The organism is Aeromonas sp. FDAARGOS 1403, assembly GCF_019047325.1.
GTDB classification, from domain to species: Bacteria; Pseudomonadota; Gammaproteobacteria; order Enterobacterales; family Aeromonadaceae; genus Aeromonas; species Aeromonas dhakensis.
Map to the genome: position 1 here is coordinate 156,786 of NZ_CP077249.1, position 109,666 is coordinate 266,451.

The 109,666-nt window shown below is 61.1% G+C and carries 115 protein-coding genes, 7 tRNA genes and 1 pseudogene (2 of these 123 only partly in view); 50 read left to right on the plus strand and 73 right to left on the minus strand.

All coding sequences use genetic code 11. The annotated features are described in order from the left end of the window. From tolA to ruvA, 10 genes are all read right to left on the minus strand, one after another. Positions 1-1,007: the 5' portion of a cell envelope integrity protein TolA gene (gene tolA / locus I6L33_RS00735; RefSeq protein WP_017765796.1), read on the minus strand. 151 nt of this gene lie to the left of the window's left edge; only the first 1,007 of its 1,158 coding nucleotides appear in the window; the start codon lies at positions 1,005-1,007; its stop codon lies beyond the left edge, outside the window. A gap of 5 nt (positions 1,008-1,012) precedes the next feature. After that, on the minus strand, positions 1,013-1,459 hold the full coding sequence (gene tolR / locus I6L33_RS00740) for a protein TolR (RefSeq protein WP_005304918.1): 447 nt from the start codon (positions 1,457-1,459) through the stop codon (positions 1,013-1,015). Continuing rightward, positions 1,459-2,148: a protein TolQ gene (gene tolQ, locus I6L33_RS00745; protein ID WP_005304921.1), complete on the minus strand. Its 690-nt coding sequence runs from the start codon at positions 2,146-2,148 to the stop codon at positions 1,459-1,461. Before tolQ ends, tolR begins: the two co-directional genes overlap by 1 nt. After that, on the minus strand, positions 2,138-2,545 hold the full coding sequence (gene ybgC / locus I6L33_RS00750; RefSeq protein WP_005304924.1) for a tol-pal system-associated acyl-CoA thioesterase: 408 nt from the start codon (positions 2,543-2,545) through the stop codon (positions 2,138-2,140). The genes tolQ and ybgC overlap by 11 nt, the downstream gene beginning before the upstream one ends. A gap of 105 nt (positions 2,546-2,650) precedes the next feature. After that, on the minus strand, positions 2,651-2,962 hold the full coding sequence (locus I6L33_RS00755) for a cyd operon YbgE family protein (protein WP_041203624.1): 312 nt from the start codon (positions 2,960-2,962) through the stop codon (positions 2,651-2,653). After that, positions 2,949-3,065: a cytochrome bd-I oxidase subunit CydX gene (gene cydX, locus I6L33_RS00760; RefSeq protein WP_005304933.1), complete on the minus strand. Its 117-nt coding sequence runs from the start codon at positions 3,063-3,065 to the stop codon at positions 2,949-2,951. The genes I6L33_RS00755 and cydX overlap by 14 nt, the downstream gene beginning before the upstream one ends. Before the next feature lie 14 nt (positions 3,066-3,079). Further along, positions 3,080-4,216: a cytochrome d ubiquinol oxidase subunit II gene (gene cydB, locus I6L33_RS00765; protein WP_005304945.1), complete on the minus strand. Its 1,137-nt coding sequence runs from the start codon at positions 4,214-4,216 to the stop codon at positions 3,080-3,082. A gap of 12 nt (positions 4,217-4,228) precedes the next feature. Next, on the minus strand, positions 4,229-5,785 hold the full coding sequence (gene cydA / locus I6L33_RS00770) for a cytochrome ubiquinol oxidase subunit I (protein WP_005304948.1): 1,557 nt from the start codon (positions 5,783-5,785) through the stop codon (positions 4,229-4,231). A 935-nt stretch (positions 5,786-6,720) separates the two neighbouring features. Beyond that, entirely contained in the window at positions 6,721-7,731 is a 1,011-nt protein-coding gene (gene ruvB, locus I6L33_RS00775) for a Holliday junction branch migration DNA helicase RuvB (RefSeq protein WP_005304949.1), read from the minus strand. An 8-nt stretch (positions 7,732-7,739) separates the two neighbouring features. Continuing rightward, positions 7,740-8,354 carry a Holliday junction branch migration protein RuvA gene (gene ruvA, locus I6L33_RS00780; RefSeq protein ID WP_005304953.1) on the minus strand — a complete coding sequence of 205 codons (615 nt, stop codon included), beginning with the start codon at positions 8,352-8,354 and terminating at the stop codon, positions 7,740-7,742. A 237-nt stretch (positions 8,355-8,591) separates the two neighbouring features. Here ruvA and I6L33_RS00785 point away from each other — a divergent pair, with 237 nt between their 5' ends. Beyond that, on the plus strand, positions 8,592-10,601 hold the full coding sequence (locus I6L33_RS00785) for a methyl-accepting chemotaxis protein (protein ID WP_216973402.1): 2,010 nt from the start codon (positions 8,592-8,594) through the stop codon (positions 10,599-10,601). Positions 10,602-10,736: 135 nt separating this feature from the next. Continuing rightward, positions 10,737-12,461 (plus strand): proline--tRNA ligase, encoded by a 1,725-nt coding sequence (locus tag I6L33_RS00790; RefSeq protein ID WP_017765792.1) that lies wholly within the window; start codon positions 10,737-10,739, stop codon positions 12,459-12,461. Positions 12,462-12,554: 93 nt separating this feature from the next. Here I6L33_RS00790 and I6L33_RS00795 read toward each other — a convergent pair whose 3' ends face one another. The 3 genes from I6L33_RS00795 to I6L33_RS00805 all read right to left on the minus strand — a co-directional run bounded on the left by I6L33_RS00795 (position 12,555) and on the right by I6L33_RS00805 (position 14,464). Further along, entirely contained in the window at positions 12,555-13,235 is a 681-nt protein-coding gene (locus I6L33_RS00795; protein WP_005304962.1) for an SDR family oxidoreductase, read from the minus strand. Positions 13,236-13,300: 65 nt separating this feature from the next. Then, on the minus strand, positions 13,301-13,930 hold the full coding sequence (locus I6L33_RS00800; RefSeq protein WP_010636188.1) for a TIGR04219 family outer membrane beta-barrel protein: 630 nt from the start codon (positions 13,928-13,930) through the stop codon (positions 13,301-13,303). Between the two features lie 93 nt (positions 13,931-14,023). Then, complete coding sequence (locus tag I6L33_RS00805) at positions 14,024-14,464, minus strand: copper chaperone PCu(A)C (RefSeq protein ID WP_017783060.1); 441 nt, start codon at positions 14,462-14,464, stop codon at positions 14,024-14,026. An 89-nt stretch (positions 14,465-14,553) separates the two neighbouring features. Here I6L33_RS00805 and I6L33_RS00810 point away from each other — a divergent pair, with 89 nt between their 5' ends. Next, the gene (locus I6L33_RS00810) at positions 14,554-15,303 is read left to right on the plus strand and encodes an enoyl-CoA hydratase-related protein (RefSeq protein ID WP_025201167.1); all 750 of its coding nucleotides are present in this window, start codon (positions 14,554-14,556) and stop codon (positions 15,301-15,303) included. Positions 15,304-15,306: 3 nt separating this feature from the next. Here the strand turns inward: I6L33_RS00810 and I6L33_RS00815 are convergent, their stop codons facing one another. After that, the gene (locus I6L33_RS00815; protein ID WP_005304979.1) at positions 15,307-15,735 is read right to left on the minus strand and encodes a DUF2753 family protein; all 429 of its coding nucleotides are present in this window, start codon (positions 15,733-15,735) and stop codon (positions 15,307-15,309) included. 291 nt (positions 15,736-16,026) lie between these two features. On the opposite strand from I6L33_RS00815, the gene I6L33_RS00820 reads away from it, so the two are divergent. Beyond that, positions 16,027-16,686, plus strand: a complete 660-nt coding sequence (locus I6L33_RS00820; RefSeq protein ID WP_216973403.1) for a CatB-related O-acetyltransferase — start codon at positions 16,027-16,029, stop codon at positions 16,684-16,686. A 40-nt stretch (positions 16,687-16,726) separates the two neighbouring features. Here I6L33_RS00820 and I6L33_RS00825 read toward each other — a convergent pair whose 3' ends face one another. Continuing rightward, positions 16,727-17,434 carry a ParB-like protein gene (locus I6L33_RS00825; protein WP_139430693.1) on the minus strand — a complete coding sequence of 236 codons (708 nt, stop codon included), beginning with the start codon at positions 17,432-17,434 and terminating at the stop codon, positions 16,727-16,729. Positions 17,435-17,606: 172 nt separating this feature from the next. Between I6L33_RS00825 and I6L33_RS00830 the strand changes: the two genes are divergently transcribed. Together I6L33_RS00830 and I6L33_RS00835 are read left to right on the plus strand one after the other, a co-directional pair. Beyond that, entirely contained in the window at positions 17,607-19,211 is a 1,605-nt protein-coding gene (locus I6L33_RS00830; RefSeq protein ID WP_216973404.1) for an ABC transporter substrate-binding protein, read from the plus strand. A 120-nt stretch (positions 19,212-19,331) separates the two neighbouring features. Continuing rightward, on the plus strand, positions 19,332-19,643 hold the full coding sequence (locus I6L33_RS00835; protein WP_216973405.1) for a hypothetical protein: 312 nt from the start codon (positions 19,332-19,334) through the stop codon (positions 19,641-19,643). A gap of 63 nt (positions 19,644-19,706) precedes the next feature. On the opposite strand, the gene I6L33_RS00840 is transcribed toward I6L33_RS00835, so the two are convergent. From I6L33_RS00840 to I6L33_RS00860, 5 genes are read right to left on the minus strand one after another with little or no spacing between them, the layout of a single operon-like run. Then, on the minus strand, positions 19,707-20,126 hold the full coding sequence (locus I6L33_RS00840; protein ID WP_005304995.1) for a DUF4426 domain-containing protein: 420 nt from the start codon (positions 20,124-20,126) through the stop codon (positions 19,707-19,709). A gap of 18 nt (positions 20,127-20,144) precedes the next feature. Beyond that, the gene (yggU, locus tag I6L33_RS00845; protein WP_005304998.1) at positions 20,145-20,444 is read right to left on the minus strand and encodes a DUF167 family protein YggU; all 300 of its coding nucleotides are present in this window, start codon (positions 20,442-20,444) and stop codon (positions 20,145-20,147) included. After that, positions 20,444-20,995, minus strand: a complete 552-nt coding sequence (locus I6L33_RS00850) for a YggT family protein (protein WP_017780458.1) — start codon at positions 20,993-20,995, stop codon at positions 20,444-20,446. The genes yggU and I6L33_RS00850 overlap by 1 nt, the downstream gene beginning before the upstream one ends. Positions 20,996-21,035: 40 nt before the next feature. Beyond that, complete coding sequence (gene proC, locus I6L33_RS00855) at positions 21,036-21,860, minus strand: pyrroline-5-carboxylate reductase (protein ID WP_216973406.1); 825 nt, start codon at positions 21,858-21,860, stop codon at positions 21,036-21,038. Positions 21,861-21,920: 60 nt separating this feature from the next. Beyond that, on the minus strand, positions 21,921-22,622 hold the full coding sequence (locus I6L33_RS00860; RefSeq protein WP_054543490.1) for a YggS family pyridoxal phosphate-dependent enzyme: 702 nt from the start codon (positions 22,620-22,622) through the stop codon (positions 21,921-21,923). 39 nt (positions 22,623-22,661) lie between these two features. Here I6L33_RS00860 and tapT point away from each other — a divergent pair, with 39 nt between their 5' ends. Genes tapT through yaaA form a run of 3 tightly spaced genes read left to right on the plus strand, consistent with a single transcriptional unit; the run spans position 22,662 to position 25,639 of the window. Beyond that, a complete protein-coding gene (tapT, locus tag I6L33_RS00865; RefSeq protein ID WP_005305010.1) occupies positions 22,662-23,696 on the plus strand; it encodes a type IVa pilus ATPase TapT in 1,035 nt (344 codons plus the stop codon). Between the two features lie 28 nt (positions 23,697-23,724). Beyond that, entirely contained in the window at positions 23,725-24,834 is a 1,110-nt protein-coding gene (tapU, locus tag I6L33_RS00870; protein ID WP_019838905.1) for a type IVa pilus ATPase TapU, read from the plus strand. 31 nt (positions 24,835-24,865) lie between these two features. Beyond that, positions 24,866-25,639, plus strand: coding sequence for a peroxide stress protein YaaA (gene yaaA, locus I6L33_RS00875; protein WP_017783834.1), 774 nt, complete (start codon positions 24,866-24,868; stop codon positions 25,637-25,639). A gap of 176 nt (positions 25,640-25,815) precedes the next feature. On the opposite strand, the gene srmB is transcribed toward yaaA, so the two are convergent. Further along, positions 25,816-27,039 carry an ATP-dependent RNA helicase SrmB gene (gene srmB / locus I6L33_RS00880; RefSeq protein WP_010636177.1) on the minus strand — a complete coding sequence of 408 codons (1,224 nt, stop codon included), beginning with the start codon at positions 27,037-27,039 and terminating at the stop codon, positions 25,816-25,818. Between the two features lie 128 nt (positions 27,040-27,167). On the opposite strand from srmB, the gene I6L33_RS00885 reads away from it, so the two are divergent. From I6L33_RS00885 to brnQ (I6L33_RS00895), 3 genes are all read left to right on the plus strand, one after another. Beyond that, entirely contained in the window at positions 27,168-27,878 is a 711-nt protein-coding gene (locus tag I6L33_RS00885; RefSeq protein ID WP_117405566.1) for a tRNA1(Val) (adenine(37)-N6)-methyltransferase, read from the plus strand. Positions 27,879-28,069: 191 nt separating this feature from the next. Next, the gene (brnQ, locus tag I6L33_RS00890; protein ID WP_005305030.1) at positions 28,070-29,377 is read left to right on the plus strand and encodes a branched-chain amino acid transport system II carrier protein; all 1,308 of its coding nucleotides are present in this window, start codon (positions 28,070-28,072) and stop codon (positions 29,375-29,377) included. A 393-nt stretch (positions 29,378-29,770) separates the two neighbouring features. Further along, positions 29,771-31,048: a branched-chain amino acid transport system II carrier protein gene (brnQ, locus tag I6L33_RS00895; protein WP_254204954.1), complete on the plus strand. Its 1,278-nt coding sequence runs from the start codon at positions 29,771-29,773 to the stop codon at positions 31,046-31,048. A gap of 64 nt (positions 31,049-31,112) precedes the next feature. On the opposite strand, the gene I6L33_RS00900 is transcribed toward brnQ (I6L33_RS00895), so the two are convergent. From I6L33_RS00900 to zur, 3 genes are read right to left on the minus strand one after another with little or no spacing between them, the layout of a single operon-like run. Continuing rightward, positions 31,113-31,340: a hypothetical protein gene (locus tag I6L33_RS00900; protein ID WP_005305036.1), complete on the minus strand. Its 228-nt coding sequence runs from the start codon at positions 31,338-31,340 to the stop codon at positions 31,113-31,115. A 4-nt stretch (positions 31,341-31,344) separates the two neighbouring features. Further along, a complete protein-coding gene (locus I6L33_RS00905; RefSeq protein WP_005305039.1) occupies positions 31,345-31,806 on the minus strand; it encodes a chemotaxis protein CheX in 462 nt (153 codons plus the stop codon). Beyond that, positions 31,796-32,254: a zinc uptake transcriptional repressor Zur gene (gene zur, locus I6L33_RS00910; RefSeq protein ID WP_005305041.1), complete on the minus strand. Its 459-nt coding sequence runs from the start codon at positions 32,252-32,254 to the stop codon at positions 31,796-31,798. The genes I6L33_RS00905 and zur overlap by 11 nt, the downstream gene beginning before the upstream one ends. A gap of 138 nt (positions 32,255-32,392) precedes the next feature. On the opposite strand from zur, the gene dusA reads away from it, so the two are divergent. Together dusA and I6L33_RS00920 are read left to right on the plus strand one after the other, a co-directional pair. After that, positions 32,393-33,379: a tRNA dihydrouridine(20/20a) synthase DusA gene (gene dusA / locus I6L33_RS00915; RefSeq protein WP_216973408.1), complete on the plus strand. Its 987-nt coding sequence runs from the start codon at positions 32,393-32,395 to the stop codon at positions 33,377-33,379. Positions 33,380-33,381: 2 nt separating this feature from the next. Continuing rightward, positions 33,382-33,531: a hypothetical protein gene (locus I6L33_RS00920; protein ID WP_005305049.1), complete on the plus strand. Its 150-nt coding sequence runs from the start codon at positions 33,382-33,384 to the stop codon at positions 33,529-33,531. A 76-nt stretch (positions 33,532-33,607) separates the two neighbouring features. Here I6L33_RS00920 and I6L33_RS00925 read toward each other — a convergent pair whose 3' ends face one another. The 3 genes from I6L33_RS00925 to I6L33_RS00935 all read right to left on the minus strand — a co-directional run bounded on the left by I6L33_RS00925 (position 33,608) and on the right by I6L33_RS00935 (position 34,651). Further along, positions 33,608-34,033 carry a hypothetical protein gene (locus I6L33_RS00925; RefSeq protein WP_010636148.1) on the minus strand — a complete coding sequence of 142 codons (426 nt, stop codon included), beginning with the start codon at positions 34,031-34,033 and terminating at the stop codon, positions 33,608-33,610. A gap of 101 nt (positions 34,034-34,134) precedes the next feature. Continuing rightward, positions 34,135-34,407 carry a nucleoid-associated protein HU-alpha gene (hupA, locus tag I6L33_RS00930; RefSeq protein ID WP_005305063.1) on the minus strand — a complete coding sequence of 91 codons (273 nt, stop codon included), beginning with the start codon at positions 34,405-34,407 and terminating at the stop codon, positions 34,135-34,137. A gap of 58 nt (positions 34,408-34,465) precedes the next feature. Next, complete coding sequence (locus I6L33_RS00935; protein ID WP_128830359.1) at positions 34,466-34,651, minus strand: hypothetical protein; 186 nt, start codon at positions 34,649-34,651, stop codon at positions 34,466-34,468. Between the two features lie 97 nt (positions 34,652-34,748). Between I6L33_RS00935 and I6L33_RS00940 the strand changes: the two genes are divergently transcribed. Continuing rightward, the gene (locus tag I6L33_RS00940; RefSeq protein ID WP_005305066.1) at positions 34,749-35,234 is read left to right on the plus strand and encodes an Rsd/AlgQ family anti-sigma factor; all 486 of its coding nucleotides are present in this window, start codon (positions 34,749-34,751) and stop codon (positions 35,232-35,234) included. Between the two features lie 101 nt (positions 35,235-35,335). Beyond that, positions 35,336-35,716: a PilZ domain-containing protein gene (locus I6L33_RS00945; protein ID WP_216973409.1), complete on the plus strand. Its 381-nt coding sequence runs from the start codon at positions 35,336-35,338 to the stop codon at positions 35,714-35,716. A 79-nt stretch (positions 35,717-35,795) separates the two neighbouring features. Here the strand turns inward: I6L33_RS00945 and radA are convergent, their stop codons facing one another. Next, positions 35,796-37,160: a DNA repair protein RadA gene (gene radA / locus I6L33_RS00950; protein ID WP_216973410.1), complete on the minus strand. Its 1,365-nt coding sequence runs from the start codon at positions 37,158-37,160 to the stop codon at positions 35,796-35,798. Positions 37,161-37,260: 100 nt separating this feature from the next. Here radA and I6L33_RS00955 point away from each other — a divergent pair, with 100 nt between their 5' ends. Further along, the gene (locus I6L33_RS00955) at positions 37,261-39,639 is read left to right on the plus strand and encodes a PilZ domain-containing protein (RefSeq protein ID WP_010636145.1); all 2,379 of its coding nucleotides are present in this window, start codon (positions 37,261-37,263) and stop codon (positions 39,637-39,639) included. Between the two features lie 113 nt (positions 39,640-39,752). Here I6L33_RS00955 and I6L33_RS00960 read toward each other — a convergent pair whose 3' ends face one another. After that, positions 39,753-40,658: an alpha/beta fold hydrolase gene (locus tag I6L33_RS00960; protein WP_124249316.1), complete on the minus strand. Its 906-nt coding sequence runs from the start codon at positions 40,656-40,658 to the stop codon at positions 39,753-39,755. Between the two features lie 49 nt (positions 40,659-40,707). Then, the gene (serB, locus tag I6L33_RS00965; protein WP_216973411.1) at positions 40,708-41,718 is read right to left on the minus strand and encodes a phosphoserine phosphatase SerB; all 1,011 of its coding nucleotides are present in this window, start codon (positions 41,716-41,718) and stop codon (positions 40,708-40,710) included. 120 nt (positions 41,719-41,838) lie between these two features. On the opposite strand from serB, the gene I6L33_RS00970 reads away from it, so the two are divergent. Beyond that, positions 41,839-42,447: an AhpA/YtjB family protein gene (locus I6L33_RS00970; RefSeq protein WP_005305087.1), complete on the plus strand. Its 609-nt coding sequence runs from the start codon at positions 41,839-41,841 to the stop codon at positions 42,445-42,447. A 60-nt stretch (positions 42,448-42,507) separates the two neighbouring features. Then, positions 42,508-44,754, plus strand: a complete 2,247-nt coding sequence (locus I6L33_RS00975; protein ID WP_216973412.1) for a PAS domain S-box protein — start codon at positions 42,508-42,510, stop codon at positions 44,752-44,754. A 69-nt stretch (positions 44,755-44,823) separates the two neighbouring features. Here I6L33_RS00975 and deoD read toward each other — a convergent pair whose 3' ends face one another. The 7 genes from deoD to I6L33_RS01010 form a co-directional block, all read right to left on the minus strand. Next, positions 44,824-45,540, minus strand: coding sequence for a purine-nucleoside phosphorylase (gene deoD / locus I6L33_RS00980; protein WP_040096807.1), 717 nt, complete (start codon positions 45,538-45,540; stop codon positions 44,824-44,826). A gap of 76 nt (positions 45,541-45,616) precedes the next feature. Further along, positions 45,617-46,825 (minus strand): phosphopentomutase, encoded by a 1,209-nt coding sequence (locus I6L33_RS00985; RefSeq protein ID WP_216973413.1) that lies wholly within the window; start codon positions 46,823-46,825, stop codon positions 45,617-45,619. A gap of 14 nt (positions 46,826-46,839) precedes the next feature. Beyond that, positions 46,840-48,171, minus strand: a complete 1,332-nt coding sequence (deoA, locus tag I6L33_RS00990) for a thymidine phosphorylase (protein ID WP_216973414.1) — start codon at positions 48,169-48,171, stop codon at positions 46,840-46,842. Positions 48,172-48,281: 110 nt separating this feature from the next. Next, positions 48,282-49,055: a deoxyribose-phosphate aldolase gene (deoC, locus tag I6L33_RS00995; protein ID WP_019838916.1), complete on the minus strand. Its 774-nt coding sequence runs from the start codon at positions 49,053-49,055 to the stop codon at positions 48,282-48,284. Positions 49,056-49,445: 390 nt separating this feature from the next. Then, positions 49,446-49,616: a XapX domain-containing protein gene (locus I6L33_RS01000; protein WP_005305103.1), complete on the minus strand. Its 171-nt coding sequence runs from the start codon at positions 49,614-49,616 to the stop codon at positions 49,446-49,448. Positions 49,617-49,740: 124 nt separating this feature from the next. Continuing rightward, positions 49,741-51,015, minus strand: a complete 1,275-nt coding sequence (locus I6L33_RS01005; protein ID WP_010636138.1) for a NupC/NupG family nucleoside CNT transporter — start codon at positions 51,013-51,015, stop codon at positions 49,741-49,743. Positions 51,016-51,228: 213 nt separating this feature from the next. Continuing rightward, positions 51,229-52,017, minus strand: coding sequence for a TatD family hydrolase (locus I6L33_RS01010; protein ID WP_216973415.1), 789 nt, complete (start codon positions 52,015-52,017; stop codon positions 51,229-51,231). A 38-nt stretch (positions 52,018-52,055) separates the two neighbouring features. Between I6L33_RS01010 and tppF the strand changes: the two genes are divergently transcribed. Next, positions 52,056-52,673 (plus strand): type IVa pilus pseudopilin TppF, encoded by a 618-nt coding sequence (gene tppF, locus I6L33_RS01015; protein ID WP_005305113.1) that lies wholly within the window; start codon positions 52,056-52,058, stop codon positions 52,671-52,673. On the opposite strand, the gene I6L33_RS01020 is transcribed toward tppF, so the two are convergent. The 5 genes from I6L33_RS01020 to I6L33_RS01040 form a co-directional block, all read right to left on the minus strand. Continuing rightward, a complete protein-coding gene (locus I6L33_RS01020; protein WP_080631966.1) occupies positions 52,642-52,824 on the minus strand; it encodes a DUF5363 family protein in 183 nt (60 codons plus the stop codon). The two genes, tppF and I6L33_RS01020, sit on opposite strands and share 32 nt — an antisense overlap. An 82-nt stretch (positions 52,825-52,906) precedes the next feature. Continuing rightward, on the minus strand, positions 52,907-53,461 hold the full coding sequence (locus tag I6L33_RS01025) for a GNAT family N-acetyltransferase (protein WP_265093365.1): 555 nt from the start codon (positions 53,459-53,461) through the stop codon (positions 52,907-52,909). 127 nt (positions 53,462-53,588) lie between these two features. Beyond that, positions 53,589-54,941 carry a 23S rRNA (uracil(1939)-C(5))-methyltransferase RlmD gene (gene rlmD, locus I6L33_RS01030; protein WP_017778325.1) on the minus strand — a complete coding sequence of 451 codons (1,353 nt, stop codon included), beginning with the start codon at positions 54,939-54,941 and terminating at the stop codon, positions 53,589-53,591. A 325-nt stretch (positions 54,942-55,266) separates the two neighbouring features. Then, on the minus strand, positions 55,267-56,676 hold the full coding sequence (gene amt, locus I6L33_RS01035; RefSeq protein ID WP_010636134.1) for an ammonium transporter: 1,410 nt from the start codon (positions 56,674-56,676) through the stop codon (positions 55,267-55,269). A 454-nt stretch (positions 56,677-57,130) separates the two neighbouring features. Then, positions 57,131-57,216 (minus strand) — tRNA-Leu (locus I6L33_RS01040). 143 nt (positions 57,217-57,359) lie between these two features. On the opposite strand from I6L33_RS01040, the gene I6L33_RS01045 reads away from it, so the two are divergent. Continuing rightward, positions 57,360-57,881: an RDD family protein gene (locus I6L33_RS01045; RefSeq protein WP_005305129.1), complete on the plus strand. Its 522-nt coding sequence runs from the start codon at positions 57,360-57,362 to the stop codon at positions 57,879-57,881. Between the two features lie 263 nt (positions 57,882-58,144). Here the strand turns inward: I6L33_RS01045 and lptG are convergent, their stop codons facing one another. Continuing rightward, positions 58,145-59,215, minus strand: a complete 1,071-nt coding sequence (gene lptG / locus I6L33_RS01050; RefSeq protein WP_024943392.1) for an LPS export ABC transporter permease LptG — start codon at positions 59,213-59,215, stop codon at positions 58,145-58,147. A 141-nt stretch (positions 59,216-59,356) separates the two neighbouring features. Further along, the gene (gene lptF / locus I6L33_RS01055; RefSeq protein WP_017765325.1) at positions 59,357-60,469 is read right to left on the minus strand and encodes an LPS export ABC transporter permease LptF; all 1,113 of its coding nucleotides are present in this window, start codon (positions 60,467-60,469) and stop codon (positions 59,357-59,359) included. A 172-nt stretch (positions 60,470-60,641) separates the two neighbouring features. Between lptF and pepA the strand changes: the two genes are divergently transcribed. The 6 genes from pepA to pbpG all read left to right on the plus strand — a co-directional run bounded on the left by pepA (position 60,642) and on the right by pbpG (position 68,814). Beyond that, the gene (gene pepA, locus I6L33_RS01060) at positions 60,642-62,150 is read left to right on the plus strand and encodes a leucyl aminopeptidase (protein ID WP_005305141.1); all 1,509 of its coding nucleotides are present in this window, start codon (positions 60,642-60,644) and stop codon (positions 62,148-62,150) included. Positions 62,151-62,312: 162 nt separating this feature from the next. Next, positions 62,313-62,768: a DNA polymerase III subunit chi gene (locus I6L33_RS01065; protein WP_017788136.1), complete on the plus strand. Its 456-nt coding sequence runs from the start codon at positions 62,313-62,315 to the stop codon at positions 62,766-62,768. Between the two features lie 65 nt (positions 62,769-62,833). Then, positions 62,834-65,686, plus strand: a complete 2,853-nt coding sequence (locus I6L33_RS01070) for a valine--tRNA ligase (RefSeq protein ID WP_216973416.1) — start codon at positions 62,834-62,836, stop codon at positions 65,684-65,686. 185 nt (positions 65,687-65,871) lie between these two features. Continuing rightward, positions 65,872-67,164, plus strand: a complete 1,293-nt coding sequence (locus I6L33_RS01075) for a hemolysin family protein (RefSeq protein WP_025201157.1) — start codon at positions 65,872-65,874, stop codon at positions 67,162-67,164. An 18-nt stretch (positions 67,165-67,182) separates the two neighbouring features. Then, positions 67,183-67,848, plus strand: a complete 666-nt coding sequence (locus I6L33_RS01080; RefSeq protein WP_005305157.1) for a DedA family protein — start codon at positions 67,183-67,185, stop codon at positions 67,846-67,848. Positions 67,849-67,986: 138 nt separating this feature from the next. Beyond that, entirely contained in the window at positions 67,987-68,814 is an 828-nt protein-coding gene (gene pbpG / locus I6L33_RS01085) for a D-alanyl-D-alanine endopeptidase (protein WP_005305161.1), read from the plus strand. A 419-nt stretch (positions 68,815-69,233) separates the two neighbouring features. Here the strand turns inward: pbpG and I6L33_RS01090 are convergent. The 12 genes from I6L33_RS01090 to pncC form a co-directional block, all read right to left on the minus strand. Beyond that, positions 69,234-69,310 (minus strand) — tRNA-Arg (locus I6L33_RS01090). Positions 69,311-69,338: 28 nt separating this feature from the next. Then, positions 69,339-69,415, minus strand: a tRNA-Arg gene (locus tag I6L33_RS01095). A gap of 28 nt (positions 69,416-69,443) precedes the next feature. Continuing rightward, positions 69,444-69,520, minus strand: a tRNA-Arg gene (locus I6L33_RS01100). Between the two features lie 26 nt (positions 69,521-69,546). Then, positions 69,547-69,623, minus strand: a tRNA-Arg gene (locus I6L33_RS01105). Positions 69,624-69,722: 99 nt separating this feature from the next. Continuing rightward, positions 69,723-69,799: transfer RNA gene (locus I6L33_RS01110), tRNA-Arg, on the minus strand. Positions 69,800-69,802: 3 nt separating this feature from the next. Continuing rightward, positions 69,803-69,895 (minus strand) — tRNA-Ser (locus tag I6L33_RS01115). Positions 69,896-70,109: 214 nt separating this feature from the next. Further along, positions 70,110-70,298 (minus strand): carbon storage regulator CsrA, encoded by a 189-nt coding sequence (gene csrA, locus I6L33_RS01120; protein ID WP_005305164.1) that lies wholly within the window; start codon positions 70,296-70,298, stop codon positions 70,110-70,112. A gap of 93 nt (positions 70,299-70,391) precedes the next feature. After that, positions 70,392-71,639 carry an aspartate kinase gene (locus tag I6L33_RS01125; protein WP_005305167.1) on the minus strand — a complete coding sequence of 416 codons (1,248 nt, stop codon included), beginning with the start codon at positions 71,637-71,639 and terminating at the stop codon, positions 70,392-70,394. A 16-nt stretch (positions 71,640-71,655) separates the two neighbouring features. After that, positions 71,656-74,280 (minus strand): alanine--tRNA ligase, encoded by a 2,625-nt coding sequence (gene alaS / locus I6L33_RS01130; RefSeq protein WP_216973417.1) that lies wholly within the window; start codon positions 74,278-74,280, stop codon positions 71,656-71,658. Positions 74,281-74,677: 397 nt separating this feature from the next. Beyond that, the gene (locus I6L33_RS01135) at positions 74,678-75,187 is read right to left on the minus strand and encodes a regulatory protein RecX (RefSeq protein WP_216974092.1); all 510 of its coding nucleotides are present in this window, start codon (positions 75,185-75,187) and stop codon (positions 74,678-74,680) included. A 41-nt stretch (positions 75,188-75,228) separates the two neighbouring features. Beyond that, positions 75,229-76,293: a recombinase RecA gene (recA, locus tag I6L33_RS01140; RefSeq protein WP_216973418.1), complete on the minus strand. Its 1,065-nt coding sequence runs from the start codon at positions 76,291-76,293 to the stop codon at positions 75,229-75,231. A gap of 79 nt (positions 76,294-76,372) precedes the next feature. Continuing rightward, positions 76,373-76,864, minus strand: a complete 492-nt coding sequence (gene pncC / locus I6L33_RS01145; protein ID WP_017778334.1) for a nicotinamide-nucleotide amidase — start codon at positions 76,862-76,864, stop codon at positions 76,373-76,375. A gap of 216 nt (positions 76,865-77,080) precedes the next feature. Between pncC and mutS the strand changes: the two genes are divergently transcribed. After that, positions 77,081-79,651, plus strand: coding sequence for a DNA mismatch repair protein MutS (mutS, locus tag I6L33_RS01150; RefSeq protein ID WP_216973419.1), 2,571 nt, complete (start codon positions 77,081-77,083; stop codon positions 79,649-79,651). 72 nt (positions 79,652-79,723) lie between these two features. Here the strand turns inward: mutS and I6L33_RS01155 are convergent, their stop codons facing one another. Both I6L33_RS01155 and I6L33_RS01160 read right to left on the minus strand, forming a co-directional pair. Then, positions 79,724-81,322 (minus strand): BCCT family transporter, encoded by a 1,599-nt coding sequence (locus I6L33_RS01155; RefSeq protein WP_216973420.1) that lies wholly within the window; start codon positions 81,320-81,322, stop codon positions 79,724-79,726. Between the two features lie 9 nt (positions 81,323-81,331). Beyond that, positions 81,332-81,859, minus strand: coding sequence for a hypothetical protein (locus I6L33_RS01160; RefSeq protein ID WP_017765335.1), 528 nt, complete (start codon positions 81,857-81,859; stop codon positions 81,332-81,334). Between the two features lie 164 nt (positions 81,860-82,023). Between I6L33_RS01160 and I6L33_RS01165 the strand changes: the two genes are divergently transcribed. Further along, positions 82,024-82,503: a MarR family winged helix-turn-helix transcriptional regulator gene (locus I6L33_RS01165; RefSeq protein ID WP_005305194.1), complete on the plus strand. Its 480-nt coding sequence runs from the start codon at positions 82,024-82,026 to the stop codon at positions 82,501-82,503. A 48-nt stretch (positions 82,504-82,551) separates the two neighbouring features. On the opposite strand, the gene I6L33_RS01170 is transcribed toward I6L33_RS01165, so the two are convergent. Beyond that, positions 82,552-83,133 carry a YjaG family protein gene (locus tag I6L33_RS01170; protein ID WP_005305197.1) on the minus strand — a complete coding sequence of 194 codons (582 nt, stop codon included), beginning with the start codon at positions 83,131-83,133 and terminating at the stop codon, positions 82,552-82,554. Between the two features lie 162 nt (positions 83,134-83,295). Between I6L33_RS01170 and I6L33_RS01175 the strand changes: the two genes are divergently transcribed. Next, complete coding sequence (locus I6L33_RS01175) at positions 83,296-84,240, plus strand: D-2-hydroxyacid dehydrogenase (RefSeq protein ID WP_095591479.1); 945 nt, start codon at positions 83,296-83,298, stop codon at positions 84,238-84,240. A 66-nt stretch (positions 84,241-84,306) separates the two neighbouring features. On the opposite strand, the gene mepM is transcribed toward I6L33_RS01175, so the two are convergent. Continuing rightward, positions 84,307-85,644, minus strand: a complete 1,338-nt coding sequence (gene mepM, locus I6L33_RS01180; protein ID WP_005305203.1) for a murein DD-endopeptidase MepM — start codon at positions 85,642-85,644, stop codon at positions 84,307-84,309. 259 nt (positions 85,645-85,903) lie between these two features. Between mepM and I6L33_RS01185 the strand changes: the two genes are divergently transcribed. Together I6L33_RS01185 and I6L33_RS01190 are read left to right on the plus strand one after the other, a co-directional pair. Next, complete coding sequence (locus tag I6L33_RS01185; protein WP_216973421.1) at positions 85,904-87,196, plus strand: LapD/MoxY N-terminal periplasmic domain-containing protein; 1,293 nt, start codon at positions 85,904-85,906, stop codon at positions 87,194-87,196. Continuing rightward, complete coding sequence (locus I6L33_RS01190; protein ID WP_216973422.1) at positions 87,196-88,137, plus strand: TAXI family TRAP transporter solute-binding subunit; 942 nt, start codon at positions 87,196-87,198, stop codon at positions 88,135-88,137. The genes I6L33_RS01185 and I6L33_RS01190 overlap by 1 nt, the downstream gene beginning before the upstream one ends. Here the strand turns inward: I6L33_RS01190 and I6L33_RS01195 are convergent. Both I6L33_RS01195 and znuA read right to left on the minus strand, forming a co-directional pair. After that, positions 88,132-88,806, minus strand: coding sequence for a transglutaminase-like cysteine peptidase (locus tag I6L33_RS01195; protein WP_017788145.1), 675 nt, complete (start codon positions 88,804-88,806; stop codon positions 88,132-88,134). The genes I6L33_RS01190 and I6L33_RS01195 overlap by 6 nt on opposite strands. Positions 88,807-88,891: 85 nt before the next feature. Then, the gene (gene znuA / locus I6L33_RS01200; RefSeq protein ID WP_216973423.1) at positions 88,892-89,806 is read right to left on the minus strand and encodes a zinc ABC transporter substrate-binding protein ZnuA; all 915 of its coding nucleotides are present in this window, start codon (positions 89,804-89,806) and stop codon (positions 88,892-88,894) included. Positions 89,807-89,900: 94 nt separating this feature from the next. Here znuA and znuC point away from each other — a divergent pair, with 94 nt between their 5' ends. Continuing rightward, a complete protein-coding gene (gene znuC / locus I6L33_RS01205) occupies positions 89,901-90,665 on the plus strand; it encodes a zinc ABC transporter ATP-binding protein ZnuC (RefSeq protein ID WP_017788147.1) in 765 nt (254 codons plus the stop codon). Between the two features lie 21 nt (positions 90,666-90,686). Further along, the gene (znuB, locus tag I6L33_RS01210; protein WP_017765340.1) at positions 90,687-91,466 is read left to right on the plus strand and encodes a zinc ABC transporter permease subunit ZnuB; all 780 of its coding nucleotides are present in this window, start codon (positions 90,687-90,689) and stop codon (positions 91,464-91,466) included. A 109-nt stretch (positions 91,467-91,575) separates the two neighbouring features. Here the strand turns inward: znuB and I6L33_RS01215 are convergent, their stop codons facing one another. Further along, complete coding sequence (locus tag I6L33_RS01215; protein ID WP_017778342.1) at positions 91,576-92,466, minus strand: LysR substrate-binding domain-containing protein; 891 nt, start codon at positions 92,464-92,466, stop codon at positions 91,576-91,578. Positions 92,467-92,557: 91 nt separating this feature from the next. Here I6L33_RS01215 and I6L33_RS01220 point away from each other — a divergent pair, with 91 nt between their 5' ends. Beyond that, complete coding sequence (locus I6L33_RS01220; RefSeq protein ID WP_005305226.1) at positions 92,558-93,415, plus strand: DMT family transporter; 858 nt, start codon at positions 92,558-92,560, stop codon at positions 93,413-93,415. Between the two features lie 10 nt (positions 93,416-93,425). Here the strand turns inward: I6L33_RS01220 and I6L33_RS01225 are convergent, their stop codons facing one another. After that, positions 93,426-94,007, minus strand: a complete 582-nt coding sequence (locus tag I6L33_RS01225; RefSeq protein ID WP_017778343.1) for a uracil-DNA glycosylase family protein — start codon at positions 94,005-94,007, stop codon at positions 93,426-93,428. Between the two features lie 102 nt (positions 94,008-94,109). Here I6L33_RS01225 and rarD point away from each other — a divergent pair, with 102 nt between their 5' ends. Then, positions 94,110-95,018 carry an EamA family transporter RarD gene (gene rarD, locus I6L33_RS01230; RefSeq protein ID WP_216973424.1) on the plus strand — a complete coding sequence of 303 codons (909 nt, stop codon included), beginning with the start codon at positions 94,110-94,112 and terminating at the stop codon, positions 95,016-95,018. Here rarD and I6L33_RS01235 read toward each other — a convergent pair. Further along, a complete protein-coding gene (locus I6L33_RS01235) occupies positions 95,000-95,734 on the minus strand; it encodes an ABC transporter substrate-binding protein (RefSeq protein ID WP_005305238.1) in 735 nt (244 codons plus the stop codon). The genes rarD and I6L33_RS01235 overlap by 19 nt on opposite strands. A gap of 44 nt (positions 95,735-95,778) precedes the next feature. Here I6L33_RS01235 and I6L33_RS01240 point away from each other — a divergent pair, with 44 nt between their 5' ends. After that, positions 95,779-96,180: a GIY-YIG nuclease family protein gene (locus tag I6L33_RS01240; protein ID WP_216973425.1), complete on the plus strand. Its 402-nt coding sequence runs from the start codon at positions 95,779-95,781 to the stop codon at positions 96,178-96,180. A gap of 95 nt (positions 96,181-96,275) precedes the next feature. On the opposite strand, the gene pspG is transcribed toward I6L33_RS01240, so the two are convergent. The 4 genes from pspG to I6L33_RS01260 all read right to left on the minus strand — a co-directional run bounded on the left by pspG (position 96,276) and on the right by I6L33_RS01260 (position 98,343). Beyond that, positions 96,276-96,494 carry an envelope stress response protein PspG gene (gene pspG, locus I6L33_RS01245; protein WP_010636066.1) on the minus strand — a complete coding sequence of 73 codons (219 nt, stop codon included), beginning with the start codon at positions 96,492-96,494 and terminating at the stop codon, positions 96,276-96,278. A 42-nt stretch (positions 96,495-96,536) separates the two neighbouring features. Further along, complete coding sequence (locus tag I6L33_RS01250; protein WP_005305247.1) at positions 96,537-96,743, minus strand: PspC domain-containing protein; 207 nt, start codon at positions 96,741-96,743, stop codon at positions 96,537-96,539. Between the two features lie 2 nt (positions 96,744-96,745). Further along, positions 96,746-97,408, minus strand: coding sequence for a phage shock protein PspA (gene pspA / locus I6L33_RS01255; RefSeq protein ID WP_017782532.1), 663 nt, complete (start codon positions 97,406-97,408; stop codon positions 96,746-96,748). A gap of 206 nt (positions 97,409-97,614) precedes the next feature. Further along, on the minus strand, positions 97,615-98,343 hold the full coding sequence (locus I6L33_RS01260; RefSeq protein WP_216973426.1) for a 1-acylglycerol-3-phosphate O-acyltransferase: 729 nt from the start codon (positions 98,341-98,343) through the stop codon (positions 97,615-97,617). A gap of 177 nt (positions 98,344-98,520) precedes the next feature. On the opposite strand from I6L33_RS01260, the gene I6L33_RS01265 reads away from it, so the two are divergent. Genes I6L33_RS01265 through I6L33_RS01280 form a run of 4 tightly spaced genes read left to right on the plus strand, consistent with a single transcriptional unit; the run spans position 98,521 to position 102,292 of the window. Beyond that, positions 98,521-98,901 carry a hypothetical protein gene (locus I6L33_RS01265; RefSeq protein ID WP_024943302.1) on the plus strand — a complete coding sequence of 127 codons (381 nt, stop codon included), beginning with the start codon at positions 98,521-98,523 and terminating at the stop codon, positions 98,899-98,901. 54 nt (positions 98,902-98,955) lie between these two features. Beyond that, positions 98,956-100,998 (plus strand): protein-disulfide reductase DsbD, encoded by a 2,043-nt coding sequence (locus tag I6L33_RS01270; RefSeq protein WP_216973427.1) that lies wholly within the window; start codon positions 98,956-98,958, stop codon positions 100,996-100,998. Between the two features lie 10 nt (positions 100,999-101,008). Next, complete coding sequence (locus tag I6L33_RS01275; RefSeq protein ID WP_054543517.1) at positions 101,009-101,764, plus strand: DsbA family protein; 756 nt, start codon at positions 101,009-101,011, stop codon at positions 101,762-101,764. Between the two features lie 3 nt (positions 101,765-101,767). Further along, on the plus strand, positions 101,768-102,292 hold the full coding sequence (locus I6L33_RS01280; protein ID WP_054543518.1) for a thioredoxin domain-containing protein: 525 nt from the start codon (positions 101,768-101,770) through the stop codon (positions 102,290-102,292). Between the two features lie 75 nt (positions 102,293-102,367). On the opposite strand, the gene I6L33_RS01285 is transcribed toward I6L33_RS01280, so the two are convergent. Continuing rightward, positions 102,368-102,796 (minus strand): hypothetical protein, encoded by a 429-nt coding sequence (locus tag I6L33_RS01285; RefSeq protein WP_025201126.1) that lies wholly within the window; start codon positions 102,794-102,796, stop codon positions 102,368-102,370. A 288-nt stretch (positions 102,797-103,084) separates the two neighbouring features. On the opposite strand from I6L33_RS01285, the gene I6L33_RS01290 reads away from it, so the two are divergent. The 6 genes and pseudogenes from I6L33_RS01290 (at position 103,085) to I6L33_RS01315 (ending at position 106,553) form a co-directional block, all read left to right on the plus strand. Beyond that, entirely contained in the window at positions 103,085-103,369 is a 285-nt protein-coding gene (locus tag I6L33_RS01290) for a DnaJ domain-containing protein (protein ID WP_005305278.1), read from the plus strand. A 23-nt stretch (positions 103,370-103,392) separates the two neighbouring features. Next, positions 103,393-103,935 (plus strand): hypothetical protein, encoded by a 543-nt coding sequence (locus I6L33_RS01295; RefSeq protein WP_216973428.1) that lies wholly within the window; start codon positions 103,393-103,395, stop codon positions 103,933-103,935. Positions 103,936-103,947: 12 nt separating this feature from the next. Next, a complete protein-coding gene (locus tag I6L33_RS01300) occupies positions 103,948-104,715 on the plus strand; it encodes a hypothetical protein (protein WP_005335887.1) in 768 nt (255 codons plus the stop codon). 11 nt (positions 104,716-104,726) lie between these two features. After that, the gene (locus I6L33_RS01305) at positions 104,727-105,629 is read left to right on the plus strand and encodes a hypothetical protein (RefSeq protein ID WP_216973429.1); all 903 of its coding nucleotides are present in this window, start codon (positions 104,727-104,729) and stop codon (positions 105,627-105,629) included. A gap of 239 nt (positions 105,630-105,868) precedes the next feature. Then, positions 105,869-106,120: pseudogene (locus tag I6L33_RS01310) on the plus strand (hypothetical protein). 58 nt (positions 106,121-106,178) lie between these two features. Further along, positions 106,179-106,553 (plus strand): hypothetical protein, encoded by a 375-nt coding sequence (locus I6L33_RS01315; protein ID WP_054543521.1) that lies wholly within the window; start codon positions 106,179-106,181, stop codon positions 106,551-106,553. A 128-nt stretch (positions 106,554-106,681) separates the two neighbouring features. On the opposite strand, the gene I6L33_RS01320 is transcribed toward I6L33_RS01315, so the two are convergent. Then, a complete protein-coding gene (locus I6L33_RS01320; RefSeq protein WP_017765356.1) occupies positions 106,682-106,894 on the minus strand; it encodes a hypothetical protein in 213 nt (70 codons plus the stop codon). Positions 106,895-107,090: 196 nt separating this feature from the next. Next, on the minus strand, positions 107,091-107,513 hold the full coding sequence (locus tag I6L33_RS01325) for an ester cyclase (protein ID WP_017778357.1): 423 nt from the start codon (positions 107,511-107,513) through the stop codon (positions 107,091-107,093). Between the two features lie 152 nt (positions 107,514-107,665). On the opposite strand from I6L33_RS01325, the gene I6L33_RS01330 reads away from it, so the two are divergent. From I6L33_RS01330 to I6L33_RS01340, 3 genes are all read left to right on the plus strand, one after another. Next, the gene (locus tag I6L33_RS01330) at positions 107,666-108,589 is read left to right on the plus strand and encodes a LysR family transcriptional regulator (RefSeq protein WP_216973430.1); all 924 of its coding nucleotides are present in this window, start codon (positions 107,666-107,668) and stop codon (positions 108,587-108,589) included. Between the two features lie 128 nt (positions 108,590-108,717). Beyond that, on the plus strand, positions 108,718-108,876 hold the full coding sequence (locus tag I6L33_RS01335; RefSeq protein WP_010636050.1) for a DUF5993 family protein: 159 nt from the start codon (positions 108,718-108,720) through the stop codon (positions 108,874-108,876). 9 nt (positions 108,877-108,885) lie between these two features. Beyond that, positions 108,886-109,461, plus strand: a complete 576-nt coding sequence (locus I6L33_RS01340) for a disulfide bond formation protein B (RefSeq protein WP_216973431.1) — start codon at positions 108,886-108,888, stop codon at positions 109,459-109,461. Between the two features lie 155 nt (positions 109,462-109,616). Here I6L33_RS01340 and I6L33_RS01345 read toward each other — a convergent pair whose 3' ends face one another. After that, positions 109,617-109,666 carry the final stretch of an MFS transporter gene (locus I6L33_RS01345; RefSeq protein WP_216973432.1) on the minus strand. It continues 1,195 nt past the right edge of the window, so the window shows 50 of its 1,245 coding nt (coding positions 1,196-1,245); the start codon falls outside the window, past its right edge — the gene reads right to left on this strand; its stop codon occupies positions 109,617-109,619.

Sequence of the window (109,666 nt, forward strand, 5' to 3'; positions counted from 1 at the left end):
ACAAAGCCAGTGCTCGCAAGACGTACGCCGATAGTACATGTTTTGCCCCGCATGGTGGGATCCAAAATCATATATCGCTCAACAGTCGCCTTGATAAGCGCCGCATATTTGTCGACTTCACCCTTGGCCGCCGCCGATGCCGCCTGACTGCGGGCATTGGCCTCAGCCGCCAGCTGCTGCTGCATCATGTCTTCCATCTCTTTTTGCAGCTTGGCCTCCTCGGCCGCTTTGCGCTTGCGTTCAGCCGCGATCTTGGCCTGCTTGTCGGCCTCTGCCTTGGCTTTCTTCTCTGCGTCAGCTTTTGCCTTCTTGGCCGCCTCTTCCTTGGCTTTCTTCTCGGCTTCAGCCTTGGCCTTCTGCTCGGCCTCCGCCTTGGCTTTCTTGTCCGCTTCTGCCTTCGCTTTTTTCTCGGCTTCGGCTTTGGCTTTCTTCTCGGCTTCCGCTTTCTTGGCCTTGGCCTCCTCAGCCTTGGCCTTCTCTTCAGCCTCTTTCTTCTCTTGTTCCTTTTTCTTCTTCAGCGCCAGCGCCTTGCTCTCTTCTTCCGCGGCCTTGCGCTCGGCCTCCGCCTTCTTGGCCTTCTGCTCTTCGAGCTTGCGGGCTTCCTCGGCCTTCTGGGCCTTCTCTTCCGCCTGCTTCTGCTCGGCCTGCTTCTTCTGCTTCTCTACTTCGGCCTTGCGGGTGGCCTCCTCGGCCTCCTTGCGCTTGGCCTCTGCAATCCGCAACCGTTCCTGCTGCTGGGCCAGCTCGCGCTTGGCGATGTCCGTGTCTTCCTTATCCTTCTCTTTCTCTACCTTCTGCGGCTTGGGCTGAGCCTTCTGCTGCTGGATCTGCTTGGCCTGCTCGTTGAGGAAGTTCTCGTCGAGCATGACGGCATTGACGATCTGCCCCTTCGACTCGGGTCGCTTCGGTTTGCTGAAGTCGAGCCCGACAAACAGGATGATGCCGATGATCAGGTGCAGCAGAAGCGACGCGATGAGATAACCGGAAATACCACGCTTCACATCCATCTCCGTCAGTTCACCGGATCTGTCATCAGGCCGACCTGAGGCACACCGGCTTTCTTGAGGGCCACCATCAGCAGGATCACCTCTTCGTAGCGCACCGACTTGTCACCGGCCACCACCACGGGGGCGTTCTGGTTGATGGCCAGGTAACCCATGGCCTTCTCGGTGATGTACTGCTGCATCGCCTCGGGCGTCCCGCTCGGGACGGGTTCGTCTTCGGCCTCACCGGCCTTGATGACGTACTCGCCTTCGGTATTGACGCTGACGATGAAGGGCGGCTTGGCATCCTCCGGCAGTTGCTCGGACTCCGCCTGCGGCAGGTCAACCTTGACCCCTTGCGTGATCACGGGCGTCACCGCCATGAAGATGATAAGCAGCACCAGCATGACGTCGATATAGGGAACCACGTTGATCTCGGCCACCTTCTTGCGCCGGATCCGCTGATAGGTTTGCATTACTGATCACCCTGCTGCTGAGCAATTTGACGGTTCAGAATGGTGGTGAACTCGTCCATGAAATTGGCGTAGGCGTTCTCCAGCCGCTCGACCTTGTTGGAGAAGCGGTTGTAGAAGATAACGGCCGGGATGGCGGCAAACAGACCCATGGCGGTGGCGATCAGCGCCTCCGCGATACCGGGGGCCACCATCTGCAGGGTTGCCTGCTGCACCTGACCCAGGGCGATAAAGGCGTTCATGATCCCCCAGACGGTACCAAACAGACCGATATAGGGACTGATGGAGCCGATGGTAGCCAGGATCGGCAGGTTGGACTCGAGATCGTCCACCGCGCGGGAGAGGGAGACGCGCATGGCACGGTAGGTACCGTCCATCACCGCATCCTGACCACGGGCGCCGGCCTTGAGCAGACGGGCATACTCCTTGAAGCCGGAGTAGAAGATGTCTTCCATGCCTTCGATGTCGTCGCGGCGGGAAGAGGACTCCTGGTAGAGACGGTTGAGGTCGACTCCAGACCAGAATCTGTCTTCAAACTGCTCCGATGCGATATTGGCTGCCTTGATGGCCTTGGAGCGCTGGATGATCAGCGCCCAGGAGACGACCGACATGCCCATCAGGGTCATCATGACCAGTTTTACCAACAGGCTGGCTTGCCAAAACAGGCCAATAAACGAAATTTCAGCGTGCACTTAACAGCACTCCCTTCACATTTTCAGGTATTGCAACAGGTTTCATATGCGGATGACTGACACAGGCTATCTGTACCATGGCCTGGGTGATCAGTCGTCCATCAGCCGCCAGTATCCGTTGTGAGAAGCGCATGGAGGCGCGTTTCACTTCGGTCACTTGCGTCAATACAGTCAAAAGCTCATTAAAACGGGCCGCCGAGCGGAAATCGATCTCTGTTCGACTCACCACAAACGCATACCCGGCGCCCAGCAGGACATCCTGTTCGATGCCGCCAGCACGCAGGAACTCGGTGCGAGCACGTTCCATAAACTTGAGATAATTGGCGTTGTAGACGATGCCCCCGGCATCGGTGTCTTCGTAGTAGACACGCACCGGAAACTCAGAGACTTCCCCCATAACAATCTGTGATCCATACGACAGTCAGATGGGGGGCTATCATAGCGCAGGGCTGAATAGGAAAGAAGCAGGGGGAAGCAGGGAAATCCTGCCTCCCCCCGTTTTTTATGAAAGGAAATAGCCTTGGGTCAGCCAGAGCCCGTACAACAAACTGGGCAAGGCGAGCCAGGGGAAAAACAGCACGCGACCGACGAGGCTGCGGGGATGGAATCCCAGCCCGTGCATGACCCCGCAACAGACCGCCCACATCAGCCAGGGCGCCAGCCAGAGGCCGTGTTCGCTGGTGTTGGCGGCCACCAGATTGGGGGCCTGTAAAATAGCGACGGCCAACAGAGCCGCCGCTACCAGCATCAACCCCTGCCAGGGTTGGCGCTCCAGGGGAGCGGCCAACCGGGCGAGTCGATCACTTGTTCTCATCGATCTGGCGATCCATGTTCTCGGTGTGTTCCAGCCACAGCGCATTGATGATGCCGAATGCACAAGCCAGCAGCAGACCCAGGATCCAGGTGAAATACCACATATCAGGGCACCTTCTTAGTAGAGCGATTGTTGGTTGTCTTCGATGTGCTTGCTGGTCACCCGGCCGAACATCTTGATGTAGGTCCACAGGGTATAACCCAGCACAATCGGTACGAAGATGGCGGCCGCTACCGTCATCACCCGCAGGGTGTTGAGAGAAGCGGTGGCATCCCACATGGTCAGGCTCAATGACGGCTCAAGGCTTGAGGGCATCACGAACGGGAACATGGAGAAGCCGGCAGTCAGGATCACGCCGGCAATGGCCAGGGAGGAGCAGGTGAACGCCAGCCAGCCCTTGTTCAGCTTGGCAAACAGCGACGTCAGCAGGCTCATCGCCAGACCCAGCACGGGTGCCGCAACCATCCAGGGATAGAGGCTGTAGTTGTTCATCCAGGCACCGGCCTGACGCACCACTTCCTTGTTCATCGGATTGGAGACGGCATCGGTCGCGGCGGCCTTGACCACCACATAGCCTTCCATGCCGCTGACCCAGAAACCGGCCAGTGCGAACAGCACCAGGGTCACCAGCGAGCAGATCATGGCGGCGGTGCGGGAGCGGGCCAGCACTTCACCGTCGGTCTTCATCATCAGCCAGGTAGCACCCTGGGTGACCAGCATGAACAAGCTCACCAGACCGGCCAGCAGGCCGAACGGATTGAGCAGACCGAAGAAGTTGCCGTGATAGGTCAGCATCATGAACTGGTTGAAGTCGAACGGCACGCCCTGCAGCAGGTTGCCGAACGCCACGCCAAACACGATGGGCGGTACCGCGCTACCGACGAACAGTGCCCAGTCCCAGTTGCTGCGCCACTTGGCATCTTCACGCAGGGAACGGTACTTGAAACCGACCGGGCGGAAGAACAGTGCCATCAGGGTCAGAATCATGGCGATGTAGAAGCCGGAGAAGGCTGCCGCATACACCATGGGCCAGGCTGCAAACAGGGCACCACCGGCGGTCACCAGCCAGACCTGGTTCCCTTCCCAGTGCGGGCCCATGGTGTTGAGCATCACCCGACGCTCAACATCTTTCTTGCCGACGAAGGGGAGCAGTGCGCCCACCCCCATATCGAAGCCGTCGGTGATGGCGAAGCCAATCAGCAGGACGCCGACCAGCACCCACCAGACCAGGCGCAACATTTCGTAATCAAACATGGGTTGCTCTCCTTATGCCTTGCTCTGTTCGAAGTGGTACTTGCCAGTCTTCAGGCTGCTTGGGCCCAGACGCGCGTACTTGAACATCAGGTACATCTCGATGATCAGCAGTACGGTGTAGAACAGGCAGATCCCGATAAGGGAGAACCAGATCTCGGAGGCCGGCACGTTGGAGGCCGAGACCGAGGTCGGCAACACTTCGGCGATGGTCCAGGGCTGACGACCGTATTCCGCGACGAACCAGCCACACTCGATGGCGATCCAGGGCAGCGGGATACCGTACAGCAGCGCCTTGAGCAGCCACTTGCGCTCGCCGATCTTGTGACGGGTACTGTCATAGAAGGCCAGGCCGATCAGCACCAGCATCAGCATGCCGCAGGCAACCATGATGCGGAAGGCGAAGAACAGCGGCAGCACTTGCGGGATGGAGTCATCCACGGCGGCCTTGATCTGCTCGTCGGTGGCATCGGTCACGTTGGAGGTATAGCGCTTGAGCAGCAGACCGTAACCCAGGTCCTGCTTCACCTCGTCGAAGCGGGCGCGGGTATCGTCAGACTTGTCGCCGGACTGCAGCTTGGTCAACAGGTCGTAGGCGGTCATGCCGTTGCGCACACGCAGCTCGTGCTCGCTCTTCAGATCCTTGAGACCGGTCACCTGGCCGTCCAGCGAACGGGTGGCGATGATGCCGAGAGCATAAGGGATCTTTATGGCGTAGTCGGTGCGCATCTCTTCCTGGTTCGGGATGCCGAACAGGGTAAAGGAGGCTGGCGCAGGTTCGGTGTTCCACTCGGCCTCGATGGCCGCCAGTTTCACCTTCTGCACTTCACCCGTCTCGTAGCCGGACTCGTCACCGAGGATCAGCACGGAGAGGATGGACGCCATGCCGAATGCGGCCGCGATGGCGAAGGAGCGACGGGCGAAGGCCACGTCACGATGCTTGAGCAGGTAGTAGGAAGAGATGCCCAGCACGAACATGGCACCTGTGGTATAGCCTGCCGCCACTGTGTGGACGAACTTCACCTGGGCAACCGGGTTGAACACCAGGTCGGCGAAGCTCACCATCTCCATGCGCATGGTTTCGAAGTTGAACTCGGCACCGACCGGGTTCTGCATCCAGCCGTTGGCAACCAGGATCCAGAGCGCGGAGAGGTTGGTCCCGAGCGCCATCAACCAGGTCGCAGCCAGGTGCTGACGCTTGGAGAGCCGATCCCAGCCGAAGAAGAACATACCGACGAAGGTGGATTCCAGGAAGAAGGCCATCAGACCTTCGATGGCCAGCGGGGCCCCGAAGATATCGCCGACATAGTGGGAGTAGTAGGCCCAGTTGGTACCAAACTGGAACTCCATGGTCAGCCCTGTGGTGACCCCGAGGGCAAAGTTGATACCAAACAACTTGCCCCAGAACTTGGTCATGTCCCGGTAGACAGGGTTGTTGGTCATCACATAGACAGACTCCATGATCGCCAGAATGAAGGCCATTCCGAGCGTCAAGGGCACAAACAGGAAGTGATAAAGGGCCGTCGCAGCGAATTGGAACCGCGATAGGTCTACCACATGCTCAGCAATCATGATGTTTCCTCACCGATTATTGGCACGGCTATTTTAAGTTTTAAGACAAAGCTTCCGTTGGAAGTCCCCGAATTATCGGTCATGTTCCAGTTTTGCACTGACGACCGGATTCGACTGCCACCACATTAACAACAAGGCAATAATAGGGAACAAAAAAAGCTAATGTTTAACAATTGCAAAACAATCAAGCTTGCTTTATTCCCGCCCATAATGACCTGAGTTTTATATCACCTTTATTTGATTGAAATCAATGTAAAACCACCATCAATACATGCCTTTCAAAGGCATTTTCACGACCCTTTCCATTTATTTTAGAGAGCTGAGTCACAAAAAAATAAAAATCGCAAATCATTGATTTAAATCAACTTTAATCTTGAAGCAAATAAGTAATGCTTCTGTTAAAAAACAACTCTCAAGAGTGTTTTCATCATGTTTCCCTCGCTTGTCCCCAGCCAGAATAAAACTAATTAAAAACCAATAAAAACGCATATCCATGCTAATTCGACAAGGCCACAAAATGATTAGTTAATCTAATCTGAGATGGGTAATTTTTCTTGTTTGTCCGAGTCAGACAGAGCTCCTACAATGCGCCTCGCAGTGAGGGCATACCCTTGGATACAGGCCGGTCAATCTGGGTTCCCGGTACGTATTCGATGAACATTTCGAACCTGTCTATTGGAATTAAAGATGAAAAAGTTTGTTGCTAAAACCATCCGTTACTACAAGCTTTCGTTCGTTCAGCTCTATCAAATGAACCGACTCTGAGGCCTCGCGACGGCTCACTCTGTTTTTTACCGGTCTGTCTCCAGACGCACTCACTGTCTGTGAACATCCATCCTGAATTGTCTTTGCCCACCGCATCCGCAGTGGGCTTTTTTTTGCCCGGATAACAAAAAACCGCCCTTGAAGGCGGTTTTTTGTTCAATCAACTGTTTTTACCCTTCATCTGGCCGTTGCAGGCCAAAATGCGCATAAGCTCTTGGTGTCGCGATCCGCCCTCTGGGTGTACGTTGCAGGAAGCCCTGCTGGATCAGATAGGGTTCGAGCACATCTTCGATGGTGTCCTTCTCCTCGCCGATGGCCGCAGCCAGGTTGTCGAGCCCCACCGGCCCCCCCAGAAACTTGTCTATGACAGCCAACAATAGCTTGCGGTCCATGAAGTCGAACCCTTCGTTATCCACGTCCAGCATGTCCATGGCTCGGGCCGCTATGGGTCCGTCAATCCGGCCGTCGGATTTCACCTGGGCAAAATCCCGCACCCGGCGCAACAAACGGTTAGCAATTCGCGGCGTACCGCGCGAGCGACGCGCCACCTCCAGCGCACCGTCTTCCGTCATGTCGAGCCCGAGGCAACGGGCGCTGCGGGCAACGATGTCGGTCAGATCCCTGACGTTGTAGAACTCGAGGCGCTGCACGATACCGAAGCGATCCCGCAGCGGGCTGGTGAGAGAGCCGGCCCGGGTCGTCGCGCCGATCAGGGTGAAGGGGGGCAGGTCGAGCTTGATGGAACGAGCCGCCGGCCCCTCCCCGATCATGATGTCGAGCTGGTAATCCTCCATCGCCGGGTAGAGCACCTCCTCCACCACCGGGCTGAGGCGGTGGATCTCGTCGATGAACAGCACGTCGTTCGGCTCGAGGTTGGTGAGCAGCGCCGCCAGATCGCCGGCCTTCTCCAGCACGGGACCGGAGGTGGTCTTGATGTTGACCCCCATCTCGTTGGCCACTATGTTGGCGAGCGTCGTCTTGCCAAGCCCGGGCGGGCCGAAGATCAGCAGGTGATCGAGCGCCTCGCCGCGCTGGCGCGCCGCCGCGATGAAGATCTCCATCTGTTCGCAGACCGGATCCTGGCCGGTGTAATCGGCCAGCAGCTTGGGCCGGATGGCCCGATCGATGACTTCTTCCTCACGCCCGCCAGCGGCGGAAATGAGGCGATCCGCTTCAATCATTCTCTACCTCACACCAGGCTGCGCAGCGCTTCACGGATGATATCCTCCACCGACATGCCATCCACCGCGACCTTGCTGACGATCTGGCTGGCCTGCTGCGGCTTGTAACCGAGTGCCACCAGCGCACTGGCGGCCTCTTCGCTCGAATCCGGCGCCCGCAGGGCACTCTCCTTGGCGGGCAGGGTGATCTCGGCCGGCGAGAAGAGATCGTGGCTGACCCACCCCTTGAGCCTGTCCTTCATCTCCACCACCAGTCGCTCGGCGGTCTTCTTGCCAACCCCTGGCAACTTGACCAGGGAGCTTATCTCCTCGCGCTCGACACTCAGCACGAACTGGGTGGCGGTCATGCCGGAGAGGATGGCCAGCGCCAGCTTGGGGCCGACCCCGTTGGTCTTGATCAGCTCGCGAAACAGCGCCCGCTCCTGCTTGTGATTGAAGCCGTACAGCAGTTGGGCGTCTTCCCGCACCACGAAGTGGGTGTGAATGACCGCTTCCTTGCCGATCTCGGGCAGATCATAGAAGCAGCTCATGGGCATGTGCACCTCATAGCCCACGCCCCCGACCTCCAGCAATACCTCGGGGGGTTGTTTCTCAATGACTACGCCTCTCAAGCGACCAATCACGGCTCTCTCCTCGCCAAACCAGCTATCTGTAAATTGGCTCATAGCATAAAGAATAACTGGATAAGTATCCAGCATAGGGCGGCTGGATCGCAGCGGATTTTCGGCACACTCGCGCGTTCCAAGCCATGCTTGGATCCGAGCCGGGCAACAACTTTATTTTCCATCTGGCATGGCATTTTGTTGCCACTGATAAAACACTAAATTGGGTTTGTTTGGAGCCAAGGAAGGTCCTTAATCATGAAAATCGTCACCACATCGAACCTGGGGCTGGCCATTCTGCTCAGCTGCACGCTGGGGATGGGCGTCGTCGGCTGGTATGGCAGCCAGCGGCTGGCGGATCTGCTCTCCTATGTGCTGGGTGCCGCCTGGCAGACTGCAGACGGCGCCATGGAGGGCTCCATCGAGCTCGGCAACCAGTCGCTCTACATCCAGAAGATGCTCAGAGGCATGTCCCTCGACGAGCAGGAGCTGCAGCAGGCCAGAACCGCCACCACCGACGCCATGCGCCGGGTGGGCGAAGGCCGGCTCATCGATGACGCCGCCATCAACACCATGAACCAGCAGCATCAGGTCTACCAGCAGCAGCAGGAACAGCTGCTGGCGCTCTACCAGACGTTTACCCGCCTCGATCAGGCGCTGCGCGCCAGCTCTGAACGCATGTCCCGCCTCTCGACCCAGCTCGAGGTGGTGGGTGATGGCGCGGTCGAGAGCCTCACCCAGTCACCGGATCAGGCCATCAGCTGGAATGGCGGCCTGGCGACCCGCTGGCACGCGGCCGATGGCGGCATGGAGGCCAACATAGGCTTCCTGCGTCAGCTCTATGCGTTGGAGAAGATGCAGAGCGAAGGGCTCACCCCCGCCATCCAGAGCGAAATGGAGGAGGCGACCCGCTTCTACCGGGAGGCTGTCGACGCCATGCTGGCCAGCGGACTGTTTGACGTGCCCGCTGAGGGGGAGTTTGCCGGCCAGTCACTGGCAACCCAGTATCGGGCGCTGGAAACCGAGGTTCAGCAATTGATGGTGCAGTGGATGGCGGCCCTTGGTGAATATCAACGCCAGCTGACCAGCTATGAGCAGAGCGCCGATCAGCTCAAGAAATTGCTGGTCGAGGTGGAGGCAAAGGGCGATGCCACGGTCGAGGATCAGGTGGGTCAGCTCAACGCCATCATCAACCATACCAAGAGTCTGATCCTGGGCGGCCTGCTGTTCAGCCTGCTGATCGTGACCCTGTGCGGCTTCTGGCTGGTGCGCGCCATCGTGCGGCCCCTGCTGCAGGTCAATCGGCGCATGCAGGACATCGCAGCCGGCGAAGGGGATCTCAATGCCCGCATCAACCTCAGGCGTGACGACGAAATCGGCTCGCTGGCCGGCAGCGTGGATCGATTCATCGAGAAGCTGCAGAAGATGATCAGCTCCACCATGGACAACAACCAGCACATCAGCGAGCACGTGCACACCTCGGTCAACCGGGTTCAGGCCATCAGCCAGAGCAGTCGCCAGACGGCCGAACATGCCCAGGCGCTGCACCATGACAGCGAGCAGATGGTGCAGGTGGCCACCACCATCTCGGACAACTGCAGCCTGGCGGCGCAAAATGCCAACGAGGTGCGCCAGCTCACCACCGAGAGCAGTCAGTATGTCTCCTCCGCCAGTGCGGGCATGCAGCGGGTGGTGATGGAGGTGGGCGAATGCGCCACCGCCATCAACGCCCTCAAGGAGCAGGCCAGTCAGATAGGCCAAATCATCTCCACCATCAGCGGCATTTCCGAGCAGACCAACCTGCTGGCGCTCAACGCCGCCATCGAGGCCGCCCGGGCCGGCGAGATGGGCCGCGGCTTTGCGGTGGTGGCCGACGAAGTGCGCACCCTGGCCAATCGCACCGCCTCCTCCAGCGCCGAGATCAACGAGGTGATCAACAGCATCCAGCAGCAGACCGAAACCGCCTACCTGATGATGCAGCGCAACCTGAAGACGGTGGAGTCGGGCATGGCGGATTCCGACAACACCAAGCAGATCCTGTTCAAGGTGGAAGGTGCCATCGACCACCTGGCGGACATGGTGCAGCAGGTGGCGGATGCTACCGGCCAGCTCTCCCATACCCTGAGCCACACCTCGGACAAGGTCTCCGGCATCAGCCAGCAGGCCCAGACTGGTGAGCAGGAGGCGCAGGAGTGCCTGCAACTTGCCTCTTCTCTCCATCAGGCCAGCCTGCTGCAACAGCGGTTGCTGTCGCAATTTCGGGTCTGACCGCAGCGGGGGCGATGCCCCCGCTTTCCCCCGTCGTACGAATTTAGCCCTTGGGCCGCAGGGCCCGTCCTGTTAAAATTCCGCTCTTGAAATTATCCAGGGCCCCGCCGCCCGTCTTAGCTAAGGTCTACCGCGATGCGTACCAGCCAATATCTGCTTTCCACTCTCAAGGAAACCCCGTCCGACGCCGAGATCATCAGCCATCAGCTGATGCTGCGCGCCGGCATGATCCGCAAACTGGCCTCCGGCATGTATGCCTGGCTGCCCTCCGGTCTGCGGGTTCTGAAAAAAATCGAGAACATTGTTCGCGAAGAGATGAACAATGCTGGTGCCATCGAAGTCTCCATGCCGGTGGTACAACCCGCCGAGCTGTGGCAGGAGTCCGGCCGCTGGGATGACTACGGTCCCGAGCTGTGCCGTCTGACCGACCGTCACAACCGTCCCTTCGTGCTGGGCCCGACCCACGAAGAGGTGATCACCGCGCTGATCCGTTACGAAGTGAACAGCTACAAGCAGCTGCCGCTGAATCTGTACCAGATCCAGACCAAGTTCCGCGATGAAGTTCGCCCCCGTTTCGGCGTGATGCGTGGCCGCGAGTTCCTGATGAAGGACGCCTACTCCTTCCACATCGACAAGGCCTCCCTGGTCGACACCTACGAGAAGATGCACGCCGCCTACTGCAAGGCGTTCACCCGCATGGGTCTGAACTTCCGTCCGGTGCAGGCCGATACCGGCTCCATCGGTGGTACCGGCTCCCACGAATTCCAGGTGCTGGCCGAGAGCGGTGAAGACCTGATCGCCTTCTCCGACAGCTCCGACTACGCCGCCAACATCGAAATGGCCGAAGCGCTGGCGCCGGCTGGCGAGCGCGCCGCAGCCACCGCAGCCCTGACCAAGGTTGCGACCCCGAACGTCCACACCATCGACGAAGTGGCCGCCTTCCTGAGCGTGGCCCCGAGCGCCGTCGCCAAGACCCTGCTGGTGCTGGGTGAAGCGGACGAGCACGGCAACCAGGCCGTCATCGCGCTGGTGCTGCGTGGCGACCACGAGCTGAACGAAATCAAGGCCGAGAAGCTGCCGGGTGTCGCCAACCCGCTGACCTTCGCCAACGACGAGCAGATCAAGGCAGCCGCCGGCTGTGACGCTGGCTCCATCGGCCCGGTCGGCTTTGCCGGTCGCATCATCGCCGATCGCAGCGCCGCCCACTTGGCAGACTTCGTCTGCGGCGCCAACGAGACCGGCTTCCACCTGACCGGTGCCAACTGGGATCGCGACATCGCCACTTTTGAGGTTGCCGACCTGCGCAACGTGGTGGAAGGCGACCCGAGCCCGTGCGGCCAGGGCAAGCTGCTGCTCAAACGCGGCATCGAAGTGGGCCACATCTTCCAGCTGGGCACCAAGTACTCCGAAGCCATGAAGGCGAGCGTGCTGAACGAAGGCGGCAAGTCTGTCACCATGGAGATGGGTTGCTACGGCATCGGGGTCTCCCGCCTGGTGGCTGCCGCCATCGAGCAGAACAACGACCAGTACGGCATCATCTGGCCGGACGCCATCGCCCCGTTCGAAGTGGCCATCGTGCCGATGAACATGCACAAGTCCGTGCGCGTCGCCGAGCTGGCCGAGCAGTTCTACGCCGAGCTGAAGGCCGCCGGTGTGGACGTGCTGTTCGACGACCGTAAAGAGCGTCCGGGCGTGATGTTCGCCGACATGGAGCTGCTGGGCGTACCGCACGCCATCGTCATCGGCGAGCGCGGTATGGACAACGGCGTGGTGGAATACAAGTGCCGCCGCACCGGCGAGAAGCAGGAAGTGGCCATCAGCGACATCGTCGCCATGCTCAAGGCCAAGCTGGGCCGTTAATCCCGCCCCTCGCTGGTATAAAAAAAGCGCGCCGATGGCGCGCTTTTTGTTTCTGTCTTCTGACGATGGCAACCGGATGACGGCGGCCTTTTGTCAGGGATTGCGACCGATAAAGAGATCGGTCACGTGGCAGCTGCTTCTGGCTTCCAGTGCATCCAGCATGTAGGCGGCGGCATCTTCCGGGGTCATGAAGCCGCTGCTGTCCACGTGATCCGAGTTGTCCCAGAATTCACTGCGGATCCCGCTCGGATAGAGGTTCACCAGCCGCAGCGGCGAGCCCTTCAGCTCGGCCCGCAAGGATTCTAGAAAGCCGCGCATCCCCCATTTGGAGGCGCAGTAGAGGCTCTCGTTGGCCTTGCCCACCTGGGCGGCGGAAGAGAGCACGTTGGCCAGCACCCCGCCCTTGTCGCCGATGAGGCGCACCGTCTGCTGGGCCACCAGAATGGTGGAGATGAGGTTGCTCTCCACCACCCGGCGGATCTGCTCGGCGGTATAGACGCCGACCGGGCCGAACTCCCCCACGCCGGCGCAATGCAGCACCAGCTCGGGCAGACCGCCCCACTCCACCGCGGCAGCAAAGGCGACATCCACTTCCTCGTGGTGCGCCAGATCGGCGGCAATGCCGATCACCGCCTTGCCGAGCAAGGCTTCCTGCTCCTGCAGCTTCTGATAACGACGCCCCATCATGGAAACCTGATGGCCCCGTTCAACCAGACCTATGGTCAAGGCGCGGCCCAAGCCGGACCCCGCCCCCGTCACTATGATATGACCCATGTTCGTTCCTCGCCGGATGCCGTCATCGGGATGATGAGAGCATCGTCACCAGAGATTGCCGGAAATTAGAAGGTGAATTCGCCGCCGATGAACCAGCCGTCTACCCGCTGGTCAACGCGATCGAAGTCCATGCTCGCATCACGCCAGCCGGCACGCACCTTGAGCGGTACGGTCGCGAACTTGTAGGAGCCACCCAGACGGTAGTCGTAGTTGTCGGCATCCTGCACGCGGGCATCGCCGAAGGCGGCAAAGCCGGTACCCGGGATGCGCAGTTCGGCGCCGGTGTAGGCCATCAGCACGTCCTTGTCATAGGAGTAGTGCTGGGTGTTGAAATCGCCATCGTAGCGACGACCGGTCAGACCCAGGTCGATCTGGAACAGATCGTTGTTGAACAGGCGATAGTAGAGGCTCAGGTCATAGGCCATCAGATCGTTGTTGAGGGCGCCGCCGCTGGTGCCGAAATCGGAGATCTCGAACTTGGCGTTGGGCAGCAGGATGATGCCGTGCTCCAGTTGCAGGTAGCCGCTCCAGTTGTAGTTCTCGTCGTAGCTGCCGTTGGCCCCGACACCGTTGATCTGGCCGCTGCCCTGAGCATTCCATACATCGGCACCGGCGGCAAAACGCCAGTCATCGGCAGCCATGGCAGCCTGGCTGAACAGGGCCAGCACACAACCGGCAATCAAGGTCTTCTTCATCACGTTACTCTCTTGTTGGACTGGAAAGGCCATCATTTTACCCAGAGCGACGGGAATACACAGTGTAAAAAGCTGAACAAGCGTCCATTAATGTCAGTGCTGCATGCCCGCCATGGGTTCAACCGGCTTCACCGGCAGGCTCAGCTCCAGCTGCTGGCCATCATCCATGGTCAGCGTCAGCGGGAAAGGGGTGCCCAGGGAGAGCTCGCGCACCTCGAACAGCATGATGTGGAAGCTGCCGGGCTTGAGCGCCACTTCCCCCTTGGCCGGCACCTCTATGCTCTCGACCTGGCGCATCCTCATCACGCCGTTCTCGTGCAGATGGGTGTGCAACTCGGCGCGGCCCACCTCGGGCGAGGCGGCGGCCACCAGCTTGACCGGCTGATCGGCATCATTCTTCAGCACCAGGAAGGCGGCGGTGTTGGGCGAGCCCGGCGGCAGCAGACGCACATAACCGTCGACGGCCTCGACCTTGGCCAGGGCGGGAGCGGCCAGTCCCAGGGCCAGCAGGGAATAGAACGCACGTTTAAACATGGTTGAAATCCTTTTATGATGTTGTTAAACGCAACAAAGCTTACCGCAGCGGTAAGCCTTTGACAGCCAGCAATAACAAGGATTTAGACATGGACCCCATTATCATTGCCGAGCAGCAGGATGGCTTGCTCACCTTGACCCTCAATCGCCCCGACAAGCGCAACGCCCTCAATACCGCCATGTATCGTGCGCTCACCGAGGCATTGCGGCAAGCGACGGCGGATGACGCCATCCATGCCCTGCTCATTCAGGGGCAGCCCGACTGCTTCACCGCCGGCAATGATCTGGCAGACTTCATGGGCAAGACGGGGCTGGATCCCGACGACCCCATCCTGCAATTTCTGCATACCCTGGCCGACTTCCCCAAACCGGTGATCGCCGCGGTCGGCGGCGCCGCGGTCGGCATCGGCACTACCCTGCTGCTGCACTGCGATCTGGTCTATCTGGCCGACAATGCCCGTCTGCAACTGCCCTTCGTCGAGCTGGGGCTGGTGCCGGAGTTTGCCTCCAGCCTGCTTCTGCCACGCAGCGTGGGTCACCTGAAGGCAGCGGAGCTGTTGCTGCTGGCCGAAGCCATCGATGCCGACGAGGCGCTGCGGCTCGGCCTTGCCAACCGGGTGCTGACGGCCGAAGCCCTGCTCCCCTTTGCCAGGGAGCAGGGTCTGAAGCTGGCAGCCAAGGCGCCCGGGGCGCTGCAAAAGAGCAAGGCGCTGCTCAAGCAGGAGCTCAGGCAGGCGGTGCACTTCGTCATCGATCTGGAGGCGCGCGCCTTCTCCCTCGCCCTGCAGGGGGAAGAGGCGCAGACGCGGATCGCCCAGCGCCTCAAGGGCCGTAAATGATCCTCAGTTGAGGCGAAAACGGCCGATCAGCTCGCAGCCCTGCACCTGATCCTGCAACTGGATCAGACGGGCGATATCTGGATTGGGGTGGCGCTTGAGGAAAGAGAGCAGCGCCGCCCGGCAGCAGCCCAGTTCACTGATGAGGGATTCACACTCCCGGTTCGGACACTGGGGCACCAGCGCAGTGACCAGCTCCGAGGCCAGCTTGAGGTAGCGCAGCTCGTAGGCCGGCTCCTCCATGGCGCGCCAGAAATCGGCCAGCCGGTGGCAGGTCGCCACCCGCATGCTGGCCAGTTCATCCAGATCGCCGTCACTCAGTTCATACACCTCGGCGAGGGCCTGTTGATAGAGGCAGATGGCGGTCCCGAGCGCGCCGGCGCCCAGCGCATTTTCAGCCTCCAGCATGTAACGCTGCCAGATTTGATGGGTCATGCCCGATCTCCCAGGTTGATGGGTGGGACTTTTATCATGCCCAGTTGAGAATGAATATCAACCCGATATTTTGTGCAGGTTTTGACCAGCTGGCGGTGCACGGCTTGGCTCCCGCCCCGGCATGGCTTACCATGGGCGCTCATCTTTCAGGATCCCTCTTCCCATGCTGCGACCCCGTTTACCCCAGGCGCTGGGCTGCTCGACCCTGTGCGTGCCCCGCCTGCTGGTCTGGATCTATTAGCTGCGTTCCTCGCGTCATCCACCCCTATCCATTTGAACGAGGAAACAGCCATGAAACCCTGCCAACACTGGTCGCAGGTCGAATACCTGCATCTGACGGTGAGCAACCCCAACATCCATCTCAAGGGACGGCACAGCTACTACTCCGGCGCCTGGGACGGCTCCTTTGAAGAGCATGCCGTGCGCTATCTGCACGGCGACCGTTTCAGCCGCAGCCCGGAAACTGGCTGGGAGCCGCTCTGGCACATCGATCAGCTTCACATCGGCGACTATGTGCAAATAGCCGCCGGGGTGAAGATCATCATGGGGGGCAACCAGACCCACAACACCGCCTTCATCAGCACCTATCCATTTTCAGATGTGGAGGCGCTCCGGCGCAGCTACCGCCCGGCCGGCGACACCCGCATCGGCAACGATGTCTGGCTCGGCATGGACGCCATGATCATGCCGGGGGTCACCATCGGCGACGGCGCCATCATAGCGGCGCGTGCCCTGGTCAGTCAGGATGTGCCGCCCTATGCCATGGTGGCCGGAACCCCGGCCCGAGTGATCAGGATGCGCTTTAAGGAGGACGAGATTGCCCGTCTGCAGGCGCTGGCCTGGTGGGAGTGGCCAGATGAACAGGTGCAGGCCCTGCTGCCACTGATCCAGCAAGGCGAGGTAGCCCTGCTGGAACAGGCTGCCGCCCGCTGGGGCGAGACCCGATCATGATGCAGCGGGGGGCCATGGCCCCCCGCTTTCATCCTGTCGCTCAGTTGCCGCTGTCGGGCGGATTGACCCGGCACTGCTTGCCGGGGTAGCCGGGCAGATCGGCCGCCTTGTTGCTGCACGCCAGCCGCTTGGCCTGATAGAGGCGATCCGCCAGGTTGGCACTGTCGATCGGCAGCCAGTCCATCTGCCGGCCAAGCCAGCTGGCCCAGGCGAACTCGACAAAGTAGACCTGCTCCTGCTTGTCGAAATAGCCTGCATCCTGCAGCAACCCGGCCAGGGTGCGATAGGGGTAGTCGGGTAGCAGGTCGATGCGGCTCGGCAACTGTTCCGGCGTGAGAGGCCGCCCCTGCTCGTCCTTGAGCCAGGCCCAATGGTTGCCCTGCATCTGGCTCCAGAAGCTGGCCTTGTCCTGCAGCCTGGCGATCACCTTGACCCGAACCTGCTTCACCCCGAGTTGCCACAGCGCCTTGGTCAGATGGTGTCTGTCCACCAGCCAGTAGCCGCCATCGGGTGCGATGACGATGGGGATCTCTTTCTTTTTCATCACCTTGTCGAGCTGTTTTGCGCTCTTGCCCGTCAGCTCGGCCTGGGTGTTGTCGACCTGGATCTGGCCCACGCCCCCCTGGGTGGGGTGCAGCGCGGCGATGTTTGCCTCGCACCAGCTGCCGACCTGGCTCTGCCGCTCGCACGGCGCCAGCGCCCAGGCCCCCTGACTGATGGCCAGGGCCAACAGGATCCATGTTCTCATTGCTCACTCCTCTGCCCGAATGGCGGGTCAAATAAGGTGCCGGGGAGTCTCCTCATCCAAGGGACTCATACTGGCGGTCTGACCAGCAAACGGGATATCATGATTTCCCGTCTGTCGGCGACCACTTATCGTCGAGTTTTCTCCCCGCTTCACACTATTTGAAGGATTAACCATGAAAGGATGGAGTCTCCTGCTGGCCCTGCTGGGCAGTGCCTGTGTCCAGGCTGCCGATGTTCCGCCCGGCACCCAGCTCGCCGCCGAGCAGGCCGTCGTGCGTCATCTGAAAGACGAACCGGCGAGCCTGAGTCCGCTCAAGCTGGTCGGCCTGCCCGAGCTGCAGGTACTGCGGGATCTCTACGAGGGGCTGCTGACCCAGGGGCCGGACGGCAAGGTGCTGCCCGGGGTGGCCGCCAGCTGGGACAACCAGGGCAATCAGCGTTTCACCTTCCATCTGCGCCCGGACGCACGCTGGTCGAACGGCGATCCCGTGCAGGCCGCCGACTTCGTCTACGGCTGGCGCAAACTGGTCGATCCCAAAGAGGCCGCCACCTTTGCCTGGTTCGCCCAGCTGGCCCGCTTCGACAAGGTGGACGACATAGTGGCCGGCAAGCTGGCCCCCGAGGAACTCGGCGTGAAGGCCCTCGACCAGCATACCCTGCAGGTGACCCTCTCCCAGCCGGTGCCCTACTTCCTGAGCCTGCTGACCCACCCCAGTCTGTCGCCGCTGCATCGTGCCAGCATGGAGCAATACGGCAACCAGTGGACCCAGCCCGGCAAGCTGGTCGGCAACGGTGCCTTCGTGCTCAGTCACCGGGTGGTGAACGAGAAGCTGGAGCTGACCCCCAACCCCTACTACTGGGATCGCGCCCATACCGTGCTGACCAGGGTCACCTTCGTGCCCATCAACCAGGAGAGTGCGGCCACCAACCGCTACCTGGCCGGCGACCTGCACATCACCGAGTCCTTCCCCAAGGAGCAGTATCACAAGCTGATGCAGCAGATCCCGGGCGAGGTCTATACCCCGGATCAGCTCGGCACCTACTACTACGCCTTCAACACCCAGCGCGCCCCCCTCAACGATGTGCGGGTGCGCAAGGCGCTCTCCTACACCATCGATCGAGGCCTCATCGCCAACAAGATCCTGGGTACGGGTGAGAAACCGGCCTATCACTTCACCCCGGACGTGGTCGCCGGCTTCGAGCCCAAGGCCAACCTGCTCTCCAGCAGCAGTCAACAAGTCCTCGACGACAAGGCCAGAGCCCTGCTCAAGGAGGCGGGCTACGGCCCGGCCAACCCGCTCAAGCTGACCCTGCTCTACAACACGGCCGAGGTGCACAAGAAGATGGCGCTGGCCATCGCCAACCTGTGGAAACAGAAGCTGGGAGCCCGGGTCGAACTCACCAATCAGGAGTGGAAGAGCTATCTCGACAGCCGTCAGAGCGGCCAGTTCGAGGTGATCCGCTCCTCCTGGGTGGCCGATTACAACGATCCATCAGCCTTCCTCGGCCTGTGGGGCTCCCACCACAGCGGCAACATGGCCCGCTTCGCCAACGCCGGCTACGATGCCCTGCTGGCCAAGGCGGCCAACAGTCAGGATCCCCGTGAACGGGCCCGCTTGTTCGATGAGGCCGAGGCCGTACTGCAGGAGGAGGCGCCGATCGCCCCTATCTATCAGTACACCAACGCCCGGCTGATAAAGCCCTGGCTCAAGGGCTACCCCATCAACAATCCGGAAGACGTGGCCTACAGCCGCCAGCTCTACCTGGTCAAGCACTGATCCTGCCCGGGGCCGGCCATGCCGGCCCCAATCTTCTGCCATCGCCCCCTGTTCATGCTCAAGTTTTCGGCATAAAATGCCGCCCTTTCAGGCAACCACCCCCTCAATCACCGGTTTTTTATGCGTTTTATATTGATGATCTCTCTGCTGCTGACCCTGCCCGCCCAGGCGGCCAGCGAAACACAGTGCCGCCAGGCCTTCACCGAATGGATGCTGACCCAGCAGCAACAGTTCAGCGACCGCAAGGCCAGCAAGATGGAACGGCGCAGCGCGGAGCGGGCCATCGACCAGGTGCGCAGCGAGTTCTCGAAGCGGGAGAGCTTCTGCCAGGCCATGGAGTGGGTGGAACACAACCGGGATCAGGATCCTCGCTTCACCCCGCGACTGGGGGAGATCCACGACTTTACCCCGCCGACCGACTCGCCGTCATAACGTCATAAAAAAGCCCCGAACCTGCGTTCGGGGCTTTTTTTCAGGGCATGGCGGCTGCCGGCATCAGTCGACGTAGAAGGTCTGCTGGAAGGTCAGCGTCTGCTGCTGCCCCTCCCCCATGATCTTCAGGGTGAACTGGTAGGTATCCTCGTTGCGATAGGGCAGCACCGCCAGATAGTAGATGGCGTTGCCCTCCTTGACCTCCTGGAAGGTCAGGTTGCGGATGGTGCCGGTGAGGTTCTTGGCCTCGCCGGTGATCCCCACCGCCTGGGCCACTCCCTGCTTGTTCTGCACCGCGATGTTGACGATGCCGTTGTAGCGACTGCGCTCCAGGCCATAGGCCTTGGCCACCTCGGGGGTGAGGAAGCTGGAGTTGAAGGCGCTGTAGTGCACCTGCCAGGGGCCCAGCTCCTTCATCTGCTCGGCCCGCAGAGGCAAGGTCAGCAACAGTGCCAGCAGGCAGCTTATCCAGGCTGTTTTCATGGTGTCATCCTTCTCGTGTTAACCCTGATTGTCCAGCAGGGCACTGACCTCGGCGGGGATCTGCCTGGGCGCCTCGATGGCGACCGTCTTGTGCCGTCCCAGCTCCCCCCGCACGATGCGAACCTGCCCCTTGGCCACCTTGAACTGCTTGGCCAGATACTTGATCAAGTGGCTGTTGGCCTGACCATCCACCGGCGGCGCCGTGATGGCTACTTTCAACTCTTCTCCGTGCAATCCGACGATCTGATCCCGACTCGCCTTGGGCTGGATCATCAGATGCAATACCAGCTCATCCCCTTCCCGCAGGACGGCTGCCATCAAATCATCCACCACAGCTGGCCGAACAGATCCCCCAACAGATAGTTTATGGCCTGCAGCCCGATAAAGGCGACCAGCACGGAGAGATCCAGCCCGCCCAACGCCGGCAGAATGCGACGGATGGGGGCCAGGAAGGGCTCGGTCAGCTGGTGCATCACGTACTCGATGGGGTTGCGACCCTGGCTGACCCAGCTCAAGATGGCGCGGATCAGCAGGATCCAGAAAATCATGGAGCCGGCCTTCTTCAGCACGGTGAGGGCGGCAAACAGGCTGAGGGTGAGCCAGTCAGCCAGCAGCACGTTCATGCTCTTGAGCAGCGCCAGCTTGGCGAAGGCGATCAGCAGCGCCAGCAGCACCGAGGCCAGATCCAGCCCGCCCAGCCCGGGAATGACCCGGCGCAGCGGCACCACCAGCGGATTGGTCAGCTTGACCACCATCTGGCTCATGGGGTTGTAGAAGTCGGCACGGGCCCACTGCAGCCAGACGCGCAACAGCACCACCATGAGATAGAGGTCAAAAATCGTATTAATCAGAAAGTAAGCAGTGTTCATCTGGGCTCCAGGTTGCAACTGAGAGTAACGAAAATCGGGTTCAGAACAGGGTTTCCATTTCGCCGGCCCGGGCAACGGCCGCCTGCATGGCTTGCGCAGTCAGCGGCATCAGCCCCTGCTGCTGGAAAGTCTTGATCGCCTCGGCGGTGGTGCCGCCCTTGCTGGTCACCTGCTCGCGCAGGGTCTGCAGCGACAGCTCGGGATTCTGCTCGACCATGGCAGCCGCGCCAAGGGCGGTCTGCTGAACCAGCAGACGAGCCTGCTCGGGGGAGAAGCCCATGGCCTCGGCCTCCTCGGCGATGGCCTGCATGAACAGGAAGAAGTAGGCAGGCGCACTGCCGGCCGCGGCGATGACGCCGTTGATGCCGGACTCCTGCTCCACCCAGAGGGTTTTGCCCACCGCCTGCATCATCTGCTCGGCCAGCTCACGATCGGCCTGCTCGATGCCGGGTGGGGCGTACAACCCGGTCATGCCCAGCCCCAGCAGAGAGGGGGTGTTCGGCATGGTGCGGATGATCCGGCCGTGGCCGCCCGCCATCTCCGCCAGCCGTGCCACCTTGATGCCGGCGGCGATGGAGACGAGCAGCTTGCCCTCCAGCGTGCCCAGCGCCGTCACCAGCGCGCTCAGCATGGCCGCCATCAGCTGCGGCTTGACCGCCAGCACGATGACTTCGGCCGCCCGGGCCGCCTCGGCGTTGTCCTGGGTGACGCGAATGCCGTAGTCGCCAGCCAGCGCATCCAGCTTGGGCCGACTGGGGTTGGCGGCAATGATCCGGTCGGCCGGGTAGCCCGCCTGAACCAGGCCGGCAATGATGCTGCGGCTCATGTTGCCAGCCCCGATAAAGGCGAGGGTTCTGTACTGCATCAAACACTCCTGTGATCTGAAGAAAGCAGAGCTCGAATGCACCGCATCACGGGCTCCTGCTCATGAATAGTCGCGGGCACCGAAGATGGCGGTACCGACCCGCACCATGGTGCTGCCGTGGCCGATAGCCAGTTCGAGATCCTCGGTCATCCCCATCGAGAGGGTGTCCACGCCCGGGTATTGTCGCGCAAGCTCGGTGAACAGAGTCTGCATGCGCACCATCTGGGCGGCCAGTACCGCCTCGTCGCTGGTATGCTCCGGAATGGCCATCAGACCGCGCAGCCGCAGCCGCTCGCAGCGGGAGATCAGTTCGGCCAGACGGAAAATCTCTTGTTCCGACGTTCCGGATTTGCTGCTCTCTCCGCTAATATTGATTTGCAGACAGACATTTAGCGGCGCGAGCCCAGTCGGGCGCTGGTTGTTGAGGCGTTCGATCAGCTTCTCTCTGTCCACGCTCTGTACCCAGTCGAACCGCTCGGCCACCAGCTTGGACTTGTTCGATTGCAGCGGACCGATAAAGTGCCACTCTATGTCTGTACAGCTCCCTTGCTCACGCAGGGTATCTATCTTGGTGGCCGCTTCCTGGGCGTAGGATTCGCCGAAGCGGCGTTGACCGGCGGCATAGGCCTCGCAAACGGCCTCCAGCGGTTTGGTCTTGCTGACCGCCAGCAGCTGGATGTGATCGCCGCGTCGGCCAGCCCGGCTGGCGGCTTGTACAATACGTTCCTTTACCTGAAGCAGGTGCTCGGCAATCTGGCTCATGTTTCGTTCGTGATCTTGTGATGGGAGAATGACAAATCTATGGATATCACAGAGTTATTGGCTTTCAGTGTAAAACATAAAGCCTCGGATCTACACCTCTCGGCCGGGGTTCCCCCGATGATCAGGGTTGATGGCGAGGTTCGCAAGATCAATTTGCCCGCCCTGGAGCACCGGGAAGTACACGCCCTCATCTATGACATCATGAACGACCACCAGCGCAAGGAACTGGAAGAGAACTTCGAGGTGGACTTCTCATTCGAGGTGCCGAACCTGGCCCGCTTCCGGGTCAACGCCTTCCAGCAGGCGCGCGGCTCCGGCGCGGTATTTCGGACCATCCCCAGCACAGTACTGAGCCTGGAAGATCTTGATGCCCCGGAGATCTTTCGCAAGATTGCCGAATACCCCCGCGGCCTGGTGCTGGTGACCGGTCCGACCGGTTCGGGCAAGTCCACTACCTTGGCGGCCATGGTCAACTACATCAACGAGAACTTCCATCACCACATCCTCACCATCGAGGATCCCATCGAATTCGTGCACGAAAACAAACGCTGCCTGGTAAACCAGCGGGAAGTGCACCGCGACACCAAGAGCTTCAGCAACGCCCTGCGCTCGGCGCTGCGGGAAGACCCGGACATCATACTGGTGGGCGAGATGCGCGATCTGGAAACCATTCGTCTGGCCATGACCGCGGCCGAGACCGGTCACCTGGTGTTCGGCACCCTGCACACCTCGTCGGCGGCTAAGACCATCGACCGGATCATCGACGTCTTCCCCGGTGCGGAAAAAGACATGGTGCGCTCCATGCTCTCCGAATCGTTGCGGGCGGTCATCTCCCAGACCCTGCTCAAGCGCATCGGCGGCGGCCGGGTAGCGGCTCACGAGATCATGATGGGTATTCCTGCCGTGCGAAACCTCATCCGGGAGGACAAGATCGCCCAGCTCTACTCGGTGATCCAGACCGGGATGACCCACGGCATGCAGACCATGGATCAGAGCCTCAAGCAGCTGGTGAGCCGCGGCATGGTGGCGGCGCTGGATGCCAAGGCCAAGGCGGTCGATCCCAACACCATCTAACCACGACGAATCTAGGGAAGGAGTCGTTATGAATCTGGATGCCCTGCTGACCGAGCTGGTCGCCCGCAAAGGCTCGGATCTGTTCATCACGGTCGGCACGCCGCCGACCCTCAAGGTCAACGGCCACCTGCAGTCACTGGCAGAAGCGCCACTCGACAAGGCAAGGGCACTGGCACTGGTGAAGGAGACCCTGAGCCCGGAGCACTTCGAACGCTACCTGCGCACCAAGGAGGCCAACTACGCCATCCACCGCGAGGAGCTTGGCCGTTTTCGGGTCAGCGCCTTCTGGCAGCAGGAGCTGCCCGGCATGGTACTGCGCCGTATCGAGACCCGCATCCCCACCTTCGACGAGCTGGCACTGCCCCCCATATTGCAGGAGATCGCCCTCGCCAAGCGCGGGCTGGTACTGTTCGTCGGTGCCACCGGCGCCGGCAAATCCACCACCCAGGCGGCCATGATCGGCTATCGCAACCAGCATGTGGACGGCCACATCCTGACGGTGGAAGATCCGGTGGAGTTCGTGCATCAGCACGGCCGCAGCCTGATCACCCAGCGCGAGGTGGGCATAGACACGGAGTCGTTCGACGTGGCGCTGAAGAGCTCACTGCGTCAGGCGCCGGACGTGATCCTGATCGGCGAAATCCGCAGCCAGGAGACCATGGAGTTTGCCCTGCAATTTGCCGAGACCGGTCACCTCTGTCTCGCCACCCTGCACGCCAACAATGCCAACCAGGCGCTGGACCGCATCCTGCACCTGGTGCCGCAGGAGAAACACCGTCAGTTCCTGTTTGATCTCTCCTTCAATCTGCGCGCCATCGTGGCCCAGCAACTGCTGCCCAGCCCGGATGGACGGCGTCGTTTTGCCGCCTTCGAGGTGTTGCTCAACACCCCGCTCATCACCGACATCATCCGCAAGGGGGAGATGCATCGGCTCAAGGAGGTGATGACCAAGTCCACCGAACTCGGCATGCAGACCTTCGATCAGGCGCTGTTCGCCCTGTTCTGTGCCGGCCAAATTGGCTACAGTGAGGCCCTTGCCCATGCCGACTCGGCCAACGACCTGCGACTGCTGATCAAGCTGTCGGGCCGAGAACAGCTGGGTTCAGGCACACTCGACAACGTTACCCTGGATGAATGAGGGGCGTGCGTCACCGCTATAAAGGATCGTTATGCTGATTGTGGTTTCCCCGGCCAAGACGCTGGACTACGAGTCGCCGCTGGTGACTTCCCGTTTCACCCAACCCGAGCTGCTGGACCACTCCGCCGAGCTGATCGGCCGCGCCCGCCAGTTGAGCCCAGACCAGATCGCCAGCCTGATGAAGATCAGCGACAAGCTGGCCGGCCTCAACGCCGCCCGTTTTGCCGACTGGCAGCCTGATTTCACCCCGGCCAACGCCCGTCAGGCACTGCTGGCCTTCAAGGGGGATGTCTACACGGGTCTGGCGGTGGAGGATTTCAGCGAGGCAGATCTCGACTTCGCCCAGGCCCACCTGCGCATGCTCTCCGGTCTCTACGGGGTGCTGCGTCCGCTCGATCTGATGATGCCCTACCGGCTGGAGATGGGCATTCGCCTCGACAACGCGCGCGGCAAGGATCTCTACCAGTTCTGGGGCGACATCATCACCGAACACCTGAACAAGGCGCTGGCCGCCCAGGGGGACGAAGTGCTGATCAATCTCGCCTCCGACGAGTACTTCAAGTCGGTACGCCCCAAGGCCCTGCAGGGGCGCATCATCACGCCGGTGTTCAAGGACGAGAAGAACGGACAGTTCAAGATCATCAGCTTCTACGCCAAGAAGGCGCGCGGCATGATGGCCCGCCACATCATCAAGCACAGACTCACCAAGGTAGAGCAGCTGACCGGGTTCAACGCCGACGGCTACTACTTCGTACCGGAAGAGTCCGACGCCAACACCCTGATGTTCAAACGCGCTGAAAATTAATTACGACCCGAGGGAACCAATTTCAGGATCCTCCAGTCTGAATAGGTGAATCCTCTGTTGTAAGCACTTTTTATTGGCCGACGTTTATGCGTCGGCTTTTTTCTGCCCGACATCCGGCCTATCAAACGCCAAAAAGCACAACGGCCATCCGGGGATGGCCGTTGTGGCGGGCAGGCTTACTTCTTTTTCTTCTTGGCAGACTTCTTCTTGTCGTCCTTCGGCTTTTTCTTCTTCACCGGCACTCGCGCCTCCTTGTGCTTGGGACGCAGCTCGTCGATCACCCGGCGCTTGAGGCGCTCTTCGGTGTAGCGTTCGATCTTGGCCACCATGGCCATGTCGTGGGCCTCCACCAGGCTGATGGCGCAACCGCGGTTGCCGGCGCGGCCGGTACGGCCGATACGGTGAACGTAAACATCGGCGCCGTAAGGCATGTCGTAGTTGATGACATGGCTGACATTGGGCAGGTCGATGCCGCGGGCGGCCACGTCGGTGGCGATAAGGAAGGGCACCTCCCCTTCATGGAACTTGCGGATCGACTCGATGCGCTTGGCCTGCTCCATCTCGCCACGGATCCAGGCGCAGGGCACGCCCGCCGCCTGCAGCTGGCCGGAGAGCTCCGCCAGCCGCTCGCGGGTCTTGACGAAGATGATGGCTTTCTGGGTTTCCGGGTTCTTCAGGATGTGCACCAGCAGGGCCAGCTTGTGGGCAGCGTCGTCGGCCAGGTGAACCCACTGGGTGATGGGGCGACGCTCGCTGCGCGGCGGCTCGGCGTGCAGCTCCACCGGCTCCTTGAGGATCTCGCTGGCGAACTTCTCGAGGCCTGCCCCTTCCAGGGTGGCAGAGAAGAGCATGGTGTGCTTGCGATAGCGCGCCTCTTCCACGATGCGGTTCACGTCCTTGATGAAGCCCATGTCCAGCATGCGATCCGCTTCATCCAGCACCAGCACCTCGATGTCGTGGCTCTCGAACTCCTCTTTCTCGATGTACTCGAGCAGACGACCCGGGGTGGCCACCACGATGTCGGTGGTCTTGGTCAGGGCCGGCAGCTGCTCTTCGTGGCTGACGCCGCCAATGATGGTCTCGATGCTGAGATTGGTGTGGGCAGCCAGCGCCTTGGCGTGAGCGGTCACCTGCAGCGCCAGCTCGCGGGTCGGGGTCAGCACCAGCATGCGGCAGGGGCCCGGCTTGCGGCGCGGGAAGTCCAGCAGATGCTGGAGCGCCGGCAACAGGAAGGCGGCGGTCTTGCCGGTGCCGGTCGGGGCGGATGCCAGAATATCGCGGCCGTCCAGGGCTGGCTCCAGCACCATCTGCTGGATGGTGGTGGGGCGGGTGAAACCCATCTCGGCCAAGGCCCGGTTGAGGGCTGGATTCAGGTCGAAATCATCAAAGGACTGGCTCATGGCAATACTCGGTCATTAAGGAAACGGCAGATTATAGGCGATTATGTCGTCGGCTCCTATGGTGACTGTGCCTTAGCCGCTATAATCGCCGACCATTTTCTGCGAGGCGGGTACAGGACGGGAGTCGGATGGCACGAAACAGCGGTTTTACCTTCAAACAGTTTCACGTCGAGCACGATCGCTGCGCCATGAAGGTGGGCACCGACGGCATTCTGCTGGGCGCCTGGGCACCGCTCGGCAAGGCTCGCCGGATCCTCGACATTGGCACCGGCAGCGGCCTCATCGCCCTGATGCTGGCCCAACGCAGCCACGCCGACTGCCGCATCGATGCGGTGGAGCTGGATAAGCATGCGGCGCAGCAGGCCCGCGAGAACGCGGCCGCCTCTCCCTGGCCGCGGCGGGTCACCATCATAGAGAGTGCCATTCAGGGGTATCAGGCCGACCCTTACGATCTCATCGTCGCCAACCCCCCCTACTTCGTGGCGGGCCAGTCATTTCGCGATCCGGCCAGGGCGATGGCCCGCCATACCGGCGCCCTCGACAGCCATGCTCTGCTGGCCGCCTGCGACCGCTTGCTGGCTCCCGATGGCCAGGTCGCACTGGTCGTGCCGACGGTCATGGCCGATGAAATTTTATTCATTTCGGCGGATTATGATCTGCATGCCGTTTGTTATACAGCTGTTATCACCAGGGCGGGAAAAGAGGCAAATCGTGTTTTATTGCTACTTGGCAGAGGATTAAACAGGTGTGATAGGGGTGAAATTGTGATCCATTCTGCTGAGGGAACCTATTCCGACAGATATATCCAACTGACCAGGCCCTTCTATTTGAAGATGTAAATTTCGTCTTGAACTATTTTTTCACGCCATTATGCTGACTCCTAAACGAGCGCCCGCTCCAGACCAGCTCAAACCACTGGTTGCGATGAAAAAACAAGCGGGGCTCATTTTTTTTACCCCTGAACAACGCCGGTCACCGACCAATAAAAAACTATAACAAGCAATAGTTTACAAGACAGACGAGGTTGAACTTGACGAAATCACTCACATTGTCCGACGTGCTCGGACTGGGCTTCATGACCTTCGCGTTCTATCTGGGCGCCGGTAACATCATCTTCCCGCCGCTGGCCGGCTACATGGCGGGTGAGCACCTCTCTCTGGCCATGCTGGGCTTCCTGGTGACCGCCGTGGGTCTGCCCCTCATCACCATCATTGCCGTCGCCAAGGCCGGCAACGGCTGGGCCGGCATGACCAAGCTGCTGCCGGCCGGCGTGGCCACCGCACTGGCCGTCGCCATCTACATCATCATTGGCCCGGCCTTCGCCGCCCCCCGCACCGGTCTGGTGGCCTACGAGATGGGCCTCAAGCCCTTCATCGGCGACATGGGCCAAGCCGGCCTGTTTGCCTACACAGTGCTGTTCTTCGGGGTGGCCATCCTGGTCTCTCTGAATCAGGGCAAGCTGATGGACGCCATCGGCAAATACCTGACTCCGCTGCTGATGCTGTTGCTGCTGACTCTGGCCATCGGTGTATTCGTGGCGCCGCAAGGCTCCATGCCCGTCTCTTCCGGTGACTATCAGAACGGCCCCTTCGTGAAAGGGATCCTAGAAGGCTACAACACCATGGACACCCTGGCGTCCCTGATGTTCGGCGCCCTGATCGTCGACCTGCTGCGCCAGAAAGGCATCCAGGACTACCGTAGCCAGTTCAAGTACCTAGCCATCGCCGGCATCATCTCCGCCATCGGCCTCTCCGTGGTCTATGTCTCCCTGTTCCAGCTGGGCAATACGGCTGCCGGCGTCGCCACCGACGTCAGCAACGGCGGCGCCATCGTCAACGCCTACGTACTTAGCCTGTTTGGCCAGCCGGGTCAGTTCATCCTGGCCGCCATCATCACCCTGGCCTGCTTCACCACCGCCGTGGGTCTGATCTCCGCCTGCTCGGACTTCTTCCACAACCTCACCGGCATGAGCTACAAGAAGCTGGTGGTCTTGCTGGGCGTCATCTGCGCCGTAGTGGCCAACGTGGGTCTGAGCCAGCTCATCAGCCTCTCCATCCCGGTGCTGGTCGCCATCTACCCGGTTGCGGTTGCGCTGGTACTGGTCACCTTCCTGAAGGGTTACTTCGGTCGCCCGCGCCTGGTGTTCCGTGGCGTGTTGATGGTTGCCTTCCTGTTTGGCTGCCTGGACGGCCTGGGTGCCGCCGGCATGAAGATGGATGCCTTCGCCTTCCTGCCGCTGTTCGACAAGGGCCTGGCCTGGTTGCTGCCGACCCTGCTGGCCTGTGGCCTCGGGATGCTGGTACGCTCCGGCGAGAAACTGGCTGCCGAAGCCGCCTGATTTCGCTCCCACCCATGTCAAAGAGCCTGCCTTGTGCAGGCTCTTTTGTTTGTGTGCCATCTCGCCCGGCATGGTTTCCTGCCGGCTATGCCATGCTGACCTCCCCTTTCCCGCTCCGCCCTCTCGCTTCCGCCAACTGCAGTTCTATCGGTGATTTATTCTGGCCAACTAAATTGTTTCAAGATATTAATGTGTGATTGAGATCAAATATCTCTTCTTTATGCTCAAGATGGTACTCCTGTGACGATCTTCCGATGGCACAGGAGAGGGAAGCATTGTTATCCGGTTATCTGCCAGGCAGTGGGTGCAATCAACAAGAACAAGCTGATAAGGCAGATGAGGTCAGGTTTGACGAAATCACTGAAGTTGTCCGACATATTCGGACTGGGTTTTATGACGTTTGCGTTCTATCTGGGGGCAGGCAACATCATTTTTCCACCGCTGGCCGGCTTCATGGCCGGTGAGCATCTGCTGGCCGCCATGGTCGGTTTTCTGCTGACGGCGGTGGGCCTGCCCCTGCTGACCCTGGTCGCCGTTGCCAGAGGCAGCGCCGGACAGGGCAGCAGTGGCTGGACGGCGATGACCCGACATCTGCCGACCTGGGCAGCCACGGCGCTGGCCATTGCCATCTACATCATCATGGGGCCGGCCTTCGCCACCCCCCGTACCGGCCTGGTGGCTTATGAAATGGGGCTCAAGCCCTGGCTGGGTGACGCCGGCCAGCACGGTCTGCTGCTCTACAGCCTGCTCTTCTTCACACTGGTGATCCTGGTATCGCTGAACCGAGGCAGGCTGCTGGATGCGGTGGGCAAATACATGACCCCTGTCTTGATGGTGATGCTGCTGATCCTGGCGATCGGGGTTCTGGTTGACCCGCAAGGCACCCAGCCAGAGGCCAGTGGTGACTATACGGATACGCCGCTCATCAAGGGCATGCTGGAGGGGTACAACACCATGGATACCCTCGGCTCCCTGATGTTTGGCGCCCTCATCATCGGCCTGCTGCAACGCAGGGGGATCGAAGACTACCCGAGCCAGTTCAAGTACCTGACCATCGCAGGGCTCATCTCGGCGGTTGGTCTCTCGGCGGTCTACATCTCCCTGTTCTACCTCGGCAACAGCGCAGCAGGCGTGGTGACCAGCGTCGACAATGGCGGCGCCATCGTCAACGCCTACGTGCTGAGCCTGTTTGGCCACTCCGGTCAGTTAATCCTGGCCGCCATCATTACCCTGGCCTGCTTCACCAGCGCGGTCGGCCTGCTCTGCGCCAGCGCCGACTACTTCCACGGTCTGGCCGGCTGGACATACCGCAAGTGGGTACTGCTGATGGGATGCGTCTCCATCCTGGTGGCCAACGTCGGGCTGAGCCAGCTCATCAGCCTCTCCATTCCGATCCTGGTCGCCATCTATCCGGTCGCCATCGCACTGGTGCTGGTCACTTTTGCACAGGGCCGTTTCGGTCGACCACGGCTGGCGTTTCGCGCCATGCTGCTGGTGGCTTTTCTGTTCGGCTGCCTGGACGGGCTGGGCGCTGCCGGCATGCAGATGGATGCGTTCGCCTTCCTGCCGCTGTTCGACAAGGGGCTGGCCTGGTTGCTGCCGACCTTGCTGACCTGCGGCCTCGGCATGCTGCAGCGCCCCCGCGAGACGCTGGCGACAGAAGCCGCTTAAGCCACAGTCAATAACGAAAGAGGCCAGCATCAGCTGGCCTCTTTCGTTGGGCGGGGTCTTGCCGTTACAGCAGCGGATCCGGTTTGGGTTTGCCGGCCAGTCCGTACCAGTGGGTCTCCACTCGCCCGGCATGCCACTCAAAGGTTCCCCAGGGCTGTGCTGCCTGCCAACGCGGAAAATTCACGAGCACCCGGTTGTCTTCATACTTGTAGAGCGAGGTGGTGATCTCGATGTCAGAGAGGATAAGCAGCAGGGCCCAGCCGATGAAGAACCATTTCAGGGCTTTCCACATAGGGTTACTCGAAGCAGATTTCGATGGTTGCCCGACCGTAATCTGATTCAAACGGCATCATGATCTTGGTGCCGTCGGCACGATGGGTGATGGTGTGGTTGAGACCGGAGACGATGATGGGAGTCGCCATGTCGAATTCATACCCCTTCTCCCCCAGCATGCGCTTGGCACCGCCGGTCACCATATTGGTGATCTCGCCCACCATGTCGGTCACCTCTTCATTGATGGTGGCCGGCGCCTCGCCCAGCATGCGGCGCATGATCTCCAGTGCCAGCCCTTTCTCGAAACTGATGGAGAGGGATCCCCGGGTCTGCGGGCCGACCATGCCGATGAGGCCGGAGACATCACCGCGCGCCAGCTCGTCCATCTTGCGCTTGGGTTTGCCCGGCTTGAGCTCAAGCTGTGCCATGGTGGAGAGCACATTGAGCAGGGAGAGCAGGAACGGGTTTACAAAATCAGCCTTCATGTTGACTTCCTACAGTGGGCGTACAGCGAGCACATTGGCCATGTGCCTCAATCGTCTTATTGGTAATAGTAAAGCCATGCAACTTGGCTTGCTCGGAAAACGCGCCATCGATCGCCGGATCATGCAGCTCAACCACCTCGCCGCACTGGTCACAGATGAGCAACTGCATCGGGTGGGCATGGTCGAAATGACAGCAGAATATGAAGGCGTTGAGCGACTCCACCTTGTGGGCAAAACCCTGTTCGAGCAGAAAATCGAGCGCCCGATAAACGGTCGGCGGCTTGGCGTGGGCCTCTGTCTGTTGCAACTGGGCCAACAAATCATAGGCGCTGATGGCATTACCATGGGCAGCCAGCAGCCTGAACACCTGACGTCGGGTAGGGGTGAAGCGGATCCCGCGTTGTTCGCAGAGTCGTTCGGCTCGTTGTAAAAGTTGGTCTTGGTTCATGATCACGCAATTACCCTTTTTATTAGCCGGATACTATCACAGGGCCCCCTTTGGCGCGGTGACAAAATTCATTTTCTGGGGCTGCCTCACGTTGTGGTAAAATCCGCCCCCTTTGTTTAGCCAACCCGGATGATTTTTATGCAGGCGCAGCGTTTTTCCATCGCCCCCATGCTGGACTGGACCGATCGGCATTGCCGTTATTTCCATCGTCTGATGACTCGCCAGACCTTGCTCTATACCGAGATGGTGACCACCGGCGCCATCATTCACGGCAAGGGTGATTACCTGGGGTACAGCGAGCAGGAACATCCCATCTCCCTGCAACTGGGTGGCAGCAATCCGGCCGATCTCGCACGCTGCGCCAAGCTGGCCGAGGAGCGTGGCTATGACGAGGTGAACATCAACGTTGGCTGCCCCTCCGATCGGGTACAGAACGGCCGCTTCGGCGCCTGCCTGATGGGTGAACCCGCACTGGTGGCCGACTGCGTCAAGGCGATGCGCGATCTGGTCGACATTCCGGTAACGGTGAAGACCCGCATCGGCATCGACGATCAGGACTCCTACGAATTTCTGCAGGCCTTCATCGAACAGGTGCGCGACGCCGGTTGCGATACCTTCATCGTCCATGCCCGCAAGGCCTGGCTGAGCGGTCTGAGCCCCAAGGAGAACCGCGAGATCCCGCCGCTAGACTATCCCCGCGTCTACCGGGTCAAACAGGATTACCCGGATCTCACCATCGCCATCAACGGCGGCGTCACTTCCCTTGAACAGACCCTCGAGCACCTGCAGCGCCTGGATGGCGTCATGATGGGGCGCGAGGCCTATCAGAACCCCTACATTCTGGCGCAGGTGGACAATCTAGTATTCGGCCAGAACAACGCCGTGCCGAGTCGCCACGAGGTGGTGCGGATGATGCTGCCCTATATCGAACAGGAGCTGGCCAAGGGCAACTATCTCTCCCACATGACCCGCCACATGCTGGGGCTGTTCCAGAACATGCAGGGTGCCCGTGCCTGGCGCCGTCACCTGAGCGAAAATGCCTGCAAGCCGGGAGCAGATATCCAGGTAGTGCTGGATGCCATGGCCAAGGTGCCGGAATTCGCCGTCACCGAAGCGGCGGAGTAACCATGTACCGCTTCACTGGTTCCTGGCTGCACAAGGCCATCGTCCGGCTCTGCGCCGGTCTGCTCGCCATCCTGGGCGTCAAGCTCAGCGCCTTCTACTTCATCGGCTTGCTCATCGTGCTGGGATTGCATCGGGATCAACTGCTCGGCTGAACTCACCCCGTATCGACCAATAAAAAAACCGGCAACACCCAGTGTTGCCGGTTTTTTTATTGTCTCTTCAGCCTCGCTAATCGCCTTTGTCCACGAACTGCAGCTCAGGCGCCCTGGAAGTCAGCACATCGGCGCAGTAATCCCAGGTCGAGATGCGATAGTGCTGCAGATCCTCATCCAGATGCAGGCCATCCGACTCCTGATGGAACCAGCTGGCAAACCGGGACGGGGTGATGAGCTGGATCTGCTCCTCGATGGCATGACTATCCTTGCCCTCGGCCAGATCGCAATCCTCCATGACCCGCACCGCGAAGATATGCCGGAAATAGACCCGGCACAGGATCTGCGGCGGCAGATCGATGCTGCGAGCCCTCCCCAGCATGATGGTGAGGGAATCGCTCCAGATATCCTGATGAAGTTCGGCCACGACCAGGCCCGGGGGGAGTTGGCGGGACGGAGCCCAAGGTACGGCAACCTGCCGAATGGCATTTTTCTGTTCCATCATCCACCTCACTACAGCGCACGCCATATCTTGAGTGTATCTGAAACAATTTCCGCTGACGATGGCAATAAAAAACCCGGCTGGCGCCGGGTTTTGGGGGATTACTTGACGGCGTCTTTGAGCGCCTTGCCTGCCACAAAGGACGGCACATTCGCGGCTGCAATCTGGATCTCTTTACCAGTTTGCGGATTGCGACCGGTACGGCCAGCGCGATGGTTCACCTTGAAGGTACCAAAACCCACCAACTGCACAGCATCACCTTCTTTCAGGCTCTGGGTAATACCATTGATGATCTCTTCCAGAGCAACTTTGGCCTGAGCTTTGCTCAGATCTGCTTTGGCTGCAATTGCATCGACAAGTTGAGCTTTGTTCATAACATTTCCTTTATGATCGGGCATTTAGCACCGGGCCACTCTATTCAAAAAAAAACACTCAGGCAAAGGCTTTATCAGCCGGATTGGCTTGAATGCTGGGGTTTTCATCAAGATCTGCGGAAATAGTCACATATCTCGCCCCTTCGTGATCGTAATTGACGGGAAGAGGAGAGCAAATGATGGCGCCTTGTAACCAAAACACCACCCGGTGTAACAATATCCCCATGCCCCTATTGACGGTCAACCGGATTTTCCCTAGTTATAGGAAGGTGTCGTCAGTCCATAAAAAGGCCGGAGGCCTGTCACGATAGCACTCCATGCCTATGCCCCACGGAGGGAGTATGTTAACTGAACTGGAACAAACCAAACGCGCATTGGCAGGAAAGCACAGAGCTATCGATGACTGGCTGGACGCCAGACAGGCACTGCTGGTCGAGTACATGCGCCTCGCCGGCTTGAAACCCACCCGCAACAGCAAGCAGCGCTCGCTCCCGGGCCATGTGGAACTGCAAAGTTTCTGCGAACAGCTGGTCGACTACGTCAGTGCCGGCCACTTCGAGATCTACCACCATGTGGTGACCGCTTTCGAACAGGCCAGCGGCGACAAGCTGGAGCTGGCCAAGCGCATCTACCCCCATATCCGCGCCTGCACCGAGTTCGCGCTGGAGTTCAACGACAAGTACAGCAACGCGGACGAGGCCCAGATGCTGCTGCTGGATGAAGACTTGAACCAGCTTGGCCCCGTGCTGGAAGATCGTTTCAAGCAGGAAGATCGGCTGATCAAGGCACTGCAGGTAGTAGAGTCACTCAGCGCCCAGCAGGTTTGATATCCAATTTCGGAGCCAGTTCAAGATCCTGATGTGCAAGGTGCATTACACTCTATGTCATGACCTATAGCACCCGTACCTATTGCTGACAGGAGATGAGAATGTCCGAGCGTCGCCGTTTTTCACGGATCCTTTACTTGGCCATGGCCGATCTCGTCCAGGGCGATAAAAAATGGCGGACCCAGCTGGTCGATATTTCCCTGCAAGGCGCCCTGCTGATCCGGCCCGATGACTGGGAAAGCAATGACGACAAAGAGTACTCACTCAGCTTCGTGCTGAGCGGCAGTGACATCGAGATCAAGATGCAGGTCATGCTGACCCATGAAGCCAGCAAGAAGCTGGGGTTCTACTGCCACCATATCGATATCGACAGCGCCACCCATCTCAAACGGATGATCGAGCTCAACGTCGGCGATGAAGAGTTGCTGCACCGGGAGCTGGAACAGCTGCTGAGCGAGCATCTCGAACACCCCCACCCCTGAGCCACTGCCCCCATCACCCAATAAAAAGGTGCGCCCGTTGCGCTCCTTTTTTATTGCCCGCTCGCGAACCCTGTTCTGCTTACAGCGCCTCCAGGGCATCTGCCAGCTTCTTGACCGGCACCACTTCCATGCCCTCGATGGGATGCTTGGGGGCATTGGCGTACGGCACTATGGCCCGGCGGAAGCCATGCTTGGCCGCCTCCTGTAGCCGCTCCTGGCCGGAGGGTACGGGCCGGATCTCGCCGGACAACCCCACCTCGCCGAACACCACCAGATCCTTGGGCAGGGAGTGATCGCGAAAACTGGAGACCATGGCCAGCAACAAGGCCAGATCCGCACTGGTCTCTTCTACCTTGACCCCGCCGACCACGTTGATGAAGACATCCTGATCCGCCATCTGCAACCCGCCGTGGCGATGCAGCACTGCCAGCAGCATGGCGAGCCGGTTGTGATCCATCCCCACCGCTACCCGGCGTGGATTGGAGAGCTGGGAGTAGTCCACCAGCGCCTGCAACTCCACCAGCAGCGGACGCGTGCCCTCCCAGATCACCATCACGATGGAGCCGGGCGCCTGTTCCTCACCGCGACTGAGGAAGATGGCGGAAGGGTTGCTCACTTCCCGCATCCCCTGCCCGGTCATGGCGAAGACCCCCAGCTCGTTGACCGCCCCGAAGCGGTTCTTGTGGGAGCGCAGGGTGCGAAAGCGGGAGTCGTGGCTGCCGTCGAGCAGCACGGAACAGTCGATGCAGTGCTCCAGCACCTTGGGACCGGCCAGGGTGCCATCCTTGGTCACGTGGCCCACCATGAAAATGGCGACGTGATTCTGCTTGGCATAGCGGGTCAGCAGGGCGGCCGCTTCCCGCACTTGGGAGACGGACCCCGGCGCAGACTGCACATCCGCCACATGCATCACCTGGATGGAGTCGATGACCATGATCTGTGGCTGCTCCTGCTGGGCAATCAGGCAGATCTGCTCGACCGAGGTCTCCGACAGCATGCGCAGCTTGTCGGTGGGCAGGCCGAGGCGCGAGGCCCGCATCGCCACCTGCTGCAACGACTCCTCACCGGTGACGTACAGAGTCTTCATCCGTTCGGCCAGGCCACACATGGTCTGCAGCAACAAGGTCGACTTGCCCGCCCCCGGGTTGCCACCGATCAGGATGGCCGACCCCGGCACCACGCCGCCGCCAAGCACCCGATCCAGCTCCTTGAAGCCGGAAGAGAAACGGGGGATTTCGGTGGTGGCGATCTCCGCCAGCGTCTGGACCTGGCTGCCGACGGCGCCGGCATAGCCGCTATAGCGGGCACTCTTGCCCGGGGTCACCGAGCCGAGGCGCACCTCGCTGATGGTGTTCCACTCCTTGCACTCACTGCACTGGCCCTGCCAGCGTGTGAAGTCGGCGCCACATTCGGTACAAACATAGGCAGTTTTGTTTTTGGCCATGGATAACTCGGGGACAGGATGAATTCCTGCTTGATATACTTGTTTGCGACCGACAGATCAAACCCAGAATCGGAAAAGTGACTTTCCGTGGCAGGAACACATGGAATCAGAACAACAACAGCACCTGATTGAACAACTTATTCCTCTGCTCAGAGAAAAGGATTTCGATGACATCTTCAATCGCCTGACCCAGGACGAGAACAGCAACAGCCGTTTTCTGATCAAGATGGAGCTCAAACGCAAATGCACCCCCTGCCGCCGGGTCATCGACATGCGCGACGAGCTGGGCGATGAGTGCCTGGTGCACGAGTTCGAAGGGATCACCCATTTCATGCCGGCCGAGGCCATCGGCCTGTTCCAGTCCCAGTGCTACCTCTACAAGGATGACTACACCCTGGGGGTCTACGAAGCGCTGCAATACTGGCAAAAATACCAGCATGGCAAGAACGACGGCCAACTCCAGCCCCCCGTCAGCCCGTTTCGCCAGTACGATGTCAATCCCATCTCCTTTGCCAGCTACTATGGCCGGCGCCAGGAGCGGATGCACTTCAGCTCCCCCGTGGTGATCAAGTTCGCCGATGGCGACAAGCTGTTCGCCAAGAGTTCCGATCTCTCTCTAGGCGGGATCCGGGTTTCGGTGCCCTATCTGCCCAACTACCAGACCGGCGCTCAGGTCGAGGTGTTCTTCACTGGGCTGGAGCGGGATCACCCAAACCCGGTCCTGCACCATTCGGTCAGCTACCAGATCCTCGGGGAAGAGAGCAAGGAGGGGAAATACTGGCTCAGGCTGATCAAGACCGGCGAACACCCAGCCTTCGACCAGTTTCTGAACGATTTCATCGAGAGCAACAAGAGCCGCTACCGGGTCAGCGTCGACTACCTGCTCTCCGCCGCCATCATCAAGGGGTATGAGCAGTTCTACCTGCCGCGCATGACCGGCATGCCGCTGTTCTTCGGCTCGGGCGACAGTCCCAGCCTCGAGATCGCCCTGCGTACCGAGAACAACCAACACATCCTGGAGTATTGGCGCGACGCCAAGAACCGCGACATGCTCGCCAGCCTGTTCTCGGCCACCCGCATGCAAGCCCTGTTGCCAGCGAAGGGAGAATTGAAAGAGACCCTGATCTACTGCTTTACCCACTCGGTGCGCAGCCACCTCTACTTCTTCTCCGCCACCCGGGAAGAGCTGCTGCAAAGCGGCCTGATGTCGCTCTTCTTCCAGGTCGGGGCCCGTCGCCCCAGCTGGCGAGTCTACAAGTTCAGTCTGGAACGCTGCGATCTGCACGAGGCCGATCTGGCCAGTCAGCAGGGCAAGGAGAGTCCCCAGCTGCAGGACATGCTGCTGCAGGAGCGGCTCAAGCAGATAAGCTACGTCGGCCTGCTGCAGCAAGTCGGCCTCGACAGCCAGCGGGAAGAGTTCCAGTTCGACGCCTCCAGCCAGCACAACGCCAACGAGCTGCAGCGCTTCGGTCACGACAGCAGTGCCGCCCCCTTCGAGATCGAGACGCTGCACTATGTCCAGCTGCGCAAGGAGGCTCGCTACATCCACAAGACCGCCGTCGCCATCAAGCACAATGGCCGGGCCTGGCTCGGCTGGACCCGCGACATCTCGGCCCACGGCATGCAAATCGAGCTGGAAGAGCCGTTCGAGGGAGCGAAGGACGACATAGTCACCATCGCCCTGCCGCGCCTGCAGGAACTCTCCAAGAGCATGGATCTGCAACGCCTCCCCTACCGGCTGGTCAGCATCAACCTGACCCGCACCGTGCTGCATCTGTGCATCGAGGGGGATCCCGAGCGCCACACCGGCCGCCAGTTCTTCAAGCTGCTGATCGAGAGCAACCAGAACAAGCTCAAAGCGGCCCAGGAGCAGCGCCGTTATCGCGGCATGGCACGGGCACTGCGCAACATCTATACCCACCACGTCTTCTGCACCCCGGTCTACATCAACAAGCTCAAGGGTGCGCCCAAGCCGGCCTCGGTCGGTCATGCGCCGCAGCCGCGCAGCCTGTCGCGCCTGCTCAAGGCCTGTGCCGAGCAGGGCGATCAGGACAACCTCTACCCGCTGTTCCAGGGGGAGTTGCTCAAGCAGCTCATCATGAACCCGCTGCGGGCCATCGAGCGCGAGGATCAACCCCAGGAGGAGGAGGTCTATATCGCCAGTCTGCAGACGGCGACCGGCCTGCCCATCTTCACCAGCCGGCTCGCCAGCAGCTTCCAGAACGTGGCGGAGAAACGCAGCTTCATCGAGCAGGCGCTGCGCCAGGGGGAGTTCTACTCGGTGCTGGTCGGCATCTCCCGTACCGGTCGCCCCGATACCAACTTCATCGCCAACGAGCTGGACTACATCGCCAAGTTCGCCATTCACAAGGCCAAGAAGCTGGAAGAGGAGCTGTGGAGCGTGGTGGGGGTTGGCGAGCTGACCGATACCAGCCAGGCAACTCTGTTCCGGCTCGGCATCACGGCGCCCATCAAGTAAAGAAGAGGGCGCCGACTCGAGGCAGCGCTACACCAAGCAACAAACAATGGCGGACCTTGGGTCCGCCATTGTTTTTCGCATTCTTGCGGCTACCAACCCCCGGGGTTCCCCCATCAAGCCGCCTGCGGGTTGAGCAGCCATTCGAGGATCTGCGGGAAGTGATCCTCCTGCGCCTGGGGTGCAGTCAGCATGTTGATGTGGTCGTAATCGAGCCGGTTGCCGTTGTCCCGGCCAAGCCGGGTATGGCGCGCAGCCGAGCCCATCTCGGCGCTGAAGCGGCGCACGTCGGTCGGGTGACCCAGCACCTTGTCCGCCTTGGCCGAGATCATCCAGAGCGGCGGCCAGTTGACCCGGGCGGCCGCCTCGTCATAGGCGAACCCGTCGCTGGGATCCTGCCAGGGGCCACACTTGACCCAGGGGATGGTCTCCTGCAGGTAGCGCAACGGCTCGTCATCCGCCCCTATCTTCAATCTGCGGGCAGCCAGAAAGCCACTGCGGCTGGCCAGCCAGGGGGCCAGCCGGTTCCAGATCAGATCCACCTTCAGCCAGCGCTCCGGATTTTGTACCGACACGCCGCGCTTGGTGCCAAAGAACACCAGGCTGGCCACCTGCTCCGCCAGCTCGGGAAAGCGCACCAGGGTCGACGCCATGATGACGCCGCCCCAGGAGTGGGCCATCCAGTGCAACTTGAAGCCGGCATGACGGGCGGCAATCCAGCGGTGCAGGGCCGGCAGGTCCTCGGTAATGAGCTCGTGCTGGCCATGTTCCGCCTGCTCGGCAATGGCCGGCGTGCTAAGCCCCCGCCCGCGCAGATCGGCCACATAGACCTGATAGCCGTGGCGGGCCAGAAAACAGGCCAGCCCCTTGCCCGACTCGGTATAGAAGATGCGCCCGTTCTCGATGGCGCCGTGCACCATCAGGATCGGCTCGCCATGTACCGCGACCCGCGGCTGAATGTGGCGAACGTGCAGCCTATGTTCGCCGCAGGGAATAAACAGGGATTGCTGTTGCAGTTCCATTTTGAGACTACGTCCTCCGTGACGTGGGGTTGAGTCCAGCCCGATGGGCTCAGCGCCGATCCCAGCGCTGCTGGCGGCAGGTCAGGGCGCCAAGCAGGCAGATCACCCCTTCCAGATCGTGGTGGTTGAGGGTGGCCGCCGCCTGGGCCCGCACCAGCGGTTTGGCGTGGATGGCGATGCCGAGCCCGGCCACCCCCATCATCTTGAGATCGTTGGCACCATCGCCGACAGCCACGGTCTGGCCAGTGGCGATGCCGTACTCCGCGGCCAGCTGCTGCAGCACCTCGGCCTTGACGGTGGCATCGACGATGCGCCCGCTCACCTTGCCGGTCAGCTGCGGCCCCACCACCGCCAGCTCGTTGGCGAAGATGGCGTCCAGCCCCAGCTCCCGCTGCAACTGGCCGGCAAAACGGGTGAAACCACCGGAGGCGATCGCCACCTTCCAGCCAGCCTGCTTGAGAGTGTCGACCATCAGTTGCAGGCCCGGCATCCACGGCATGTTGGCCGCCACCTCGTCGAGAATGGTGACCGGTGCCCCCTCCAGCAGGGCGACCCTGGCCCGCAGGCTGTCGGAAAACTCCAGCTTGCCCTGCATGGCGGCCGCAGTGACCGCCGCCACCTGCTCGCCGACCCCGGCCAAACGGGCAATCTCGTCGATGCACTCGATGCGGATGGCGGTAGAGTCCATGTCCATCACCAGCAGGCCGGGTTCAGCCAGACTGGGCAGGGCCGGCAGATGACACAGATCGATATCCCACTCCTCCCCCTTGAGCGTCTGTACCAGAGCGGGTGAGAAGCGATCCGTGCCCAGCAGCAGCAGGGGCACCCCGGCCGGCATGGCGGGCGGATAGAGTCGTGCCTGCAGTCCGTGCCGCGCCAGCAACCCGGCCAGCCTGCCGAGATGGTGGCCGCCAAGGGCCCGACCGAACAGCACCAGCCAGCCGTCATCCAGCACACTGGCGGCGGGCAGCAGCGCCTGCGGCGTCGGCTCCCACCAGGGGGCGCCGGACAGGCACTCGGGCCACTCTGAAATCTCTGCAGGCAATTGGGACAACAACATAGGGATAACGCCTTCCTTGGTGATCATGGGGTTAACAAAACTGGCCCAGAGTAGCGTATTGCTTTTTGTACAGGCAAGCGCCAAGATCCCGCCACTCCTTGTCAGCAAAAGGCTCAACGCTTGCGTCATCTCCCCATCAAACGTGTGCTCAGTCTGGGTGCCGGTGTCCTGCTCGGACTCTGGGTACTCGCCGTGCTCATTCATATGCAGGGCGAGAGCCAGGCCTCGTTGCACAGCGAGGCGCGCAACCGGGCCCAGGCACTGGTGGCCTATGCCGCCCGGGACATGAAACGCTGGATCAAGGAGGAGAAAAACAGCGAGCTGGAGCGGCTGGCCCGGGATCTGGCCGCCGAACCCGAGATCCTCGATGTCACCCTCTACGATGCCCGCGGCATTCCCCTCGCCCAGTCGGACAATGCAGTGCCGCTGGACAGCCTGCTGCCCATCGGCGACAACAACAAGTCGGTCCCCGAGCAGGGCAAGGGGCGCATCCAGTTCGTGCAGGAGATCCTGGATGGGGAGCAGACGCTGGGCTATCTGCGCATTACCCTGGAGGAGCAGCAGATGCTGGCGGACAAGGACACCCGGCTCAAGGTGGTGCAGGAGAAACAGCGGCTGATGCTGCTGGTCGCCCTGCTGGCCGGGCTGCTCATCTCCTACGGGGTACGCCGCAACTACATGCGGGTGCGCAAGCACAAGAAGAAAAGCAAACCGGTCGAACCGCAATAAGACGGTGCGACCTCATCGCCTTGTATACAACCCAGGCAATGCCACCAGCAGGAGCGCTGTATGATTGCCCCCCCTCTTCCTCTGGATGAGGAGAGCCGACTGGAACGGCTCCGCATCCTGGGCTTGCTTGACCGCGAGCCTATCGACCAGCTGGATCGCCTGACCCGGCTCATCACCCGCCATTTCTCGCTGCCCATCGCCATGGTCTCGCTGACCGACGTGAACCGGCAGTGGTTTCTCGCCCGTACCGGGGTCACCCTGTGCGAGATCAGCCGGGAGCACTCCTTCTGTGGTCACGCCATCCTGCGTCCCGACATCATGCAGGTGCAGGATGCCAGGCTCGACCCGCGCTTTGCCGACAACCCGCTGGTGACGGGCGAGCCCCACGTGGTCTTCTATGCCGGCCGGCCACTGCGGGCGCTGGACGGCGTGGTGCTCGGCACCCTCTGTCTGGTGGATCATGCAGCGCGCCACCTCGACGAGGAGGCCTGTCGCGACCTCGACGACTTCGGCCGCCTGGTGGAGAACACCCTGCACGATCTGGAAAGACGCCATCAGGTACGCAGCCTCAACCAGGTGCTGGAGGACAAGGAGCACCTGTTCACCCTCACCTTCAACCAGTCGTCGGTGGGCATGGCCCTCTCGTCGGTCGAGGGACGCTGGCTGCGGGCCAACCCGGGGCTGGAGCGACTGCTCGGTTACAGCGAACAGGAGATGCTGACACGCACCTGGCACGCCATGACCCACCCCGAGGATCTGCCGCGCGAGCTGGCCCTGTTCACCGCCCTGCTCGCGGGGCAACGGCAGGACTACCGGCTGGAGAAGCGGATGATCCGCGCCGATGGCAGCCTGTGCTGGGTCCAGCTCAGCGTGACCCTGTGCCAGAGCCGCACCATGGCCCCCCACATGATCGCCGTCTTTGCCGACCTCACCGAGCGCAAGCAGGTCGAGGCCGAGCTGCTGCAACTGCAGCAGGGGCTCGAGCAGCAGGTGCGTGAGCGCACCCGCGAGCTGTCGAGCACGGTGGAGCAACTGCATCGCGAGATGCAGGAGCGTGGTGCCGTGCAACAACGCCTGTGGCAGGAGCAACGCCGGCTGCAACACATGCTGGAGCACACCAGCAACGCCTTCCTCGAGCTCGACGAGGCGCTGGTCATTACCGGCTGGAACCCGGCCTCCACCACCCTGCTCGGCTGGCACCCCGAGGAGATGCTGGGACGCACCCTGCCCACCCTGCTCGGCAGCGCTCATCCTCTGCTGGCGCAACTGATCCATCCCGAGCGCGCGCAGCGCCGTCTGGAGTGCGACATCGGCCCCCGCAGCGGCCGCCAGGTCCCGGTCGAGGTGAGCGCCGAGCGCTACCAGTTCGACGGCAAGGTGCGCCTCGCCCTGTTCCTGCACGACATCAGCGCCCGCCGCCAGGTGCTGGCGGAAATCGAGCGCGGGCGGGCCCGGTTGCGGGCCATCACCGACGGCCTGCCGGTCACCATCAGCATGGTCTCGCCCGAGGGGCGCTATCTGTTTGCCAACCAGGCCTACTGCCGCTACTTCGGGCTGGATCCCGAGCGAATGCGGGAGATGAGCGTGCGGGAGGTGATCGGCGAGGCGGCCTACGGCCGGGCCATCGCTCATCTGGAGCGGGCCCTCGCCGGCGAGCAGGTGAGCTTCGAGAACCGTTTCGAGCTGCCCATAGGCCCACGGGATCTCAGGATCACCATGATCCCGAGCCGGGGCGACGAGCCAGGGGTCTACATCCTCGGCAGCGACATCACCGAGTTCAAGGCGCTGCAGAACCAGCTGGAGCACGAGGCGGCCCACGACCCCCTCACCGGCCTGCCCAACCGGCGCGCCTTCACCCTGCGCCTCTCCCGGGAGCTGGAGCGGGTGCGTCAGAATGCCGAGACCCTGGGGCTGCTGTTTCTCGATCTCGACGGCTTCAAGCGGATCAACGATCAGCTCGGCCACCATGTCGGCGACGCCCTGTTGCAGCGCTTCGCCAGCGTGCTCAGTGCCGAGGTGCGCCCCGGTGACATGGTGGCACGCCTGGCCGGCGACGAGTTCACCATCATACTGCCGGCCCTGCGCCAGCCGGAGCTGGAGCTGCCCGCCCTGTGCGAACGGCTGCTGGCCGCCATGGCGGTGCCGACCGACGTGGCCGGCCACCAGCTGCCCCTCGCCGGCAGCATCGGCGGAGCCATCTGCCATTCGGGCCAGTATTGTCACATCGACGACCTGCTGCACCGGGCCGACAGCGCCATGTACCGGGCCAAACAGGCCGGCAAGGGGCGCTTCGCCCTCGACCTCTGATCTTCCCTCCTTGAAATGCAAAACGGCGGCCCGAGGGCCGCCGTTTTCATTATTCATGCGCGAGGGGGATTAGTTGTCGCCCAGCAGGACGGAATCCAGTGCGATTTCGATCATGTCGTTGAAGGTCAGCTGACGCTCTTCAGAGGTGGTCTGCTCACCGGTACGGATATGGTCGGAGACGGTGCAGATGGTCAGCGCCTTGGCACCGTACTCTGCGGCCACGCCGTAGATACCGGCGGCTTCCATCTCGACACCCAGGATGCCGTATTTTTCCATGACGTCGAACATGGAGGGGTCCGGGGTGTAGAACAGGTCGGCGGAGAAGATGTTACCGACGCGCACGGCAACGCCCTTGTTCTTGGCGGCCTGTACAGCGTTGGCAACCAGGTCGAAGTCGGCGATGGCAGCGAAGTCGTGATCCTTGAAGCGCAGACGGTTTACTTTGGAGTCGGTACAAGCACCCATACCGATCACCACGTCACGCAGTTTAACGTCTTCACGCACGGCGCCACAGGAGCCCACGCGGATCAGGGTCTTCACACCGTAATCGGTGATCAGCTCTTTGGCGTAGATGGAGCAGGACGGAATACCCATGCCGTGACCCATGACGGAGATACGACGGCCCTTGTAGGTACCGGTAAAGCCGAACATGTTGCGCACGTCGCAGATCTGCTCGACGTTCTCCAGGAAAGTTTCAGCGATGTACTTGGCGCGCAGGGGGTCGCCCGGCATCAGCACGGTATCAGCAAAGGCGCCATCTTTCGCATTGATATGAGGAGTTGCCATTCTCTTGATTCCTTCACACTAGGTTGAGTTTTATTGTTTTATAAATTGCCCGCCGCCGAAGTGGCGGGCGGGTAAATTACAGGAAGCTGGTACCGTACGCCAGTTTCGGCAGGCTGTGGTAAGCCGCGATGCTCTGGCCGATATCGGCAAAGGTCTCGCGACGACCGACGGAGCCGGCCTTGACCGGCTTGCCGAAGAACAGCACCGGAATGTATTCGCGGGTGTGGTCGGTCCCACCCCAGGTCGGGTCACAGCCGTGGTCCGCAGTCAGCACCACCACGTCGCCATCTTGCAGCAGATCAAACAGCTCCGGCAGGCGGGAATCGAAATACTCCAGTGCACCGGCATAACCGGCAACGTCACGGCGGTGGCCGTAGGAGGAGTCGAAGTCGACGAAGTTGGTGAAGACGATGGTGTTGTCACCGGCCGCTTTCACCTCTTCCAGCGTGCGATCCCACAGCTCGGTCAGACCGGTCCCTTTCACCTGCTTGGTGATGCCCTGCTGGGCATAGATGTCGGCAATCTTGCCGATGGAGACCACCTGACCGCCCGCATCTTTCATGTAATCCAGCACGGTCGGCGCCGGCGGCAGCACTGAGTAGTCGTGACGGTTGCCGGTGCGCTTGAAGTTGCCCTTGCCAGTACCTACGAACGGACGCGCAATCACGCGGCCGATGTTGTAGGGCTCCAGCAGCTCGCGCACGATGTGGCACAGCTCATAGAGCTTCTCGAGGCCATAGGTCTCTTCGTGGCAGGCAATCTGGAATACGGAGTCGGCAGAGGTGTAGAGGATCGGCTTGCCGGTGCGCATATGCTCTTCGCCCAGATCGTCCAGCACTTGGGTACCGGAGGCGTGGCAGTTGCCCAGATAGCCAGGCAGACCAGCCTTCTCGACGATGGCGTCCAGCAGCTCCTGCGGGAAGCTGTTGTGGTGATCCTTGAAGTAGCCCCACTCGAACAGCACGGGCACGCCGGCAATTTCCCAGTGACCGGACGGGGTGTCCTTGCCGGAGGAGAGCTCCTGCGCAAAGCCGTAGGCACCGACCACCTCGATATCTTTCTTCAGCCCTTCCGGGAAGTAGCCGGAGGCCTGCTCGCAGGCGTGGCCCAGACCCAGCTTGTTGAGGTTGGGTAGATTAAGGGCACCACGGCCTTCAATTTCACCTGCCGCACACGCCTTGGCGATATGGCCAAGGGTGTTGGCGCCCACATCTCCGAACTTGTCGGCGTCGGCAGCTGCGCCAATACCGAAAGAGTCCATCATCAGAATAAAGGTACGTTTCATGGGTCTTCCCCTTGTTACAAATCGGCCAGACCGATGCGACGGTAAACCTCGGGCAACGCCTCCGGTTGGGTATCACCGATCTTGACGGCAGCCTGCACCATGCTGGCGGCCTGAGCAAATTGCTCTTCAGTTTGAGCGTGGATCAGGGCGAGCGGCTTGTCTGCCTCAACACTTTGACCCAGGCGGATAAAGTCGGTCAGACCGACCGCATAATCAAGTTTGTCACCGGCAGCGCGGCGACCACCGCCCATCGCCACCACGGCCAGCCCCAGCTCGCGGGTATCCATGGCGGTCACGAAACCGCTGTTGGCCGCGAAAACCGGGCGTACGATGGCTGCCTTGGGCAGGTAAGCGTCATAACGCTCCATAAAATCGGCCGGGCCACCGAGACCTGTCACCATGCGACCGAAGATCTCGGCCGCCTTGCCGTTATCCAGCACCGCCTGCAGCTTGGTGCGGGCATCGCGTTCGTCGCTGGCCAAGCCTGCAGAGATAAGCATCTCGGCGCACAGCGCCATGGTCACTTCGTGGATCCGCGGGTTGCGATATTCACCGGTCAGGTAGCGCACCGCTTCACGCACTTCCACCGCGTTACCGGCGCTGGAGGCCAGCACCTGGTTCATATCGGTCAAGAGCGCTGAAGTACGACAACCGGCACCGTTGGCCACGGCCACAATGCTCTTGGCCAGCTCTTCGGAGGCTTCGAAGGTCGGCATAAAGGCGCCGGAGCCCACTTTCACATCCATCACCAGCGCTTCGAGCCCGGAGGCGAGCTTCTTGGAGAGGATGGAGCCGGTGATCATGGCGATAGATTCGACAGTGGCAGTGATGTCCCGTACCGCATAGATACGCTTGTCGGCCGGGGCGAGATCGCCGGTCTGACCGATGATGGCGACACCGGCCTCTTTCACCACTTTCAGGAAACGGTCGTTGTCGACCGAGGTCTGGTAGCCGGGGATGGCATCCAGCTTGTCCAGGGTGCCGCCGGTGTGGCCCAGGCCACGGCCGGAGATCATCGGCACGAAACCGCCACAGGCGGCGACCATAGGGCCAAGCATCAGGGAGACGACGTCACCCACGCCGCCGGTGGAGTGTTTGTCGACGATGGGGCCGCCCAGATTGAGGTGATCCCAGGTCAGCACCATGCCGGAATCGCGCATGGCACAGGTCAGGGCAACCCGCTCATCCATGGTCATGTCTTTGAAGTAGACCGCCATCGCCAGTGCCGCAATCTGGCCCTCGCCGATGGTGTTGTTGGTAATGCCCTGAACGAAAAATTGAATCTCTTGGGTACTGAGCGCTTCACCGTTGCGCTTCTTGCGAATGATTTCTTGAGGCAAAAACATCTTTCATTCCCTCCGCCATTGCTGGCGTTACACAAGTCTGAATCCTTGCCCGCACCCCACACGGGTGGGGCGCCACAGGGCGGACAGCGGTCCGCCCTCTCATCAACCTATTAGTAACCGCTGGTGTTGGCCGGCTTGTCGCCATGCCCCAGCGTGGCCAGCAGGCTGGCCAGCAGGCTGGATGCACCAAAGCGGAAGGTGCGGGCGGATACCCAATCCTTGCCCAGGATCTCTTCGGCCATGGCCAGGTACTGGCCCGCCACGGCGGCGTCTTTCACGCCACCGGCCGGCTTGAAGCCGACTTTCGGGTTCTTGGCCTTGATCACTTCCATCATGATGCGTGCCGCTTCCGGGGTCGCATTGACCGGCACCTTGCCGGTAGAGGTCTTGATGAAGTCGGCACCGGCGTCGATGGAGATTTCGGAGGCGCGACGGATCAGCGCTTCCTCTTTCAGCTCGCCGGTCTCGATGATCACTTTCAGCAGTACGTTGGCGCCACAGGCTTCCTTACAAGCTTTGACCAGATCGAAGCCGACCTGTTCATTGCCGGCCATGAAGGCACGGTACGGGAACACCACGTCCACTTCGTCGGCACCGTAGGCCACGGCGGCGCGGGTTTCGGCCACGGCGATCTCGATGTCGTCGTTGCCGTGCGGGAAGTTGGTCACGGTCGCAATGCGCACGTCGGCAGCGCCGATCTCACGCAGAGTCTTGCGAGCGATGGGGATGAAACGGGGGTAGATGCAGACGGCGGCGGTCAGGCCGGCCGGTGACTTGGCCTTGCGGCACAGGTCGATCACCTTCTGATCGGTGTCGTCGTCGTTCAGGGTGGTCAGGTCCATCAGATTCAGGGCGCGCTGGGCGGCCAGTTTCAGATCAGTCATTCTGTTCTCCAAAGTCTCGATGTAGTCCGAATTCCAGGGCATGGTGCTGCCTGTCGCAACGCAACCGGCAAGACGCGACTCCCGGAAAAACGGGAATGGAATTGCAGCGCAACTGCACGGGCAATAGGCTGCAAATAAGGCAAGAGCCCTGTCACTTTCTTACAAAAGTGCGGACTTGGTTCCATGAAGACTTGAGAAAGGCAGACAAGGTCTGACCCGACTTCCCAATCAATTCCATTTGACCGCCAACACCCGATTTCATCGGGCATTAGTCAATGCCAGCACCCTGCTGGCAATGCCTATTTCAGCCGAGATACCCCTTGTTTGCAAGCCGGATTTGCCATTTTCAGAGGTACCTCACATCTGGCAAATCCGGTACTGGAAAGTGCGTTAAGAGAAGAAACGGGTGAGTATCCAGGAGTATGCCAGGCCCCCCAGGTAGACTCCAACGATCCCCATCACCCCGGACAGTACGGGCGGGGCCGGGATCGGCAATTTGAGGAAAGAAAACAACAAGCCAACGATAAAGCCGGCTGCCATCGCCAGTAGCACTTCATTCATATAACCTCCGATTTGACTCATTTTATTATTAGTTTAGAAAGGAAAACGGTTGTCACCGCTCCATACACGAACGCCACGGCAGATGCCGTGGCGTTCGTGGTTATAGCTGTCAGTCAGACTGACATTACATGCTGGACAGCGCCAGGAAGAAGCCTGCGATGGTCGCAGACATCAGGTTGGACAGAGAGCCGGCCAGTACGGCTTTCAGACCAAATTTCGCAATGGTGCCGCGACGGTTCGGTGCCATGGAGCCCAGACCACCCAGCAGGATGGCAACGGAGGACAGGTTGGCGAAACCGCACAGGGCGAAGGAGATAATGGCCTTGGTGTGGTCGGACATGGCCACGCCATTGATCAGCACTTCATCCTTCAGGTACGGGGCGAAGTTCAGGTAGGCCACGAACTCGTTGACCACCAGCTTCTGGCCGATGAAGGAACCGGCAACGACGGCTTCACTCCAGGGCACACCGATCAGGAAGGCCAGCGGGGAGAAGATCCAGCCCAGCAGCAGTTCCAGGGAGAGTTGCGGATAACCGAACCAGCCACCCACACCGGAGAAGATGCCGTTGATCATGGCGATCAGACCGATGAAGGCCAGCAGCATGGCGCCGACGTTCAGGGCCAGTTGCAGACCGGCAGAGGCACCGGCGGCGGCGGCATCGATCACGTTGGCAGGCTTGTCTTCCAGATCGCCATCGGCATTGCTCTCGTCGTAGCTCGGGGTCTCGGTTTCCGGCACCAGCAGCTTGGCGAACAGCAGACCACCCGGGGCAGCCATGAAGGAGGCGGCGATCAGGTATTCCATCTTGACGCCCATGGAGGCGTAACCGGCCAGTACGGAGCCGGCAACAGATGCCAGGCCACCACACATGACGGCGAACAGCTCGGAGTCGGTCATCTTGGAGATGAAGGGACGCACAACCAGCGGCGCTTCAGTCTGACCCACGAAGATGTTGGCAGTAGCGGAGAGGGATTCGGTACGGGAAGTGCCCAGTACTTTCTGCAGGCCACCACCCAGCAGTTTGATGACCCACTGCATGATGCCCAGGTAATAGAGAACGGCGATCAGGGAGGAGAAGAAGATGATGACCGGCAGTACGCGGAAGGCGAAGATGAAGCCGCCACCACCGAACACTTCGAACATCTTGTTGCTGACCAGACCACCGAACAGGAATTCGATGCCGTTCTGACCATAACCGATGACGCTGGAAACAGCATCGGATACACCCACCAGGATGTCACGACCAACCGGGACGTACAGCACGAAGGCACCCAGGCCAGCTTGGATTGCAAAGGCACCGGCAACGGTGCGCACTCTTATTGCTTTGCGATTGCTGGAGAACAGCACCGCGATAAGGACGAGCGTTGCCATCCCTACCAGACCCATTATTAGATTCATTATTTACACTTCCTCTTTAGTAGCACCTTCCAGCTTGTTAACAACTTGTATCTCAAAGCCATCAATCAAGGGTGCGCATTATACTAATTACGGTGCGACAAAGTAGAACGCTGGTCACATTTTATAAGCATGAAATGCGCTAGAGGTCGTCAAATTAGACCGCAAACGATTTTTACTCCCCCCATTTTTTATCATGTCGCTAGCAACAGTTAATCAGGTGTTAATTTTCGACTTACCCAACTGGAAGGTACGCAGAGTGGATTCATGTAACACCGAGGCAACATGTGCCAGCGGTTGCTGCCGCAAATCGGCCAACAGTTGCGCAATGATTGGCAAATTGGCAGGGGTGTTGGGCGCCCCTTGCTGACCCTGCAGCGGCATGTCGGGGGCGTCCGTTTCCAGCAGCAGAGCCTCCAGCGGCATGTCGCGCACCGCCTCCCGGGTCTTGTTGGCCCGCTCAAAGCTGATGACCCCGCCGATGCCAAGCCGAAATCCCAATTGCCAGAACGCTTCTGCCTGCTGCAGGGAGCCGCTGAAGGCGTGGATGACTCCCCCGCAGGCCGGGCGCAGACGTCTGAGGATCTTGGCCACCGTGTCGTTGGCACGCACCGAATGGACAATAAGGGGCAGCTCATGCTCCTTGGCCAGTTCGATCTGGGCCTCGAACATCTCGAGCTGTCCCTCCTGCGGCACGTGGGAGCGCAGGTCCAGCCCGCATTCGCCCACCGCCACCAACCCGCGGGGGCGCTCCGCCAGCCGTTGCTGCAACCGGGTCAGCACCGCCGGCGTCTGACCGCCCACATACCAGGGGTGCACGCCAAGGGCATAGGAGATGCCGTCATGTTCTGCCGCCAGCGCCATCACCCGGGCCCAGTTTTCCTCTCCCACCGCGGGAATGATATACTCGCCCACCCCCAGCTGACGGCACTCGGCCAGCAGCGCCGCCCGATCGGAATCGAAGACCGGAAAATCGAGATGGCAATGGGTGTCGATCAATTGCATGTCACTCACCTGTTTGTCGTAATTAATGGGTCCATATCATGATGAAACGCACAAGCCACGGCTTTACCCTGATAGAACTGGTGCTGGTCATCATAGTGCTGGGGATCCTGGCCGTGACCGCCCTGCCCCGCTTCATCAATCTCAAGGATGACGCACTCAAGAGCACGGTCGCGGCAACGGCGGCCAGCTTTGCCAGCGCGGTCCAGCTGGCTCATGCCGGCTGGGCGGTCAAGGCGCAGGATCAGGCGCTCTACAATCTTGGCAGCATGGGGCAACGCAATCTCGACATCAACCGCTATGGCTGGCCCGCCGGCACGGACGAAGATCAGGGGCGCAAGGGGATCGACGAACCCTATGTCGCAGGTCAGGGCGACTACATCTCGGTAAGCAACCAGTCAGACTGCCGTCTGCTGTTTCAGGGGCTGCTGGACAGCAGCTACACCGTCGCCTCGGTCGATCAGGATCCCGATCAGCAACTCAACGCCGACTACCTGTCCAGCGAACTGACCGCCAACCAGATAGATGAAGAGGGAGAGCCGCACAGCAACTGCCGCTACACCCTGCGCGACTCCATCGGCCGCTTCCCCGCCTATCCCGACGGTCTCTCCTTCGACTACAACAGCGTCACTGGTGCCGTGACCCGCAATTTCCAGTGAGCGGATCCGACTCGGCTTGCGGCTCTGCCTGCGGCGCCTCATCCTGTTCCCGGCGCACCGGCACGCAGCAGCGCCGGTTCTCCGGCGTGAGCCCCCACTCCTCGCACCAGCCATCGTAGCGAGCCAGCCAGCGTAGCAAGATACCTTTCATCCGCGCGTTCTCCTCTTCATCAAGTCGACGGTTGCTCCGTCATATCCCCGCTCGCCGCCAGGAGCAAGCCGGGCCCGCCGCATCATGGCGCCCCGGGTGACAGCAGCAACCCCATGCGGATCTCGTCCACGTAGCCATCGTCCAGCCGATAGGCCTGTCGCCGCAACCCCTCGTCCCGGAAGCCGCACTTGCGATAGAGGGCGTGCGCCACCTCGTTGTGGGCCATCACCCCCAGCTCCAGCCGCTGGATCCCTAGCTCGCCGGCGGCCGCGATCAGGGTGCGCAGTAACCGCTCACCCCATCCCAACCCGCGTGCACTCGACCGCAACCCCATCACCACCAGGGCGCAGTGGCGGTTGCGCGCCAGGCCACCGCCGATGAGCACAGCAAAGCCCTGCACCTCCCCGGCCAGCACCAGCAGCCACATGGCCTGATTGGGAGCCGCCGCCATAGCCTCGAGCCGCTGGCGCTGCCCCTCGATGTCCGAGGGGCGCTCCCCCGCCTCATACAGCATGAAGCGGGTTTCCCTGTCCAGTTGCCCAAAGAAGTGATCCAGCGCCGCCGCATCCTCCACACTCGCCAAACGAATCATCACCCTCGCACTCCCTGCCTGGTAGCGACGCCGATCCACGGCCATAAAAAAACGACTCCATTTGGAGTCGTTTTTATCAGAGCCATCTGGCTAATTCAATTCACGCCTGGGTGGGCAGGCTTAGACGAGCAACCGCTTCGACGTCCATGGCGCGAGTGGGAACCAGCGACGATCAGGCCTTGGCAGGCAGGCTCAGGCGGGCGACAGCCTCTACGTGCATCGAGTGTGGGAACATGTCCACCGGCTGCACCTCGTCCAGCACGAAGCCCTGCTTGACCAGCCAGGCGAGATCGCGGGCCAGGGTCTGCGGGTTGCAGGAGACATAGACCAGCCGGCGCGGCGCCATGGCCACCAGGGTCTGCAATACCGCCTTGTCGCAGCCCTTGCGCGGCGGATCCATCACCACCACGTCGGCGCTCACCCCTTCGGCGTGCAGGGCGGGCATCAGCTGCTCCGCCTTGCCGACGTGGAACTCGGTCTGCTCGATTCCGTTGAGGGCCGCATTGCGGCGGGCGTCGCTGATGGCGCTCTCCACCGACTCAATCCCCACCACCTTGGCGGCCTTGCCGGCCAAGAACAGGGAGATGGTGCCGATACCGCAATAGATGTCGAACACCGTCTCGTTGCCGGTCAGCTCGCAATACTCCAGTGCCTTGGAGTAGAGCACATCGGTCTGGCTCGGATTGTTCTGGAAGAAGGAGAGCGGCGAGATCTCGAATTCGAGCTCGTGGATCTTGTCGCGGATCACCCCGCTGCCCAGCAGCACCCGGTTGTGGTCCCCCAGAATGCGGTTGGTGCGCGCCTCGTTGATGTTCTGTACCAGAGTCGTGACCGGCAGATCCTGCAGGGCCGCCAGCAACTCGGCTTCGAACGGCAGCTCTTCGCCCAGGGTCACCAGCACCACCATCAGCTCGCCACTCTTGAAGCCCTTGCGGGTCATCAGGTTGCGCACGCAGCCGGTATGGGCCACTTCGTCATAGGCTTTGATGTCGTGCGCGCGCATCCAGTTGCGCACCCGGGCGTTGAGCTCGACGTGCAGAGAATCTTGCACCGCGCAGTCATCGGCGGTGATGAGATCGTGGGAGTGCTTGCGGTAGAAACCGATCTCGGCGCCGGCCTCGCAGCCACGCACCGCGTACTGCGCCTTGTTGCGATAGGCGAACGGCGTCTCCATGCCGAGGATGGGATTGACCACGGCCTCACCCAGCCCGACCTGCTCAAGGGCACTCTGCACCAGGCTCTGCTTGAGCTTGAGCTGGGCCGGATAGGCCAGCGGGCGCACCTGGCAACCGCCGCATTCTGTGTTGGGGCAAAAATCGGCGACCCGGTCAGCGGAGGGCTGGAGCAGCTCGGCCACCTTGCCGTGCAGGTAGTTGGGCTTGACCTCGGTCAGTTCGACCAACGCCTGCTCACCCGGCAGCAGACCTTCGACAAACAGGGGGCGGTCGAACAGGCGTCCTTTGCCATCTCCTTTGTCGGTCAGTTCCAGGATCTCGATCTGGTGTTGATGTCCCACTAGCGGCATGAGCGGCTCCAAAAGTACATATATAAGAGGGTGATGAGCCGGCCCGGCCGACCCATCAAGAAAAGGTGGCAGAGTTTAGCGGAGATCCGTCCAAATTGCAGGCATAAAACAGCAACAAGACAGAGGACATTGCCGCTGCCCGCTTTGTCTGCCGAAAAATGCTATCGCCGGCGGCGATCTCGGGGATGCGCTCTATCGGAGGTGATGGCGTCAGAGGCGAGCCGCCCCACCACAGGCTCGGGCATCAGAGTTGGCCCCCGGCAAACGGACATAAAAAAACCGCCGGCATGGCCGGCGGCAATCTTGTTGAACAACAGATGGCGGATTACAGGCTGTAGGCCTTCTCGCCGTGAGTGGTGACGTCCAGCCCTTCCCGCTCAGCATCCTCTTTCACCCGCAAGCCGATCAGCATATCCACCAGCTTGTAGGCCACCACCGAGATGATGCCGGACCAGAGGATGGTCACCCCCACCCCAATGGCCTGGATCTTGACCTGATCCAGGATGGAGTAGCCCTCCGCCACCTGGTTGGTGACATAGTCCCACACCCCGGTGCCGCCCAGATCCGGGCTGGCGAACACCCCGGTCAGCAGGGCGCCGAGAATGCCGCACACCCCGTGCACACCGAACACGTCCAGACTGTCATCGGCACCCAGCAGCCGCTTGAGACCGTGAACTCCCCACAGCCCGGCGACACCGCTGATGAGGCCCATTACCAGGCCACCACCGACACCGACGAAACCGGCCGCCGGGGTAATCACCACCAACCCGGAGACGGCGCCGGAAGCCGCCCCCAGCAGCGAAGGACGGCCTTTCATCACCCACTCGGCCAAGGTCCAGGAGAGGGCCGCCGCCGCCGGGGCCACCCAGGTGTTGATGAAGGCCAGTGCCGCTGTGCCGTTGGCTTCCAGCGCGGAGCCGGCGTTGAAACCGAACCAGCCGAACCAGAGCAGGGAGGCCCCGATCATGGTCATGGTGAGGCTGTGCGGGGTCATGGGGTCACGACCATAGCCCAAGCGCTTGCCCACCAGATAGGCGCCGACCAGACCGGCCACCGCCGCATTGATGTGCACCACTGTGCCGCCGGCAAAATCCAGCGCGCCGTGCTGGAACAGATAACCGGCAGTCGCCGTGGCCGCTGCCGCGGCATCGGCCGTGGTATAGGCATCCGGACCCGCCCAGTACCACACCATGTGGGCCAGCGGGATATAGGCGAAGGTGAACCAGATCACCGAGAACAGCAGCACGGCGGCAAACTTGATGCGCTCGGCAAAGGCCCCCACGATCAGGCCGCAGGTGATGGCGGCAAAGGCCCCCTGGAACACCACATAGATGAACTCGCTGATCCCTACCCCCTTGCTGAAGGTGGCGGCGATGGAGTCGGGGGTCACCCCCTTGAGCAGCGCCTTGCTGAAGGAGCCATAAACGCTGTTGCCTTCGGTAAAGGCCAGCGAATAACCGTAGATCACCCACAGCACGCAGATAAGCGAGAACAGGGTGAATACCTGCATCAGCACGCTCAGCATGTTCTTGGTGCGCACCAGGCCGCCATAAAACAGGGCCAGGCCCGGAATGGACATCAGGATCACCAGGGCTGCCGACAGCAGCATCCAGGTATTGTCCCCCTTGTTGATGGTCACCACCGCAGATGCGGTCACCACCTCTTCGGCCCAGCTGGGGGCGGCCAGCAGGGCAATCAGCGCCAACAGGCCAGTCATCACGAGTCTCTTGAGCATACAGCCATCTCCTTCCCTGTCGTCCCGGCTCCAGACCGGGTCCATTTCCTGATATGAACATCGACACCGATGATTCACGTACATATCCATTCGGTACACACTGGTTGCCGCTCCCGGTCAGATTCCCTCTATGGAGCGGCATCATGGCGACATAACTGCTTGAAAGCACAAAGTGGGCCAACTTAATAAGTTATTTAAAATCATAAGGTTATTCTTATGACAGAGAGAGGGCGCACCAGATTGGCGCATGGGACGCGCTAACATGAGCGAATGCGCACTTCTGCTGTGCAGGCAGAGCAAGCCGCACCGAAATGGAGCAAGGCGGGACATGGGATGACCACAGAGGTGCACCCGGCTTGCCGATATCAGCCGGAGAACAGAAGCGTGACAAGGAAGGGGAAAGGCGGAAAAACAAAAGGCCATCATTGCTGATGGCCTTTTGTCATGAATTTGATGGTGCCCGGGGTCGGACTCGAACCGACACGGTTATTCACCGGCGGATTTTGAATCCGCTGCGTCTACCGATTTCGCCACCCGGGCAACTGCGAGGGATTATACGAATGGCGCTTGGGCATGCAAGGTGTTTTTCTTGTGCTCACAGTCGTTTGCTCATTTATTCAACGCCTTGCCGAGGCAAGGTCAGTTACATAGAATGCCCGCATCATATTAATGGAATAAGAACGATGGCCAAGCGTAAACCGGTCCAACCGACCACTCCCCCTCCTCCCACCCAGCGTCACCCCTCCGCCGGTCTGCTGCGCCGGCTAGGCGCCCTGATCTATGACTATCTGGTGGTCATCTCATTGCTGATCATCGCCGGCTTTATCGGGATGGGGGTAGCCCATCTGCTGCTGGCAACCGGCATGGCAAGCGTCCCCGAGGGCAAAGACGCCTCCTGGCTGCTGACCAGCCCCGTCTACAGTGCCTGGCTCGCTCTCGTCATCTGCGGTTTCTACACCTGGTTCTGGACCCGCGCCGGCCAGACCATCGGCATGCGGGCCTGGCGTCTGCGCATCCAGAATGCCGACGGCAGCAACATCCGCATCACCCAGGCGCTGATCCGGCTGGCAACGGCGGCCTTTGGTCTCGGCAACCTGCTCTGCCTGTTCAACCGCAAGTCACCCCGCGCATTTCAGGACATCTGGTCCGAGTGCGAAGTGATCGTGCTGGGCAAACAGGAAAATCTAGAACAGCTCAATCGCTGATCCCAAAAGGCGGTAACGAAAAAGGGCACCCCAGGGTGCCCTTTTTACTGGCCGACGCGCTTGCTGCTTGCGGCTCAAAATATAGAAGGATATGCCACCGAACAGCAGTGCAGCAGGAGCGATGGCCGCCTTTGTCAGCAGCGCCACCGCCCTTCAGGTCGCTACTGCTTGCGGCTCAGGATATAGAAAGAGATGCCGCCGAACAGCAGTGCAGCAGGAGCGATGGCCGCCTTTTGTCTACAGCGCCACCGCCCTTCAGGCCGCTACTGCTTGCGGCTCAGGATATAGAAGGAGATGCCGCCAAACAGCAGGCTGGGCGCGATGGCCGCCAGGATCGGTGGCACCGCGTACACCAGGCTGATGGGGCCGAACACCCGATCGCTGACGTAGACGGCGAAGCCCGTCATGATCCCCATCAACATCCGAGCCCCCATGCTGACCGAGCGCAGCGGGCCGAAGATGAAGGAGGAGGCCAGCAGGATCATCGCCACCACCGAGAGCGGTGACAGCAGCTTGCGCCACATCTCCAGCTTGTAGCGCCCGGCATCCTGTTTGTTGGCATCCAGATAGCCGATGTAATCCAGCAGTCCCGCCACCGGCAGGTTTTCGGGATCGACGCTCACCACCCCGAGCTGTTTGGGGGTGAGCTCGGAGCTCCACTCCATCTGGGGCTGGGTCTCGCTCAGGATCTGTTTGGGATCGTCAAAACGGGTCACCTGCACCTGCTTGAGCAGCCAGTGATGCTGCTCGAACACCCCTTCCTGTGCCTGCAGGATATCGATCAGCTTGCGCTCCGGGGTGAAACGGTAAAGGGTGATGCCGGTCAGCGCGCCATCGTTGCGCACCCCGTTGATATTGACGAAGTTGTTGCCATCGCGCGCCCACACCCCGTAAGCCGACACGGTCAGCCGCCCTTCCGACAGGGCCCCCGCCTTGATGTCATCCGCCATCCGCTTGGCGATGGGCGCCACGTACTCCCCCATCAGCCCCACCAGGATCATCAGCGGGATGGCGGTCTTGAGCGCCGCCATCACGATACTGATCTTGGAGCGGCCCGCCGCCTGCATCACCACCAGCTCCGAGCTGGTCGCCAGCTGGCCCAGACCGATGAGGCCGCCCAGCAGGGCCGCCAGCGGGAAGAAGAGCACCGCCTCTTTCGGCATGGAGAGCAGCACATAGTAGAGGGCGCTGAGCATGTCGTAGTTGCCTTCCCCCACCGACTTCAGCTGCTCCACGTACTTGATGAGCGCGGCCAGCCCGACCAGGGTCAATTCGCACAGCAGGACCGACATGAAAATAACCCGGCCGATATATCTATCGAGAATGCCAAACATCAGCAGAAACTCCCCGGTTGCAGCATCATGCTGATTTTTTCCTCAAATACAGACACATAGAGCGGGGGCGACAGCAAAATGACCCGGTCGCCATGTCTATCGAGAATGCCAAACATCAGTAGAGACTCCCAGATGGCAACATCATGCCGATTTTCTCTTGAAATAAAGGGTCTTGACCCCGTTCCACCAGCTGGTGCCCTGCAGATTGAGCGGCAACCCGATCAGCAGCAGATAGACCAGCGGCACCAGGAACATGCCGGGCCAGTGCGGCAGCCGGCCGCTGTCGATGGCAGAACGGGCGGCGCTGAGCAGCAGGAAGTAGGAGAGGTAGAGCAGGATGGCCGGCAACAGCTTGGCATAGCGGCCCTGACGGGGGTTGACCCGCGCCAGCGGCACCACCAGGAAGGTCAGCACCAGAATAGAGAGCGGCAGCGACAGGCGCCACTGCAGTTCGGCCATCAGCTGGTTGTCCTGGGTGCCCAGCAGCTCCATGGTCGGCTTGGCCGCCGCCTTGCGGTTGGAGCGCTCCATCTCCTGCTGGCGGATCACCAGGCTGTACTCGTCAAACTCGGAGATCTGGAACTGGCGGGTATTGAAGTGCCCCTCGTAGCGAGAACCATCCTTCAGGGTCAGCCACTGCAGGCCGTTGCTGTCGACCGTGACCACCCCTTCGGTCGCCACCACCACCGACGGCGGCTTGCCATCCTGGGAGCGCTGCAACACGAAGATTTTCTGCAGTTTGGAGCCCTTGTCGTTCAGGTCCTGGATGTAAGCCACCAGGCGCCCCTTGTCGAGCTCCATGAAACGGCCGGCCTGCAGGAAGGAGATACCCGGATCGGCCTTGAACTCGTCGATCACCTGATACTCGCGCTCCTTGGCCTGCGGGGCAATCCAGCCGGTATTGAAGGCGGCGACGGCCGCCGTCAGCAGGGCCAGTACCATGGCGCTGCGCATCACGAAACGGTGGCTGAAGCCTACCGCATGCATCACCGTCATCTCGCTTTCGGCGTAGAGGCGCCCGTGAGCGAACAAGATGGCCAAAAACAGGCTGATGGGCAGCATCAGCAGGGCCATGTTGGGCAGGTTGAGCAGCAGCAGGGTGGAGACCAGGCGCGTCGGCACCTCACCATCGGCGGCATCGCCGATGATCTGGATGAATTGCTGGCTGACGAAGATGAGCAGCAGCACGAATAATACCGCCAGCTGGGTTTTCAGGGTTTCCCTGAACAAATATCGGAAAACGATCACAGTCATTCCCAAGTAAACTTGTGTTTTTAGTCGAATGCCTGAAAAATAGGGCCGTATATTGGATTTTTACCAGTTTGAACTGCGGGGCCAGTGCCTGTTCGCTCCGCCTCTGATACCCCAACAAGCACCGCATTATTCAATAAAAGGTGCCTTTTGTCTTTAGGATGTAGGAGATTCCATGGAGTTCAGTGTAAAGAGTGGCAGTCCTGAGAAGCAACGCAGTGCCTGCGTCGTGGTCGGCGTATTCGAGCCGCGTCGCCTCTCTCCGGTTGCCGAACAGCTGGACAAGATCAGCGATGGCTACATCAGCTCGCTGCTGCGCCGTGGCGACCTGGAAGGGAAACCAGGCCAGATGCTGTTGCTGCATCAAGTACCGGGCGTGCTCAGCGAGCGCGTGCTGCTGGTCGGTTGCGGCAAGGAGCGGGAACTCGACGAACGCCAGTACAAGCAGATCATCAACAAGACCATCACCACCCTCAACGAAACCGGCTCCATGGAAGCGGTCTGCTTCCTGACCGAGCTGCACGTCAAGGGACGGGATACCTATTGGAAGGTGCGCCAGGCAGTGGAAACCACCAAGGCGGGCCTCTACAGTTTCGACCAGTTCAAGACCAACAAGGCCGAGCCGCGCCGTCCGCTGCGCAAGCTGGTATTCAACGTGCCGACGCGTCGGGAACTGACCATTGGTGAAAAAGCCATCGCCCACGGCCTGGCCGTGGCGAAAGGGGTGCGCGTCTGTCGCGACGTGGCCAACATGCCGCCCAATGTCTGCAATCCGGCCTATCTCGCCTCCCAGGCCCGTCGTCTGGCCGATGCGTTCGACAACATCACCACCAAGGTGATCGGCGAGCAGGAGATGGCCGAGCTCGGCATGAACTCCTACCTGGCGGTGGCCCGTGGCTCCGACAACGAAGCAATGATGGCCATCATCGAGTACAAGGGTCATCCGGATGCCAAGCCCATCGTGCTGGTCGGCAAGGGACTGACCTTCGACTCCGGCGGCATCTCCATCAAGCCGGCCGACGGCATGGACGAGATGAAGTACGACATGGGTGGCGCCGCCTCCGTGCTCGGTACCATGCACGCCCTGGCCCAGCTGCAGCTGCCCATCAACGTCATCGGCGTGCTGGCTGGCTGCGAGAACATGCCGGGTGGCAACGCCTATCGCCCGGGTGACATCCTCACCTCCATGTCCGGCCAGACCATCGAAGTGCTGAACACGGATGCGGAAGGCCGCCTGGTGCTGTGCGATGCGCTGACCTACGTGGATCGCTTTGATCCGGAAACCGTGATCGACGTGGCCACCCTGACCGGTGCCTGCATCATCGCCCTGGGTCACCACACCACGGGCCTCTTGGCCAACCACAACCCGCTGGCCCACGAGCTGCTCAATGCCTCCGAGCAGGCGGGTGATCGCGCCTGGCGTCTGCCGCTGTTCGACGAGTATCAGGAACAGCTGGAGAGTCCGTTTGCCGACATGGCCAACATAGGTGGTCGTCCGGCCGGTACCATCACCGCCGCCGCCTTCCTGTCACGCTTCACCAAGAAGTACAACTGGGCCCACCTGGATATCGCCGGGACTGCCTGGAAGAGTGGCAAGGAGAAGGGCTCCACCGGGCGTCCGGTGCCCCTGCTGACCCAGTTCCTGCTGAACCGGTCCGGGGTGGACATCGAAGAGAAGGAGTAATTTCCACACCTCGCCCGGCGATGCCATCGGGCGAGCGGAAGTTGCCCTGCACCACAAGGAAGAGGCCCGCCTCTTCCTTGTTTCATTGAGGGTGGGCAGGAATACCCCCTGCCCGTCCTTACCGGCGGTCAATTATCCGTCACCGCAAACGGGATCAACCTGATGAGCCAAGTGACCTTTTACCTGATGAGCGAACCGGATGACGCGCAGGCCTCTGCCGTCGAGCGACTCGCCTGCAGCCTTGCGGCCGAGTCGTGGGGGGCGGGCCATATCTACCTGCTGTGCGACGATGAGGCCCAGGCCCTGCGCCTCGACGAATTGTTGTGGCAGCTGCCGCCGGAGCGCTTCGTGCCGCACCAGTTGCAGGGGGAGAGCGGTCAGGCACCGGTGGAGATCGGTCACCAGCCGCCACGACGGCGCTACGCCCGCCTCATCAATCTAGCCAAACAGACACCTTTGTTTGCAGGACACTTCGCTCAAGTGGTAGATTTTGTCCCCACTGACGAAACGCAAAAGCAGCAAGCCCGCGAGCGCTACAAGCACTATCGCCAGGCAGGCCACGCCCTCGAGATGAGGGAGCAGCCCGTCCTTGCCGCACCGGATCCGGCGCAGCCCTGACTGCGCCGCCTGTGATCCACCACGAATCAACACCAGAATCCATCCATCCAGATTACGGCGAGACCATGGAAAAGACTTTTAATCACAACGCCATCGAACAGGCGCTCTACCAGCACTGGGAAGCTCAGGGCTACTTCAAGCCCCACGGCGACACCAGCAAAGACTCCTTCTGCATCATGATCCCGCCGCCGAACGTCACCGGCAGCCTGCACATGGGTCACGCCTTCCAGCAAACCCTGATGGATACCCTGATCCGCTACAACCGCATGCAGGGCAAGAACACCCTGTGGCAGGCGGGTACCGACCACGCCGGTATCGCCACCCAGATGGTGGTTGAGCGCAAGATCGCCGCAGAAGAGGGCAAGACCCGCCACGATTACGGCCGGGAAGCCTTCATCGACAAGATTTGGCAGTGGAAGGAAGAGTCCGGCGGCACCATCACCCGCCAGATGCGCCGTCTGGGCGACTCCGTGGATTGGGAGCGCGAGCGTTTCACTATGGATGAAGGCCTCTCGAGCGCCGTGCAGGAAGTGTTCGTCCGTCTCTACGAAGATGGCCTGATGTACCGCGGCAAGCGCCTGGTGAACTGGGATCCCAAGCTCAATACCGCCATCTCTGATCTGGAAGTGGAAAACCGCGAGATCAAGGGCCACATGTGGCACCTGCGCTACCCGCTGGCCAACGGCGCCAAGACCGCCGAAGGCCAGGATCACCTGATCGTCGCCACCACCCGTCCGGAAACCATGCTGGGTGATACCGCCGTCGCGGTGAACCCGGAAGACCCGCGCTACAAGGCGCTGATCGGTCAGCACATTCTGCTGCCGCTGGTGAACCGTCTGATCCCCATCGTCGCCGACGAGCACGCCGACATGGAGAAGGGCACCGGCTGCGTGAAGATCACCCCGGCCCACGACTTCAACGACAACGAAGTGGGCAAGCGCCACAACCTGCCGATGATCAACATCTTCACCCTGGACGCCCACGTGCGCGCCGAGGCCGAAGTGGTTGACTCCAACGGCAACCCCAGCACCGCCTATGACGCCACCCTGCCGACCGAGTTCGCCGGGATGGAGCGCTTTGCCGCCCGCAAGGCCATCGTCGCCAAGCTGGACGAACTGGGCCTGCTGGCCGAGATCAAGGATCACGTGTTGCAGCAGCCCTACGGCGATCGCGGCGGCGTGCCCATCGAGCCGATGCTGACCGACCAGTGGTACGTGCGCGTGGCCCCCATGGCCAAGACCGCCATCGAGGCGGTGGAAGATGGCCGTATCCAGTTCGTGCCGAAACAGTACGAAAACATGTACTTCTCCTGGATGCGCGACATTCAGGACTGGTGCGTCTCCCGTCAGCTGTGGTGGGGTCACCGCATCCCGGCCTGGTATGACGACGCCGGCAACGTCTACGTGGGTCGCAACGAGGATGAAGTGCGCGCCAAGCACAGCATCCCGTCCGTGACCGTGCTGCGTCAGGACGAAGACGTGCTCGACACCTGGTTCAGCTCCGCCCTGTGGACCTTCTCCACCCTGGGCTGGCCGAACAACACAGAGGCGCTCAAGACCTTCCACCCGACCGACGTGCTGATGAGCGGCTTCGACATCATCTTCTTCTGGATCGCCCGGATGATCATGATGACCATGCACTTCATCAAGGACGAAAACGGCCAGCCGCAAGTGCCGTTCAAGACCGTCTACATCACCGGCCTCATCCGTGATGAAGAGGGCCAGAAGATGTCCAAGTCCAAGGGCAACGTGCTGGATCCCCTCGACATGATCGACGGCATCAGCCTCGAGGACCTGCTGGAGAAGCGCACCGGCAACATGATGCAGCCGCAGATGGCCGAGAAGATCGGCAAGCGTACCGCCAAGCAGTTCCCGGAAGGGATCGAGGCCCACGGTACCGACGCCCTGCGCTTCACCCTGGCGGCGCTGGCCTCTACCGGTCGTGACATCAACTGGGACATGAAGCGCCTGGATGGCTACAACAACTTCTGCAACAAGCTGTGGAACGCCTCCCGCTATGTGCTGATGAACACCGAAGATCAGGATTGCGGTTTTGCCGGTGGCGAGATGCAGTTCAGTCTGGCGGATCGCTGGATCCAGTCCCAGCTGCAGGTGGCCATCCGTGACTTCCGTACAGCCCTCGATACCTACCGCTTCGATATCGCCGCTGGCGTGCTGTACGAATTTATCTGGAACCAGTTCTGTGACTGGTATCTGGAGCTGACCAAGCCGGTGCTGACCAAGGGTTCCGAGGCCGAGCAGCGCGCTGCCCGCCACACCCTCGTGACCGTGCTGGAAACCCTGCTGCGTCTGGCGCACCCGATCATCCCGTTCATCACCGAAACCATCTGGAAATCGGTCGCCCCGCTGGCCGGCGTGCACGCCGACACCATCATGATGCAGGCCTTCCCGGAGTTCGACGCCGCCAAGGTAGACGACGCCGCGATGGCGGATCAGGAGTGGGTGAAGGAGTTCATCGTCAGCATCCGCAACATCCGCGCCGAGATGAACGTAGCACCGAGCGTCCCGCTCAACGTGCTGCTCCAGTGCGATGCCAAGGATGCCGAGCGTGCCGCCGACAACGAGGCCTTCCTCAAGTCGCTGGCCCGTCTGGAATCCATCCGCGTGCTTGGCGAAGGTGAAACCGCGCCGCTGTCGGTGAAGAAGCTGATCGGTGCCACCGAGCTGCTGATCCCGATGGCCGGTCTCATCGACAAGGATGCCGAACTGGCCCGTCTGGCCAAAGAGGTAGCCCGTCTGGTGGGCGAGTGCGGCCGCATCGAAGGCAAGCTTGGCAACGAAGCCTTCGTCGCCAAGGCGCCGGAAGCGGTCATCGCCAAGGAGCGCGAGAAGCTGGAAGATTACCGCCTCCAGCTGACCAAGCTGGAAGCCCAGCAGGCCGAGATCGCCGCGCTGTAAGCCGGCATCCGCCTCGCAAAGCCCCCTCCTGCAGGGGGCTTTTTGTTGCCCGCCCACCACCATTCCCCCTCATTTCGCGCGTTGTCATGCAAAATTAGCAAGCCAAATCACCCGCTTTCACAAGCGCTGCGCCCCCAAATTCATTACACTGCCAGCGATCTTTCTACTAGGAGTGCTGCCGCAGTATGGAAATATTGATCCTGTTTGGATTGATTTTGCTCAATGGCGTTTTCGCCATGTCGGAAATCGCCATCGTCACCGCACGCAAGGCACGCCTCAGCAAGATGGTCAGCGAAGGGAGCCGCTCCGCCGCCATCGCGCTCAAGCTGAGCGAAGATCCCACCCATTTTCTCTCCGCGGTGCAGATCGGCATCACCAGTATCGGTCTGCTCAACGGTATCTATGGCGAATCCCTGCTGGCCCAGCCGCTGGCGCTCTGGCTGCAGGAGTGGGGCATGACCCCCAAGAGCAGCGGCCTCATCGCCACCGTGCTGGTCATAGTGGTGGTCACCTATCTCTCCATCGTCATCGGCGAACTGGTGCCCAAGCGGCTCGGCCAGATCAGTGCCGAGCGCATCGCCTGCCTGGTGGCCCGCCCCATGTTGTGGCTGGCCGCCCTTACCCGTCCCTTCGTCTGGCTGCTGTCTGCCTCCACCAAGGCCAGCCTGCGACTGCTGAGAGTCAGCCAGGATGCCAGCGCCAACGTGACCCAGGAGGAGATCCACGCCATGCTGGTGGAGGGTTCGGAAGCGGGGATCATCGAGGATCATGAGCACACCATGCTGCGCAACGTGTTCCGGCTCGACGAACGCAGCCTCTCCTCGCTGATGGTGCCGCGCAGCGACATCCGCTATCTCGACCTCGCTCTGCCGCTGGAGGTCAACCTGCAGCGGCTGGTGGAGTATCGCCACAGCTTCTTCCCGGTCTGCGACGGCAACCTGTCGGAACTGGTGGGCATCATCAACGTCAGCAAGGTGCTGCACGCCTATATCAAGGGTGAGCCCATCGATCTGGCGGCATTGACCCAGGATGGCAGCCTGCTGCCTGAGACCCTCAACGGCCTCGAGCTGCTCAACCACTTCCGCACCCACTCCGAGCACATGGTGCTGGTGGTGGACGAATATGGCGAGTTGCAGGGACTGGTCACCCAGCAGGATCTGCTGGAGACCCTGGCCGGCGACTTCCAGCAGGAAGATGGCGACGACAACTGGGCTTTTCAGCGTACCGACGGCAGCTGGCTGCTCGACGGCCTCATTCCGCTGCCGGAATTGAAGGACTGTCTGGGACTGGTTCGGCTACCGGAGGAAGAAAAACATCACTATCACACCCTCGGAGGGCTTATCATGCTGCTCCTTGGTCGTGTTCCCCAGACGGGAGACCTGGTCACCCTGGAACAGTGGCAACTGGAAATCGTTGACATGGATGGTTTACGCATCGACAAGGTGCTGGCCATGCCCTTGCTTGATCAACCCAGCTAACCTGCGGAGTTTGCAACTATGGAACAGTTTTACCAACTGGCCCACGCCTTTATGCATCAGGATCTGGTGACGCTATCCGATCCCAAGATGGCCTTCATGGTCTGCGGTGTGTTATTGACCTTTCTGGTGCTGGAGAACGGCTTCATTCCCACCGCCTTTCTGCCTGGCGATAGCCTGCTGATCCTGACCGGCGTGCTCATCTATCAGGACGTGCTCTCCCTCGGGGTGATCCCGCTGCTGATCCTGGCCACCTTCGTCGGCACCTGGCTCGGCTACATGCAGGGGCGTTTCCTGGGCCATACCCAGCTCTACCACCGGCTGCTGTCCCATGTGGAAGAGAAGCACCAGCAGAAGGTTTACTACCTGCTGGACAAATACGGCATCGTGACCCTGATCACCGCCCGCTACATCGCCTTCGTGCGCACCGCCTACCCCTATATCGTCGGTGCCACCGAACTGCCCCAGGGGCGCTTTCTCATCGTCAATCTGGTCAGCTCCATCATGTGGATCTGCCCGCTGGTGGGTTTCGGCTACTTCCTCAGTCACACCAAGCTGGCGGCCGAGTACCAGTCCCAGTTCCTCAGCATCATTCTCTGCCTGCCGATCGTGCTGCTGGTCGGCGGTTTGATTGCGCTGATCTGGCGCTGGCTCAGCAAACGCAAAGCCAGTGCACCACGGGATTGAGGCAAAGAGAGAGGGTCATCGCGAGATGGCCCTTTTTTTAGCGAAATAATGGTGATTTACCCGCTGGCACTCTTGTCAAGCGAGGGTAAAAATGAGTGAATCTAGCGCCTTTTTTTCGACGTGAATGGAGTCGGTAGTATGCGGTGTCGGGTTAGCGCTATGGCGCTGGTTTATGCATTGGTTGGACTGCTGGGACTGCCAGCAGCATTGGCTGCCCCCAACCCGGCCAAACTGCAGCTGCAATCGAGCAGCGCACTGGTGATGGATGTCAGAACGGGCAAGACCCTCTACCAGAAGAATCCCACCCAGGTGCGTCCCATCGCCTCCCTCACCAAGCTGATGACGGCTCTGGTGGTGCTGGATGCCCGCCAGGATCTCGGCCAGACCCTGACCATAGACCAGAACGACAGAGACGCCATCAAACACACCTATTCGCGGGTTCGCATGGGCACCCAGGTGACCCGCCGCGATGCCCTGCATCTGGCGTTGATGTCCTCTGAAAACCGCATGGCCTCGGCGCTTGCCCGCCACTACCCGGGGGGCCGTCCCGCCTTCATCCGAGCAATGAACAACAAGGCCAAGCAGCTGGGCATGCGCAACAGTCGCTTCTACGACTCCACCGGCCTGTCGACCCGCAACGTCTCCACCGCCCAGGATCTGGCCAAGCTCATCGCGGCGGCCTACCGCCAGCCGCTGATCCGCGAGTTCACCCAGGACACCAGCAAGGACATGCGCTTTCGCACGCCGGCCTACAGCCTGATGTTCAACAACACCAACCCGCTGGTGAAGAACCCGGATTGGGACGTGCGCCTCTCCAAGACCGGCTATACCGACGAAGCGGGCCGCTGCCTGCTGATGCGGGCCAAGCCGGACAATCAGGAGCTGGCCATAGTGCTGCTCAACTCGGTGGGCAAACGCACCCCCATCGGCGATGCCAACCGCATTCGCAAATGGCTGAAAAGCTGACCCCGGACTGCGGGGATGAAAAAGGATGCCGCGGCATCCTTTTTTATTGCCTGCAAACCGCCTCTGCCCGCCTCTGAGCGGGTTTATCAGCGGAAAGGGGCATGGGTTGACCGAGAACCAAGGGATGCACACAGGGCGCGATAACGGAAAGTCAGCGCAGTGGGCCGCAGGAGGCAGGGAGAGACGCCAATCGCCCGTCATACAGAGGTGGAAGTCCTTGTCACGGAACTCTGGGTTGCCGTGAGCGCGATCTTAGTAGCGAAGCCACAGAACTGAAGCGAAGAGGTGAAGAGGTGAAGAGGTGAAGAGGTGAAGAGGTGAAGAGGTGAAGAGACGAGTATCAAGCCACCCGGGTCGTATCCCATACCTGGAGCGGCCATATAAAAAAACAGCCCCGACCGAAGTCGGGGCTGTCTGTATGGTGCGCCCGAGAGGATTCGAACCTCTGACCACCTGGTTCGTAGCCAGGTACTCTATCCAGCTGAGCTACGGGCGCTCATCAACTTTTGGTACTGCTTTCAAAATGGTGCGCCCGAGAGGATTCGAACCTCTGACCACCTGGTTCGTAGCCAGGTACTCTATCCAGCTGAGCTACGGGCGCTCACAAACTTTTGGTATTGCTTTCAAAATGGTGCGCCCGAGAGGATTCGAACCTCTGACCACCTGGTTCGTAGCCAGGTACTCTATCCAGCTGAGCTACGGGCGCTCATAAACTTTTGATTTTGCTTTAAATGGTGCGCCCGAGAGGATTCGAACCTCTGACCACCTGGTTCGTAGCCAGGTACTCTATCCAGCTGAGCTACGGGCGCCCTGATTTAAAGCGATAAAAAAAGCTTACTCAACAGTAAGCCTTTTTCAGTTGTACCGGCTTGCTGATTGCCAGTACATGACTCATCGTGAGTCTAATATGGTGCGCCCGAGAGGATTCGAACCTCTGACCACCTGGTTCGTAGCCAGGTACTCTATCCAGCTGAGCTACGGGCGCAAATGGCGGAGAAGGGGGGATTCGAACCCCCGATGCGGGTATAAGCCGCATACTCCCTTAGCAGGGGAGCGCCTTCAGCCTCTCGGCCACCTCTCCGTTTGCGGGGCTGATAATACTTCACAGGGATTTTTAGTCAAACACTTTTTTGGAGAAAAAAGTGCGTTCGCTCAGCATTTGGCCAAAGCGTGGAATATTCAAGCAATATCGACACTTATCCCGCTCTTTCGCCCCCTGCAACGCCATTTTCAGCGCTCCGAAAAAACAAAAGGCGACACATGAGGTGTCGCCTTGTCACAGCCATTGATGCCGCTTAGAAGCCGGATTGACCCGGAACTTTCTCGGCCTGGATGCGCTGATAGATCTCTTCGCGGTGCACGGAAACTTCTTTCGGTGCGTTCACGCCGATACGAACCTGGTTGCCTTTCACGCCCAGCACGGTGACAGTCACTTCGTCACCAATCATCAGGGTTTCCCCTACACGACGAGTCAAAATAAGCATTCGCTTGCTCCTGTATCCTGTTTTGTATTTATATCGATATGCGACATTATCTTACAAAGATACCGATATGGTAAATGGTTGAAACTAAATCAATCAGGGATTGTTTCCCAAGGGCTGCTCATGAGGCTCCTGATCCAGCCCAAAAGCGGAGTGCAAGGCACGCACTGCCAGCTCCAGGTACTTCTCGTCAATCACCACGGATATCTTGATTTCAGAGGTGGAAATCAACTGCATGTTGATCCCCTCCTCGCCCAATACCTTGAACATGGTGCGGGCGACGCCAGGATGGTTCCACATCCCGACTCCGACGATGGAAACCTTGGCGATCTCACCGTTGCCCTGTACGCAGGCGGCCCCCAGCTCGCTGGCGGTCTCCTCCAGCAGGGCGCGCGCCCGGCGATAGTCATCGCGATTCACCGTAAAGGTGAAATCGGCGGTGCCATCGCCCAGCGTGTTCTGCACTATCATGTCGACATCAATGTTGGCGTCGCTGATCGGATTCAGGATCTGCGCTGCCACGGTGGGCCGGTCCGGCACACCCAGAATGGTCAGGCTGGCTTCGTTGCGATTGAACGCTATCCCGGATACCAGGGGAGCTTCCATCCTCTCACCTCCATATGTGATTAACGTTCCCTCTCCCTCGACAAAGCTCGACAGCACCCGCAGCGGCACGCGGTACTTGCCCGCGAACTCCACCGAACGGATCTGCAGCACCTTGGCGCCCAGGCTGGCCATCTCCAGCATCTCCTCGAAGGTGATGGTGTCGAGACGACGCGCCTTGGGCTCGATGCGCGGATCCGTGGTATAGACCCCGTCCACGTCGGTAAAGATCTGGCACTCATCGGCCTTGATGGCCGCCGCCACGGCGACCGCCGTGGTGTCGGAGCCACCGCGCCCCAGGGTGGTGATGGCATTGTGCTCGTCACGACCCTGGAAGCCCGCGATCACCACCACCTTGCCCGCGCCCAGTTCAGCCTGAACCCGGTCGGTGTCGATGTGGGTGATGCGCGCCTTGCCATAGGCGGAATCGGTGTGAATGCGAACCTGATCACCGGTCATCGAGACCGCGGGGCAACCGCGTTTGTTCAACGCGATGGCCAGCAGCGCTATGGTGACCTGTTCACCGGTGGAGACCAGTACATCCATCTCGCGCCGGTTGGCATCAGGATCCAGCTGCTGGGCCATGCCCAGCAACCGGTTGGTTTCGCCCGACATGGCGGAGACCACCACCACCACGTCATGTCCCTGGGCGCGGGTCTGTTCGACCCGCTCAGCTACCGCCTCGATCCGCTCCAGCGTGCCGACCGAGGTGCCGCCGTACTTCTGTACATAGAGTGCCACAGATCACCTCGCCCGATTACAGGCGCTCTTCCAGCCAGGAGTGTACGGATTGCAGGGCCGCCGGCACTGCCTCAGGCTGGGTACCACCCGCCTGGGCCATGTCGGGACGACCACCGCCCTTGCCACCCACCTGCTGGGCCACCAGATTGACCAGCTCACCGGCCTTGACCTTGCCGGTCAGGTCATTGGTGACGCCTGCGATCAGGTTGACCTTGCCCTCGCCGCTGGTGGCCAGCAGCACCACGCCGGACTTCATCTGGTTCTTCAGTTCGTCCAGCATGCCGCGCAGGGATTTCGGATCGGCCCCTTCCAACGCAGCAACCAGCACCTTTTGACCCTTGATCTCGATGACCTGACCCAGCAGGTCGTTACCGGCCTGGGCGGCCAGCTTGGCCTTGAGCTGCTCCAGCTCGCGTTCCATCATCTTGGCCTTGTCCAGCACCTGGCGAACCTTGTCAGCGATGCTGAACTGATCGCCCTTCACCAGCGCGGCAGCCTCTTCGATCTGCTCGCCGACCTGATGCATGAAGTCGATGGCGGCCTTGCCGGTTACCGCTTCGATACGGCGCACGCCGGCGGCGATGCCGCTCTCGGCGATGATCTTGAAGAAGCCGATGTCACCGGTGCGCTTGGCGTGGGTACCGCCGCACAGCTCGGTGGAGTAGTCGCCCATGCGCACCACGCGCACGTCGTCTTCGTATTTTTCACCGAACAGCGCCATGGCGCCGGCCGACTTGGCCTCTTCCAGGCCCATCAGCTGGGTGATGATTTCGTGGTTGGCGCGGATCTGGTTGTTGACCAGCTCCTCGACCCGGCGAATGGTCGCCATGGTCATCCCCTCGAAGTGGGAGAAGTCAAAGCGCATGCGCTCGGCACCCACCAGAGAGCCCTTCTGGGTCACGTGCTCGCCCAGCGCCTGACGCAGGGCCGCGTGCAGCAGGTGAGTCACCGAGTGGTTCAGGGCGATGGCCTGACGACGGTCGCCATCGACCACGGCCTCGACCTCGGCCCCTTTCTCCAGGGTGCCCAGCTCCATGTAGCCCTTGTGGATGATCGCCTTGCCCGCTTTAACGGTATCGGTCACGGCAAAGATGCCGTCGTCCACTTTCAGGGTGCCGCTGTCGCCGATCTGGCCGCCGGACTCGGCGTAGAAGGGGGTCTGCTCCAGCACGATGACAGCTTCGTCACCGGCGATAAGACCGCTCACCTCGTCCACGCCCTTGTAGATGCCGACCACACGGGTGCGCTCGGTCAGGGTCTTGTAACCGGTGAAGGGGGTCTCGAAGTCGAGCTTGAGCATCTCGTTGTAGTTCACGCCGAAGCTGGATGCTTCCTTGGCACGAGCACGCTGCTTCTCCATCTCGGCCTTGAAGCCCTCTTCGTCGATGCCGATCTCGCGCTCGCGCACCACGTCGGCAGTCAGGTCGGCCGGAAAGCCATAGGTGTCATACAGCTTGAACACCACTTCGCCCGGAATGACCTTGGCGTCACCCAGGTTGGCCAGGGCATCTTCCAGCAGCAGCAGACCGCGGTCCAGGGTGCGGACGAACTGCTCCTCTTCGATGCGCAGCACGCGCTCGACCAACGGCAGCTGGGCGATCAGCTCTTCGGCCACATCCTTCATCTGCACCGCCAGCTCGGCGGCCAGCTTGTAGAAGAAGACATCGGTGGCACCCAGCTTGCGACCGTGACGCACGGCGCGGCGGATGATGCGGCGCAGCACGTAGCCGCGACCTTCGTTGGACGGCATCACGCCATCTGCCACCAGGAAGGCACAGGAGCGGATGTGGTCCGCGATGACGCGCAGGGACTGGTTGCTCAGATCGGTGGTGCCGACAATCTCGGCCGCTTTCTTGATCAGCGCCTGGAAGATGTCGATCTCGTAGTTGGAGTGAACCCCCTGCATGATGGCGGAGATACGCTCCAGGCCCATGCCGGTATCCACAGACGGGCGCGGCAGCGGCTCCATGGTGCCGTCAGCCTGACGGTTGAACTGCATGAACACCACGTTCCAGATCTCGATGAAACGGTCGCCATCCTCTTCCGGTGAGCCAGGACGGCCGCCCCAGATGTGATCGCCGTGATCGTAGAAGATCTCGGTGCAGGGACCGCACGGACCGGTATCGCCCATGGCCCAGAAGTTGTCGGAGGCGTACGGGGCACCCTTGTTGTCACCGATGCGCACGATGCGATCGGCCGGTACACCGACCTCTTTTTCCCAGATGTCGAAGGCTTCATCGTCAGTCGCGTAGACGGTCACCAGCAGGCGCTCTTTCGGCAGTTGCAGCACCTCGGTCAGGAAGCCCCAGGCAAACTTGATGGCATCCTGCTTGAAGTAGTCGCCGAAGCTGAAGTTGCCCAGCATCTCGAAGAAGGTGTGGTGACGAGCGGTATAGCCGACGTTTTCCAGATCGTTGTGCTTACCACCGGCACGCACGCAACGCTGGGAGGTCGTCGCGCGGTTGTAGGCACGCTTGTCTGCGCCAAGGAACACGTCCTTGAACTGGTTCATACCCGCGTTGGTAAACAACAGGGTCGGGTCGTTATGCGGTACCAGCGAGCTGGAGGAGACAACCTGGTGCCCCTGGGAACGGAAATACTCGAGAAACGCAGCGCGTATCTCAGACGTGGACATATACATGGAAAATCCTGCTTGATTCGAATACGGACTTTTAACCGCATTAATGTAAGTTTTCTGCGGGGTAAAGTAAAACGGACAGGGCCGCCACGGGCGAAAAAGCGCACATAAACGGGCCGGAAAAGCGCCCCGCTGCCAACCGCGGCTTTTTTCACCATCAACAGGAGAAAAAGCGGCATGAAAAGAGGGTCAAGACAGGGAGAACCTGGCTTTCATCAATCTGAGCTGACAAGCCTATGAACAGGCAGGGAAAATCTTGCACAGGCGTCATAATGGCCTGGTCGGCAGATGGAAACCGGCGACCAGGCGCCGGCAAAGCGGAAATGAAGAGAGCGGGTGTACGGCGATGGGGCTCTCGTCTCTCGAGTCATCTCAAGATCCCAGCACAAACATCGCCGTTCTACTCCTCCCGCTCCTGCAGGGCAGAGATGGCGTAACGGGCCTGATCCTGGCTAAAGCCGCGCCCCAGCAGATACTTGAGCCACTTCATCCGCAGCTTGAAGTCGGCCAGGTCGGCTAGGTTGGCCCGTCGTTCCAACAGCTCGAGGGCGAGTTCGAACCAGTCCAGCTCGGGTTGCTCGAAGGCGGCATCGATCTGGCCATCGTCCAACCCCTTGCGGCGCAGGTCGAAACGGATCTTGAGCGGGCCATGCCCCTTGGCGGCACCCGCCCGTACCGCCATGGCACCATAGCGCTCGTCATTGACCCAGTTGTAACCGCGGCAATAGTCGACTACCGCCTCGATCACCTCTTCCTGATAGCCCTGCTGGCGCAGGCGTCTGGCCAGCTCCGACTTGGCACTCTCGCGACGGGCCAGACTGCGCATGGCGTAGGCACGGGCGGCCGCCAGCTGCTCTGCAAAGGTCGGCTCGGCGGGCTCAACCGGTTCGGTAACGGATTCATCGACCATAAATGACAAGGCCGGGTATCAACCCGGCCTTCCTTTCGCTCTTATTTGAACTCTTGTTCGTTTTCGGCTTCAAACTCGTCGTACTCGGCAGCGGAGGGCTTCTCCTCCACCGGCGCGGCACCGGAGAGCAGCAACTCGCGCAGTTTGGCTTCCACTTCGCCAGCCAGCGCCTTGTTCTCGGCGAACAGCTTCATGACGTTGGCCTTGCCCTGACCGATCTTCTCGCCGTTGTAGCTGTACCAGGCACCGGCCTTGTCGATCAGCTTGTGCTTGACGCCGAGATCCACCAGCTCGCCCTCTTTGGAGATGCCGGCACCGTAGAAGATCTGGAATTCGGCCTGCTTGAAGGGAGGAGCCACCTTGTTCTTCACTACCTTGACGCGGGTCTCGTTACCGACCACTTCGTCACCTTCCTTGATAGCGCCGGTACGGCGGATATCCAGACGCACGGAGGCGTAGAACTTGAGCGCGTTACCACCGGTAGTGGTCTCCGGGCTGCCGAACATGACGCCAATCTTCATCCGGATCTGGTTGATGAAGATGCACAGGCAGTTGGCGTTCTTGATGTTGGCGGTCAGCTTGCGCAGCGCCTGGGACATCAGACGAGCCTGCAGGCCAACGTGGGAGTCACCCATCTCGCCTTCGATTTCCGCTTTCGGAGTCAGGGCCGCCACGGAGTCGACGATGATGACGTCAACCGCGTTGGAGCGCACCAGCATGTCGCAGATCTCCAGCGCCTGTTCACCGGTATCCGGCTGGGAGATGAGCAGGTCGTCGACGTTGACGCCCAGCTTGGCAGCATAGATGGGGTCGAGTGCGTGCTCCGCATCGACGAAGGCACAGGTCTTGCCCTTCTTCTGGGCTTCGGCAATCACCTGTAGGGTCAGCGTGGTTTTACCGGAAGATTCCGGGCCGTAGATCTCGACGATACGACCGCACGGCAGACCACCGATCCCCAGCGCAACGTCCAGAGAGAGGGAGCCGGTGGAGATGGCTTCGATGTCCATGGTCTTGCTGTCGCCCAGACGCATGATGGAGCCTTTGCCAAACTGCTTTTCGATCTGACCCAGCGCAGCCGCCAGTGCCTTCTGTTTGTTCTGATCCATGCCAATCTCCGCTGGAAATCGTGAGTAAAAATGAAGTTGGGCTAAGTATACTGTCTATTCATACAGTATCAAGCCCAATTTATCTGAGCAGGGCCAACAGACCCGACAAGGCCTGTCTCACCGCCTGCTGGCGCACCTGCCGGCGGTCGCCGTCGAAGCGGGCAAGCAGGGAGTGATGACGTCCCGAGCTATCCGCCCAGGCAAACCAGACGGTACCGACCGGCTTGCCTTCGGTAGCGCCGCCGGGGCCGGCGATGCCGCTGATGGCCACACTGATGGAGGCAGACGAGTGGGCCAAGGCGCCGCGGGCCATCTCCAGCACTACCGCCTCGCTCACGGCGCCATGCCGCTCAAGGCTCTCGTCGCTCACCCCCAGCATCTGCTGCTTGGCCTCGTTGGTGTAGGTGACAAAGCCGCGATCAAACCAGCCGGAGCTGCCCGCGATGTCGGTGATGGCGCTCGCCACCCCGCCGCCGGTACAGGATTCGGCGGTGGCCGCCAGCCAGCCTCGCTGGCCAAGGGCTCGCCCCAGCTCGATGGCAAGGTGCTCTATCTCTGCGTCCAGTTTCATCGCGACTCCCTCTGATGCGTGCAAGAGGCACATTATGCGATCCCGCCGCCGCCTGCCGCAACTGAACGCCGCTCACCAGGCTGATGCTTCTGCCTACACGGAGGGTCGTGATCCCCGACCTCCCCCGCCACGCCGCTTATGTGTAGAATGGCGCCATCAAGCTCAAGGCTCATCACCGCAGACACAGGCCCGCAGAGGCCCCTTCTGGAATAGCACATGACCGCACAACACCAAGCCACCGGCGCCAACCTCAGCGCCCACACGCCCATGATGCAGCAGTATCTGACCCTCAAGGCAGAGAACCCGGAGATCCTGCTGTTCTACCGGATGGGCGACTTCTACGAGCTGTTCTATGACGATGCCCGCAAGGCCTCCCAGCTGCTCGACATCTCCCTGACCAAGCGTGGCCAGTCGGCCGGCAGCCCCATCCCCATGGCGGGTGTGCCCTATCACGCCATCGAAGGGTATCTGGCCAAGCTGGTGCAACTCGGCGAATCTGCCGCCATCTGTGAACAGGTGGGGGATCCCGCTACCAGCAAGGGGCCGGTGGAGCGCAAGGTCATTCGCATCATCACGCCAGGCACCGTCTCCGACGAGGCGCTGCTCAGCGAGCGGCAGGACAACCTGATCGCCGCCGTCTATCACGATGGCCGCCGCTTCGGCTATGGCACCATGGACATAGGCTCCGGCCGCTTCTTCATCAACCAGTTCGAGAAAGAAGAGACCCTGCTGGCGGAGCTGCAGCGCACCAACCCGGCCGAGCTGCTCTACCCCGAATCGTTCGCCTTCCTGCACCACGTCGAGGGTCGCCGCGGTCTGCGCCGCCGCCCGGAGTGGGAATTCGAGCTCGGCACCGCCCGCAAGCTCTTGTGCCAGCAGTTCGGCACCCAGGATCTGGTGGGCTTCGGGGTCGAACAGAGCGAGACCGCCCTGTGCGCCGCCGGCTGCCTGATGCAGTACGTGAAAGACACCCAGCGCACCGCCCTGCCCCATATTCGCAGCGTGCGCCTCGAGCAGCCGGATCATGCGGTCATCATGGACGCCGCCACCCGCCGCAATCTGGAGCTGACCCAGAATCTGGCCGGCGGCCACGACAACACCCTCTCCGCCGTGCTGGACTGCACCGCCACCCCCATGGGCAGCCGGCTGCTCAAGCGCTGGATCCACCAGCCGATCCGCGATCGGGTGATCCTCAAAGGCCGTCAGAGCACCCTCAAGGAGCTCATCGAGCAGAACCTTTACGATGAGCTGGGTGGATTGCTGCGCCAGGTCGGCGACGTGGAGCGGGTGCTGGCGCGCCTGGCCCTGCGCTCGGCCCGTCCGCGCGACCTCACCCGGCTGCGCCAGGCCTTTGCCCAACTGCCGGAACTGCAGCGCTTGCTTGCGGGCAGCGAGCACGAGGCCGTGCAACAGCTGCGCGAGCGGGCCAGTACCTTCCCCGAGCTGTTCGAGCTGCTGGAGCGCGCCGTGATGGAGGTGCCGCCGGTGCTCATTCGCGACGGCGGCGTCATCCGAGAAGGGTTCAACACCGATCTGGACGAGCTGCGGGACTTGGCCAACGGCGCCACCGCCAGCCTGGCCCGTATCGAGGAGCGCGAACGGCTGCTGACCGGCATCAACACCCTCAAGGTGGGTTACAACAAGGTGCACGGCTTCTATATCGAGGTGAGCCGAGCCAACAGCCATCTGGTGCCGGCCCACTACATCCGCCGCCAGACGCTGAAAAACAACGAGCGCTACATCATCGATGAGCTCAAGAAGTACGAGGACAAGGTACTCACCGCCCAGGCTCAGGCGCTGGCGCTGGAGAAACGCCTCTACGAGGAGCTGCTCGATGCCCTGCTGCCGCACCTCGGCGATCTGCAGGAGTCCGCTGCCGCGCTGGCGGAGCTGGACGTGCTGGCCAACCTGGCCGAGCGGGCCGAGACCCTGGACTACCGCTGCCCGACGCTCATCGACGAGGATCAGATCCTGATCGAGGCGGGCCGCCATCCGGTGGTGGAGCAGGTGATGACCGACCCCTTTATCGCCAACCCCATCCGGCTTGAGCGGGAGCGGCGGATGCTGATCATCACCGGCCCCAACATGGGCGGTAAATCGACCTACATGCGCCAGACTGCGCTCATCGTGCTGCTGGCCCATATCGGCGCCTTCGTGCCGGCCGACAGCGCCCGCATCGGCCCCATCGACCGCATCTTCACCCGCATCGGGGCGTCGGATGACCTGGCATCGGGAAGATCCACCTTTATGGTGGAGATGACCGAGACCGCCAACATCCTCAACAACGCCACCGCCCGCAGCCTGGTACTGATGGACGAGATCGGCCGCGGCACCAGCACCTACGACGGCCTCTCGCTGGCGTGGGCCTGCGCAGAACAGCTGGCGAGCAAGATTGGCGCCTACACCCTGTTTGCCACCCACTACTTCGAGCTGACCCGCTTGCCGGAGCTGATGAGCGGGCTCGCCAACGTCCACCTCGATGCGGTGGAGCACGGTGACACCATCGCCTTCATGCACGCGGTGCAGGAGGGGGCGGCCAGCCGCTCCTACGGCCTGCAGGTAGCGGCGCTGGCGGGGGTGCCGAAATCGGTGATCCAGCAGGCCCGTCACAAGCTGCACGAGCTGGAGAGCGCCACCCCGGTGGCCGCCGGCGAAGTGCGCCCGGCCCCGGTCGCCCTGCCGCCACAGAGCCACCCTGTAGTTGATGAGCTGGAAGCGGTGCGCCCGGACGAGCTGACCCCGCGCCAGGCGCTTGACCTGCTCTATCGCCTCAAGCAGATGCTGTAAACCGTCACCAACACAGCAATAAAAAGGGGAACCGTGAGGTTCCCCTTTTCGTTTTCATGGTTCGGCCTGTCGTCAGGCCGGCCCTATCCTGTCCATCAGGCTCATGTGGGTTGAGCCGTCGTGACGCTTGAGCTTCTGGCGATACTCGAACTGGTGCTGACTCTCCTGCTTGAGGCCCAGCATCAGGGAGTAGCACATGGCCAGCATGATCACCGAGAAGGGCAGCGCGGCTATGATGCTGGCGGCCTGCAGGGCGGCCAGTCCGCCGGAGACCAGCAGAATGGCGGCCACCAGCCCCTGACCCAGCCCCCAGACGGCGCGGTGCAGTACGGGGGGATCCTGATCACCGATGGAGAGCAGAGTCGTAATGACCAGGGTGCCCGAGTCGCTGGAGGTGATGAAGTAGGTGCAGATGAGCAGGGTCAGCACCCCCTTGGCGATCCAGCCGAAGGTCTCCCAGTGCAGCAGCTCCACCGTCTTGTAGAGCGCCAGGGTGACATCCTGATTGACCGCGGCCACCACGCCACCACTGCCGAACAGCTCCAGATTCATGGCAGTACCGCCGAACACGGTGAGCCAGAACATGCCGAGCAGGGAGGGCACCAGCAAGACACCGAGCACGAACTCGCGGATGGTGCGCCCCTTGGAGATGCGGGCGATGAACATGCCGACAAAGGGCGCCCACGCTATCCACCAGCCCCAGTAAAACGCGGTCCAGCTCGACTGCCAGGCCGAGGTGCCGTTGGCCTCGGTATTGGTCCAGAAGCTCAGCTTGACGATGTTCTGCAGGTAGTCACCTATGTTCTGCACATAGGCGTTGAGGATGTAGGTGGTCGGCCCCAGCACCAGGAAGAGGCCCAGCACGAACACGCTCAGCCAGATATTGAGCTCGGAGAGGATCTTCACCCCGCGTCCGACGCCGGAGACCGCCGACAGGGTGGCGATCAGGCTGATGCCGCCGATGAGCCAGAGCTGGTTCGCCTGCGATAGTTCCATGCCGAACATCTGGTTGAGGCCGGTATTCATCTGGGAGACCCCCAGGCCAAGGGAGGTCGCCACCCCGAACACGGTACCAAACACCGCCAGCACGTCGGCGGCGTGACCCCAGAAACCGTAGATGCGATCGCCGAGCAGCGGATAGAGCACGGAGCGGATGGCCAGCGGCAGCTTGCGCCGGTAGCTGAAGAAGGCGAGCGACAGGCCGACGATCACGTAGATGGCCCAGGGGTGCAGGCCCCAGTGGAAGAAGGTGAGACGCATGGCGATCTGGGCCGCTTCCGGGGTCATCCCTTCGGTGACGAAGGGGTTGCCCTGCAGGTGGTACATGGGCTCGGCGATGCTCCAGAACACCAGCCCTATCCCCATGCCGGCGCTGAACAACATGGCGAACCAGGCGAAGTAGCCGAATTCCGGTACCTGGTCGTCGTCACCCAGCCGGATGCTGCCGAAGCGGCTGAACATCAGATAGATGGCGAAGAACAGGAACAGGGCGACCACCAGGATGTAGTACCACTTGAACCCGGCAATGATCTTGTCCTTGGCCCCCACGAACCAGGTGGCGGCGGTTTCGGGGACGAACATCCCGAACAACAGGAACAGGGTGATGACGGTGAGCGCCGTCATGGCCATGGTCGGGTTGAGGCCTTTGAACAGCCCTTTGTTTGCTCTCATCTGGCCTCCTTAGTCGTTGTTGAAAAAGTCTTCACCCACGTGATCGCCGGCGCCGCCGATGGCTCGGTAGACCAGCTTGCCGGCCGTCTGCGCTCTGTGGTCCACCAGGCTGACGGACGGCTGACCGTTCACCGCGTGGCGCTTGCCGAGGAAGATGGCCATGGGCACGCCCAGGTTGGAGATGCCGCTGGTGATCCAGAGCCGGTTGAAGTCGTAGGAGCCGCCGATGAACTCCAGCTGGGCCAGCCCGGTATCGAGGCCGGTCAGGTAGAAGTTCATTGCGCTCTCGTCCGGGAAGAGGTGCACCAGCACATAGGCATAGCGCAATTCGTTCACCAACTCCTTTAGGTTGAAAGAACCAGTCTCACTGCAGGAGAGCGGCAACTCACCGTCGTAGTGATGGACCTTGAGGTTGTTGGGATCTTCGTCATAGGCGGGCTGGTAACGCACGAAAGCCGAGGTATCAGGCAGTTCATAGCGGACTCTGACCACTCGAAGGTCGGCCACCAGCGCTTTGATGTCCAGTTCGTCACTCATCATCTTGCTCCTCAAAACAGCAGGGAAAAATAGGGGGAAAGCTCGTTACCCTAACACAAAATAATTAGAGCAGAAAAGATTACAGTAAAAACCATATTGACCTTGTGACGAATTAGGCGGAGAATTTTGCGCCTCCCAATCACCCCTCGACGATTTCATACCCCATGGAAAAACATGATGAAGTGCTGGTCGCCCTGCGCCAGATCATTCGTGCCATCGACATGCACTCCAAGCGCTTGATCAAGGAGGCAGGCCTGACCTCGCCCCAGCTCTTGCTGCTCAAGGGGATCGACGAGCTGGGCCAGATCTCCATGCGTCAGCTGGCGGATCACACCAACATGAGCCAGGCCACCGCCACCACCATCATGGACCGCCTCGAGAGCCGCCAGCTGGTGCAACGCATCCGCAGCGAAACCGACAAGCGCAAGGTGCATGCGACACTGACTGACGCAGGCCGAGCCCTGCTGGCCCAGGCGCCGACCCCACTGCAGGAGCGCTTCATTCAGCGTTTTCAAGCACTTGAGACTTGGGAGCAGACCCTGCTGCTCTCCTCTTTGCAGCGTATCTCCACCATGATGAATGCCGACGAGATAGACGCGGCCCCGGTGCTGAGCGTCCGGCCCCTCACCGAAGAGCGGGCATAAAAAAAGCTCCCGAACGGGAGCTTTTTTTATGGGCCGAGGCGAGCGGGATCACTCTTCCAGGCTGATGCCGATATTGGAGACACCGTCCTGGGCGGCGAAGGCACGCACGGCCAGGATGCGGTCGCTGTCACGCTCGTGGGCCACCCGCTTGAGCAGCTCGACCTGGAACTCCAGCTCGGCCTCCATGTATTCGTGCTCGTAGAGCTCCTCGTCGGTGAGGTCGCGCTCTTCCAGCATCTCGATGAAACCGGCGACCGTACCGACCGACGCATGGCTGGCGTCGTTGGCCTCTTCCCCCACCCGGCAGATCACCGAGTTGTAGGCGCAGCCCAAGGCGACACAGGCATCCAGCGCCGGATAGGCGCCGTAGGATTCGAACTTGCTGGGTTCCGGAATGTAGACTTCGAACGCTTCCAGAATCGCCCCCAGATTGACCCGGGATCCTTTCACCGTCAGGTAGTTCCACATCTGATCCAGGGCGTGACGAAATGCCTTCGCATCCCCGAAACCGGAGGCCTGGGAAAACAGCGCATAGTTGGGGTACATGCGCTCTGCCAGCGCCAGGGTGTAGACCGTCTGTTGCCAAGGCTGTAGCTCGGCCAGTCGCTTATAAAACTTGTCACCAAACACTGGAGTCGGATCCTTTGCAAAATGTGGGGCAGATTGTAGCCCACGAGGGGCCGCGCGAAAACGAAAAAGCGGCCTGGTCGGCTATGTTGGCCGGTCAACTCGGGTAAGATGAAGGCAGAGCGGCCTCTCTCCCGCGCCGCAAATCTGATAAGGAACAAGAGTATGAGTCAACGTACCCTTCTTTTGCTCAGCCAGGACAATGCTCACTACGAGCGCCTGCTCAAGGCGGCCCACCTCCCTCATCTGCGCATTCTGAGAGCCGACAACCAGAGCGACGCCGAGAAAGTGATCGGCGAGGCCCACATCCTGATGGCCGAACCGGCGCGCGCCAAACCGCTGCTGGCCAAGGCCGGCAAACTCAGCTGGCTGCAATCCACCTACGCCGGGGTCGACGTGCTGCTGGATGCCAGCTGCCGCCGTGACTACCAGCTCACCAATGTGCGCGGCATCTTCGGCCCGCTGATGAGCGAGTACGTGTTCGGTCATCTGCTCAGCCTGATGCGCCAGATCCCCCTCTACCGGGAACAGCAGAAGCAGCGGCTGTGGCAGAGCCACCCCTATCACGGTCTCAAGGGACGCACCCTGCTGATCCTGGGCACCGGCAGCATAGGCCAGCACATCGCCCACACCGGCAAGCACTTCGGCATGAAGGTGCTCGGCGTCAGCCGCAGTGGCCGCGAACGGGCCGGTTTCGACCAGGTATATCAGCTGCCCGCCCTCAACAAGATGCTGGCGCAGGCGGACGTCATCGTCAGCGTGCTGCCCGCCACCCGCGAGACCCATCACCTCTTCACTGCCGCCCGTTTCGAGCACTGCAAGCCGGGCGCCATCCTGTTCAACGTGGGACGCGGCAACGCCATCCACGAGGGGGATCTGCTCACGGCACTGCGCACCGGCAAGCTGGGGATGGCGGTGCTGGATGTATTCGCGCAGGAGCCGCTGCCCGCCGACAGCCCGCTCTGGGGCCAGCCCAACCTCATCGTCACGCCGCACAACAGCGCCTACAGCTTCCCCGAAGACGTGGCCCAGATCTTCGTGCGCAACTACATCCGCTTCATCGACGGCCAGCCGCTGGACGGCAAGATCGACTTCGACAAGGGCTATTGATGGCCGTCAGCCAATAAAAAGGCCCCGCCAGCGTGGCGGGGCCTTTTTGTTTCGGCGAGAGAGGCATCAACCGGCCTCCATCTCCTTGCGATAGCTCTTCACCTTGGCGAGGAACTGACGCTTCTCCTTGCCGGAGAGCGGTTCCGCCATCGGCAGCTTGACCTTCATGGCATCCACCGGACGATTGTTGATCCGCACCTCGTAGTGCAGGTGAGCGCCGGTGGAGCGACCCGTGTTGCCGGAGAGGGCAATCTTGTCGCCCATCTTCACCTTCTGGCCCGGCTTGACCAGCAGCTTGCTCAGGTGCAGGTAACGGGTCATCAGGGTACGACCGTGCTTGATCACCACATAGGTGCCGGCCAGCGGGTGGCTGGTCGCCTTCAGTACCACACCGTCACCGGTTGCCATCACGGGGGTACCGACCGGCAGGGCAAAGTCGGTGCCCTCGTGAGGCCGCACCTGGCCGGTGATCGGGTGACGGCGATTCGGGTTGAAGCTGGAGCTGACCCGGTAGCGGCTGTGGGTCGGGTAACGGCGGAAACCGCGCTCCAGACTGTTGCCCTGCCCATCGTAGTAGTTGCCATCTTCGGACAGCCAGGCAGAGACGTTCTGACCCTGACTGAACACTTCCACCCCGAGCAGCTGGGTGTTGCCTGTGCTCTTGCCTTCGACCGTCTCCTGGCGCACCAGCACCTTGAACTTGTCGCCCTTTTTCAGATCCTTGGCGAAGTTGAGCCGCCACTGGAACAGGTTGGCAATTTTCTGGATATGGTTGGCCGGGATCCCCGCATTGCGGGCACTCACGTAGAAGCTGCCATTGATGACACCGTCATAGCTCTTCTTCTGCCACTCCACCTCTTCATTGAGCATGTTGGCGCTGTAGGTGTCGTCGGTACGCTCCAGCACCAAGGTCTGCTTGATATTCAGACGGATCTTCATCTGCTGCAGTATGTTGTCCTGATCGATCAGCAGCTCGATGGTCTGGCCCGGCTTGAGCCGTGCCAGATTGTTCTTGGTGTCGGCATCCAGCACCTTGTAGAGGGTGGTGGTGGAAAGACCCAGGTTGTTGAAGATGGTGGTCAGATTCTCGCCATTGCGAACCCGGTAATCCTGCCACTGGGGGGTGGCGTCGGCCGGGATGTCATCTTCCGGCGTCGCGGCTTCTACCAGCTCGTGATCCGGGATGTCGTTGAAGTCCGTATTGTCTTCGTTGGTTGCGGTGCCATTGGTGGCGATCGGCAACTCCAGTCGCAGCGGCCGCTCCAGGATGTCACCCGGGGCTGGCAATATGGCTACCGCCGACAGCGTCATGGCCGTCAGCAGTAGCATGGCGTAAAAGTGTTTGCGGGGAACCGGGGGTTCCCAATTGGCGGCCTGCGCTACCAAGGGACGGAGACGTTTCATCCGCTATCCTGTCATTAGATCCAAGGGTGTTAGTGGTCAGTCTGTTTGTTATGAAACCGTATAAAACTGATTGTTTGACCTAAATACTCACAATTAGTTCATAGCAATCTGCATGAACCTCACATTTTATGCATAACATTCCTTCATGGGCAGAAATGATCGTCTTTTTTAACCATTTTTTCCTATTTTTAAGAGCCGGGTCAGCTCACCTCCGACCCCAGGTTTCAACATGTTGCGATAACTTTTCCATGGAGTGGATATGTCGTTAGCGAAACTGTTAAATCGAATCATCCTGATTTTGTTCCTGATTGGCGCCGTCCTGCTGTTCATGCTGGAAGTCACCACGGTACGGCAATCCATCCTCGATCAGATGTCCGCCAATCTGGAAACCGCCATCACCGCCCTCGGGCTGGTGCTGCAAGGCACCCTTCTCAACGATGACAAGGTACTGGCCGAGACCATAGTCAACGCCATGTTCGATGGCGGCTTCGTCAGCGCGGTCACCCTGCTGGATCCGGATGGTCAGGTGCTGTTCCAGAAGGTCTTCCACACCGCGCAACAGAACGTGCCGACCTGGCTCCCCTCTGTTATCGACATGCCGCCGGTGAAAATTGAGCAGGAGCTGACCGATGGCTGGCGCATGCTGGGCACCCTCACCCTGGAAGGGCACACGGGCTATGCCTACCAGCATCTGTGGAATGCGATCAGCCGTACCGGCACGGCCCTGGTGGCAGGTCTGCTGGTGTTCACCCTGGTGATCTCCTGGGTCTGCAAACGGCTGCTGCGCCCGCTCGAGCAGATCAATCTGCAATTGGTGAAGATCCGCAAGCGCCAGTTCAGTGGCACCCTGGACGCTCCCTGGCTGCAGGATCTCAAGGAGCTGGCCGGCTCGGTCAACCAGCTGGTGTCGGAACGCAAACGGGATCTGCTGCAGCAACGGCTCAAGATAAGCCAGCTCGGCAAACAGCTCCCCATGGTCAATGAGCCGCTACAGACCCTGACCTGCGCAGGAGAGGGGCTGTTGCAACAACACTTCTTCTCGACCCAGGGCAGCATTCGTCTTTACAGCCGCCTCATTCCGGAAGTCACCCCGTCACTGAACAGTTCACCGGACGAGATCCGGCACCTGCTCGATCTCTGGCTGCACCATGCAGTCGAGGGATTGCAGCTGCCGCTCAGCCTGCTCGGCCACCCCGACTGGGCTCAATTTGCACCTCTGCTGGCCAAGGGCAGAGGCAAGACCCTCGATTGGCGCTGGGATCAGGAACATGTGCCACCCCTTGCCCAGGAGCGGCTGGCCGCCTTGCAGGAACAAGGGGTGGAGATGGCCTTCAGCGCCATCCCGATGACCAACGAGACCTTCAATCAGCTCGACCCCATCAATCCCGTTTTCATCAGCTGCCAGCCGACCCAGGCTCCGCTCTATTGGAACCTGGTGGCCCAGTGCCTGCACAGTGCGGGCTACACCCTGCTGGCGGAGGCCGGCGACATTCAGGATATCGACACCCTGCGCAACTGGGGCATCGATGGCTACGCCGGCAAGGAGGCATGATGAACAGGACTGGATTGTTGCTCGCCCTGCTGTGGCCACTGCCGCTGCTGGCCAACCCCACCACCATAGCCACCGGCGGTGAACAGGGGATCTATCACCAGATCGCCAAAGAGTTCTGCCGGCTCGCCAACAAAAGCGATGCCGGACTGCAGTGCAAGCCGCAGGCGACCTCGGGCTCCATCGAAAATCTGCGCCAACTGAAAAGCGGCGAGACAAGCTATGCGCTGGTGCAGTCGGACTGGCTCTACCAGGCCAGCAATGGCCTGGGTCCGTATGCCAATCAGCCGCAACCAGAGCTCAGGGCCATCTTCGCCACTCACGCCGAGCCCTTTACCATAGTGGTAAGGGCCGACGGCGACATCACCAGCCTGGAGCAACTCAAGCTGGCCCCCATCGACATGGGGCTCAAGAGCTCAGGTACCCGCCAGACGGCGCTCGCCCTGTTCAACGTGCTGGGCGCCAAGGAGCAGGATCTCGATCTCAAGAGCGTGGCCAATCTGGCCGAGTCCCTGTGCAGCAAACAGATCGACGCCTATGGCCTGGTGATGGGTCACCCCAACCGCATCGTGCTGGATACAGCCAAACGCTGCGCCATACGTTTCCTGCCGATCGAGGGGGCAATCCGGGATCAGCTGCTCAAGGGGGTCAAGTATTACCAGCGCAGCCAGATCCCTGCGCGTATCTATCCGGGCAACCTCAAGGCGACGCCGACCTTTGCCATCGCCGCCACCCTGGTAACCACCGCCAGCACGCCACTGGCCGACGTTTACCGCCTGACCCGGGCCATGCTGGCCCAGCAAACCAAGTTCAATGAGCAAACCTACGGTTACGCCAACCTGTTTCACCAGTCGCGCAATAAAACCGGCCCGGTGCTGAGCATCGAACAGCATCCGGGCGCGGCAAAATATTTCGAGGAGTTGAAAGCGGCGGGCAAGCTATAGCTGACGGCGGGGGGAGCGCAGCTGCTCGCTGGAAAAACGGGTCTTCATCGAAGTCCACTGCGCCAACCTGTCGGCACTGCCCGCCAGGGTCCCTTCCCGGCGTGACTTCATGATCCAGATGCTCTTGGCATCAAAACTGTAGACGGGGATGAGATCGGTCCGCTTGCTGCCGGGCAGGATCCGGTTGTTGATGTTGTCGAGCACCATCGGATCCGACTTGGGGGTCGCGAAGTAGAGCGTCACCATGTGGAACTGGTTGTACTTGACTGCCTTGACGTAAGCCAGTCGCAGCTTCTTCTCGTCCACCCCAAGCTCCATCAATGTGTAGTACTTGGAGATGCTGTAATCCTCGCAGTCGCCACCACGGGCACCGATAAACTCCAGTGGGTTGGCCCAGTAATCCGTTTCTCCCCACAATCTGGGGTCATCGCTGTAGGTCAGGTTGTTGAAGTAGTTGTTGACCAGCTCGATCTTCTGCTGATCCGTGGTGCCGGCCCTTGGCGTCAGCAGGCGCGAAAAGGCCTCCGCCCGCTGGAGGGCTCGACCGCCATAGACCTCCTGCAATTTTGCCTGCAGTGCAGGGCTGGCCATGTATTCGGAGAGACGGGAAGCCTGCACGCTGGCACAGCAGAGCGCCAACGTGCAGGTGGGAACGAGCAGCCATTTCATACCAGACACTCCCTGCAAGATGCTGGAGGTCAGTATAGTTGCCCCTGGCTGCCCCAGTGGCGGGCACGCGGGCGCTTCGACGCGGTCAACGGCATTCGGCGAAGGCGTCGGCCAACTGCTGCATGAAGCGGGGATAGCCATCCGGACCGAGCGGCACCTGTTCACCGACTTCGTCCAGCAACAGCACCTTGGCGCCGGTATTGCGGGCGACCGACTCGATCACCGCCGGCGAGAACTGCGGCTCGGCATAGATGCAGCTCGCTTTTTTCTCTTCCAGCGCCTTGCGGATCTCCACCAGGGTCTTGGCGCCGGGGCGTCGCTCCGGGCTCACGGTAAAGTGGCCCTTGGAGCTCATGCCATAGTGGCGCTCCCAGTAGCCATAGGCTTCATGAAACACGAAGTAGCCCTTCTGGTTCACCGCCTTCATCTGCTCGGCAATCACCTTGTCCTTGGCCTCCACCTTGGCCTTGAACGCCAACAGGTTGGCGCGATAACGCTCGGCGTTGGCCGGATCCTGAGCGCTCAGGGTTTCGCTCAGGGCATTGGCGATGACCAGCGCCTGGGTCGGACCCAGCCAGATGTGGGGGTCGACGCCCTCGTGGTGGTGCCCCTCATGACCGTCGTGGTCATGGCCTTCATGCGCCTCGTCGGCGTGCTCTTCATGACCGGCCTGCTTGCTGTAATCAAACAGCGGCATCCCTTCCACCCGGGTCAGGGTCAGCACATGGGGATGTTTGGCCAGCAGCTTGGCCATGAAACCTTCCAGCTCGGGGCCGACCCACACCACCAGATCGGCCTCGTTGATGCTGCGAATATCGGAGGGGCGCAGGGAGAAATCGTGGGGCGAAGCGCCGGTCGGCAGCAGCACCTTGGGCTCGCTCACGCCGTCGGTGATGGCAGCGGCGATGAAACCCAGCGGCTTGATGGTGGTCAGCACCTCGAGGGCGCGGACAGGCAGACTCACCGCCAGCAGGGCAGTGACTAGGGCAAGAATTCGCATAGAGATCTCGTCAGGAAGTGTGTGTGTGATAATATAACAAACCAACGTTATTGTTATATTATAACTCTCACAGGCTGTAAACCCCGGAGCTGTCATGACCCAACTGGTGGAGCTGAAAGAGGTCTGTCTTTCATTTGATGGACGACTCGTGCTCGACAAGGTCTCCTTTACCCTGAACAAAGGCAAAATCACTACCCTGGTCGGCCCCAACGGGGCGGGCAAGAGCACCCTGAGCAAGCTGGTGCTGGGTCTACTCACGCCAGATTCAGGCCAAATCACCCGCAGCCGCGACCTGCGGGTCGGCTATGTGCCCCAGCGCCTCTATCTGGATCCCACCCTGCCGCTGACGGTGCGTCGCTTCCTGCAGCTTGGCAAGAATGGTCGCCTCTCCATCGAGGAAGCACTGGGCCGGGTCGGCGCGGAAGATCTGTTGGACAACCGGATGCAGAAGCTCTCCGGCGGCGAAATGCAGCGGGTGCTGCTGGCACGCGCCCTGCTGGTCAAGCCCGAGCTGCTGGTGCTGGACGAACCGGTGCAAGGGGTGGACATCAACGGCCAGATCGAGCTCTACGCCCTCATCAGCCAGCTGGCCGCCGAGTTCAACTGCGCCGTGCTGATGGTCTCCCACGATCTGCATCTGGTGATGGCCAGCACCCACGAGGTGATCTGTCTCAATCGCCACGTCTGCTGTCACGGCGAACCGGAGAGCGTGGCGCGCCACCCCGAGTTTGCCCGCCTGTTCGGCCGACCGGAGCAGGAGGTGCTGGCGGTCTACACCCACCATCACCACTGCGATGGCGAACACCATCATCATGAACCGCAGGCCCCCGTCATTCGCCTGCCCTCCCGCAATCAATAACGTACCCGACAGGATCATCAAGTGGACAGCTTTCTGTTATACGCCCTCGCGGCCGGCCTCGGCATCGCCCTGCTGGCCGGCCCCCTCGGCAGTTTTGTGGTGTGGCGCAAGATGGCCTATTTTGGCGACACCCTCTCCCACGCCTGCCTGTTCGGCATCGCGCTCGGCATCCTGCTGCAGGTGGATCTGACCCTGGCGGTGGTGGTCTGCTGCCTCGCCATGGCCATGCTGCTGGTGATCATGAGCCGCAACCAGCAGGTGGCCACCGATACCCTGCTCGGCATCCTGGCCCACAGCGCCCTGTCGCTCGGCCTGGTCACCCTGAGCTTCATGGACAACGTGCGGGTGGATCTGATGGCCTACCTGTTTGGCGACCTGCTCTCGGTGCAGCCAATGGACTTGCTCTGGATCTACGGCGGTGGCGCCCTGGTGCTGCTCACCCTGTGGCGGCTGTGGGATCCCCTGCTTTCCATGACCATCTCGGAGGAGCTGGCCCGGGTGGAAGGGGTGAGGGTCGATGTGCTGCGCTGCGTGCTGATGCTGCTGATCGGGCTGGTGATCGCGGTGGCTATGAAGTTCGTCGGGGCGCTGATCATCACCTCCTTGCTGATCATCCCTGCGGCAACCGCCCGCCGCTTCAGCCGGACACCGGAGCAGATGGCCGGCTTCGCCGCGCTCATCGGCTGCCTTGCCGTACTCGGCGGACTGCTGCTCTCCTGGTATCAGGACACGCCGGCAGGCCCGTCTGTCGTGGTCTGCGCCACCAGCCTGTTCGTATTGAGCCAGTTCAAGAAAGCCTGAGCCTAAAGTGGCCTGATCCTTGTAATCAGGTCACTCCACATCCCAGCCCGTCGGTGGTGGTCTGCGCCGCCAGCCTGTTTGTGCTGAGCCAGTTCAAGAAAGCCTGAGCCTAGAGAGGCATGCTCTGGCGTGTCTCCATCATCAGCCATTGGCGCAGCCGGCTGATGGCGGGCTCATGGGCCCGCGAGCGCTTGCAGGTGAAGTAGAAAGCATCCCCCGTCTCCAGCTGGTGTACCGGCAAGGCCACCAGTTGGGGATCATCCGGTCGCAGCATGTAGTCGTTCACGAATGCCACCCCCTGATCCCAGGCTGCGGCCTCCATCGCCAGCAACACATGGCTGAAGTGGTGCATCCGCGCCTCCGCCGGGATCACTAGTCCCCCGGCCTTGGCCCAACGCTGCCAATCCTCTCCCCGCGCCTTGTAGATGGACTGCACCGACAGCAACGGCAGTTGCCAGATGGCGTCCGGCCACTCCCCCTCCACCTGTTGCAGCAAGCGGCGACTGCAGACCGGGAAGAGCCGCTCCCGGTAGATGAGATCATGACAATAGCCCCGACCGTGGGGCGAAACGGTGATGAAGCAGTCCGCCACTCGATCGGAGAGTTCGGGATCCTCCGCCACCATCTCCAGGCTGAGATCCAGCTCGGGATAGAGCTGGCGCAGCCCAGCCAGGCGCGGGATCAGCCACTTCACCGCAAACGAGCTGTAGACCGCGAGCCGCAGCCGCATCTCGCCGCCGCCACGCAGTTGCTCGCTGCTCTGGGCAATCTGGCCGAGCCCGGCGGAGATCCCCTCGAAATAGACCTCGCCCTGCGCCGTCAGCGACAGCAGCCGCCCCTGACGCAGCAGCAGCCGTTCCCCCAGAAAATCCTCCAGCAGGCGGATCTGATGGCTGACCGCGCTCTGGCTGACGTTCAGCTCAAGGGCCGCGCGGGAAAAGCTGAGCAGGCGGGCAACCACTTCGAAGTATTGAACGGCACGCAGGGGAGGCAGCTTCATTATCCAAAATTCTCATGCATGGTGATTTTTTATCATTTTACTGGATAACGAAGCGCGGGCTACCCTTCCCTCATCTGACGCAGGAGGTAGCATGAACGCAGTGGGGATCGGCATCCTTTATCTGGTGCTGGGCAATATGGTGGCAGTCTTTTCCGACGCGCTGGTCAAGGTGCTGGAGCCGGATCAGCCGGTATTTCAGTTTGTCTTCTTCCGCCAGCTCTCCGCCGCCATCCTGCTGACCCCCTGGCTGCTCTGGTCATGGCGTCGCAACCCGCCGGTGGCGCTCAAGTGGCACCTGCTGCGCGCCCATATCTGGGCCATCGGCGTCTGCCTGATGGTGATCGCCCTCACCCGGCTGCCGCTGGCCACCGCCAACGCCCTCTTCTATGCGGCGCCGCTGATGATGGTGCCGCTGGCGGTGTGGCTGGCAGGGGAAGCGATCTCGCGCCAGAAGGTGCTGACCGCCTTCATCGGCTTTGTCGGGGTGCTGATCGTGCTGCGCCCCACCGAGGTGAACTGGGCGGCGCTGGCCGCACTCGGGGTAGCGCTCTCCATGGCGCTCAACAATCTGCTGATCAAGCGGATCCCGCTCCAGCAGCCCATCGCCCAGACCCTGTTCTTTACCAACGTGCTGAGCATGCCCTTCATCCTGGCGCTGGCCTGGTGGGAAGGGGGCGACTGGCAGTGGCAGATGTGGTGGCCCGCCTTCGGCTCTTCGGCGCTGATCATGGTCTATGCGGGGTTGTGCGTGGTGGCCTATCGCAAGGCGGAGGCGAGCAAGATCGCCTCCGCCGAGTACACCGGCCTGCTGATGGCGGTCGCCATCGGGGTATGGCTGTTCGATGAGCAGCCGGGCCTGCCGCTGCTGCTGGGGTGCCTGTGCATCATACTGCCGCTCATAGCCATGGCCCGCAGCAAGCCCAAACCACAGGCCGAACCGGCGCTCTAGCCAACGAGGGTCACCCCAGCAGCGGGGCGACCCTTTGTTGCAGATGGGGGACCACATCCTGCTCGAACCAGGGGTTCTTCTTGAGCCAGAAGGTGTTGCGCGGTGACGGGTGCGGCAGCGGCAACCAGGCCGGACCGTAGTCCGCCCAGCTGCGCACCGTCTCGGTCAGCGACCCTTTCGCCGCATCCCGCAGGTAGTGGCCTTGCGCATACTGGCCGATGAGCAGGGTCAGCTCGATGTTGGGCAGCAGCATCAATACCTTGTCGTGCCAGGTGGAGGCACATTCGGGGCGCGGCGGCAGATCCCCCGACTTGCCCTTGCCGGGGTAACAGAGCCCCATCGGCATGATGGCGATGCGGGATTCATCGTAGAAGGTGGCCTTGTCCACTCCGAGCCACTGGCGCAGGCGATCGCCGGAGGGATCGTCCCAGGGGATGCCGCTGGCATGCACCCGGGTGCCGGGCGCCTGGCCGATGATCAGCAGACGGGCGTGCTCGCTGCCACGGATCACCGGTCTGGGCCCGAGCGGCAAGTGTGCCTCGCACAGGCGGCAGGCACGGATCTGTGCAAACAAACTGTCGAGTCGGTTCATGGGCCCGATAGTAACAGAGTTTTCCCCCGGATCCTGCTTGTGAAAGATTCAGCAGATACTTATTATGCAGCCACATTTGTTTAATTTAATAAACGGAGCGAAATGAAGAACTGGATGGGCACCGGCAGCGCGGCCCTCTCATTCGTGCTGTGGGGCATGCTGCCCCTCTATTACCAGTTCATGCCCGCGGTCAACATGTGGGAGCTGCTCTCCCACCGGGTACTCTGGTCGGCGGTGCTGCTGGGGATCCTGTTCCTCGTCGTCGGCTACCGGGTGCCCTGGGCGCGGCTGCGCAGCGAACCGCACCAGCTCGGCCTCATCCTGCTGGCCGGCCCCGTCATGTCCATCAGCTGGTGCATGTTCACCTGGTGCCTCACCACCGGCCAGGTGCTGGCCACCAGCCTCGCCTTCTTCATGACGCCACTGTTCAACATCGTCTTCGCCGTGTTGTTCCTCAAAGAGAAGCTCACCCCGCAAAAACACCTGGCGGTGGCGCTAGCCCTGGCGGGGTTGGCCTACATGCTCTTTTCTTACGGCCAGCTGCCCTGGTTCTCCCTGGTCATGGGGGCCAACTTCGCCCTCTATGGCCTGCTCAAGAAGAAGGTGCACTATGACGCCGGCGTCAGCCTCTACCTCGAGGCGCTGGTACAGCTGCCCGTCGCCCTGCTGATCATCGGCGCTCTGGCGGTGAGCGGCGCCAGCCAATTTATGGCCGGTGACTGGACCGAGCGCCTGCTGCTGATGGGCAGTGCCCCCGCCACCCTGCTGCCGGTGGGGCTGTTCTGCTATGGCATGATGCGCACCCGCATGAGCACGGTGGGTCTGCTGCAATATATCGAGCCCAGCCTCGCCTTCCTGCTCGCCATCTTCTGGTTTGGCGAGACGCCGGATCCGGTGAAATCGGTGGGGTTTGCCTTCGTCTGGGCCGGCCTGCTGGTGAGCCTGCTGCCGCTGCACAGGTTCTGGCGCCATCTGCGCCGCAACGCCGACGCTCAGGGTCTGCCGCGGTAGGACTCCAGGATGGCGTGCCACTTGGGATCCCGGTCCATCTGCTCGGCGATGTCGTTCAGCCTGTCATGCAGATCGCTGCGGGATTTGGGCAACAGTATGTGGCGGGTATAGCTGGACTGGGCGAAGGGCGAGACGAACAACTTGCCCTCGAAGGCCGGGTCGTGAGTGAAGAAGGTGAGCGCCGAGCCCGGCACCAGGGTCACGTCGATGCGGCCGCGCACCAGCAGGCTGAAGTTGGTCTTGACCTTCTTGGCATCCACCCGCACCAGATCGCCTCTGGCCGACGCCTCGTCGATACCCTGATAGTGGTACCCCTCGATGCCGCCGAAGGTCATCCCTTTGAGCGAATCGGGCCCGCGATAGGTGACCGGTCTGTCGGCACTCGAGATAAGCTCGTTGGTATCGCGCATGATGGGAAAGGTCCAGAGGTAGCGCTCGCGCTGGGGATCCCCCACCCAGGCGGGATTGACCCAGGCCACCAGACCGTCGAAGCCAGGATCCGACATCTCCAGCGCCAGTCTGGCCCGATTCACCAGCCAAAGTTCCAGCTTGGGTTCTCCGCCAAGCTTTTCATTGAGATACTTGACCAGATCCCGGCTCAGACCGCTCTGCTCCCCGGTCATGAAGGGGGGGTGCTGATGATAGTCGTAGAGACGCAGCGTCTCGCCATGAGCCGATATCGACAGCAGACACCACAACCACCACCATGCTCGCATCGCACCTCCTTGGGCTGCTCTTGAGTGTGGCACAGAGAGATCGAATGAGAAAATCCCCTAGCGGCGCCGAACCGGCTGCCTGCCCGCCCACCCGCCATTGGTTCATCTACATGGTGCGCACCGCTGGCGGCCTGCTCTATACCGGGATCAGCACGGATCCGGCTCGCCGCCTGCACCAGCACCAGAGTGGCAAGGGAGCCCGCGCCCTGCGCGGCAAGGGGCCACTGACCCTGGCGTGGCAGCAGGCCGTCGGTGAGAAAGGCACGGCGCTGCGCCTCGAATACCGACTCAAGCAGCAGAGCAAGGCCTTCAAGGAGCAGCTTATCAGCCAGCCGGAGCGCTGGCTCGCCTGCAGCGAATCATGGCTGGCCACCGCCCGGCCACAGAAAAGGCCGCTGCATGCAGCGACCAGGGAAGGATCCGATAACAGGGAGTGTCAACGGTAGGCATTAACCTGCTTGCGCCGACTGCTAATGAGCCAGCAAACGCAAAAAAGGCCGCTGCATGCAGCGACCAAGGAAGGATCCGATAACAGGGAGTGTCAACGGTAGGTATTGGCTTGCTTGCGCCGACTGCTGATGAACCAGCACACCACCAGCAGCACCAGCAACCAGGGCGCCAGCTTGATGATGAGGGCAAACATGCCGGCCAACGCGCCAAACAGCACGAAGACGCCGCTCACCAGCAGCATGGCCAGCACGGTGAACCCGGCCAGTGCCATGCCGACCAGTACCAGCATCAAGACGATAAATTCCAGCATGTTGTGCTCCTCACTGGGTTGATGCGGCCAGATGACCCGGGGTCAATCCAGCCAACGCTTCAATTCACGACGGGGCGGCATGATCAGCACCGCCAGCAGATAAATGGCCAGGGCCAGGGGCGGCATCAGGATCAGCGCCATCAGGGCCGCGACCCGCACCGTCACCCTGGAGAGCCCCAGTCCATTGGCGATGCCGGCACAGACTCCGGTCAGCTTGCGATGGGCAAGATCCTTCGGCCAGGGCGTCATGGTTATGCCTCCACCTTTTGACCCTTGAGGCGGGCCAGCTCCCGTTCAATCTCATCGTTCAGCTCCAGCTCGCGGAACTGGGCCTCCAGCGAGGGGTTCTGCCCCAGAGTTGCCGCCTCCAGCTGAGCTTCCAGCTGATCGACTCTGCCCTGAAAGCCGTCAAAACGGGCCATCAGCTCGTGCATGCGCTGGTTGTCCACCTGGGCTCGGGCCCGCAGCCGGCTGTGGGCGGTCTGCTCGCGCAGGGTCAGCAGCTTCTGCTTCTCGCGTGCCTCGGTCAGCTTGGCGGCCAGCCGCTCGCTGTCGGCGGTGAGCTGGGCCAGCACCTCGGCGACCCGCGCCTTGTCCTGTTCCAGCTGTTCGCATTTTTTGACCTCGGCCAGCTTCTCGGTCAGCGCGGCCCGGGCCAAGTCCTCACGCCCCTTCTGGATGGCGAGTTCGGCCTTGGCCGACCACTCCAGGATCTGGTGCTGCAACGCCTGCTGATGACGTTCCAGCTGTTTCTGTTCGGCAATGACGCGGGCGGCCTGGGTTCTCATCTCGACCTGGACCTGCTCCATCTCTTCGATCATCAGCCGCAGCATCTTCTCCGGCTCTTCGCTCTTGTCGAGCAGGCTGTGCAGGTTGGCATTGATCACGTCGGTCAGGCGGCTAAATACGCTCATGGTCTGGCTCCTTGTTGATGGGATGGCTATCTCTTCCCATGACATTACAAGAGCCGTGCCAAGATAATTTTTCCTTTACTTACATATAGATGAGGTTTTATCAGGTATTTTCAACATCGTCTTAGTGGCGAAAAATACCGATCCAGTGGTGATTTTCACCAATAAAAAAGGGAGCCGGCGGCTCCCTCATGCGATCAGCGCTGTACTCAGGCGGCCCGGGTATGGCCGAGCTTGCTGTCCAGCTCCGCCAGCTTGGCCTCCATCCGGGCGCGGCAGTTGTCGGAGAGGTCGCGAATACCGGCGGCGCCGTGCTCCTTGCTGCAGACCGGGGCCATCACTTCCAGCAGCACCTCGCCGTTGTCCCAGCGGTTGAGATCGATCTGGCCGAAGTAGCTGGAGCAGACGATGGGCACCACCGGCACCTCTGCCTGTACCGCGGTGTGGAAGGCGCCCGCCTTGAACGGCAGCAGGCCGCGCCCCTTGGAACGGGTCCCCTCCGGGAACATCCAGATGGAGGTGCCGCGATTCTTGATGCGCTCCACCACCTGGCCGATAGTACCGATGGCGCGGGAGCGGTTGGAGCGGTCGATCAGCACGTTGCCGGAGAGCCAGAAGATGAGGCCGAAGAAGGGCAGCCACAGCAGGCTCTTCTTGCCCACCGCCACCACGCCGGGCTGCACCGCGCCGGTCACGGTGAAGATATCGTAGTTGCTCTGGTGGTTGCAGACGTAGACCGCCGGCCCCACCGATTTGACCTCGTCGGCCACCGTCACCCGGACCTTGAGGCCGATCAGCGGGCAGACAGCATGGTACATGCGGGCGAAGACATAGACGTTGTTGGGATGGCGCGGACGCACCAGGCACAGCAGCAGACCGAACAGGAACCAGAAAATGAGCAGCAGACCAAGCAGCAGCACACGGGCAATTTTGAGCATCGAACACCTCGGATTTTGACTCGGCGCAGTATACTGGTCCCCCTTTTAGCGAACAAGCGTTCGCCAGACAGAACCGACCACCCTTCGCCACTCGCCCCTGAGCCATAAAACGGACGGCGGCTTGCCCCACCCGGCATTGGCCGTTAGGATGTGGCCATCTTGATGAACGGGGCGAGCATGATTCACCAACAACGCGTGGCGAAACGACTCCTGCTGCTGGTCTGCCTGCTGGTGCTCAATTGCGCTGCCCAGCCGCTGGCCCGGCTAGCCCTGCTCGATCACGCCATCAGCTGTCAGGCCCTGCCCCAGTTCGCCGCAGCCGACGACCAGGCCGACAAGGGCACGCCCGCCAGCCCGCAGCCCAACAGCTGCCAGCTCAACGGCAAGTGGCTGAGCGCCACCACCCTGCTCTGCCTTGAGCAGCTGTTCTTTGCGGTGGCCCTGCTCATCGCGCTGCTGGCCCCGCTCTGGCGCTACACGCCGCCACTGCCGCCGCCCCGAGCTGTTTCGCCCCCCGAACGACGACTTCACCTCACCCTCTGTGTCTGGCGGGAATGAGTTCAGCCGCGATTTTTCAGCCTGCTGTCATTCATTTTTTGCGAGACAACATCTATGTCAACTCTCTTCAAGGCGAGCCTGCTGCTGGGCTGCCTGCTGTGGCAATCCACTGGATTGGCCAGCGATACGGGCTGGCTCACCAGCCCCCAGAACGATCACGCCAAGGTCAGGCTGCAAGCCGACCGCAGCGCCCCTGACCAGACCCGCATCCTGCTCGAGGTGGCCCTCGAATCCGGCTGGAAAACCTACTGGCGCAGCCCGGGTGAAGGGGGCATAGCGCCCCAGATCCTGTGGGAGCAGCCGGTCGGCAACTTCCAGTGGCACTGGCCCACACCGCGCCCCTTCGAGGTGGCCGGGCTCAGCACCCAGGGCTATCAGCAACAGGTACGCTTCCCCCTGAGCCTGGACTCCCCCGCCGGGCAGCCGCTCAAGGGCACCTTGCGCCTCTCCACCTGCAGCAACGTCTGCATCCTGACCGACTACCCCTTCACCCTGGCGGTGGATGGGCAGGCGCCGGCCGGTTTCGACTTCGCCTGGGCCCAGGCCATGAGCACCCTGCCGCAAACGCTGCCCGCCGATACCCGGGTCGAACTCGGCTACCAGCACAACCAGCTGCAGCTGCGCGCCGAGCGGGCAGAGGGTTGGCAGGAACCAGCGCTCTTCATCGATGCGCTGGAGGGGGCCGAGTTCGGCAAGCCCGCGCTCGAGGTGAGCGGCAACACCCTGATCGCCCGGGTGCCGGTCAGCGACGGCTGGCAGGGGGATGCGCCTGACTTGCGTGGCCAATCCCTCGGCCTGTTGCTCGGCAGCGGCGATGAAGCCTGGCAGACCAGCGCCACCATCGCCGGACCTCTCGCCCTGCCGGCCCCAGGCCAGCCACTCATCTGGCTGCTGGGGGCGGCGCTGCTCGGCGGCCTCATCCTCAACCTGATGCCCTGCGTGCTGCCGGTGCTGGCCCTGAAACTGGGCACTGTGCTGCAGCAGCAGGAGCGCGAACAGCGACAGGTGCGCAAGCAGTTCCTCGCCGCCAGCGCCGGCATAATCACCTCCTTCTGGGTGCTGGCGGCCATGAGCAGCCTGCTGCGCGCGACTCAGGGTGCCGTCGGCTGGGGGATCCAGTTCCAGAGCGCCGGCTTCATCGGCTTCATGGTGGCGGTGACTCTGCTGTTTTGCGCCAACCTGCTGGGCCTGTTCGAGATAAGGTTGCCCAGCAATCTCAGCACTCGCCTCGCCACCAGCGGCGGCAAGGGGCTCGGTGGCCACTTCCTGCAGGGGAGCTTCGCCACCCTGTTGGCCACCCCCTGCTCGGCCCCCTTCCTCGGCACCGCGGTGGCCTTTGCGCTGGCGGCGCCCCTCGGCCAGCTCTGGCTCATCTTCACCGCGCTCGGCCTTGGCATGAGCCTGCCCTGGCTGCTGGTGGCGGCCCTGCCGCGCCTCGCCCTCTGGCTGCCCAAACCGGGCCGCTGGATGGGGCGGCTGCGCATCCTGCTCGGGCTGATGATGCTGGGCTCCAGCCTCTGGCTGGCGAGCCTGCTCGGCAACCATCTGGGCAGCACGGCCACCGGCTGGCTGATGGCCGCCATGCTGCTGGTGCTGCTGATCGGCATCATCTGGCGTTATGGCATGCGCGGTTTCACGCTGGCCCTCTCCCTCTCTGCCCTCATCGGCGGCGCCCTGCTGTTGGGGGGCGCCCTCACGGCGCAGGGGTCGGGCAGCATCGATCGCATCGCCTGGCAACCGCTCTCCGAGCAGGCCATCGTCGATGCGCTGGCCCAGCGCAAGCGGGTCTTCGTCGACGTCACCGCCGACTGGTGCGTCACCTGCAAGGCCAACAAGTACAACGTGCTGCTGCGTGACGAGGTGCAGAGCGCCCTGACGGCTCCGGACGTAGTGGCCCTGCGTGGCGACTGGAGCCGGCCGAGCGACGCCATCTCCGCCTTCCTGCGCCAGCGCGGCGCAGCCGCCGTGCCCTTCAACCAGATCTACGGGCCCGGCCTGCCAGAGGGAGAGATCCTCTCCCCCCTGCTGGACAAGGCCGACTTGCTCGACGTGTTGCACCAGGCCGGCCTCGTCCGGGCCGATGTCACCCATTTTTAAGGAGAATCCCATGACCCTGCGTACCCTGAAACTGCGCACCCTGACCCTCTGCACCGCCCTGGTTGCCGGCACCCTGAGTGCCCCCTTGTTGCAGGCGGCCCCCTTCACCCCGGAGCAGGAGGCGCGTATCAAGGAGCTCATTCGCGAGACCCTGGTCGCCAACCCCAAGATCCTCGACGAGGCGGCCGAATCCTGGGAGAAACAGAACGCCGCGGCCCAGGAGGCCCAGCTCGGCAACTTCATCAAGGGCAATCAGGATGTGCTGTTCAACAGTGCCACCAGCCCGCGCCTGGGCGCCAAGAATCCCAAGCTGACCCTGGTGCTGTTCACCGACTACAACTGCCCCTACTGCAAGCAGTTCGATCCCCGCCTGACCAAGCTGCTCGAGGCCTATCCCGACGATCTGGGGCTGGTGGTCAAGCTGCTGCCGTTCAAGGGGCAGAGCTCGGCCAAGGCGGCCCAGTACAGCCTCACCCTCTGGCAACAGGATCCGGCCCGCTTCCTCGTCCTGCACGACAAGCTGATGAGCAAGCAGGGGATGCTGACCGAGGCGGACATCAACAAGGCGCTGGCGACCACCGGCAACACGGCCCTCAAGCCCGATGCCAAGGCCACCGAGGAGCTGCGCAACAGCCTGCGCATCGGTACCCTCCTGGGCGTGCAGGGCACCCCGGCGACGCTCATCGGCAACCAGCTGGTGCCGGGCGCCCTCCCCTATGACGAGCTGGAGCAGCTGGTGAAGGCCGAGCTGGCCAAGCGGAGCTAAGCCATGGCGGAGGATGCAGTCGTAAAACCACCCCGCTGGCGCCGTTGGGGCAAGGAGGCCCTCTGGCTGCTGCTGATGGTGCTGGTCATCTCCACCCTGCTGGATCTGTGGCGCAGCCCCAGCCTGCCGGCGGGGGCCATGGAGGCTCCCTTCACCCTGCAGGATGGCACCATCACCAGTCTGGCCGAGCAGAGCCGCGGCAAGCCGCTGCTGGTCTACTACTGGGCCAGCTGGTGCGGGGTGTGCCGCTTCACCACACCGACCGTGGAGAACCTGTGGCAGGAGGGTGAAAACGTGCTGACGGTGGCGCTGCGCTCCGGCAGCGATGAGCAGTTGCGCGCCGGGATGGCGAAGAAGGGGCTCGTCTTGCCCACCCACAACGATGAGCGGGGAGATCTGGCCGCACGCTGGCAGGTGGGGGTCACCCCCACCTTCCTCATCATCAAGGATGGGACGCTGGTGAGCAGCACCACCGGCTGGAGCTCGTGGCTCGGGCTCAAGGCCCGCCTGCTGTGGGCCGGCTGGTAATCCCGTCCGCCCAGCAATGTATGCAAAGAGCCCGGTATCACGACCGGGCTCTTTTTCATCTGAAGGCTGACAATCCTATTTCGTGGGCGCCATGGCGCCCTGACCGAGCCGCCCCCTGGCGCTGGCCCGCTCAGCCTCGTCGAGTACCCCGTCCCCGTTCTTGTCCATCCGGGTGAAGAGGGCCTCATGGCGCGCCATGAACTGCGCCTTGGTCGTGTCTTGCATCGCCCTCATGTTGCCCATGTTTCCCATCTTGCCCGGCATGGCCTGGCCGGACTGCTGCATCGCCTCGTGCATCTTGGCCATGGCGGCCTCTCTCTCGGCCACCGACAGGGTGCCATCCTTGTCGGTGTCCTGCCGGGCGAAACGCTGCTCGGCTCTTTCCATGAACTGGGCCTTGGTGATGTCCCCCTTGATGAACATCAAGGGCTCGTCGATGCTCTCATCGGCGGCGATGGCAAGGCCGCCCAGCAGTACCATTGGCAGAAGATAAAATTTGAGCATGGCTGTCCATTCCTTAGTAAGGGTCTCGGCCCGGCCGAGGCCTGCTGAAGATCGCCAGGGCAACGCCCGGCGCCTCCTGTAGTGTAGCCCCGGTACCACCCCCTACCGGGAGGCAGATCGCAAGGCGCACCGGCCACGCCTCCCCCTGGTTACTTTTCTTCCTATTCATGGCGATGGCGGCCTGTTTGCGTTAAAATGTCGGGTTTTTGCCGAGCCTGGTTTGCCAAGATCCCCGCCGCCAGGCCAGCGCAGGGTCAATTCCACGATGCCAGTGAGGCAGGATCCGTCATGAACAACTACTTCCGGGTGTTGGGCGTCAAGTCCAACGCCAGTGAAAACGACATCAAAAAAGCCTATCGTCGGCTGTCGAACCAGTACCACCCCGACAAACTGCACGGGGCGAGCGAAGAAGAGAAAGAGCAGGCAGCCCTCAAGCTGCACCAGGTAAAGCAGGCCTATGAAGTGCTGTCTGATCCGAAACAGCGGGCCGCCTTCATCAAAGATTTCAACAACGTCATCGTGACCGATCCCGCTGCTGCCATGCAGGAGATGTGGGACCAGTTCTACCCCTGAGCCACCAGGCAAGAAGAGCGACTATGCAAAAAAAATGGGACCAGGCACGGCTCAAGGCCCTGCAAAGCGATGCCAGCGAGAATATCGAATCCTACCGGGATCAGGACGACCCCAAGGGGCTCGAGCAGTTCACCGACCAGATGAAGGCCCTGCTGCTGGCCGATATGAGCATGCTGGAGTTTATGCCCGAGTATCTGCCGCTGGCCCTCTATGGCCGGGTGCAGTTCCCGGCCAAGGCCAAGTCGCAGTGGAACAAGTGGCTCACCAGCGGCGAGCAGCCGGGCTGGGACGAGTTCAAGGTGAGCGTCGGCTTCAACAACGCCGCCCTGCCGCTGGTCAAGGCGGTGCGGGCCCAGAGCGAAGATCAGCTGATGGAAGCCTGCGCCGTGCTGTTCCTGCTCGACAACCCGCTACCGCGCGGTAGCCAGCGCAGCGATGACGACTATGAGCTGCGCGACGAAGAAGATGAAGACGGGGAAGATGCCGACGCCGACTACCACGGCGGCAGTGACCGCTATGGTGATGACGACGGCGATCAGGATATGTACGACGAAGTCCGTTTCTAATTGGGGCAAGGCATGAGCAACAGTCTGATAGAAATTACCGCCATCGAGATCAAAGAGCTGGCCGTTATCGAGCCGAAGCAGGCCAGCGAGAAGTTCGAGCTGATCGCCAAGACCATGTCTGACGACCAGCTGGCAGAAGTGATTGAAAACATTGATATCGTTACCCTGACCCAGATTAACGGCCAGCACGATATCTCCTTCCCCTCCATCATCTCCGAGCTGATGACCCCGGAGCGGATCCGCGACATCGTCTGCCAGCAGCCGCTCTATTGGGAAGAGGCGATCAAGAACAACGCCGACGAGCTGCAACAGCACACCTTCGACTTCCTCAACTACCTGATCCGCACCCAGGATAGCGAAGCCAAGCAGCGCGAGATCCTCGAGTGCGTGGCCGAAGATCCGGCCGGTCTCTTCTACCTCGCCATCCCCTTTATCGAGTTCTATCGCGGCGATCGCTATGAAGAGGACGAAGGCTATCGCGACGTGCTGCACGCCGAAGAGGAAGATCTCGAAGAGTCCCTGCGCTACAGCGAGCGCCAGCAGAGCGAGGATGTCCACGACTACGCGCTGGATGACCCGCGCAGCCTCTTGATGCTCATTCGCGAGCTGGCCCCCGAGGTGGAGAAAGCCATCAAGGCGCTGCTGCGCAACGAGCACTCCACTTGGGACGGCATCATCAACAAGTTTGCCGCCGAGCTGGTGATGCAGGCCAAAGAGAAGAACAAGGTCGAGGAAGACGAGTACGGCGACGTCGACGACATGTTCAGCTTTCTGGATTAAGGAGCCCATTCATGCAGTTAGTCATTCGCGATGCCAACCAGGGCCCCTTTCTGACCCAGGTGCTGCGCTTTGGCCGCGACAATGAACGTTTGAGCGAGCAACAGCTGGCCGCCATCAAGGGCAAGGCGGTGCTGATGAGCCTCAAATTCGCCGACAAGTACTACAACAAGTACAAGATGCACCTGCTGGAGCAGGCCGCCCACGACGTCATCGGTGTGGTGAGCCTCGGCCTGCAGGAGCTCTCGGCGCGGGATCCGGCCAAAGCGCTGGCGCTGCTGCAGGCGCCGGAAGGCCCCATCAAGCCGTTCCAGAAGGGCTGGTCAATGCTCATCACCGTCAGCCCCAAGCAGGCTGGCAACAGCCTCTACGGTGACGTGGATGCGCGGCTCTTGGACAAGATCTCGAGCCCGCCGGACGTGGAAGAGTGGCAAGGGTGGCAGGAGTACGAGAAGGCACTAACAGAGCACAACAAGAGCCGCCTGATGGGGCTCATCGACCAGCACTTCTTCGCCTGCGAAAGCGACCACCCCACCATGGAGGACAAGCTGGCCGAGGCGCTGCTCTACCGCATCCTCTGCGGCAAGGGCAGTGGCGCCGCTCCGCTCAAGGTGAAGCAGGATCTCAAGCGCAAACTGGCGCGGGAGATTGAGCTCGACGAGGGCTGGTACGACACCGACTACCTCGCCGCTCAGCTCGCCCTGATGCTGAGTGCGCTGCCCGCCGACATGGCCGCCGCCCTGCGCCAGGAGCTGAGCCCGGGCTTTGTGCCGAACCTGCTGCACACCCTCGGCTTCGTGCGCCAGTACCAGCAGCTGCAAAAAGAGGACGCCTCACCGGAGAAGCTCGACAACGTCGAGATGCGCGCCGGACTCAAGCACCCCCTGCTCGGCTGGCCGCTCTATCACGACTTCTAAGGGGCCATGCCCCCTTGCAGGACGGCTCTTGCCTCTCCTCCCCACAACGCCCGGCTTGCCGGGCGTTGTGCTATCCAGCGCCCCGTTTTCAGCACAAGCCCTGGCAGTGAACACAGAGCTCGGCAGAAAACTACCCCGTAAGCGTCATTGGCCCCATTTTTGACAGGGATATAATGACTCCCCCATACAAGCCGCCGGGGAGCAAGGCCATGAGCAGAAAGCCCGACAGGATCACCGCGATGCAGCAGATCATCGATGCCGTGAAGGCGGAATTTCCGCTTTATCAACCGGATACCTTCAAGTGCGGGCCGGACAACACCTGTATCGGCTGCCCCAAGAAGCTGATGGAGCTGGTGGATACGGACCTCTGCTACTGGCAATATTAGATCGATCGCGGCATCCCGCCCTCCTTCGACGAGATCCAGCGCTTCGGCAAGCTGTGCAAAAACATCCGCCGGGCCCTGGTGCGCAATGGTCGCATCCCCGCCTGAGCGCCCCATCGCAGCCAGGACTAAGACCCCCGCCGGCAACATCTGAGAGGTACTGAGCATGACCCAGGAGAGGATACAGAGCCGCTACACGTTAAATGGCCCCCTTGCCAGCCGCGCCGAGCTGGAGCAGGCTATCGCCCAAGCCATCGAGGCCCACAGACAGGACTTCTTCCCCCTGCTGGAGCGACTGGTGGATGTGGGTGACAGCCGGGTCAAGCTCAGCCAGAAAGATCCACTGCGGGTACTGGAGGTAGAACTCGACGAGGCTAACACCGGCGGCAGTGCGCGCCTCAACTACGAGTCCAACTTCGCCGAGAGCTGCCGGCTTATCGACGAATATGACCAGCACCAGACCAGCGTGGCTTTTACCCTCGACGGGGATCAGCTCGTCTTCGATCTTGAGCTGCCCATTGCCTGGAACTTCGACAACTAGGGCCACTCTACGCCTTCGCCCGGCGCCCAGCCCATCACAAGAAAGGAGCCTTGCCGGCTCCTTTTTCACTGACTCACCGCATCGCGCGGCTCGTCCCGCCCTCTGCTTCACATCTCAGGTGAGGTAGTTCAGGTGAGATAGTAACGCCACGACCGGACCGGTTCGGCGAAACCGACCCGGATGCAGAAGGGCGCCAACTCGTGATTGGCCTGCTCCAGGCTGAGGGTCTGGTGGGCATCTTCCTGGCACCACTGCACGAACTCGCCGCTGTTGAAGCTGTAGTGATCCCCGTGAAAGACTCCGTGGGCCTCGATCAGCCCGATGGCTTTCTCTGTTTCCATGATTGGCCTCCCGGCATTGTGCTACACCCTTCAAGCTTAGCGAGCAGAGCGATGAGCGCGACGCTATCGACATTTGTCAGAAGCACCGTGGTAGCCTGTTTTCACCCATAGATGACCATACTGCGCTAGTCAGATTCTGGCCCTGAAGACAGCTATCCCTGATAGTTCACATCTGACATCAGCAATCTCGCCTGCTTCACGCAAAATCAACGATTCCCAGCTGTTTGGCCATAGCCAGCTCGTTGCGCTCAACGATCTCCTCCACTACCTTGCCCTCAGCATTGAACCTGAAATAGGTCAAGGCACTCCAGGTCACATCCTTACCGGTGACATCAAACCCTTTCCAGGTATTTGAGCCTTTCGCTACGTGGGTCAATGCAACGAATACCTCATCTTCCGAGCTCATTATTTTTTGAAAGGTGGTCTCAATGGACTCATACCGTTCGACCACACAGGCGGACAATGACTCTTTGAATTGCTCAAGCGTTGTAATTGGCTCTGCACAGTCAGGCCTGAATATACATAAATCATCCGAAAAATACTCACTCACTCTCGCAACATCCTTGCCATCCACGCAATATTTGAAATAGTTGATAACTGTGTCGACGTTCTTGTTCATAAATGATTCCAACCTTATTAATTGACTTTGAATTTAACTAGGAAATATGATGCATAGAATATCTGTGACTGCCAGGGCGCCATACTACAAACATGGCAAGTGATGATAAATGCAATAACAGGAAATCTCTTTTATAAAATCAGGAATAATCCATGGATAAATGGACTGAATACGAGGTCTTTGTGCAGGTTGTCGAATTGGGGAGCATCAGCAAGGCCGCCGATACACTGAGTTTGTCCAACCCTGCCGCCAGCAGGCATCTGGCTTCGCTGGAGCAGCGACTCAATGCACGGCTCGTCGAGCGAACGACCCGACGCCTGTTTGTCACCGAAATAGGCGAGCACTTCTATACCCGCTGTAAAACAGCGCTGAATGAGATGCGAGAAGCCATTGATGAAGTCAACATCAAAACAGGAATGCCAACCGGGATCTTGAAATTGACGGCCTCGCTGTCACTGATGCTGAATGTCATCTCCCCCTTGATCCCCAAATTCATGGCTAAATATCCCGGCATTCAGGTCGAGCTGATCGCCAATAATCGCTATCTGGATATTATCGAAAACAATATTGATATCAGTATTCGCTCACGAGAGGTAGAGCCGGACTCCAGTCTTGTTATTCAGCCATTGGCAGTAGCACCACGCATTCTGGCGGCCTCTCCCGAATATATTGAGCGTTATGGCGACCCGCAGACGCCGCACGATCTGACAAAACATCAGCTGTTGCTCTACAGCCACCACAATCCCAAAGAGCTGATCATGATGAATGGCTCGATAAAAGTACGGGTGCCAACCACCCCTACCATTGAGTCCAACGATGCCCAAATCCTGCTCGCCAATGCCAGAAACGGAATGGGGATCCTGGCACAGCCTGTTTATGCCATTTATGACGAGCTACGCAGCCAGCGTCTTAAACCTGTGCTCACCGACTGGCGATTACCCGATCTATCCATCGGCATGGCTTATGCGAATAGACTCTTTACCCCGTCCAAGACCAGGATATTTATCGAATTTATCAAGGAGGAGTTTCAACAGTTCGATTATGAACAGTGCTGGCGCGAGGCATTATCTTGCTGACCCTGTTGTCCTCCCCATAATGGCTTATTACCGGTTATCCGGTCTCGGTGGGCGCTATCTGGAAACCGTCCGCGCGCTATATACTCAAGGCCTTGTGAGCCCGGCTCACCACGATAAGGAGATATGACATGTATATGTTTTTGCCCTTCTTGCTGGCATTGATAACGGGGATCAGCATCTTGATGAACAAGCGAGGAGCCTCCTATCTGCTTTGGGCCCTGTTGCTGGTAGTGACCCTGCTCTCCTTTATGCACCATGTGACCGACCCGCTCACCCTCTCGTTCTAGGAGCCCGCCATGAGCCTTTCGACCTCCTCAACAGCCGCGAAGAGTGACCTGCCACAACTGCTCGATACGTTGGGGCTGGCCGGCATCTGCCTGACCCTGATCGTCGCCTTCTATTACCAGCTCTATCTGGCCGAACTGCCCTGCCCCTTGTGTTTATTGCAGCGGGTCGGCCTTGTGGTCGCCGGTTTCGGCTTTATGTTCAACCTGCAATTTGGCGCAAAAGGGGCCCACTACGGCATAGTGATTGTCGGCGCGCTGACCACCGCCATGATCGGCGCCCGGCAGGTGCTGCTGCATATTCTGCCCGGCGATCCCGGCTATGGTTCCACCTTTCTCGGGCTGCACTTTTATAGCTGGTCGCTGATCAGCGCTCTGCTGATCATATTGGCCGTCGCCCTGATATTGATGGTGCGGGACGGGCTCGCTATTGCACTGCCCAAGCTGGATCTGGCGCGCTGGGGGCGTATGGCCTCCCTGCTGTTTGTCTTGCTGATTGCGGCAAACCTGATCTCTACCGTACTGGAGTGCGGCGCAGGACAGTGCGCCGATAATCCCGTCATCTACGAGCTGCTGAGCCTGCGCTAACAACCCTCAAAGGTGGCGGACAGTCCGCCACCTTTTATGGCCGTCTTATATTACCGAAAGGGGCAGCAAGCGCGACGCATTGCACTCACTGGAAATCTTCATACCTCGCCAATCAAACCGGCGGCCTACTGCCTCGTCATGAATAAAACATGATGTTACTCGGTCACCACACATACCCGTTTCAGCAGCCGATGGAGAAATATGG

What these genes read in the sequence shown, in the direction of transcription:
- tolR (WP_005304918.1), bottom strand. Translation starts at nt 1,459, where the DNA reads ATGCAAACCTATCAGCGGATCCGGCGCAAGAAGGTGGCCGAGATCAAC.
- ybgC (WP_005304924.1), bottom strand. Translation starts at nt 2,545, where the DNA reads ATGGGGGAAGTCTCTGAGTTTCCGGTGCGTGTCTACTACGAAGACACC.
- I6L33_RS00755 (WP_041203624.1), bottom strand. Translation starts at nt 2,962, where the DNA reads ATGAGAACAAGTGATCGACTCGCCCGGTTGGCCGCTCCCCTGGAGCGC.
- cydX (WP_005304933.1), bottom strand. Translation starts at nt 3,065, where the DNA reads ATGTGGTATTTCACCTGGATCCTGGGTCTGCTGCTGGCTTGTGCATTC.
- cydB (WP_005304945.1), bottom strand. Translation starts at nt 4,216, where the DNA reads ATGTTTGATTACGAAATGTTGCGCCTGGTCTGGTGGGTGCTGGTCGGC.
- cydA (WP_005304948.1), bottom strand. Translation starts at nt 5,785, where the DNA reads ATGATTGCTGAGCATGTGGTAGACCTATCGCGGTTCCAATTCGCTGCG.
- ruvB (WP_005304949.1), bottom strand. Translation starts at nt 7,731, where the DNA reads ATGATTGAAGCGGATCGCCTCATTTCCGCCGCTGGCGGGCGTGAGGAA.
- I6L33_RS00785 (WP_216973402.1), top strand. Translation starts at nt 8,592, where the DNA reads ATGAAAATCGTCACCACATCGAACCTGGGGCTGGCCATTCTGCTCAGC.
- I6L33_RS00790 (WP_017765792.1), top strand. Translation starts at nt 10,737, where the DNA reads ATGCGTACCAGCCAATATCTGCTTTCCACTCTCAAGGAAACCCCGTCC.
- I6L33_RS00795 (WP_005304962.1), bottom strand. Translation starts at nt 13,235, where the DNA reads ATGGGTCATATCATAGTGACGGGGGCGGGGTCCGGCTTGGGCCGCGCC.
- I6L33_RS00800 (WP_010636188.1), bottom strand. Translation starts at nt 13,930, where the DNA reads ATGAAGAAGACCTTGATTGCCGGTTGTGTGCTGGCCCTGTTCAGCCAG.
- I6L33_RS00805 (WP_017783060.1), bottom strand. Translation starts at nt 14,464, where the DNA reads ATGTTTAAACGTGCGTTCTATTCCCTGCTGGCCCTGGGACTGGCCGCT.
- I6L33_RS00810 (WP_025201167.1), top strand. Translation starts at nt 14,554, where the DNA reads ATGGACCCCATTATCATTGCCGAGCAGCAGGATGGCTTGCTCACCTTG.
- I6L33_RS00815 (WP_005304979.1), bottom strand. Translation starts at nt 15,735, where the DNA reads ATGACCCATCAAATCTGGCAGCGTTACATGCTGGAGGCTGAAAATGCG.
- I6L33_RS00820 (WP_216973403.1), top strand. Translation starts at nt 16,027, where the DNA reads ATGAAACCCTGCCAACACTGGTCGCAGGTCGAATACCTGCATCTGACG.
- I6L33_RS00825 (WP_139430693.1), bottom strand. Translation starts at nt 17,434, where the DNA reads ATGAGAACATGGATCCTGTTGGCCCTGGCCATCAGTCAGGGGGCCTGG.
- I6L33_RS00830 (WP_216973404.1), top strand. Translation starts at nt 17,607, where the DNA reads ATGAAAGGATGGAGTCTCCTGCTGGCCCTGCTGGGCAGTGCCTGTGTC.
- I6L33_RS00835 (WP_216973405.1), top strand. Translation starts at nt 19,332, where the DNA reads ATGCGTTTTATATTGATGATCTCTCTGCTGCTGACCCTGCCCGCCCAG.
- I6L33_RS00840 (WP_005304995.1), bottom strand. Translation starts at nt 20,126, where the DNA reads ATGAAAACAGCCTGGATAAGCTGCCTGCTGGCACTGTTGCTGACCTTG.
- yggU (WP_005304998.1), bottom strand. Translation starts at nt 20,444, where the DNA reads ATGGCAGCCGTCCTGCGGGAAGGGGATGAGCTGGTATTGCATCTGATG.
- I6L33_RS00850 (WP_017780458.1), bottom strand. Translation starts at nt 20,995, where the DNA reads ATGAACACTGCTTACTTTCTGATTAATACGATTTTTGACCTCTATCTC.
- proC (WP_216973406.1), bottom strand. Translation starts at nt 21,860, where the DNA reads ATGCAGTACAGAACCCTCGCCTTTATCGGGGCTGGCAACATGAGCCGC.
- I6L33_RS00860 (WP_054543490.1), bottom strand. Translation starts at nt 22,622, where the DNA reads ATGAGCCAGATTGCCGAGCACCTGCTTCAGGTAAAGGAACGTATTGTA.
- tapT (WP_005305010.1), top strand. Translation starts at nt 22,662, where the DNA reads ATGGATATCACAGAGTTATTGGCTTTCAGTGTAAAACATAAAGCCTCG.
- tapU (WP_019838905.1), top strand. Translation starts at nt 23,725, where the DNA reads ATGAATCTGGATGCCCTGCTGACCGAGCTGGTCGCCCGCAAAGGCTCG.
- yaaA (WP_017783834.1), top strand. Translation starts at nt 24,866, where the DNA reads ATGCTGATTGTGGTTTCCCCGGCCAAGACGCTGGACTACGAGTCGCCG.
- srmB (WP_010636177.1), bottom strand. Translation starts at nt 27,039, where the DNA reads ATGAGCCAGTCCTTTGATGATTTCGACCTGAATCCAGCCCTCAACCGG.
- I6L33_RS00885 (WP_117405566.1), top strand. Translation starts at nt 27,168, where the DNA reads ATGGCACGAAACAGCGGTTTTACCTTCAAACAGTTTCACGTCGAGCAC.
- brnQ (WP_254204954.1), top strand. Translation starts at nt 29,771, where the DNA reads ATGACGTTTGCGTTCTATCTGGGGGCAGGCAACATCATTTTTCCACCG.
- I6L33_RS00900 (WP_005305036.1), bottom strand. Translation starts at nt 31,340, where the DNA reads ATGTGGAAAGCCCTGAAATGGTTCTTCATCGGCTGGGCCCTGCTGCTT.
- I6L33_RS00905 (WP_005305039.1), bottom strand. Translation starts at nt 31,806, where the DNA reads ATGAAGGCTGATTTTGTAAACCCGTTCCTGCTCTCCCTGCTCAATGTG.
- zur (WP_005305041.1), bottom strand. Translation starts at nt 32,254, where the DNA reads ATGAACCAAGACCAACTTTTACAACGAGCCGAACGACTCTGCGAACAA.
- dusA (WP_216973408.1), top strand. Translation starts at nt 32,393, where the DNA reads ATGCAGGCGCAGCGTTTTTCCATCGCCCCCATGCTGGACTGGACCGAT.
- I6L33_RS00920 (WP_005305049.1), top strand. Translation starts at nt 33,382, where the DNA reads ATGTACCGCTTCACTGGTTCCTGGCTGCACAAGGCCATCGTCCGGCTC.
- I6L33_RS00925 (WP_010636148.1), bottom strand. Translation starts at nt 34,033, where the DNA reads ATGGAACAGAAAAATGCCATTCGGCAGGTTGCCGTACCTTGGGCTCCG.
- hupA (WP_005305063.1), bottom strand. Translation starts at nt 34,407, where the DNA reads ATGAACAAAGCTCAACTTGTCGATGCAATTGCAGCCAAAGCAGATCTG.
- I6L33_RS00940 (WP_005305066.1), top strand. Translation starts at nt 34,749, where the DNA reads ATGTTAACTGAACTGGAACAAACCAAACGCGCATTGGCAGGAAAGCAC.
- I6L33_RS00945 (WP_216973409.1), top strand. Translation starts at nt 35,336, where the DNA reads ATGTCCGAGCGTCGCCGTTTTTCACGGATCCTTTACTTGGCCATGGCC.
- radA (WP_216973410.1), bottom strand. Translation starts at nt 37,160, where the DNA reads ATGGCCAAAAACAAAACTGCCTATGTTTGTACCGAATGTGGCGCCGAC.
- I6L33_RS00955 (WP_010636145.1), top strand. Translation starts at nt 37,261, where the DNA reads ATGGAATCAGAACAACAACAGCACCTGATTGAACAACTTATTCCTCTG.
- I6L33_RS00960 (WP_124249316.1), bottom strand. Translation starts at nt 40,658, where the DNA reads ATGGAACTGCAACAGCAATCCCTGTTTATTCCCTGCGGCGAACATAGG.
- serB (WP_216973411.1), bottom strand. Translation starts at nt 41,718, where the DNA reads ATGTTGTTGTCCCAATTGCCTGCAGAGATTTCAGAGTGGCCCGAGTGC.
- I6L33_RS00975 (WP_216973412.1), top strand. Translation starts at nt 42,508, where the DNA reads ATGATTGCCCCCCCTCTTCCTCTGGATGAGGAGAGCCGACTGGAACGG.
- deoD (WP_040096807.1), bottom strand. Translation starts at nt 45,540, where the DNA reads ATGGCAACTCCTCATATCAATGCGAAAGATGGCGCCTTTGCTGATACC.
- I6L33_RS00985 (WP_216973413.1), bottom strand. Translation starts at nt 46,825, where the DNA reads ATGAAACGTACCTTTATTCTGATGATGGACTCTTTCGGTATTGGCGCA.
- deoA (WP_216973414.1), bottom strand. Translation starts at nt 48,171, where the DNA reads ATGTTTTTGCCTCAAGAAATCATTCGCAAGAAGCGCAACGGTGAAGCG.
- deoC (WP_019838916.1), bottom strand. Translation starts at nt 49,055, where the DNA reads ATGACTGATCTGAAACTGGCCGCCCAGCGCGCCCTGAATCTGATGGAC.
- I6L33_RS01000 (WP_005305103.1), bottom strand. Translation starts at nt 49,616, where the DNA reads ATGAATGAAGTGCTACTGGCGATGGCAGCCGGCTTTATCGTTGGCTTG.
- I6L33_RS01005 (WP_010636138.1), bottom strand. Translation starts at nt 51,015, where the DNA reads ATGAATCTAATAATGGGTCTGGTAGGGATGGCAACGCTCGTCCTTATC.
- I6L33_RS01010 (WP_216973415.1), bottom strand. Translation starts at nt 52,017, where the DNA reads ATGCAATTGATCGACACCCATTGCCATCTCGATTTTCCGGTCTTCGAT.
- tppF (WP_005305113.1), top strand. Translation starts at nt 52,056, where the DNA reads ATGATGAAACGCACAAGCCACGGCTTTACCCTGATAGAACTGGTGCTG.
- I6L33_RS01020 (WP_080631966.1), bottom strand. Translation starts at nt 52,824, where the DNA reads ATGAAAGGTATCTTGCTACGCTGGCTGGCTCGCTACGATGGCTGGTGC.
- I6L33_RS01025 (WP_265093365.1), bottom strand. Translation starts at nt 53,461, where the DNA reads ATGGCCGTGGATCGGCGTCGCTACCAGGCAGGGAGTGCGAGGGTGATG.
- rlmD (WP_017778325.1), bottom strand. Translation starts at nt 54,941, where the DNA reads ATGCCGCTAGTGGGACATCAACACCAGATCGAGATCCTGGAACTGACC.
- amt (WP_010636134.1), bottom strand. Translation starts at nt 56,676, where the DNA reads ATGCTCAAGAGACTCGTGATGACTGGCCTGTTGGCGCTGATTGCCCTG.
- I6L33_RS01045 (WP_005305129.1), top strand. Translation starts at nt 57,360, where the DNA reads ATGGCCAAGCGTAAACCGGTCCAACCGACCACTCCCCCTCCTCCCACC.
- lptG (WP_024943392.1), bottom strand. Translation starts at nt 59,215, where the DNA reads ATGTTTGGCATTCTCGATAGATATATCGGCCGGGTTATTTTCATGTCG.
- lptF (WP_017765325.1), bottom strand. Translation starts at nt 60,469, where the DNA reads ATGACTGTGATCGTTTTCCGATATTTGTTCAGGGAAACCCTGAAAACC.
- pepA (WP_005305141.1), top strand. Translation starts at nt 60,642, where the DNA reads ATGGAGTTCAGTGTAAAGAGTGGCAGTCCTGAGAAGCAACGCAGTGCC.
- I6L33_RS01065 (WP_017788136.1), top strand. Translation starts at nt 62,313, where the DNA reads ATGAGCCAAGTGACCTTTTACCTGATGAGCGAACCGGATGACGCGCAG.
- I6L33_RS01070 (WP_216973416.1), top strand. Translation starts at nt 62,834, where the DNA reads ATGGAAAAGACTTTTAATCACAACGCCATCGAACAGGCGCTCTACCAG.
- I6L33_RS01075 (WP_025201157.1), top strand. Translation starts at nt 65,872, where the DNA reads ATGGAAATATTGATCCTGTTTGGATTGATTTTGCTCAATGGCGTTTTC.
- I6L33_RS01080 (WP_005305157.1), top strand. Translation starts at nt 67,183, where the DNA reads ATGGAACAGTTTTACCAACTGGCCCACGCCTTTATGCATCAGGATCTG.
- pbpG (WP_005305161.1), top strand. Translation starts at nt 67,987, where the DNA reads ATGCGGTGTCGGGTTAGCGCTATGGCGCTGGTTTATGCATTGGTTGGA.
- csrA (WP_005305164.1), bottom strand. Translation starts at nt 70,298, where the DNA reads ATGCTTATTTTGACTCGTCGTGTAGGGGAAACCCTGATGATTGGTGAC.
- alaS (WP_216973417.1), bottom strand. Translation starts at nt 74,280, where the DNA reads ATGTATATGTCCACGTCTGAGATACGCGCTGCGTTTCTCGAGTATTTC.
- I6L33_RS01135 (WP_216974092.1), bottom strand. Translation starts at nt 75,187, where the DNA reads ATGGTCGATGAATCCGTTACCGAACCGGTTGAGCCCGCCGAGCCGACC.
- recA (WP_216973418.1), bottom strand. Translation starts at nt 76,293, where the DNA reads ATGGATCAGAACAAACAGAAGGCACTGGCGGCTGCGCTGGGTCAGATC.
- pncC (WP_017778334.1), bottom strand. Translation starts at nt 76,864, where the DNA reads ATGAAACTGGACGCAGAGATAGAGCACCTTGCCATCGAGCTGGGGCGA.
- mutS (WP_216973419.1), top strand. Translation starts at nt 77,081, where the DNA reads ATGACCGCACAACACCAAGCCACCGGCGCCAACCTCAGCGCCCACACG.
- I6L33_RS01155 (WP_216973420.1), bottom strand. Translation starts at nt 81,322, where the DNA reads ATGAGAGCAAACAAAGGGCTGTTCAAAGGCCTCAACCCGACCATGGCC.
- I6L33_RS01160 (WP_017765335.1), bottom strand. Translation starts at nt 81,859, where the DNA reads ATGAGTGACGAACTGGACATCAAAGCGCTGGTGGCCGACCTTCGAGTG.
- I6L33_RS01165 (WP_005305194.1), top strand. Translation starts at nt 82,024, where the DNA reads ATGGAAAAACATGATGAAGTGCTGGTCGCCCTGCGCCAGATCATTCGT.
- I6L33_RS01175 (WP_095591479.1), top strand. Translation starts at nt 83,296, where the DNA reads ATGAGTCAACGTACCCTTCTTTTGCTCAGCCAGGACAATGCTCACTAC.
- mepM (WP_005305203.1), bottom strand. Translation starts at nt 85,644, where the DNA reads ATGAAACGTCTCCGTCCCTTGGTAGCGCAGGCCGCCAATTGGGAACCC.
- I6L33_RS01185 (WP_216973421.1), top strand. Translation starts at nt 85,904, where the DNA reads ATGTCGTTAGCGAAACTGTTAAATCGAATCATCCTGATTTTGTTCCTG.
- I6L33_RS01190 (WP_216973422.1), top strand. Translation starts at nt 87,196, where the DNA reads ATGAACAGGACTGGATTGTTGCTCGCCCTGCTGTGGCCACTGCCGCTG.
- I6L33_RS01195 (WP_017788145.1), bottom strand. Translation starts at nt 88,806, where the DNA reads ATGAAATGGCTGCTCGTTCCCACCTGCACGTTGGCGCTCTGCTGTGCC.
- znuA (WP_216973423.1), bottom strand. Translation starts at nt 89,806, where the DNA reads ATGCGAATTCTTGCCCTAGTCACTGCCCTGCTGGCGGTGAGTCTGCCT.
- znuC (WP_017788147.1), top strand. Translation starts at nt 89,901, where the DNA reads ATGACCCAACTGGTGGAGCTGAAAGAGGTCTGTCTTTCATTTGATGGA.
- I6L33_RS01215 (WP_017778342.1), bottom strand. Translation starts at nt 92,466, where the DNA reads ATGAAGCTGCCTCCCCTGCGTGCCGTTCAATACTTCGAAGTGGTTGCC.
- I6L33_RS01220 (WP_005305226.1), top strand. Translation starts at nt 92,558, where the DNA reads ATGAACGCAGTGGGGATCGGCATCCTTTATCTGGTGCTGGGCAATATG.
- I6L33_RS01225 (WP_017778343.1), bottom strand. Translation starts at nt 94,007, where the DNA reads ATGAACCGACTCGACAGTTTGTTTGCACAGATCCGTGCCTGCCGCCTG.
- rarD (WP_216973424.1), top strand. Translation starts at nt 94,110, where the DNA reads ATGAAGAACTGGATGGGCACCGGCAGCGCGGCCCTCTCATTCGTGCTG.
- I6L33_RS01235 (WP_005305238.1), bottom strand. Translation starts at nt 95,734, where the DNA reads ATGCGAGCATGGTGGTGGTTGTGGTGTCTGCTGTCGATATCGGCTCAT.
- I6L33_RS01240 (WP_216973425.1), top strand. Translation starts at nt 95,779, where the DNA reads ATGAGAAAATCCCCTAGCGGCGCCGAACCGGCTGCCTGCCCGCCCACC.
- pspG (WP_010636066.1), bottom strand. Translation starts at nt 96,494, where the DNA reads ATGCTGGAATTTATCGTCTTGATGCTGGTACTGGTCGGCATGGCACTG.
- I6L33_RS01250 (WP_005305247.1), bottom strand. Translation starts at nt 96,743, where the DNA reads ATGACGCCCTGGCCGAAGGATCTTGCCCATCGCAAGCTGACCGGAGTC.
- pspA (WP_017782532.1), bottom strand. Translation starts at nt 97,408, where the DNA reads ATGAGCGTATTTAGCCGCCTGACCGACGTGATCAATGCCAACCTGCAC.
- I6L33_RS01260 (WP_216973426.1), bottom strand. Translation starts at nt 98,343, where the DNA reads ATGCTCAAAATTGCCCGTGTGCTGCTGCTTGGTCTGCTGCTCATTTTC.
- I6L33_RS01265 (WP_024943302.1), top strand. Translation starts at nt 98,521, where the DNA reads ATGATTCACCAACAACGCGTGGCGAAACGACTCCTGCTGCTGGTCTGC.
- I6L33_RS01270 (WP_216973427.1), top strand. Translation starts at nt 98,956, where the DNA reads ATGTCAACTCTCTTCAAGGCGAGCCTGCTGCTGGGCTGCCTGCTGTGG.
- I6L33_RS01275 (WP_054543517.1), top strand. Translation starts at nt 101,009, where the DNA reads ATGACCCTGCGTACCCTGAAACTGCGCACCCTGACCCTCTGCACCGCC.
- I6L33_RS01280 (WP_054543518.1), top strand. Translation starts at nt 101,768, where the DNA reads ATGGCGGAGGATGCAGTCGTAAAACCACCCCGCTGGCGCCGTTGGGGC.
- I6L33_RS01285 (WP_025201126.1), bottom strand. Translation starts at nt 102,796, where the DNA reads ATGCTCAAATTTTATCTTCTGCCAATGGTACTGCTGGGCGGCCTTGCC.
- I6L33_RS01290 (WP_005305278.1), top strand. Translation starts at nt 103,085, where the DNA reads ATGAACAACTACTTCCGGGTGTTGGGCGTCAAGTCCAACGCCAGTGAA.
- I6L33_RS01295 (WP_216973428.1), top strand. Translation starts at nt 103,393, where the DNA reads ATGCAAAAAAAATGGGACCAGGCACGGCTCAAGGCCCTGCAAAGCGAT.
- I6L33_RS01300 (WP_005335887.1), top strand. Translation starts at nt 103,948, where the DNA reads ATGAGCAACAGTCTGATAGAAATTACCGCCATCGAGATCAAAGAGCTG.
- I6L33_RS01305 (WP_216973429.1), top strand. Translation starts at nt 104,727, where the DNA reads ATGCAGTTAGTCATTCGCGATGCCAACCAGGGCCCCTTTCTGACCCAG.
- I6L33_RS01315 (WP_054543521.1), top strand. Translation starts at nt 106,179, where the DNA reads ATGACCCAGGAGAGGATACAGAGCCGCTACACGTTAAATGGCCCCCTT.
- I6L33_RS01320 (WP_017765356.1), bottom strand. Translation starts at nt 106,894, where the DNA reads ATGGAAACAGAGAAAGCCATCGGGCTGATCGAGGCCCACGGAGTCTTT.
- I6L33_RS01325 (WP_017778357.1), bottom strand. Translation starts at nt 107,513, where the DNA reads ATGAACAAGAACGTCGACACAGTTATCAACTATTTCAAATATTGCGTG.
- I6L33_RS01330 (WP_216973430.1), top strand. Translation starts at nt 107,666, where the DNA reads ATGGATAAATGGACTGAATACGAGGTCTTTGTGCAGGTTGTCGAATTG.
- I6L33_RS01335 (WP_010636050.1), top strand. Translation starts at nt 108,718, where the DNA reads ATGTATATGTTTTTGCCCTTCTTGCTGGCATTGATAACGGGGATCAGC.
- I6L33_RS01340 (WP_216973431.1), top strand. Translation starts at nt 108,886, where the DNA reads ATGAGCCTTTCGACCTCCTCAACAGCCGCGAAGAGTGACCTGCCACAA.